A 115,343-nucleotide genomic window follows, 5' to 3' on the forward strand; every position below is an offset into this window, starting at 1 on the left:
TAGTGGCTTCCCTCTCCTGCTCCCAGGTGATTCCGGGCTTCTCTTTTGCGCACGAACTCAATGTTAGCGCACACAACAAAAGAACGGCCATTGGTAAAACCAATGGCCGCCTCTCTACTCCAGTGCTAATTGAATTAACGGGTGACAATGTCACCACGACGGTTCTGAGCCCAGCAAGCTTCGCCAGTATCCTGGCACGCAGGACGCTCTTCACCGAAGGAGACTGTATCGATGCGTTCAGCAGCCACACCACGTGAGATCAGGAAATCACGGACACTGTCAGCACGACGCTGGCCCAGAGCCAGATTGTACTCGCGGCTACCGCGCTCATCACAGTTACCTTCAACAGTAGCATTCACAGCACCATTGGCATTCAGCCATGCAGCATTCGCATCCAGTGTCGCCCTTGCGGCGGCATCTAGGTCGGACTGGTCAAATGCAAAGTAAACAGCATTGCTGGATGGCTTCGCTACGGTCTCCACAACCGGCTGCACTTCCTGTACAACCTCTGCTGGTTTTTCCTGTGGAGCAACTTCAACTTTCTTCTGACAACCGGCAAAGAGCAATCCAGCCGATGCGATAGCAATCAGTAACAACTGTTTTTTTGAGCGATTGAAATTCATAATTTTCTCCCTTAGCGCTTCTAATTAGCGTATAGTGACATTCACTTGTTTCTAGTCAACAAGCGAAACTATACCGCGATTATAACATCTACATGTGATATGTGCCACAAACCCTGGGAGGTTTATTTTCATATGCCTGCCAATCACTCAATGGCAGAGCAGCATTAATAAAACCAGATACGCGATCAGTGACGTGACCAGGCTGGGTCAGATGCATCAATTGCAGGCGAGGTAATAGGCTCGCTCCGCCCACCCCAGCTGGGCACCCGGTAAACGCGTCGAATCCTGTGCTCCTCAGCTGAGAAGAGAATCATCTGCCCATTGGGGGACCATGAAGGCGACTCCACCCTCTGACCCGCTACCAGATAGCGGATATCGCTACCATCGGGACGCACCGTTGTTACAGCATAGGACCAGTTCTTCAATGAAATCATTGCGATGCGATCCCCATTCGGCGACCAGGCTGGCGAGGTATTATAACTACCCTGAGTACTGACCAGCTGCACTGGGCCACCACTAACCGCCTTACGATAGACCTGAGGCTGCCCACTGCGATTGCTGACAAAGGCAATCCATTTACCATCCGGTGACCAGGTTGGCGTGGTATCGATCCCCTCGTGATGGGTAAAGCGGCGCCAAGTATCCTTCTTGATGTCGTAGATGTGGATGTCGGTATTCCCTGTACTGTGAGACAACGTAGCAGCCACATAGCGGCCATCGTGTGAAAACTCAGGGGTACTATTCAACCCTTTGAATTCACCAAAAGCAGTGCGGGACCCGGTCTTCAGGTCGAAAAACTCAAGCCGCGGACGATTACCCACATAGGTATTGAGAGCAACCCTCTGTCCATCCGGAGACCAGTCTGGTGAAAGAAGCAGCGTGAAGTTTTTTCCAACTACCTGCCTGTTGGCCCCATCCTGATCCATGTAAATCAGATCGGAAGATTCGCCGCGCTTGTCCACATAGAGAACATGACTGGTGAAATATCCGGGAATGCCAAGAGCGGCACTGTAAATCTGATCAGCCACCCGATGAGCAAACCTGCGAACCTGTGTCAGCCCGCCCTCAACATTTACCGAAGCCAGCTGCTTGGCCCTGAACAGGTCATAAACCCTGACCTCCGCCTTCCATAGTTCCCCTTCCCTGCGCAGGTTGCAAAGCGCGAGGATATCCGCACCAACAATACGCCAGTCTCCGTACTCCACCTTCGTCCAGCTATCCTCGAAGGTCGCCAGATAGGCCAGAGGGTCGATTACCTTGAATGACTGGCTGGACTGAAGATCATTCGTGACCACGCCATTGAAGAGCTTAAGATCATTTCCACCGTCCTCTGCAGAAACCAGCAGCCCCACCTGAAGTGGCCGGTAACCTGACTGATAGATATCAAACTCGGCAGCAGAAAGAGAAAACGCGAAGGAGAAAAAGAATAGAAAAAACAGTGGTAGACGCATGCCTGCTTTCTAACGTTTGCACCAACTGAAAACAAGAGACGGATGATAGCCCTTAAGTGAACCGGGCCCGCCATAATGACGGGCCCGTAACAGCTTCTATTAAATCAGGGAGCAGACTTATTCAGAGCCTGCGATCAGTGATTCACCATATCCTGCTCAGGGTTGGCACTGATGTTATGGATGGCAAGATCCGCGCCCATATACTCATCCTCTTCGGAGAGCCTGATACCAACAACCTTTTTAATGACACCATAGACAACAAACCCGGCAGCCAGTGCAATAGCCACACCGGTCAGCGTACCCACCAGCTGAGCCATGAATGTCACGCCACCAGCACCACCCAGAGCGGTCGATCCAAAGACACCTGCAGCCACACCACCCCAGGCACCAGCACCGCCATGCAGCGGCACTACACCCAGCACATCATCAACCTTCAGCTTATTCTGAATAAATTCGAATCCCATCACGAATCCGGCGCCTGCCACCACACCGATGACCAGTGCACCGATCGGATGCACGATATCGGAACCGGCACAGATCGCCACCAGACCAGCAAGCGCCCCATTATGAACGAAACCCGGGTCATTTTTCCCTGCCACCAGTGCTGCAAGCAGACCACCAACCATGGCCAGTAGTGAGTTGATCGCCACTAGTCCTGACACGCCTTCGACATTGCCCGCACTCATCACATTAAAACCGAACCAGCCGACACAGAGTATCCACGAACCCAGTGCCAGAAACGGGATATTAGACGGAAGAATTGCCTGTACACGCCCATCCCGGCCATAACGCCCTTTACGGGCCCCAAGCATCACAACTGCACCGAGGGCCAGGCAGCCACCCATAGCGTGTACCACAACAGAACCTGCAAAATCATGAAAAGCAGCACCAAAGTTTGCCTCCAACCACGCCTGATAACCGAAATTTCCATTCCAGATCATACCTTCGTAAAATGGATAAATCAGAGCCACCAGCACAACTGTTGCCATTGCGTTAGGCCAGAACCTGACGCGTTCAGTGATACCACCTGAGATAATGGCCGGGATGGCGGCGGCAAAGGTGAGAAGAAAGAAGAAGTGCACCATTTCGTAACCGTTGCTGATGCCACCAATACTGTTCAGTTGTGATACCGGGGCAAAAAAGTTAATCCCGTATGCGACTGCAAAACCAATAAAGAAATAGGCAACTGTGGAGAGGCCGAAGTCCGTAATCACACGCACCAGCGCATTCACCTGATTTTTTTTGCGCACCGTACCCGCCTCAAGAAAGGCGAAGCCTGCATGCATCGCCAGCACCATGGCTGCACCCATGGTGAGAAAAAATACATCAAAACCTGCTGTGTTCATTTTAAATTCAACTCCCTGATTATAATGCGAATTATTACCCTTACTTATTAACAAATAAACCGCTGATTTACCCAGCGGTTCCGTGCAGACCACGGAATCGCCGCCAATGCCAACATAACATGCCCGCTTCAATCACTTCATTTTCCCTGGTTAGCGTGGATAAGTTTTTCCAGTAACTGCTGCTGACCTGCCAGCATGCGTGAGTGCATCAACGGCTGCAGAATCTGCGACTGCTTTTCAGCCTGCAGCAGCATCTCTTCAAAATCATTAATACTATCCTTCACATGTTCAAACGGTGTCTGCATCCGATTGAACAGTGACGGCATACCCTGCATATCACTGACGTCCAGCTCAGCCAAAATCACATCAAACAAGCGCCTTACACCCTTCAGTTTCGCATGCAATTTCCGACTCTCATTACCCTCTGAGGCCAGACGCAGTGCTATTGTTCCATTTTGCCTGACAAGCCTGTCCCAATCGGCTGCTGCTGGTGACTCCCGCTCGACTGCGGCCATTAAACCCATCAATTCCTGACACAGCTCTCTACCGGCATCATTCTCCGTAACAGAGTCATAGATATTCATAACACAGCTCATCAATCCCATCAGGTTACGCAGCGAATAGAGGGCATGCCGAATCTCATGGCGCACATAATTCTCTGTTTGACTGGCCGGACAGATAACAAATTTCCCGGATGGAATCGGATATGCTTCAGTCGTCCCGCAGAGATAGAGGGCATCACCATACAGCCGTTGAGCAAAGATATCGTTGCCGATCATCTTCCTGACCTCCGGTATCTGTAACGGTTCGGCTGCAAAACGGATCGAATAGGAGACCGCAGGCTGCAGAAGATCCTCCTCTTCCCATGCGATCATATTGCTCAACAACTCCACTTCAGATGGAGCACCCGATTGTGGGCGAATCCAGATACCCAGAAAATAGAAGTACTCCGAGGTCAGTGAGTCATCCTGCAGTGAGATAATGACCGTCACCGGCTGCCCTTTACGCGTAACATCGAATGCCATGATGTCCTCTTCCCAACTGATCTCTGCATCATGAATGACGAGCAGCGACAGCATGCTCATACAGTTACCGACAAACTCTTCGCGACTGATATCTTCCTTGTCGTAGCCCCAGACATGGCCGGAAACCGGCAGCTGGTTAGGCTCCAGAATGCGGTCATTTAATGAAAGTGCGTGCAGTAATAAAGATCTGCTCACGTAAAACCTCCTGAAAAACAATAACCAGCACGTCCTGCACCGGTCTTTCAAAAATGAGAATCGGGAGCGGAAAAATCCGCTCCCAACTCATATGCGGAAGATGTACTTTCTCAGTAGCGGGTGATTATATATACACCTTCAGCAACTTGTTACGTTCTGGTCTGATTAAACTCAGGGTAAGCTTCAAGACCACACTCACCCACATCCAGACCTTCATACTCCTCCTCTTCAGAGACACGAATACCCATCACCGCCTTCACGATCAACCATACAATCAGGCTTGTGGTGAACACCCAGGCGAAGATCACACCGATCCCCATCAGCTGTGCAGCCAGTGTTGCATCCGGATTGGAGAGGCATACCGCCAACAACCCCCAGATACCCACCACGCCATGCACTGAGATCGCACCAACCGGGTCATCAATCTTGAATTTGGTATCAAGTGTAATGATTGAGACAACAACCAGTGCACCACCGATGGCACCAATAAGGGTAGCCAGCTCTGGTGAAGGTGTAAGCGGCTCTGCGGTAATAGACACCAGGCCAGCCAATGCACCATTAAGTGCCATGGTCAGGTCAGCCTTACCGAACCAGAGACGTGCCAGCAGCAACGCTGCGATACAGCCACCAGCAGCAGCCATGTTGGTATTCACAAACACCATTGCTGTTGCATTGGCCTCGGCAATATCAGACACCTTGAGCTCGGAACCACCGTTAAAGCCGAACCATCCCATCCAGAGGATGAAGGTACCAAGCGTAGCCATGGGTAGGTTAGCGCCTGGAATAGCGTTGATCGAGCCATCCTTGCCATATTTACCCTTACGAGCACCCAATAGCAGAACACCTGCAAGGGCTGCAGCTGCACCAGCCATGTGAACCACACCGGAGCCTGCGAAATCAAGGAAGCCAGCCTCATCAAGGAAACCGCCACCCCACTTCCACATACCCTGTGTTGGATAGATGATAGCGGTGAATACGATAGCGAAGGCAAAGAAGGCCCACAGCTTCATACGTTCGGCAACAGCACCGGAAACGATCGACATCGCAGTAGCAACGAACACAACCTGGAAGAAGAAGTCCGACAGATTGGAGTAGTAAGGTGCATCTTCACCACCAGCCAGTACTGCAGCTGCTTCATTGTCCCCACCGAGACCGAAACTGAAACCCGGAATCAGTGATGAGATTGAATCGCCATACATGATGTTGTAACCGACCAGCATGTACATCACACATGCGATCGAATAGAGCACGATATTCTTAGTCAGAATCTCGGCCGTGTTCTTTGAGCGGACAAGGCCAGCTTCCAACATTGAGAAGCCAGCGGCCATCCACATCACGAATGCGCCCATCACCAGGAAATAAAAGGTGTCGAGTGCGTATTTGGTCTGCAGGAGATCCCCTGCTAACTGAGTTGTTACAGTCGGTTCCATCTCTTACCTCCTATCAACTTAGCGCTTCCACATCGGTTTCACCGGTGCGGATACGAATTACTTTTTCAACATCGCTGACGAAGATTTTGCCATCGCCAACCTTGCCACTTCTGGCCGCCTCAACGATGGCATCAACCACCGTATCAACCATATCTGCCATCACCACAACAGAGAGTTCGGTTTTCGGTACAAAATCGACACTGTACTCAGCACCCCTGTAGAGTTCTGTATGGCCTTTTTGGCGGCCATGACCCCTGACCTCCGTTACTGTCAGGCCGGTTACTCCGACCTCCAGCAGCTTCTCTTTTACATCATCCAACCTGAACGGCTTGATAATGGCTCTGATCATTTTCATAATTGCATCTCCTTAAGTTTCTCTCTCAGGTAAACTTTGGGTTCGGGGGGCGGTTGCAGCCGTCCCCCTTCCACTTTCTAATCAGGGATAAGGATTAGAAAATTAGTAAGCGAAGTTCACTCCAGCCACAAATTGGCTCGCGCCTTTTGGCTTGCCTGTATACGTTGGAATTGAAACCATCATTGATGGAGTCATGGTTACGGCTGCCCCAAGTTCCATATCTTTGCTCAGGGAGAGATCAACGTGGCCAAGCTCATTCTTCGTAGTAGGAAATGCAGTTGGATTGTTCAAATCATTTGATGGCAGATAAAATCCGAAGTTTGCACCAAAGTCATAACCACCATATGACTGAGCCAGCCCCACATCGACATACGCATCTTTCTTCCAGCCACCCTTATTTGAATTTACCGCGTTATAATAGGTTACAGATACGGGACCATAGCTCAAACCAGCATATAGCTCGCCTGTATTCCATGATGTTTGATTCTGATAAAGGTAGTATATATAACCAACAGAAACACCCACACCCGCAATTTCGGTAGAGTAATCAACAGTAAAATCAAACTCGGTTGTATTATTACCATTTGGCGCATTTCCCAACGGAGCTGCAAACCAAACATTCGCTGAAAGACCAAAGTCAGTTTCGGCACCTAAATCACCCTGCACAGAGGCACTTGACGATGCCTGCATACCACGCCACATGTACTGGCTATATATCCCAATATCTCCTGAAATTGGCAAGTCTTCCGCCTGAGCCGTTGTTGCAGCCAGACCCGTTGTCATTAATCCAGCCATCATCATGGGTAGATATGTTTTCTTCAGTTCCATATTACTCTCCTTTGTTAAAAATGCAGATCAACCTGCTTATGCCATCTTTAAGCAGGCCCGATGCCAAGACTCAAAAATATTGAAATTTGTTGTATTTAAAGGATTTATGGGCACCCACTCCACTTCAGCCCATGCGCTCATGCTTATATTTTAGGCTCAAATGCCTTATTGTTAGGCATTTGAGGAAACTGACGCCTTACCCCTAATCACGTGCAGGTGATTTAATTGGCCGTACCCGTTAGGATTTGCTGACTAACGAGAGTAAAAGGTAGGGATATGAATATTGATTTCACTTTTGCGCCATGGGGCATGGCATTTGCAGCACTGATGCTTGTTGTCGGCAACGGCGTATGGATGAACCATCTGGCCAGAAAAAATGCATGGATGGGATGGTTACTATGGGTCATATCAGCGGCAGCAATTCTTGTCGCCGGTGCAGCCATTGAGCAGAAACTCGGCGACGGCGCAGGCATCTGGGACGCCCTCTCCAAGGTAAATATCGAAAACCACTGGATCGTAGTCACCCTCTACGCCCTGATCTCCATTCCCGGTGCCGCAAGTGTACTTTTCCGGCAGCCCGTTGTCTGGACACGGCTGGCGGCACTTGCCACAGCCATTATTGTACTGATCCCACTAGGGCGTCAGCTACAGGATCCAACTGACTCACGGTTGATGCTGAGCCTCGGCATTACAGCGATTGCCTGCGCCCTGATCTGGCTCTGGTCGAAACTACTGGACTGTGAGCCCGAATATGCAAGGAAAACCGTGCCGCTTGAGGAGATGAGCCAATGATGAAACACAGTGAAGCACGCGCCGCAACACTGGTTGAAGCGCTCCCTTACCTGCAGCGCTTTGCCGATAAAACCATCGTCATCAAATACGGTGGTAACGCCATGGTTGAAGAGGAACTCAAAGCAAGCTTTGCCTCAGACATTACCCTGCTCAAACAGGTCGGCATCAACCCGGTTGTCATCCATGGTGGCGGCCCTCAGATCGGCAAGCTTCTGGCCAAGATCGGTAAAGAAGCCAAATTCATTGATGGCATGCGGGTTACCGACAGTGAAACCATGGATATCGTCGAAATGGTACTGGCGGGCCTGGTGAACAAAGAGATTGTCGGCAACGTCAATAAAGCCGGCGGCAAGGCCATTGGCCTCTCAGGCAAAGATGGCGGCCTGATCTGTGCGCGTAAGATGCAGTTTGAAAGAAATGCGCCGGAGATGGATGTGCCGGAGATCATCGACCTCGGCCATGTTGGAAAGGTTCATTCGATCAATACGGAAATCCTTAACCTGCTCGACACGGACCGATTCATCCCGGTCATCGCGCCTGTCGGTTATCATAAAGAGGCAGGCCAAAGCTATAACATCAATGCAGACCTGGTTGCTGGCGCCATTGCCCAGGCATTGGGCGCTGCCAAGCTGGTTCTATTGACTGATGTTGCTGGCGTACTCGACAAGGACAAGGAACTCTGCTCCAAACTATCACCAGCAGAAACCAGGGCTCTAATTGCTGACGGTACGATTGCTGGCGGCATGATTCCGAAGGTCACCTGCTGTCTGGATGCAGTGGCCGCAGGCGTGAAACAGGCGCATATTATTGATGGACGTGTTCCCCACGCCCTGCTGCTTGAAATCCTGACTGATGACGGTGTCGGCACGGTATTCAGCGAGGAGTGATATCACCCGCTTAAGCTTGATCAAAAGTGAGTGAACTTTGCTGGCAAAACGTATATGCTGCGCCGCCTTTAAATTTTAATATCAACCAATTGCACAGGAGAAACCCTCATGGCTCTAAACGTCTATTATGATAAAGACGCAGATCTTTCGATCATCAAAAGTAAAAAAGTAGCGATTATTGGTTATGGATCACAGGGCCATGCTCATGCTACCAACCTGAACGATTCCGGCGTAGATGTAACTGTCGGCCTGCGCGCTGGTTCCGCTTCTGTTGCTAAAGCAGAAGCTCATGGACTGAAGGTTACCAACGTTGCCGACGCTGTTGCCGGTGCTGACATCGTCATGGTACTGACTCCTGATGAGTTCCAGTCTGTACTGTATCGTGATGAGCTTGAGCCAAACCTGAAACAGGGTGCAACACTTGCATTCGCCCACGGTTTTGCGATTCATTACAATCAGGTTGTACCACGTGCCGATCTCGACGTTGTCATGATTGCACCTAAAGCACCTGGGCACACCGTTCGCTCTGAATTTGTCAGAGGCGGCGGCATTCCGGATCTGATCGCCATCCATCAGGATGCAACAGGAACGGCTAAAGATGTTTGCCTCTCTTACGCATCTGCTATCGGTGGCGGCCGTACCGGCATCATCGAAACCACCTTCAAAGATGAGACTGAAACCGATCTGTTCGGTGAGCAGGCCGTTCTTTGTGGTGGCGCAGTTGAGCTGGTTAAAGCTGGCTTCGAAACACTGACTGAAGCCGGTTATGCTCCAGAGATGGCATATTTTGAATGCCTGCACGAGCTCAAGCTGATTGTTGACCTGATGTATGAAGGTGGCATCGCCAATATGAACTACTCCATCTCTAACAATGCTGAGTATGGTGAGTATGTAACCGGCCCTCGCGTCATCAACGAAGAGTCCCGGAAAGCGATGAAAGAGTGTCTGCACAACATCCAGACTGGTGAATATGCCAAGCAGTTCATTCTGGAAGGCGCCACCAATTACGCTTCCATGACTGCAGCGCGTCGTAACAACGCAGCGCACCCGATCGAAGTAACCGGCAGCAAACTTCGTGCAATGATGCCTTGGATCAACAAGATCGTAGACAAGACCAAGAACTAAGCGATATTCAACTCAAGATCAAAGGGAGCCTTATGGCTCCCTTTTTTTTGTTTCTATTGATATCCATCAGCCCTACGCCTTGTTAACGTGCAATATTTACACCTTCCATTATTAATTCATTATATTATTCTTCTCTAATTCTAACTGCAGGAGAAGATTATGAAAAAGACCATGATGATTATTACAACAGCAGCAATTTCCAGCAGTGCCCTTGCCATCGGCGAGGCTGCTGCTGGAGCCGAATCCAAATGTAAGGCGTGCCACACCTTCGAACAGGGAGGCAGCAGCAAAGTCGGCCCTAACCTGTTCGGTATCATGGGTAAAAAAGCGGGCTCCTCTGAAGGTTTCAAATATGGAAGCTACCTCTCAGGTGCGGATTTTGTGTGGAATGAAGAGAGCATGAGGGCATGGATTGCTGATTCCAAAGGGGTGGCAAAAGCTGGCGGCGGTAAGAGCAAGATGAGCTCACAGAAAGTAACAGGTGCCAAGGCTGATGAGGTCATCGCATTCCTGAGTGGCCTTAAATAACATTCAAGCTTACAATCTAAGGCGGCCTCAGTGCCGCCTTTTTTATGCATATTTTGAATCAAGCCACCATAGATCATTTAATCTTAAGTGAAGAACTTACAAGCAGAAATCATGTGGCCGGATATACTGTTGTCCCCCTCCAACAATAAAACTAACCTCTATTTTTGGACCACGCTTTGAGACTTAAGTTTTTTACCGTCAATGCGATAGATTAAAGGTTGGTCAACACACCTCCACTCCTGACAGTAGCAGAAGGGTCAGGAGCGACAGGAGAGAGGGGAAGATGGGAAAAGACTTATTCGGCAACGTACTGATTGACATGAAAGAACCCACCCTGCTCTACAAGCAGAAGGATCATGCCATCTACTGGCTAGGGATCACTGACGATACAGCCTTCCGCTGCAATGCATACCTGATTGTCGATGGTGAAGAAGCGATCATTGTAGACCCCGGCTCCAGGAATCATTTTGAGCAAGTAAAAAAACGTGTCGCCCAGATCATGGATCCTGAATCGATAACCGGCATGATTCTTTGCCATCAGGATCCGGATGTTGCCGCCTCCATGGTGGACTGGCTCGCATTGAATCCAAAAACCACCGTATTCACCTCGCCTCGAACAATGGTACTACTTCCCCACTACGGAGTAGGTCATTTCACTGCTTTTGATATTGAGGAGAATCCTCGTTATGAACTCCCCTCCCGCCGGGTCCTGAGCTTTATCACTGCACCATTCCTTCACTCCCCTGCAGCATTTGTAACCTTTGACGAAAGCGCCCACTTCCTTTTTTCAGGGGATATATGGGCAGCCCTGACAACCGAATGGGACCTCGTCACCAAGGACTTTGAACAACATGCTCTAAATATGGACCTTTTCCATATCGACTACATGGCATCTAATGTGGCTACCAACGGCTTCGTCAATAAGATCGCCCATCTGGAGATCGATGCAATCCTGCCACAGCACGGTTCCATCATTATCAATGACGATGTTCCGGCAGCACTTAACTACCTGAGAACACTGCGCTGCGGCACCGATATTTCTTATCCAGAGTTGGGGTAAGAGAGTATGAGTTCAGACCTTGAGCAGGATAACAGCGCGCTTAAGCAACGGGTAAAGCTTCTCGAGCAAGCTCTTCAACAGTCAGCACGCATACGTCAGCAGTTCAATGACGCGCAGCTTGCGCTCATGGAGAGTCGTGGCCGTTACTACGCCCTGATACAGCACGCCTTCGACGCCATCCTTATCATTGCAATAAACGGTGATATCCGGGAGGCCAACCCGACAGCTTGTGAACTTTTCTCCATGTCTGATGAGGAACTGGCCAGCCTGAATATCGATCAGCTGATCCCAGGCCTCCAAGCCGAAATTTCTACCAAGAAAAATGAGCACCCTATCCACGAATTCGAAGGCCGAAGGAAGGATGGTTCCACAGTTCCTCTTGAAATCACTGCTTGTGTCCTAGAACTTGAAAGTAACCCCTGTTATGCAATCACTGCCCGCGACATTACTGAGAGAAAGCAGGCTGATGCGCTCAGGCAGCAGATTCAAGATGAACTTGAAGAACTAGTCGCCAAACGCACCAGCGAACTCACCAAGCTGAACGCAGCCGTCCAGCAGGCATCCGAAATCCTGATGATCACCTCTCCCGATGGTACGATCGAATACCTGAACGATGCCTTTGAAAAAATCACCGGTATTACAAAGCTGGAGGCCGTAGGAGAAAAACCTTCAATTCTACGCAGTTCACATCACGATGACGCTTTCTTCGAAAAGATGTGGCAAACCATTACGATGGGTAACAGCTGGGAGGGGCGCATCATCAATAAGCGTAAGGATGGCAGCCTATTTCCTGCGCTCACCTCAATCTCACCTGTATTTGATAGTTCATCTGATAAAATTACAGGTTATGTTTGCATCTCACAGGATATCTCCGAACAGGAACAGATGGAGCAGCAGATGCGTCAGTCCCAAAAGATGGAGGCAGTCGGCACGCTGACCAGCGGTATCGCCCATGAATTCAACAATATGCTGGCGGGCATTCTGGGCAACCTCTACCTGATCAAGAGGAAGGCCCCTCTAAATGAGAAAGCCACCGAACAACTTGCTGCAGCTGAGGAGCTTTCGCTGAAAGCTGCACAAATGATCAAACAGCTGCTTACTTTCGCCCACAAAGACTCTGCGAGCATGAAACCGGTTAACCTCTCCGTTTTACTCAAGGAGGCCTACAAGATCTCCAGAGTTGCGATTCCAGAAAGCACAACCCTTGAAGGATACTTCTCTCCTGAGAAGTTGACTGTACTTGGCGATACGACCCAGCTTCAGCAGATCCTGATCAACCTGCTTAAGAACGCACATGATGCATGTGGTGATAAGGCTCTTGTCACCGTTTCCCTTGCACCATTCAGTGCAGATGCATCCTTCAGGGAGCAACACCCGCACACCACTGCCTTGAACTTTGCTCAGCTGCAGGTAAGGGATAGTGGCTGCGGCATTCCAAAAGAGACCGTTGCGAAAATATTTGAGCCCTTTTATACCACCAAACTAGCAGGGCAAGGCACTGGCCTTGGCCTCTCAATGGTTTACGGATCTGTTCAGCAACACAACGGCATTATAGAGGTCGAAAGCAGCCCCGGAGCCACCTGCTTCAACATCTATTTTCCGCTGATCCAGGAGGAGGAAGAGGCAAAAGCTGCTCGCGGAAGAGTGATTGAAGGCAAGCACGAAAAAATATTACATGTTGATGATGACAAGAGTATCCGGGATATCACATATGAAATATTAAGCAGCCTGAACTATTCAGTGGTTGAAGCCTGTGATGGAGAGGAAGCGGTAAAGATATTCTTCGAGAGCCCTGATGCATTCTCGCTGGTGATTCTTGATATTGTAATGCCCAAGCTGGGTGGCGTGGAAGCTGCCAAGGCGATTCGAAAATTGAGACCTGACCTACCGCTACTTTTCATGACTGGCTACGGTGAACAGCAGGTCAACCCGGATGAGTTGAACATGCAATCAATTTCAGTGATCTCAAAACCATTCACTATTCCGGATCTTAGCATCGCCATTCAAAAGCTTCTGCCCCCCACTAATGCCTGCCGCATAACAAGGGAATAAAGTAGCCCTAAATCACTAAGAATAAACCAAGAAAGCATTTTCATTCTTCTAGATATGGGGAAAAAACCATGCTTCGACTCCCACTTCTTAATCGTCTGATTGCTTCCATAAGGCTGATTAGGCCATCGCATTTCTGAGTGGCCTTAAGTAGCGATCCAGTGAAGGTCGTGCAAACATCAAAGCAGGTTGATTTACGCTTAATTCAACAAGCCACGAATAGCCATACTGAGATCTTCAGGATGACAGGGTTTGCTCATAATCTTTATGCCCTCCCAGCCCTCAACATCGGCAAGCACACGCTCACGGTCATATCCAGTAATAAAAACAATAGGCAACTCAGGATTCAGGTCACGCATCCGTGTAGCAGCTTGGACTCCATTCATCTTAGGCATAACCATATCGAGCATGGCAATGCTAACCTTATCTCGATTGCGCTCGAACAACTCGACTGCAGCGTGACCATTCTCAGCTTCAATCACCTCATAACCAAGGTTTTCCAACAACTCTTTGGCAACCTCACGTACTGTCAGCTCATCATCAGCGAGCAGCACACAGACGGCCTTCTTCTCTTTACCGACGGTAGCCTGAAACTGCTTCTCCATAACGGGTATAGATTTATTCATAGGCAATAGGATTGAAAACATACTGCCCTGGCCCGGACTGCTTGAAACATCAATAATTCCACCATGGGAGTGTATGGCTCCATATACCATGGCAAGTCCTAAACCAGTCCCTTGATTAAGGGGCTTAGTTGTAAAAAAAGGATCAAAGATACTATTCAAATGCTCCGGTTTAATGCCATAGCCGTTATCCGCCACGGTCAATTTTGCATATGACCCGCTCCCGAATTCCGGGTGCCGAAGCCTCAGCGAATCATCATCGCCCAAACAACCCAAGCTTACTGAAATTTCCGGGGCTTCAAGATGCTCTACTGCATCTCTGGCATTGTTAAGAAGGTTAATGAGGATCTGATGTATCTGGTGTTTACTACCATATACGGGAAGGTATTCAGACGAAATATCCCATTTAACAGAAATATTTTCTGAAACAGCCACCTGACTCAGGTTCTGTGTCTCGAAAATCAAATCAGGCAACGAAAACACCTTCTTCTCAGCACTATCCTGCCTGGAGAACGTCAGTAGCTGCTGAATAAGCGATGCGGCTTTGTAACTCTCTTTTTCAAGAGAACTGATTCTATGAATAAGATCAGCATCCTCCTGCAACCTCTTTTTAAGCAGGTAGAGATTACCTGTAACCGATGCAAGATAGTTGTTGAATTCGTGGGCAATACCACCGGCCAGGGTGCCAACTGCCTCCATCTTTTGGGAATATTGCAGTTTTTCTTCCATGGCACGTCGGCCACTCAGATCTTCAAAAGCAGCAACAATATGAGTAACCTTCCCCCCTGAAGAGAAGACTGGTGCACATGAAAGTATGACGGGCAGGTCAGAACCATCACTGCGATAAAGCTTAAGCTCCTGCTTCCATTTATTTCCACTCAAAACCGTAGCAAGGACTTCCTCATCAAAAGTGGCACCCATTGATATTAACGCTGCAAAGCTTCGACCACACAGCTCTGCAGCCTTACTGTTATAGAGTTGCCCCATCGCTTCATTTGCAAACTCAATGTTAGCTGAGGTATCAGTGATTATTATAGCCTCCGCCGTCTGCTCCAAGGCCTGAGAGAGCTTGCGCAACCTAGCCTCTGTTTTACAGCGTTCGGTAATATCGTGCATCACTGCAAAGGTACCAGACTGCTTTCCATCAATGATAATAGGCACCAGACTTAGATATATCGTGACTTTGCGACCGGACTTACAGGCGAGTTGTGTCTGCAGGCTTCCAGGCTGACCGGATTCAGCTTGTTTGAACGCATCTAACATCTTCTCAATCTCCGATTCGGGAATCAGATCAGAGAGGCCCATCCTCAGCAGATCCTGCCTGCTGTAACCTGTCAGAAGGATACTGGCCGGATTCGCATCAGCAACATGGCCAGCTTCGTTAAAAGAGAGCACTGCATTTGGATTGTATTCAAACAGAGCCATATGTTCACTGGGTTTTGTTTTGAAATTCTTTTCAAGATCAAGTACTACTGACCTCAGAAAGTCGATATATTTTCTCTCAATGCAGCGCGCCAAATCCGAAATAGTGAGCAGGCCTGCAAAACGACCACGATCATCAGTAACAGCCAGATGTCGAAGATTATGCCTGCGCATCAGCACACTGGCTTCGGGAACAAATGCTGTAGCGGCAATAGAATAAACAGGTGAAGTCATCACATCTGTCATTTTCATTGCAGAAAAATCTATATTTTCTCGCTGCAAGCGTGTGATATCTCTGGATGTTAAAATGCCAGAGACACCATTTTCAGAATATGCCAACATCGCATGCTTATTCCTGCTCATGGACGCCACAACATCGGTCAGCGGCATCTCTTCGGTTACAGTCACTGGATTGGGGAGCATCACCTCTCCAATGGTCTGCAGCTCAGTGACGTGCTCAACGCCCATACCAGAGATAAAATTCGACATAGTCAAAACACCAGTCAAATGGTTGGCTTCGTTCACTACAGCAAGATGACGCAACTTTCTCTGTACAAGCTCATCGTAGGCGTGAAAAACATTACTTTCTTCTTTAACCGAAAACACAGGTGAACTCATATGCTCGCCTACCTTTTCTTGGTGAATATCCAGTCCTTCTGAGGCCATACGCACAATATCGCCCTCGGTTAAAATGCCTTCCGGCTGGTGGTCACTGGATACAATAATAAAGCCGATACGATGACTGCTCAGTAGCTCGACAGCTTCAGCTACACTGCTTTCAGGATGAACAGTAATCGCACTGGTGGTCATGATTTCCCGAATCTGCATGGCGCCCCTCCATGGTGGTCGAAGTCAACGTACAATGAGACTAAAGTATTTCAACCTTATTTTACCTGACCCTTGATCATGCAAGCGTTCAACAACCTAAAGGTAGGGGAAAACTCGAAGTCATTTCAACTTATCCCGTGATAAAATTGTACATATGGGCTTCCTGTTTATCGGCACGCATTTATCTCATCCAGAAACGCCCACAGAAACATGAATGTAGTAACAATAGCAATGCGCTCAACAAAATACGGTTCTTTCTTTTCACTGTTTTCAAAGGCGAACGAAATAAGAAACCTGACTTTTCACCTTTCAACAAACAAAAAAGGCCGCTCAATGAGCAGCCTTTTTTAATAAATCAGTTACTGGTTACCTGTGATACTGAACGGACTCTTCGCGAACAGCCTTGAAGAATTCAATCGCGTGCTCAGGCGGCACATCAGGTGTTATGCCGTGACCGAGATTGAACACATGGCCGTTGCCATGGCCGAACTTGGCCAGAATATCCTTCACCTCAGCACGGATACGCTCAGGTTTGGCATAGAGCATAGTCGGATCCATATTGCCCTGCAGTGCCACCCTGTCACCCACGCGTGCTTTCGCCTCATCAATATCGATTGACCAGTCCAGGCCAAGCACATCACAGCCAGTATCAGCCATGGCTTCCAGCCAGCCCATGCCACCCTTGGAGTAGAGAATCACAGGTACTTTACGACCATCATTTTCACGTGTGAGCTGCGAAACAATCCTCTGCATGTATTGCAGGGAGAACTCTTTGTAGTCGCGGGTATTGAGGATGCCACCCCAGGTATCAAAGATCTGTACAGCCTGCGCACCGCTGGCAATTTGGCCATTAAGGTAAGCAGCAACAGAATCAGCCAGCTTTTCAAGCAGCAGATGCATGGTTTCCGGCTCATTGAACATCATGGCCTTAACCTTGGAGAAGTTCTTGGAACCACCACCTTCAACCATGTAGGTCGCCAGTGTCCATGGGCTGCCGGCAAAGCCGATCAACGGCACACGACCATTCAAATCTCTGCGAATGGTACTCACCGCATCCATGACATAACCAAGTTCTTTGGTCGGATCATTCAATACAGGCAGTTTTTCCACATCAGCACGGCAGGTTATCGGATCGGGGAATTTAGGCCCCTCACCCACACCAAATGTAAGCTCCATACCCATCGCTTCCGGTACAACCAGAATATCGGAGAATAGAATCGCCGCATCAGCATCGAGAATATCAATCGGCTGCAACGTCACTTCGGAGCACAGCTCAGGTGAGCGGCAGAGATTCAGAAAGCCGCCAGCGCGGGCTCTCGTTGCCCTGTATTCAGCCAGATAACGTCCAGCCTGGCGCATCATCCATACCGGCGTGCGTTCAACATCCTGTCGCAGGCATGCCCGCAGAAATAGATCGTTTTTCAATTCAGTCATTTCAAAATCCTTTAAATAAGAGACAGATGGACGCAGATTATCGCTGATGAACAAGATTGCTATCTAAAACCAACATTACCTAATCTACCCACTCAATTTCTATCGTTTTTACTGATCAAAACACACTATCTGTATTTATCTGCGTTAATCAGCGTCTAATTTATTTAATCCCAGATATATCCTTCGGTTGGTGAAGAGGCACTGGCAAATGCCCGCTTGGGCATGCGTCCAGCCAGATAGGCCATGCGGCCGGCCCTTACAGCATCACGCATAGCACGCGCCATCAGGCATTCGTCCTTCGCCTCAGCAATCGCCGTATTAATAAGGGCAGCATCAGCCCCCAACTCCAATGCTTTAGCAGCATCAGACGCAGTGCCGATACCGGCATCCACTACAATCGGTACATTCGCACGCTCTTTGATCACACGGATATTAAATGGGTTGGCAAGCCCGCGACCTGAACCGATCGGATTACCCAGCGGCATCACAGCCACACAGCCAACCTCTTCCAGCCGTGTCGCCACAATTGGATCATCACTGGTATAAACCATCACCTCAAAGCCCTCAGCCACCAGTATCTCGGCCGCCTTAATGGTTTCCACGACATTGGGGTAAAGCGTTTGCGTATCGCCCAGCACCTCCAGCTTCACGAGGTTCCAACCGCCAGCCTCACGTGCCAGACGCAATGTGCGCACGGCATCTTCAGCATTAAAGCAACCCGCCGTATTAGGAAGGATGGTGTACTTCTTCGGGTCAATATAATCGAGTAGGTTCTCTTTGCCTGGATCAGTAATATTCACGCGGCGCACTGCGACAGTAATCATCTCCGCTTCCGATGCTTCAGTAGCATCCTTGGTAGTCTGGAAATCCTTATACTTTCCGGAACCAACAATCAGTCTCGACTTGAATTCGTAGCTGCCTACCTTGAAAATATCGTCAGACATGTAACCAAACTCCCCCCGCACGGAACGTGCGGCTATTTCGACTATCCTGCCGAATTGTGTAAACAGTCGAAAACCACATTTTTTCGACTGCAAAAACAAGTAAAAGCCACGCAGGGCTTTTACTATTCAATCAATTACCCGCCACCAATCATGTGAACCAGCTCAATACGATCCCCATCTTTCAGGGCAGTACTGTCGTATTGGCTCTTTGGAACAACCTCTAGGTTGCACTCGATGGCAATCATGCGTTTCTCGAGCCCCATTTCTGCAACCAGCTCCGTCAAAGTGCCCGCTCGTACAGTACGATCTTCTCCATTAATATGGATAGTAATTTCACCGGACATACAACCCTCTCTGAAATTCACAAAAACCAACCGGAATGAACACTTTATGGCCGGAATCGAGCATTTTTCACCAGTTTTCACCCTCAACCTGATTGACCCGGTTTGTGCGAACACATAGTGTGAGGCACATGCTAACAGCAAGCGCCAGCACACCCAATACCCTGCAGAAAAAAGCAAAGTCTGCCCCTACACCAGATAATTGGTACGGGGTTGCAGGCGGCATGGATGCGGCAAAGAAAGCTATTACATGTGGTGCGCTTGAACAGGCCGAACAGATACTAACCGAGATGCTTGAGTTCGCCCCTGCAGAAACGCCTGCATGGAAACTTCTGGCCCGGGTTCAGAGAAAGCTCGGCCGTGTTGAAGCAGGCATTAAGAGCGCAACCCGTGCTTTGCAACTGCAGATCCCACGACCGCAGCCTCAAGCTCCAGCATCTGTAACCCTTGCGCAGCTGCTCTGGAAGCAGGGTGAAAAAGAGCTGGCCATGGAGATGTTATCCCTCCTGATAACTCGTCAGCCCGAAGATCAGTCACTGGTCGTGCTCAAAAGCAACTGGGATAAGGAGTCCGATTCATGAAAAACCTGCGTTTCCTCGTCCTGCACGGGCCGAACCTGAACCTTCTCGGAACCCGCGAACCCGGCCACTACGGTCATGTCACCCTTGCCGATATCAACCAATCTCTGATTGAACTGGGTGACACCCTCGGCATCGAGATATCAACATTCCAGAGTAACCATGAGGGTGAACTGGTTGATCGCATCCATCAGGCTGCCAGTGACAATATTGATGGCATCATTATCAACCCGGCAGCCTACACCCACACCAGCATCGCTCTTCGTGATGCCTTACTGGCTATCAGCATCCCGTTTATTGAAGTACACCTCTCTAACATCCACCGCCGTGAAGAGTTCCGACACCACTCCATGCTGGCGGATGCAGCTACCGGAATTGTGGCTGGATTTGGTGCAACCTCATACCTGCTGGCCCTGCGTGGCCTGCAAGATCATTTACGTCAAATCTAAATAGTAGAAACAGGAGATTAACTTGGATATTGCCCATATTCGCAAACTTATTAAACTGATTCAGAGCACGGATGTTACCGAGATCGAGATCACGGAAGGCACTGAAACTGTGCGTATTTCCCGTCAGGGATCTGTTGCCGTTATGCCACAGGCTGCGCCAGTCTATGCAGCTGCTGCAGCTGCTCCAGTTTCGGCAGAGGTTGCAGGCCCTGCAGCTGAGAGCACTGCCCATCAGGTGAAATCACCGATGGTAGGTACATTCTACGCATCCTCGAGTCCTGATGCCGATCCGTTTGTCAGCGTCGGCCAGAAGGTTAAAAAAGGTGACACCATCTGCATCATTGAAGCGATGAAGATGATGAACGAGATCGAGTCCGAGTATGACGGCGTTGTTGAGGCCGTTCTTACTGAAAATGCAACGCCTGTTGAATACGGCCAGCCAATTTTCGTTATCACACCACTAGGCTGATCGGAGGATACATGTTTCACAAAATCCTGATCGCCAACCGTGGCGAAATTGCCGTACGCATTATCCGTGCTTGTAAAGAGCTAGGAATCCGTTCGGTAGCCGTCTATTCTGAAGCAGATCGCGACTGTATGCATACAAGGCTTGCCGATGAGTCAGTCTGTATCGGCCCTGCATCAAGTACCCTCTCCTACCTAAATATTGCAGCCATCATGGCGGCAGCCGAGCTGACCGATGCGCAGGCGATTCATCCTGGCTTCGGCTTTCTGGCAGAAAATGCCGAGTTTGCCGACATTGTTAATGAATCCGGACTCGTATGGATAGGCCCCACGCCTGAATCAATGCGCATCATGGGCGACAAGGTTACTGCCAAGAAAAAGATGGCACTGGCCGGCGTACCTCTGGTTCCGGGTTCCGATGGCGCAGTAAAGGACATCGAAGAAGCCAGAGCAATCGCCAAACAGTCCGGTTTCCCGTTGATTATCAAGGCATCAGCTGGCGGCGGCGGCCGAGGCATGAAGGTGGTACACTCTGAAGCTTCGTTCTCAAACGCTTTTTCCATGTGCAAAGCGGAAGCCGGTGCCGCATTCGGTGATGATACCGTCTTTATTGAAAAGTTCCTCGTAGAGCCACGGCATATCGAGGTGCAGGTGCTCGGTGATACGCATGGCAATATCGTTCATCTTTACGAACGCGAATGTTCCATGCAGCGCAACAATCAGAAAGTGCTTGAAGAGGCCCCAAGCCCGTCACTTGATGCGGAAACCCGCGAGAAGATTTGTGCAGCAGGCCTGGCAGCTGCCAAGGCAGTGGATTATGTCGGTGCCGGCACCATCGAGTTCCTAATGAATGCGGATAACTCATTCTATTTCATGGAAATGAATACCCGTATTCAGGTTGAGCACCCTGTGACTGAATGGATCACCGGTGTAGACCTGATTGAGTGGCAGATCCGCGTAGCCAACGGTGAAAAGCTCGCCTTCAAACAGGAAGATCTCAAAATCAAGGGCCATGCCATTGAGTGCCGCATCAATGCGGAACACCCGTTCAAGTTCACACCGTCACCGGGAACTGTAGAACTCTATCACGCACCGGGTGGACGTAGTGTACGTGTCGATTCACACCTCTATACAGGTTATAAAATTCCACCACACTATGACTCAATGATCGGTAAGATCATCACCCATGCACGCGATCGTGAAAAGTGCATCCGTCGCATGCAGCGGGCGATTGATGAGCTGGTCGTTCTGGGTGTCACCACCAATCAGGAGCTGCATCAGCGCCTGTTGGCCAATCCGGGATTCCAAAAGGGTGAGTTCAATATTCACTTCCTGGAGAAGTGGCTGAAACAGATGAGCCTGTAAGGGGACTTGCATCTAAATCAACAAAAAGGCCGGGCATACTGCCCGGCCTTTTTGTTTTCTCCTTTTACCGCTTAATCAAACGCCGGAATACTGCGCATGCACCTCTCTGGCGTGCATGTTCGGCAGCTTGTTCAACGCGGCGATCAAGGCCTTGGCCGATGCCACAATAATGTCGGTATCTGCCCCCTGCCCGTTCACAATGCGCTCGCCATCCTGCAATCGCACCGTCACCTCACCCTGTGCATCGGTACCGACGGTAATGGCATTCACCGCATAGAGCAGCAGTTTTCCGTTGGGCTCGACCATCGATTTAATCGCCTTGAAAGCAGCATCCACAGGACCATCCCCTTCTGCCGTCGCCTTATGTCGAACACCCTCAATCTCCAGCTCAACTGCAGCCACCGGAGCATCATTGGTACCTGATGCCGCATGCAAACTGATCAACTTCACTCGCTCAGCTTCGACATTTGAGTCATCGGAGAGGATCGACATCAGATCTTCATCAAAGATATCCTTCTTTTTATCTGCCAATACCTTGAAACGATCAAACACCGCCACCAGACGCTCGTCATCAAGCACTTCACCCAACTCAATATAACGGGCCTTAAGTGCTGCACGACCGGAGTGTTTGCCCAGCACCATGCGATTGGCTCTCCAGCCGACTGATTCCGGAGTCATGATCTCATAGGTTTTCTTGTGCTTGAGCATGCCGTCCTGATGGATGCCGGACTCATGGGCAAAGGCATTGGCACCAACAATCGCCTTATTCGGCTGGATCGGCATACCAGTAATCTGGCTCACCAGCTTTGAGGTCGGAACGATCTTCGTAGTATCGATACCCAGATCAATATTGTATCGATCTGAACGGGTCTTCATGATCATCACGATCTCTTCCAACGCAGCGTTACCGGCACGTTCACCAAGGCCGTTGATGGTGCACTCCACCTGACGTGCGCCATTTTCAATGGCAGCCAGTGAGTTGGCAACGGCAAGACCCAGGTCATTGTGGCAATGGACTGAGAAGATCGCCTGGTCCGAGTTGGGGACATTTTCAATCAGGGTCCGAATGCGGTAACCGAACTCATCGGGTGTCATGTAACCGACCGTATCTGGAATATTGATCACCCGCGCACCTGCTTTAATCACCTGCTCTACGATCCGGCAGAGAAAATCGATTTCGGAACGGCCCGCATCTTCAGCAGAAAATTCCACCTCAGGCACCAGCGAACGCGCCTGCTTCACAGCAGCCACCGCACGTTCGACCACCTGGTCCGGACTCATACGCAGCTTGGCCTCCATATGAATGGGACTGGTAGCGATAAAGGTATGGATACGGGCGTTATCTCCAGCCGGTTTAACAGCCTCAGCTGCACGGGCAATATCACCCTGAGCCGCTCTTGCCAGGCCTGCAATTTTCGGACCATGAACTTCACTGGCAATACGATGAACCGCCTCAAAATCTCCCGGTGATGCGATGGGAAACCCCGCCTCGATGATATCCACGCCAAGTGTCGCCAGCGCATGCGCCACGCGCAATTTCTCATCAATATTCATCGAACAGCCCGGTGACTGCTCGCCATCTCGCAGCGTTGTATCAAATATATACAAGCGATCAGACATTTTTATCTCCTATCATCATCCAAAAAAATCAGCACAAACAAAAAAGGCCGCGGAAATCCGCGGCCTGTACATCATCAGCTGAACCTAATCAGCAGACGCACAGACCCATTCGAAGTAGTAGGTACTCCGTTGCAGTGGTGGATGCAGAAAACTGTGTGTTCATGCAGCGGATTAAAGCACCATGCAACTGCTTGGTCAATTCCCTCAGCTTTGATCTGCCCCTTCACTGCCACCCTGCTGCTGTTTTCGCTTGAGTTTACGTTGCTGGCGATACTGGGTTAAACGCCGATTCTGCCAAAGACTTAACAGTGGCCCATGCATGCAGTAAACAAACAAAACACCAAATGGAAAGCGATACGGGTCTATGGCAATCAGCCCAATGACCAGAATCATTCCAACCAGCACACCGGTAGAGCGACGCTCTTTCAGGTCAACATCCTTTCCGGAAATAAAACGCACATTACTGACCATCAGCCAGGCCATGAAAAGTGACAGGACAAACCAGAGCCACGGCAACGGCTCAATGCGTGCATCAACATGGTAAAGCACGGCTGTAGCAATCAGCAGCGCCGTACCTGGGGTGGGCAGCCCCTGAAAATAGCGGTTGTCCTGATGCTCGTGCTGCACATTAAAACGCGCCAGCCTGATAGCCGCACCGGCAACAAGGAAAAAGGCACCCAACCAAGCCAGCTTATGAAGATCGGGCCCAAGATTCACCAGTGCCCACATATAAAGAAGCACAGCAGGTGCGACACCAAAAGAGAGCATATCGCAGAGCGAATCGTACTCCGCCCCGAATGTACTCTCAGCATGCAGCAAACGTGCTACGCGCCCATCCAGCATATCGAATACTGCAGCGGCCATAATCGCCCAGGCAGCAAGCTCGAAACGCCCCTGAAAGGCTGCAATCAGTGCATAAAACCCTGCAAACAGACCCATCGTGGTAAACAGGCTGGGCAGCAGATATACGCCTCTGCGGGCAACCTTCTCTTTAAGCATCGGCATTGATTTCTCCACCCTTCTCTTTCGTCTTGCGTGCAACCACAGTCAACCCAGCTGTAACCATTTCACCTACTTTCACACTCAGCTCATAGCCGGCAGGAATCTCGCAGTTTACACGTGAACCAAATCGGATCATACCGATGCGCTGGCCTGCCTCGACACGGTCACCTACCTCGACATAGGAGACGATACGACGCGCTACCAGACCTGAAATCTGGGTGAAAGCGATATTGACTCCATCATCGCACGCCATTTCGAAACGGTTCCGTTCATTTTCCTCAGTGGCGTGATCAAAACTAGCATTTACGAACTTTCCCGGAAAGTACTGCATATGCGTAATGCGGCCGGCCATGGGTGCCCGGTTTACATGCACATTGAATACATTCATAAAGATATCAACACGCTGATGCCCCTGATCGGTCATCTCAGCACGAATCACCTTACCATCGGCAGGAGAGACAAACAGGTCATCCCCCTGTGGCACGGCTCGCGCTGGATCCCTGAAAAAGTTCAGCAGAAACAGAAGCAGTACAAACAGCACCGTTGAGGATAGCCCCCAACCAAGTGCCCAGGTGATGAACATCAGAACTGCAGTCGGAACAATAAAACGCCACCCTTCTGGGGCGAATGGAATGGTGCCACTAGGCTCTCCGGACATCAGGAGTTCTTTAGTCATGGCGACAGGGTAGCGGCAACGCTGACCATACCCAAGCAATGTATGACATTCCAATTTCATCGGCTATGATAACACCATGGCTCTAAGTGAAATAAAACTGCTACACAGCTACCTTCGGCTCCACCATGTCTTTCCTGAAGACCTTCATATTGCGCGTCCGCTGATTAAGATGTTGCAAAAAACAGAGCGCATCACAGAGGCGCGTTCCCTTGCGCTCTCCATTGCAAGAAACATGCTTGCCAATGGCAAAGCGGGATTTGCTCTTGGCTTTCTTGCAATCTGCAAACAGCTGAATCACCCAAATGTAGATGAGATCGAGGCACTCTCCGACATGGCACGGATTACAGATGCGGGTACGGCGGAGAGTGAAAGTGGTTCCGAAAAGCTTTTTGCTTTGATTGATCAGCTCTCCGATTCAGAAGCGCTCGACTTCATTGCCCAGGCAAATCTGATAAAGGTAAAGCCCGGCGAGGACATCGTCACGCAGGGTGAGGCCAGTGAGACTTTTTACCTGATCCTGTACGGAAATGTCGATGTACGACTGATCCTCCCTGATGGGGATCCGACAACGCTCAAAACACTGAATCCTGGTGATTTCTTCGGTGAGTTTGCCTGCGTTTACAAGCTAAAACGCTCGGCAACCGTTACTGCCAGCAGCCCGACCATGCTGCTTGAGTTTTCCGGCGAATCGATTTCGCAGTTGATTGAGAGCTTCCCTCTGGCTGGCGATTACCTAATCCGAACAGTACAGACCCGCATGGTACACGCTGCCACCCACACCATCCCGGCATTTTCCGCGTTACCGGAAGAGGACAAGCTGTGGACAGCTGAAGAGTCCGTGGTTAATGAGTATGAGAGTGGTGACCTGATTTCAGTTAGTGACCGCTCTGCACCAGCCTGTCAAATCATCCTTTCCGGTGAGGCAGAGTTGAAAACAGCTGATGGACAGGGACTGTTACTCTCCACCGGAGATATGTTCGGCTCCGCAAGCCCCCTCATTGAACTTCCCCTTGATGCTGAAATCAAGGCAACAGAACATGCACTGGTGTGCGAGATGCCGGAAAAAATATTCCATACATTCATGAATCTTTATGCATCATTCGAACACCACGTAAAACTGGCAGGAGAAAATCGGGAAGGCGCCAGCCATTAACGGCTAAAAATAGCTCCGCACTTCAAAACCAATTGAGTTGGGGTAGAGACCAAACTCACTATTGATAGACGCACCAGCTGGCCTTTTCCCATGTGAGAGTGAGCCACTGATTGCCAGTTCCGACTCATCACTTAACGAATAGAGTGCATAAACAGCAACGAGAGATGAGTTATCCATCCAGTTATAGATCGCGGTCATATCCCCGCTTAACAGTGGTGTAAACTCGTAACTTGCTCCAAGTGCAGTGTAGTTTCGAGCCATATAAAAACCTTGAGCAGCCACAGGGGTCGCATAAGCGGCACTGCTCGAAACGCCTCCACCGTGATAGAACTGTTCAGCGCGCAGGGCAAGACTGTTGTCCCAGCGATGCTCAAGGCCGATAGCAAACTCGATGCGCCTATTTAACCCGGGCTGATCGGGAATATTCACATGCCCCTCTCCCCTGACGCCAAGCCATTCGAAAAGCTCTCCCTGAAAATCAGTACCAATCACAACATCCCCTTTCACAGAACCGACTATAAGTGCCAACTCAAAATCACCAATAACGCCCGAGGTGCGAGCCAGATAGGAGTTCCGGGCACCTGCATTAGAATTACTCCAGCCATTGCCACTGAAGGAGTCAGCGCTGTAACCAAGCACAGAGATCAGCGACAGTTGTGAAAGCTCGGCCAGCTGAATATCTGCCCGCACTGCATCAACACCCGGTTTGTAGGCGCGGAAAAAGGTTTGAGCAGCAAACGGCGCAAAAAAATCGTTAGGGGTAAAATAGAAGGTCGCGGCAAGATTCACCGGCTGACGACCGACCTTCAGATTTAGCTTTTGGGAGGCATACTGCAAATTCAACCGATCAATCAGAAGATGTGCGCGCCGTGAGTCGAAACTCCAGTCCAGCAAATCACTGCGCTCAACATCGCGCAGCACGGCAATATTGCTGCCACCGCTCTGCAAATCTAGAGGGACATAGTTCTGAACCGCATGCATCTCAAAGCTGAAAGCTCCGCCAATACTGGCATCAATCATGAGGCGGCCTGAAGCAGCCACGCCCGCAACGGATCGCTTATTATAATAGAGTGGATTGTCGGGATTGTTTAACCAGAGCCCTGAGCCAGCAAGCATGGCTCGCATTTCAATTGCGCTATCGTCACCCTGCCATGAGAAGAAGGCATGGGCCGGTTGCGCAAAAACAACCAGAACAAGTGTGACAAGTATAATTCGGACGGTGCTAACCCCTGACTTCATCCGACTCGATCTTACCATCATGGATGCTAATAATACGCCTTGCACGATCTATCACATGCTGGTCGTGGGTGGAAAAAAGAAAGGTTATCCCCTGCTCCCGATTCAGCTTCTGCATCAGATCAAGAAGTGATTCGGCTGTATGCGAATCAACATTGGCCGTCGGCTCATCGGCCAGCACAATGGCAGGATTAGTGACTATCGCACGTGCAATCGCCACGCGCTGCTGCTGCCCACCGGACATTTCGTCAGGGCGCCGCCCCTCCAGCCCTTCAAGCCCCACGGCAGCAAGCGTTGCCATCACCCGCTCACGGCACTCTGTTTCACCGACACCCTGCAGGTTCAGAACAAACTCTGCGTTTTCATAAGCAGTCATCACAGGAATCAGGTTATAGGCCTGGAAAACAAATCCAATACGGTTTTTTCGTATTTCAGAGAGTTCGGTTTTACCCAGCGTTGAAAGATCAATTTCATCCACCCAGATCCTGCCTGAGCTTGGAATATCCAACCCGCCGATTAGATTGAGAATACTTGTTTTACCGGAACCGGACGGACCACAGAGCACAGCAAAATCGCCATTCTCAATCGCAAGCGAAACATCATTTACGGCATGCACATCCACTTTTCCCTGCCGGTAGGTTTTGACAACATCCTGCATGCGGACAATGTGTTCACTTTCACTCATAGCATCGACCTCATATCGTTTTCAGGCTCTCAACAGGTGGTACACGCCCCGCTCTCCATGCCGGATAGAGTCCAGCCAGCAGCGCCAGCATAAAGAGTGTGCCAAGTATCGCCATCACACTCTCCTTAAACAGTCTCGCCTTGAACACTGGATCAACCAGAACTCCGCCATAGCTGAAGTCGTCTCCGAAGGCGCCGGTAAAATCGATTCCGTAATAATACAGGAAATAGTACCAGGGCGCGGTTATGATAACCCCCAGTATCAGCCCAACTATGGAGAGCCAGAACGACTCCACCATCACCAGCTTGAAAAGCACCTTGGGTGACATGCCAACCGCCATCATCACACCAAACTCTCGGGTACGCTCCAGCACACTCATCAACATGGTATTAAGAATACCTACGGCGATCAGTAACCCGACAAGAAACTGGCTGATATAGTTACCGGCCTTGTCGAAGGCGATCACCGCAGCAAGATCCGGTTGCGACTTTTTCCATGTCAGCACTGCGACACCACCTGCTTCGGGAAGGGCTGCAATTCTGTCACGCATGGCCTCGGCATGTCGCTGATCCTTAATGATCACTGCAACCACCGTGGCTTCGTCAGGCGCATAGCTCAGTGTCTCCTGCACTGTTGCAATCGGCAACAGCGCCAGAATTCCATCAATCGTACTTTCTCCAGTAGTAAAGATTCCAGTTACCCGTGCAATGTTACTGACAATCTCACCGGTCGCATCGGTCGTCGTGTAAACCACCTTTTTGCCAATTTTAACCTGCAACTTTTGAGCCAGCCTGCTACCAATTACAATACCACGACCTCCGCGTTCATTAAAAAGCTTCCCTTCAACAAGTGAGCGAACCAGCAGATTGTTGCCTGCTGTTTCAAAATCGGGATCCACCGCAATAAAGGCACCTCCGACACTCTTGCGGGCACTTGCAAACATCGCCTGTCCGGTGATACGAACCGTGGCATCCGAAACACCATCCAGAGCAACGATTCTTTGACGTAGTGCATCGACACCGGAAAGCCTTTTATCCAGTGTAGGTTTAAGATGATATCCGACCGGCTCCACAGTCACATGACCCATGCCCATACTTGCACCCGTATCAATCATATTGGTATAGGTGTAGTCGCCCGAGCCGGTGAAGGTAACCGCAAGCATCACGCCGAAACCGATAGAGAATGCCGTAATCAGCGTTCGCCGCTTTCTACGCCAGATATTTCGCCATGCCAGCTGGTTCAGATTCATCGGAAGTAGATCGCCTTGACCGGCCTTAACATGGCAGCTTTGACTGCCGGATAGATCACCGCCAGTGCTGCAACAATGAACAGGAAGAGTACCGGGTAGACCAGCGCCTCTGTTGTGATCGCCGCATACCAGAGGGGATCAAAGGCAATGCCTCCATATGCGATCGAATCTGCCATTGATGACAAATCGATACCGTGAATCCGGTAGTAATCTGATACCCACCAGCCACCGGCAAGACCAACAATAGAGGCCAGCAGTGTAAGGATAAATGTTTCTGCAAACACAAGGGCAACAAGCTGCCAGGGAGAAACGCCGAGCGCTTTCATGATGCCAAACTCATGTATCCGTTCGAACACATTCATTAACATCGCATTGAGTACCACAGTAGCTACGGCAATATAGAAGATCACCAGCATGATCATGATCTGCACATCGGCCGTTTCGATCATGCGCGCGATCACCGGCATCAGCTGTTTCCAGTTTTTCACCTCAAGACCTTCCGCTATTGCCTCAACCCTTGCAGTTTCCACGGTCAGATCCGTTGTTCGATCCGGGCGAATGATCACAATCTCATGCGCCCCCTCCGGGATCACCAGTAGATTTCTCAATGTCTGCATCGGCATGAACATTCCCATTCGATCGATGCCATCCGATACTGATTTCAAAATGCCTCTTACCCTGAAAAGCTCATTGGCCATGTATCCGTCCGAACTCTGACCGACAAATACAAGCTCATCGCCCAATTCTACACCAAGCGTGCCAGCTAGCTTCTTGCCGAGAATCACACCATTTGCATCACTTTCATCAAGCCACTGACCACTACTGAGATGCCTGTGCAGTTCGGTGACCTTTATCTCCTGCTTGAGATCAATCCCACGTAGATGCACGCCGCTTGAAGCCATCCTGGCAGCCAGAAGTCCGTAACCGTAGATGCGACTAGTGGCCCGAAACCCCTGTTTCTGCAAATTTCTGACCAAGAGGTCCGCATCATTGATCTGGGTGTAGAGATCAGGGTCATCACGATACCCATGTGCATGAATCTGAATATCGCCCATATTCATCGATACCACACTGCGTTCACTGCCTTGGATCATCCCCTCCATCAGTGAGGCGAAAAAGATCATAATAAGGCAGGCAAATGCCATGGCCAGCATAGTTACCAGCGAGCGGTGCCAGTTCCTTCGCACATTTCTCGATGCCAGCGTCAGAATCCTCATATCAAATCACTTCAACGGCGCTTCAGGCTTGATTTGGTGAACATGACATCACTGACAGGTATGTTCAGTTCAAGCGTCTCATAAATAAACTCGGTGTACTCATCAGGTTTGTCGGAAGGCACTACACGCAGCACAGCAGGACGATCACGCCCTCCCAGCATCTTCATATCGGTAAAGGTGAAGGTACGGGCCAAGACCATATCCTCATCGTAATAGTGCTCCATCAGCGGCGTGTAACCATCGGCCAGGATCGACAGCATCAGCTTACCCCACACAACAGGCGCATCCGGCTTGGGCGTTAACGTAAATTCAATAATATTTTGCCCGTCGCGCTCACCCTCGAAACTGATTATTGCCTCGTAGTCCTCCTCAAGCCGAGCCTCTTTCACGAGATCGTCATTGGTGAGATGGCTGCCCATCCAGGATCCCATCATCATACCGCTAGTCAGGCGAATGGTGCGGTCGGTCTTGGGCAGGTAGGTATAGATATGATTATCAGACTTAAGCGTCATCGTGCCCTTTTCGCGTAGTGGCTCCAGCACGCGAAACAGCGTCTTCTCTTTACCCTTGGACCACCCCTCCATACGCATGGTGCGGGTATAGTGCTCAGTTTTCACCTGCATGGTCACTACGGCATAGGAGGACTCACCACGCCAGAGATCATCAACTTTATTCAGGATGTAACTGGTTCGATCCTTACCGGCCTCCTCTTCAGCAGCGAAACATGGGGACACCAGAAAAATCGCAATCAGACAACAGAGAGCTCTCATACCACCAGTGTAGAAGATGGGCAGGAATTGTGAAAGCGGAAAACGTGCGACAAGCAGCGCTATTTTCCGAAGTTCAGAAAGGGACTCAGGCTTGCGTAGAGGATAAACAGCGACACTAACAGGAAAACGATCACCAAAACCGGGTGCTGCTTAAAAATATCGAGAAATGTGGTATGCCGCCCCTCCTCTCTCAGACTCTCGTATTCAGCATGCTTCTCTTCATAACGCTGCTTTTGATAGCTATCGATCAATGCACTCGCCCGTTCGAACTGCTCATCATCATGCAGCCAGATCGCTGGTGTACCGATACCAAAACCTCCGGCATGGGTTTCATAAAACGAAACCTCATGTTCGCTTAAGAGCAGGCGTACATCTTCCGCCTCATCATCAGGCACATTGCTGAGCTTAAAGAGTCTAACAGCCACTGTTCATATCCATGACTCAACACTATGCTCATGCGGCATCCAAAGAAAAGCCTCAGAACCATTTAATATTAACAGCTAAAATCAGCGCTACCGCTCTGTTTCGTCACTCCTGACTGACACTTTTTGTCACAAAGAGCGTAAAACCCGCAAAAAAAGCCCAAATTTCTTGGCATCCAGATTGCGTACTACTAAGTATACGATGCCAAAGAAGGCACCAAACTCATGAAGGAGAACAAAATGATGAATCTAATTAAAAAAGAGAAGGGCTTCACGCTGATCGAGCTGATGATCGTAGTAGCCATCATCGGTATTCTGGCAGCAATCGCAATTCCGCAGTTTGCTTCCTACCGTGTTAAAGCATTCAACTCAGCAGCACAGGCTGACCTGCACTCTGCACAGACTACGTTTGAAGTTTTCTTCAACGACAACAACAAATATCCCAACGCCAATGCAGCAGCATCAACAAGCCCGCTTACCCTGACTGACGGCACCAACACTGCAACAATGAACCTCTCTAGCAGCGTATCCTTCGGTAGCACTGCTGGCACTGGTAACCAGACATATGGCGCTGCAACCAAGCACCTCGCTGGTGATACAGTTTATAAAACCACTAGTGCAGCACCTACCATTGTTTCAGCAACTGGTACAGCTGGTACTGCATTGGCAGCTGGCGATCTACCTGCCGCACCATAATTAAAATAAATACCGATAACGAAAAAGAGGGCTATTTAGCCCTCTTTTTTTTTCTTATGATAAGTAACTTGAATCATCCCGATATTCGTTAATAATCCGATGCATGCCCGCAGCCCTGACCGTCACCAATCTAAGTAAACAGTACAATCATAATCTCGTGGTAGATGACGTCAGTTACTCACTACATCGAGGTGAAGCCGTTGGCCTGTTAGGTGCAAACGGCGCGGGTAAAAGCACAATGATTAAATCTATTCTTGGACTGGTGCGCCCCAGCCGCGGCACCATAATACACCCGGAGTTATCACCGGCCTACCTCCCGGAACTGCCTCAACTGCCCACGTCCCTCTCCGCTCTGGCTCTGCTGCGTTTCAAGTGTTCAGCTTTGGGGCTGGATTCTGCACTGGCAGAGGAATGCTTAATGGAAGTAAACCTGTCGAAAAAAGCGTACAAGCAGCCAATCAAGCAGTACTCCAAAGGCATGCGGCAGCGAACTGCACTGGCGCTCACCTTGTGCGGTAACCCGATGCTGGTTTGCCTTGATGAACCGATGTCAGGTCTTGATGCACTGGGACGGGTGGAAATACTGAACCTACTGAAAGAGAAGAAGAAACAGGGCGCGGCATTTCTGATGTCCAGCCATATTGTTCCCGACATGGTTCAGCTTTGTGACCGGGTATTGATCATGGCACATGGCAGAATATGTGAAGATGTCCTAATACAAGAACACTCACTGGAAGAGGCAATGGCACTTGAAGGCAAACTTGCCCTATGGACAACAACATGAATCAACTGATTACATTGACATGGTTCACACTCAAAGAGGTTGCCTATCAACGCATTTATAAAATATTATTAGTTACGCTGATCATCATTCCATGGTTGCTTCTGATTCCAACCTCACTGTTTCTGCTTGATATGGGCAAGGTATTCATGGACATGTTGTTTACAACCCAGCATGCGTGGCTGACTGCCTACCTTTTCTTTCTCGCCGTACCACTGTTGGTCAGGGATATAGAGCAGGGTGTTTGCAGCATATTCCTCACCCTTCCAATGTCTCGTGAAAAGTACCTGTGGGGACGTTTTATTGGCATCCTTTTCAGTATTCTCCCTCTGCTTCTTTGCTACATCATTTCGGCAGTTGTTGCATTTTTTTGGGCTGAGAACAGCTGGCCCAGCTATGTTTTGGCAGATTCAGGACTTTCATTCAGTTATGGCAGCATACTGATTCTCTTGCCTTATCTGGCACTGGCTGCCGTTCTGTTCCTGATTGCTGCAGGCGCTAGCGGATCAGCCGAAATCACGCTGTTTCTGCTCTCTGTATGGTTGATCTGCTGGGCTCTTCCACCTGTTCTTGATGCATTGCAGAATATTGAAGTAGCCGAAAGTACGCCGGCATGGACAGGCATGCTGCTATACGGAATTAACCAGCTCCTGCCTGATCTTTCAAGCAGCCAGATTTCGCTCAAGCTGGCACACCAATTGCCTTTGAATCCAGCGTCGGTTTTTGCTTACTGTATCCAGCACACTACTTATGCCGCACTTGCCATTATAGCTGCTTCAGCGGTTTTCAAACGGCGAGACCTTAGCTGACATGATCATCCGCCTGGCGCTCATTGCCGCATTGATTGCTGCCATCGGCTGGGGACGCTCAAACACACCTTCGCAGCAGGAACTCTTACCACTAACAACATCCCCATGGTCAGAAAACCATGCGCTGTGGAGCCGCGCATGGGCTGGCCCTGTGCCTGCTTTTTCTGCGGACATGGCAGTCCTGAACATCTTCAATATTTATGCTCAGGCTACGGCAACACCTGCCGAAAACAGGGCGCCGTGGTGGTCAGCGTTAAAATACCAGCTGCGCCTTGGCCAGAGTATGGATCCCTACTTCAGGGATATCTATCGCCTGACAGAAGGCCTCCTGGCCTATGAAGCCCAGGAGATGCGGGAAGCCATTGAAATCCTCGGCATGAGTGAACCTTACCTGAACAGCTCTGATCCATTGCTTGTTGCCGCCTTTATTGCCCATCAGGAACTTAAGAATGATCAGTTAGCACTCTCACTGGCCAAGCGAGCTGCTAATCAACCCGATAGCAGCCCGCTTGTAATAGGCTTTACAAGCAATATCATTCAAGGGCAGAGTGGTTGTAGGGCTGCACTAGCCTTTCTGAATAGTCGTCTGGACTCTGTGCCAGAAAAGTACCAGCAGGGTATTGTCCGGCGCATCAGAAAGCTGCAAAGGGAGGAATTATGCCGAAAAGAGATTCAGGGTTCTCTTTAATTGAACTTATGATCGTCGTTGCCATTATTGGTATTCTGGCAAGCATCGCTATCCCCTCTTACAACAGCTACAGACAAAAGGCATACAATGCCCAAACGGTCGCAGATGTGTTTCACATCAATCTCTTTGAAAATCAATTCTTCAATGATAACAAAACTTTTGTACCGATTAGTGTTACTGATAAACAGGCAGATGGACTGATCAGCAAAAATGTCACACTTGCAGACAGCAGTGTCGCACTGTTTGAAATAAGAAGCCTGAGTCTTGATGTTAAGGTTGCAGCTAATGTTGACGCCAGCAAACAAACCATTGTTATCGGCGGCAAACACGATGCCAGTACAACCGTTATAGCTGTGGATCTTGAAGACGGCAACAATCGTAAAAAAACCATCACCGGCAACTTTACCGCTGCTGATATACCGGCAGCAACTACGGGTAATGATTTGTCATCATGGGCCATGTATCAGAAATAGATTTAATGATTACTGCTTCATACCAGCAACGCTAGGTCGATAAGAGTAATTACGAATGCAATGTCCACCTGGGCGTTGCATCCCACTCATCCGGTGCGGCAAGACCAGCGCATTGATGCTGGAATCCGGCATAGGCGATCATGGCTGCATTATCAGTACAGTGTTTGGGGTGTGGAAGATGCACCTCAACACCTTTTGCCTCCGCCAGCTTGAACAGCATATTCCTCAGGGTCTCATTAGCAGCCACCCCACCGGCTATCACCAGTCTTGGGGCATCTTCGCGAAGACAAGCGCGGATACTCTTCTTCACCAGCACCTCGCAGGTCGCTGTTTCGATTCCAGCTGCCATATCTTTCATCGTCTGCAAATCGAATGATTCGACGCCACCAGCAGCTTTTACGGCATACATCACTGCCGTTTTCAAACCTGAAAAGCTGAAATCGAGGTTGTCCTTATTCAGCATCGGGCGAGGCAATTTGAAACGCTTGGCATCTCCACCTTTGGCCAGCATGGCTATCTCCGGACCTCCCGGGTAAGGAAGCCCCAACAGCCTTGCCGACTTATCGAAACACTCCCCAGCCGCATCATCCAGGGTCTGTCCGATCACACTGTATTTTCCGATGGCATCCACACGCACCAACATCGTATGTCCACCGGAGACCAGCAGCGTAATAAACGGGAACTCGGGCAGCACACCGGCCAGCCCCGGTGCCAGCAAATGCCCCTCCATGTGATGAACAGGTGAAACAGGAATATTGTGCACCATCCCTGCAGCCCTTGCATAGGAGGTGCCGACCAGCAGTGCGCCCATCAGACCGGGGCCAGCCGTCACCGCTATCTCATCAATCTGCGCCCACGTAAGTTCGGCCTCAGCCAATATCGATTCCACCATCGGAGGCAGCGCTACCAGATGCTCACGTGATGCAACCTCTGGCACCACACCGCCAAAGCGAGCATGTGTTTCGATTTGCGAGGCAACCTGTTCAGCCAGCAGCACACCCAAACCGGTTGCTGTGTCACCCTCATAGATCGCTACTGCTGTCTCATCACAAGAGGTTTCAATACCCAGTATCTTCATCACCACCCCTTCAATTACGCGCTGCCAAAGCCGCCACCACCCGGTGTCTCGATTTTAATCCGGTCACCGCGCTTGAGCTCAAAGCTGCCTTTGGCAGCAAGTGCGCGCCACTCTCCATTTCGCCAAAGGCTGTTCACACCACGCTTGCCAACTTTTCCACCGGCAAGCCCGTAGGGCTGGCTGCTTCTCCTTTCAGTCAAAAGTGACAGGTTGCAATCCTTCAAAACAGACCATTCACGCACCAGCCCGTCTCCTCCGTCAAAAGCTCCTTTGCCACCAGATCCATCGCGCACGGCATAGGTGGAGATGCGCAGCGGATAGTGCATCTCCAGTACCTCGATCGACGAGTTTTTGGTGTTGGTCATATGACACTGGACTGCGGAGAGGCCTTCCCCACCATTAAACGCCCCCATGCCTCCGGCCAGTGTTTCGTAATATACCCAGGCTTCGCCGTTCGTTGTGCCACCAAATATCACGTTGTTCATCGTCCCCTGCGCCGCAGCAGGGACACGATCAGGAATTGCCTTGGCAAGTGCGCCAAGCAGAACATCGACAATGCGCTGGCTTGTCTCCACATTTCCCGCAGCAACCGGAGCTCCTCTTCCGGCATTCACCAGACACCCTTGGGGCGCACGAATCGAAATCGGATGAAATACTGCTGCTGTCTGCGGGGTATGCTCCGGCATCAGGCAGCGAAAGACATAAAAGACACTGGCAGCCGTGACTGCTAACGGGCAGTTAACCGGCCCTTTGCTCTGTAAGACCGTGCCAGTGAAGTCGACAATGGCAGATTCACCCCTTACCTGAACATCGGCTCGAATGACCAATGGTCCCGAACCAAAGCCATCATCCTCCAGAAAATCTTCAAAGGCATAGTTACCATCCGGGATCGAAGAGAGTGCAGCCCGACCGTAACCTTCGGATACGGAAATAAGGGCTGCGAACATCTCTCGCAACTTCTCCGCTTTATAGTCATTCAGCCGCTCGCCACCGCGCAGAGCTGCAGCCCTCTGTGCTGAGAGATCCCCCATGCGCTCGGCAGGCGCACGCACTGACTCATAAAACAGGTGAGGCAACTTCATATCCTCAATGCCGGCTTCGAACCAGTAGCAGGGAGAGATGATCACCCCCTCATCCTCCAGCCGTATCTCCACCCCCATCGAGCCGGGGGAAACACCACCGATATCGGCATGGTGTGCCCGTGCAGCAGAGAAAGCGACAAGCTCTCCATCGATAAAGACCGGAGCTACAACGGTAATATCAGGAAGGTGGGTGCCACCGAGAAATGGATCATTGAACACCACCACATCACCGGGCTTCCATTCAAACAGAGGGATCACGCCTGACATCGCAAAAGCCATTGAACCCAGATGAACCGGAATATGGGCCGCTTGTGAAATCAACTCCCCCTTTTCATCAAACAGAGCACAGGAAAAATCCTCGCGATCACGAATATTGGGAGAGATGGCACTGCGCTTAAGCACTGCACCCATCTCTTCGCAGATCGCCGCCAACCGGTGTGCAAACAGGCTTATCTCAACTGCATCAATGCTCATCGTAGCGCTCCAGTAAAAGGTGCCCGTGAACTGAGGCTTGCATCCGCCATCCATCTGGCAGCCATAGCGTTGAGGTATCCTCAAGAATCAGGGCAGGCCCCGAAAACGCACAACCGGGCCTTAAATCGGAACGCTGCAGGTGCGGCACCTCCCCTGCCCCGTAAACTGCAGAGTAGCCACTTGGTTCAATCTCTTTGTCAGATGATGATAGCTGCGGAAATTCAAGCTCAGGGCGATCGACAAATGCAGTCACCCTTGCGGTCATAATCTCAATGGGGCGACCCAGATCATGGCCGTAAGCACAGCGGTGGGCCGTTTTAAAACTCTCGATTAAACCGCTCATCTCATCCTGCATTGCTACAGTCAGATGAAATCCCTGCCCGACATAACGCAGATCCAGACGCCGCTCGTATGAGAGGTTCAGCCCCTGCATGCCAGAAGCCGCCTCCTGTTCAAGTTCAGCAAACATCGCCTGTAACAGGCTTGGTGCATCAACATCATCGATAGCAATACGCCTGCTTCTGGAAAACTCGCTCTGCTGCCTTCCAGCCAGCATCCCCAGTGCAGAAAAGGCACCGCTGGCAAGCGGGAAGATCACCTTCGACATGCCAAGCTTTTCAGCCAAGGCACAGGCATGCAGGCCACCGGCTCCACCAAAACTTAACAGCGAGAAATCCTCAGGGTTGTGCCCCCGTTGCACCGATACCACTCGCAAGGCTCCGACCATGTGCTCTTCAGCGATACGGATTACGGCATGGGCTGCCTCTTCAGAACTCAATCCGAGTGGTTCTCCATAAGCGTCAAATGCAGCAAGGGCTGCTTCACGATCAAGCTCCATTCTACCGGCCATTCGTGCCATTGGCGGAATACGTCCAAGTACCAGATTGGCATCTGTCACAGCAGGTGTAGTGCCACCCTGTCCATAACAGACCGGGCCTGGGCTCGCTCCTGCTGACTCAGGACCCACCTGTGGAAGCCCTGCTTCATCAATCCAGACAAGTGATCCCCCGCCCGCTCCAATGGTGTGAATATCGAGCATCGGCAATCCAATCGGGATACCGGCTATCTCCGACTCGGTAGTCATTGCCGCCTTGCCCTGAATCAGCGCCACATCGGTGCTGGTCCCCCCCATGTCGAAGGTAAGCAGGTTGGGCTCACCAAGCTGCCTGCCAATCGCTTCTGCAGCCACGAGGCCGCCTGCAGGCCCTGAGAGCGCAAGTTTTACAGCCTGGGCACCGGCTGAATCGGCAGCCATCACACCCCCGGCTGAGTGCATCACAAACAGATGTTTCGGACGCAATGTATAAGCAAGGCGTTTGAGATACCTCTGCACCAACGGCCCCACATAGGCATTGAGATAAGTGGTCGCTCCCCGCTCATACTCGCGGTATTCCGCTAACACCTGATGCGACAGAGAGATAAAAACATCCTCCGGAAGAGCCTTGGCAATTTGCTGTTCATGGAACTCATTGAGGAATGAGAAGAGCTGACAGACAGCAACGGCCCTGTAACCACCCTGAACGATGATTTCGGCAAGCCCTTCAATATCCTGTATATCAACCGGTTCAATCTCAAACCCATTTGCATCCATTCGCCCTGACAGACCCAGACAGTCCCGTCGTGCTATCCAGTCAGCCTTTGCCGCAGGGGTAAGCGTATAGAGCTCTTCTCGCGTCTGGCGACCGATAGTCAGCACATCCTCGAGCCCTCTATTGGTGATAAAAAGAGTATTTACACCCTTGCGCTCAAGAATCGCATTGGTAGCCACGGTTGAGCCGTGAATGAGGTGAAGATCACCTGCATTCAGCCCCAGGTTTACGATACCAAGCTCTATGGCGCGCGATGGATCTTCTGGTGTGGAGAGCTCTTTGTGGAAACGCAGACCCGAGCTGTCAAACAGCACAAAGTCAGTAAAGGTTCCGCCTGTATCTACCCCTAAAAACATGGCAGCATTGTAGCTGTCAGAATTCGTAATGACTAACGCTGGCAAAGAAAGCAGCGCTCATGGAGCAGCTCTTCATCCAGACGGGTGATGCAGATCACTGATCCCTGCAGACGGCAAACGAGTATGCTGCCGCTAGGTTTATGGATAAAAATCTAATCTCTTATTGGAGCTTATTATGAAATTGAAAATTTTAGCTGCTCTCTCAGCCATGATGTTCGGCTACGCAGGCCTTGCCAGCGCCGATGAAACTGTTGCCGTCAAAGTCGGTTACATGGTTCTCTCTCCATCCGGCCAGTTTGCTGCAACCGTTGGCAATGTCGGAACCCGCGTAGATATGAATACCGATCTGGGCTTAAAAAACAGCAGCCAGCCAACCGGTGAAATCATCGTAAACCTGGGCGATTCGGCCATCTCACTCGGTTTTGTTCCCATGACCTTCAGCGGAACCAGCGTACTCGCCCGCCCCATCACCTATAACAACCAGACCTATACTGCCGGCTCAACCATCGCCAGCGAATTTAAAGCGGATATGATCGATATCGGTTATACCTATTACATCGTCAACATGGATGACCTGCCATCCCGTTTCCAGCTCGGCATCGAGACCGCAGTAAAAACCGTTACCGCTAAAACCTCGATCACCAGCGCTGGCGTAACAACAAGTAAAAACGTGACCGTTCCGATCCCAACCGTCGGTGTGCGCGCCCGTGTTGCTCTGGCTGACTTCGTCGGCCTTACCGGCCGTGTTGGTTACCTCGGTTATTCCGGCAACAGCATCCTGGATGCAGATGCCCAGGTTGAGTTTTCACCACTGCCAATGCTCGGCATCTACGCCGGTTACCGTCAGCTGAAACTGAAGGTCGACACCAACAATGTTTACGTTAACACCACCTTCAGTGGCCCGTACGCAGGAGCATTCTTCCGCTTCTAATTGTTGCTGTCGAAGATAATAAAAAGGCCGGATCATATGATCCGGCCTTTTTTTTGTTACAGCATACAGTCACTAGTAACTCTTACGGAACTCCGTTGCATGACATGTCGGACATGGAGGTACACGCCCTGTCTTCTTGAAATGCAGGTCATGTCCACATGCATTGCAGGTCAGTGTGCCTGCACTCGTAATCTCACCTGAACGACAACTGATGGCCTTCTGAGTACGCTCAGCGATCGATGAGAGTGCACTACCAGCCATATTCAGCAATGTGGACAGCGAAGACATTGCTCCAGCACCTACGCGTGATGGATTAAACTTCTCTTTCGCCTCATCCCTCATGACATTGGCCATCTGAGTGAAATCACGCTCCAGGAATCGTTTTAGATTTTTACCCTGCTCCTCACTGAATGCTCCGGCAGCGGTCAACTGCTGTCGCGCTTTTTCCATCGCAATTTGAGCAAACTCACTGCTCTTCTCAGCCCCCGCCTCGAACAATTCCTTAAAACGTTCGGCCAGTTCATCGTACTGGTCTTCAGGTTTCGCCTTTTCAGAACTTGCACCCATATGGGAGATCACGGCATCGCCAAATTCAGATGTAGAGAGCTTGGTAGCCCCTTCCATCAAACGATGGAAGTCGTAGGTCACAGTTTTGGCGACGATGGCACCATTAATTCCCTGCAGAATAAGATCTGCCGCTTCACTCCAACCCATATAGCGCAGCATCATCTCGCCTGAGAGCAGAACAGATGACGGATTCACCATATCCTTGTCGGCATACTTCGGTGCAGTGCCGTGTGTCGCTTCAAAAATGGCGTGACCACTTGTGTAGTTAATATTCGCGCCCGGTGCGATACCGATACCGCCCACCTGAGCAGCAAGTGCATCGGAAAGGTAATCACCATTGAGGTTCAGGGTGGCAATCACATCAAACTCGGTTGCACGGGTCAGCACCTGCTGTAGCGCGATATCGGCAATTGCATCCTTGACCACTATGCCGTTGGGAAGCTGGCACCATGGACCACCATCTATCTCAACCGCACCGAACTCATTCTTGGCCACCTCATAACCCCAGTTTCGGAAGCCTCCCTCGGTGAATTTCATGATGTTGCCTTTATGTACCAGTGTCACCGAATCACGATTGTTATCAATTGCATACTGGATGGCCGCACGTACCAGGCGTGCCGTACCCTCCTGCGAAACCGGCTTCACGCCGATACCACTGCTCTCCGGGAAGCGAATTTTGGTCACACCCATCTCATCCTGCAAAAAGGCGATCACCTTCTTCACTTCATCGGAGCCAGCCGCCCACTCAATGCCCGCATAGATATCCTCGGAGTTCTCACGGAAGATCACCATATCCACATCTTCTGGACGCTTCACAGGCGAGGGCACACCCTCAAAGTATTTCACAGGACGCAGACATGTGTAGAGATCCAGTTTCTGGCGTAGTGCCACATTCAACGAGCTGATGCCGCCACCGATTGGGGTAGTCAGAGGGCCCTTGATACCGATCAGATACTCGGAGAATGCATCCAAAGTCTCCTGAGGCAGCCAGGCATCATCATCCTGACCATACATATTCCACGACTTCTCACCCGCAAAGACCTCCATCCAGGCGATCTTGCGTCTCCCTGCATAAGCCTTTTCGACTGCAGCATCCAGAACACGCTGTGATGCGCGCCAGATGTCACGTCCGGTGCCATCACCTTCGATAAAGGTCACAATCGGTTGATCCGGCACATTCAGCTTGCCTTCCTTACCCATCGTGATTTTTTCGCCGTTCTCCGGCACACAGATTTTGTCAAAGGCCATGGTTTACCTCACTAGGTATAAACAATAATTACTGTTGGTTGGACTGTTTAATGCGAGCAGCCACCTGCGCATCGCGTTTGGCTTCCAGCGCCTTGCCGCGTGCTTTTTCGTAGCGCTCCTGCCGGATGGCTTCGGCGGCTTCTTCCATTGCTGTTTCGGCGGACTTCAGATAATTCTCGGATTGTTGGGTACTACCCGGAAGATCCTGCGCTGCCTTGATTGCAGAGCGCGCATTGGACATCTCCTGCACCGGCGGTTTTACAGCACAGGCAGAGAGCAACATAATCAGGATAAACAGGCTGCGTTTCATACGTTGTAATGATTAGCTTATTCGAATCCGATGTCAATGCAGCCCCCAACATAAGGGTTGTCTTAAAGGGTGCGGTGCGAAGTGGAGCACTCCGGATGAGTCGGGAGAGAGGCAGATAGCACTAAAATGGCCGCCCAACTGGACGGCCATTCATAACAAATCCTGATCAGCTCTCTTTAATAGTTGGCCGTTTACGCAGCCCCAGCTCTTTCCACTGTGCATCAGCGACTTCACTCGGCGCATCAGACATTGGATCAGCTGCCTTTTGCGTTTTAGGAAATGCGATAACATCACGAATCGAATCAACACCGGCCATCAGAGCCAGCACTCGATCAAGACCAAATGCCAGTCCACCGTGCGGTGGTGCACCATATTTCAATGCCTTGACCAGGAAGCCGAACTTCTCATCAGCCTCTTCATCAGAGATGCAGAGCGTTTTAAATACCCGCGCCTGCACTTCCGGTTTATGGATACGAATAGAGCCACCGCCAATCTCGGTACCGTTCCAGACCAGATCATAGGCCTGCGAACAGATATTCAGCGGATCTGTCTCCAGCTTGTGCAGTTCATCTTCGCGAGGTGCGGTGAACGGATGATGCAGCGCCTCAGGACGCTTTTCATCTGCATTCCATGCAAACATTGGGAAGTCGACCACCCAGACAAAGCGGTGATCATTCTCGGCAATCAGGTTCAGATCATGGCCCATCTTCACACGCAGATGCCCCAGGGCATCATTGACGACCTGGGTGTCGCCAGCACCAAAGAAGAGCAGGTCACCATTCTCAGCACCACTGGCTTCCAGCAGTTCAGCCAGCACATCTTCAGGCAGGAATTTCACAATCGGTGACTGCAGGCCACCCGGAAGATCGGATTTGTCATTCACTTTGATCCAGGCAAGACCGCGGGCACCGTAGATTGATACAAACTTGGTATAATCATCGATCTGTTTGCGCGACAGCTGTGCCGCACCATCAGGAACACGCATGACCTTGATCAGACCACCGTTGTCGGCTGGCTCGCGGAACACCTTGAACTCCACCTTTTTCATCAGCTCAGTGACATTAACATGCTCAAGTCCGAAACGGATATCAGGGCGGTCCAGGCCAAACCTCTCCATCGCCTCATTATAAGTGATGCGTGGGAACTCTTCAGGCAGGCGAATGCCAACACCAGCATCAAACATTGAACGCAGCAGCCCTTCAGCCACAGCCATTACTTCATCCTGATCGACAAAGGAGAGTTCAATATCCACCTGAGTAAATTCAGGCTGACGATCAGCACGCAGATCTTCATCGCGGAAGCAGCGGGCAATCTGATAATAGCGATCCATACCCGCCACCATCAGCAGCTGTTTAAAGATCTGCGGACTTTGTGGCAGCGCATAAAATGAACCAGGGTAAACCCTTGAAGGGACAAGATAATCTCGCGCACCTTCAGGCGTTGATTTATTTAGAATCGGGGTCTCGATCTCAAGAAACTTCTGGCTGTCGAGATAGTTTCGCGCAGCGTGGGTAACGCGGTGACGCAACTCCATAAAACGCTGCATTTTCGGACGACGGAGATCGAGATAACGGTATTCAAGCCGAACCTGTTCGGAAGTATCGCAATCATCATCGACCATAAACGGGGGGGTCTCTGAGCCGTTCAGCACAACGATATCGGTAGCCTTCACCTCAATCTCGCCGGTCGGGATATTGCCATTGACGGTTGCCTCGGAACGGGCAATCACTTCGCCAACCACTTCGATCACGTCCTGCTGACGCATCGCATGGGCAAGTTTATGCATCTCAGGGGTATCAGGATGTACCACCACCTGCACCAGACCTGAGCGGTCACGTACATCAAGGAAAACCACGCCGCCATGGTCACGATTGGTCTGAGTCCAACCGTTCAGACGAACAGTCTGACCGATATGCATTACTGTGAAATCTCCGCAATATGTGCGTGGTAGCATGATTTCCACCTCCGAAAAGTCATCCGATCCCATTGAGATCAAACGGTCGCGCACACTAGCGTCGCCTGTGGAATCAGGCAAAGGAACTATCTGGCCAACTCAATGGATCCCCACAACATTGAAAGGTATTCATGGAAGATGGTCGCAAACAAAGGAAATAACTTCCACATCACACAGATCAATGAAATCAGATGTGAAATAGAATAACATTCGCACCAATTCAGATTAGGGGCCCCATTTTGAATAGTGAACAGACTCAGCATCCGGAAAATCAGTGCGACCTTTGCGGAGGCTCGACATTCGAAGAGATAGGCAACCGCGATCGACGCGGTGATGAACTGCACACCGGCATCTGCACCGGCTGCGGTCTAGTAGCGCATATGCCCGTGCCCAGCGAAGAAGAGGTTTCAGCCTACTATGCCGAGCAGTATCGCCGCGATTATCACGGAGAGAGCACCCCATCCACACGCCGCATCATGCGCGCCTGGAGAAATGGCGACCGCATCCTTAAACAGCTTTTCTCACGCCTTGATAAAGGAGCTAAGGTATTCGAAGTCGGTGCAGGCATTGGCTGCACGGTTAAATCATTCGAGCTGCAGGGATTTAATGCCAGCGGTATCGAGCCGAACAAGGATTTCAATGCATTCACCCGCGAGCAGCTCAAAGCATCGGTAGAGAACTGTAATCTCTACGACCTTCCTGCTGAACCCACTTATGATGTGGTTCTGCTGATCCATGTGATTGAGCACTTCTCAAGTCCAACTCGTGCTCTGAACCATATCCACAGCCTGATCAATGAAGATGGTTACTTCTATGTTGAGTGCCCGAATATTGCAGCCCCATTCGCCACCTACGATCGCCTCTTCCACTACGCGCACATCTATAATTTCACACCTGCAACCCTGATCGCGCTAGCGAAGAAGTGCGGCTTTGAGCTTGTCAGCCAGTTCACTGATGAAAACCATCCAGATATTCACATGCTGTTCCGCAAGGTGGAAGAGAAATCACTTGAGGTATCCCCTGAAGAGGCCGAACACACCAAAGCGGCGATTCACCGCTACAACATGCTCACCTATCACCTGCGTCCGGCCTATATTGTTCGCCGCATCAACAAGGTATTGAGCTATTTGGGTGAGTTCCTACTGGCCCGTGTATTCGTCAAAGGGATGCTGAAACACTGCAACAAGGGATAATCCTTAAGCATCGCGACACACCTCTTTCAAGACATCGAGCATCGGAAAATAGAGTGCAGTTCTAATCTCACGGCTTGGCTCCAGCGACTGCAGAATCAAGGCGTAACGGGACAACTGTGATTCATGACGTTTGGCCTCCTCCGCAAGGAAGCCTTCGAGATCGCTGCCCTCGTGTGCCGCAGTTTTGTAGTCGATGATCCAGCGCACCCCTTTTTCATCAATAAAACTGCGGTCGATGATATGATGGGAGACAAAACCTGCGCTCTGTGTGCTCAGTGCCCATTCACAGTGGGCACTTTCATGGTTGCCTGAGAGTATCCAGCGTCCCGTCTCACTGTTCAGCGTTCGATCCAAAGCGTTCTCTGCACGTTTCTCTGCCTGCTGGAGCATGGCTCCGGAAAGCCCTTCAGCCAGCAGTATACGCCGGGTGCGCAGCTGACCCATTATCTTCTGATCTGCACCCCACCGCTCCACACCGACATCGCCAATGTGTTGCAGCGCTGCATGCACAGCATTACCCACAGGTGCCGCTTCAGGCCCTGCCCAGAGGTATTCCGCCTCGGACTCCCCCTCCTGCTTCTCAATGAACCTAGCGACCGGCAACTGCCTGATGCGTTGCAAAGGCAACTGTGGCACTGCATGGAGACCTGCCTGACTCACCAGGTCCACTAGCTCCGCACCGAAACAGCCGCCCTCGATACCGCCGGGAATCAACAGATTCAGCAACGAGCCCGACATAGCACTGCCATTGGTTTCAGAGACGTAACCCAGCATATGTAGCGAGGTCTCTGCACGGGTGCAGGCCACATAAAGAAGACGCGCCAGCTCATAATCGTATTTGGACTTTTCAACCCCGTTAACCAGTGAAAAGAGAGCATCCCCGCCACGCGTGGCGGCGCGCACAGCCAGTAGCGGATGCACCTCGCCATGCACAGGCACATCGGTATATGCCAGCAGCGGTGAATCACTGCTATTTCCCCGTTTACCCAGCCCCGGAAGGATCACCACATCCCACTGCAACCCCTTGGCGCCATGCATGGTCATCAGCTCCACCTGCGCGGCTTCCGGTGATGAGTCTGGTGCGGCATAGAGCTTCTCTAGCCGCTCATCAAAAAGGCTCAGATCAATCCGCCCTCCCTCATCGAGTGAGGCGATCAGATCAAGTGCCACATCGACATTCCTGCAACCGCTCTGATCAAGCAACTCAAACATGGCCAGTCGATGCCAGGCGCTCTCCAGCAGCTGCCGCACCGGCACCCGCCCTGCCTGCTCCATGCATGGAGCAAGTGCCCGTTGCAGTGCAACCACCCTCTCTGCGGCTCCATGCTCCATAAGTGCCAACAGTGGCTCATCATTGATCAGCTGCCAAACCGGTTTTTCGCTGGCACCAAGCAGTGCGAAGAGATCAACTGTATTCAGGCCACAGTAGTTTGAGCGCAACAGCGCGGCCCATGATTCACGATCCGCCGGATGCAGCAGCGCACGCAGCAGCGCACGCAGCAGACGAATCTCCGGACGCGTGTGCAGCGGCAAAAGTTTGGTGGCGCGAAACGGAATACCGGCCTCCTGCAGGGCCGGCATGATGGCATGCAGATGTTTGCGTGAGCGGGCCAGCAGCGCGATTGATTGCGGCCTCCCATCTGCTTTCGTGATATCCCGTTCGCGGCGAACCAGCTCAACAACCGCCTCAGCCTCCTGAAGATCATCGCGCCCCAGTTGCTGAATATGCAGTTGAATGATACCGGCATGATTAAGTGCAGGCGTGGCCGGTGCATGGGCAACTGCACCGCGAACGGTATCCTGCTGATCTGGAAAGATCGCTGCGAAGGCCCGGTTCACCCAATCCACAATGGTTGGGGATGAACGGAAATTACGTTCAAGCTGCAGGGGCTCAACCACTGGCAGTCCGACCTGATTGGCTGCCGCCTGCAGAAAGAGCCCTACCTCCGCCTTTCTGAAACGGTAGATCGACTGCATCGGATCACCCACCATAAACAGCGTACGATGCCTGCCATCACCGGCCTGCCAGCCGGCTGTTAGGTTCTGCAACAGGCGCATCTGCAACAGAGAGGTGTCCTGAAACTCATCCACGAGGATATGGTGAATACGGTAATCGAGTTTTAGCAGCAGATCCGAGGGGGTTCCCTGTTCCCCTTCAAGGGCTTTCAGGGCGCGCAGTGCGACCTCGGTAAAGTCCGCCTCGCCATTCTGCGCGAATCCTTGCTGCAACTGTCCGGCAGAGAGAATCAGCAGCGAGAAAAGCGCCTGCATCAACAGCCACTGCTGCTCGGAGTACCCCGGTTCAGCAGGCAGCTTCTGCAGCGCCAGCATCTCGACCTCCAAGCCCCTTATCTCCGCCAACTGCGACAAAATCTCCTGAAACTTCAGCTTCTGATCCGCATGCTCTTTTCCGGCCGGGAAACCACGTCGGGCATTGATGCCGCCCGGTTTCCTGAGACCGTCCTTGGTCAGCAGCTCTCCCGCAATCAACTGCCATTGCTGCAGCTGATTGAGCTCAGCATCCGGCCAGCCGTTCAAGGCCTGCAGTTGCGGCTCACCCCGTTGCTCTCCAGCAAAGGCAAGCAGTCCCGGCAAGGCTTCACGGATACCGATGGGGATCAATTCGGCACACAGCCGAAGCGGCTCCTCCATGATATCGCCAAGACCGGACTCCAGCATGGCCCGCAGCCCATCCATATCACGGGCATGGGATATGACGATCTCCAGCCACTGCTCGCGCTTGGCAAGCATGTCAGCCACCAAGTCAATCAACACCACCGCCTGATGATCCAGATGCAGCAGTAGCAGTTCAGCCGCCTCGGTATCACTACGCAGCAGCTGGTTCAGCGCGGTCTCGGCCGCCTGCCGGTAGGCAGGATACAGGTAGTCACCCGGCCTTGGCATCTCGCCTAATCCCGAGAGCAGTGGCAATTGGGAAGCCAGTGAATGAGTTAGGCTGTCGAGTGTCATCAGCCTGAAGCGTCCGGCATGCTCACTGATGTGCCAACCGCGCTCTTCTGAACGTTTCAGGGCCGCCTGAGCAAGCTCCCATGTCTCCATCTTATGTGCCTGCGCTGCATCGGGGCGTGCCATGGAGAGCGCCTCGATAACGCGACTGCGCATCTCTGCAGCAGCCTTGCGGGTGAATGTGAGGGCCAGTATCTCCTCAGGCTCATCAACAAGTGCCAGCAGCGCCAGGATGCGTTGGGTTAACAGCTCGGTTTTGCCCGAGCCTGCCGGTGCCTGCACCAGCGATGAGAGCTGTGGATTGCGCGCCTTCAGCCGCGCCTGCTCACTCATGACTCATCCCCTGCATCCCTGTCAAAACCGGTCTCCTCGATCCTGCACACCGCCTCAAGACCACAATAGTTACACGCCTGTTCATCACGCGGTGACACATCACAGCGCCCCTGCGCAAACTCCTCCGCCAGGGCATTAATATTCTCCCGCCACGACTGCAGCAGTAAGCTCCAATCATCGGGGCTGTTGCGCTTGCCATCACACGGAGTAATGCCCCTGATACCGATATCCTCAGCGGCCAAACCTTCAAACCCCATTTCGCCACTGCGTACCCGCGCATAACTGACCGCGTCATCCTCACCCAGATCGGCAGCCATGGCATAGAGCGGCAGTTGCGGCTCCTCGATACGCTCACCAACCCACTTGCTCACACTCTGTTTGGCACCGGTTTTATAATCGATCAATATTCTTCGTCCATGCGCATCACGGTCGATTCGGTCAGCCTTGATGGAGATGGGAAACTGTCTACTCCCCTGCTCCGGCAACAGTAAACGGTAAGGTTTCTCTATAGAGAGAAGCTGGAATGGTGGGCGACTGCTTTCTAACTCCAGCCACTCAAACAGCACGGACTGCATACGGCGCACCTCAATCTCGCGCAGTGAGGCAGGAACGCTTGCCCTGTTCTGCTGCCAGGCAGAGGTGATTGCCTCATCAATCAGATCCCGCCGACTCTCCTCGTCCAGCACCTGCAGCCGCTCCGCCGTCTGCAACCGTGTCCAGATGAACTCAAGTGCCAGGTGCAAAAGCGAGCCTTTGGTGCTCGGCTCAATGCCGGGGCTGGAATCGCCGAGCTCACGAATCATTAGTCGATGGCGGGCAAATGCCTTGAACGGGCAGGCCGACTGATCCTTGATCAGCGCCGTGCCACCACCTCGCTGCTCCTGATCCTGCAACGGCAGCGCCGGTGCATCCTCATAGAACTCCAGTTCCAGCCTGTCTCTTTGACTGACCGCTTCCGATTCGCATTCACGCTCGACAGCGCCGCGTGCAAATGGTGAAAGCCTGCTCTCCTGCTCTCCCCGCTGTAGCGCATAACTGATCTCGATGTGGGGAGCAGCAGCCAATAGCTGCTGCCAGATAAAACGGGAGCTCTCAAATGCCAGTGTCGCCTGACTCATGCTAATCGCATACTTTTGTTGCACGGGCAGTGGCAGCAACGCGAGCGTGCGCGCATTCATCGGAAAGACCTGCTCCTCCAGCCCTGCTACAAAGATATAATCAAACCTCAGCCCCACAACCTGATCCAGCGGCATCACCACCACATTAGGGTGGCAGACCTCAGCCCGAACCTTTGCATCGGCTGAACGCAGCATGGAGAGCAAGCGCGACCAGCTCATCGTTTCGTTGACCGCATCAAGAGAGACCAGCGAGCCAAGGGCATCACGAAAGCTATTGATTAGGCGAATCTCATCATTACTGCGCAGCACCTCCCCGAACCCGGAAGGGACAAAACCGGTATCCTGTAGCAGTTTATGTACCCGCTTAACCCACTCACTTGGACGCTGGCGAGACGCTTTCCACTGTATCAATGACGTCAACGCAGCAGCCAGCTCGGGCAAATTATCCAGCAGTTGCGACTCAAGCAGGGATGAGAGCGAAATATGGTGTCGATTCTGCTGACGCAGCACCCTGTCGAGCTCTGCCCTTGCAAAACGTTCGGACTCATAACCCTTGAGCCATGGCAAAAACAGCAGGCGCGAGAAATCACTGAAGCTGATGTTACTCTCTCCTGCCAGTCCCAGCACAAACAGAAGTTGCTTGATCATCGCTCCCTCGGTCAGGCGCTCACCCGGCATGGTCACCGCCTGAAGAGCAATTGCAGGGTTATCAACATCCTCAGGAATCAGGGCTTCGGTGAGCTTGCGTTTCAGTGGCGATAGGTCGCTGATGGCATCACTGGTGAGCAGCGCAATGCGTGCCTGCGGCGACTGGCTAAGGATATCGGTTATGCGGCCACTGATGTGGTTTAGCTCTGCAAGCTCGTCCGGACAGGATATAACTGCGGGAACCACGTCACTAGGAGGCTCCGGTCTGACCTTTTGCAAGCGCACGCCAGCCCGTAGGAACGCCTGCATGATTGCATCCTGCTGCGGCGAAAAGGCTTCAAAGCCATCGAGCAGGATCATTTTAAAATCGATCAGCTGATGAATCCTGGGAAGCAGCAGTTCGACCTGATCGGCAGCAAGAAGACGGCCGTTCAGGCGCTCTTCCTGCAGTGAGGTTTTCATCTCTCTTACCCAACGGAGCAGTGACTCCGCCTCTTCTCCGGCATGCTCAAGTTCAGACAGAGGGATCCGGTACTGCTGCATGATTGCCCATGCTTCACGGGCATGGCGGGCAAGCCCGCGAATGGAGGAGAGAGACTGGGAGCCATCGGAGAGATCGGCGCGAATCACCTGCTCCCAGAGTTGCATCTCCTGCATCCTGTTCAGTGTTACAGGCAGCGATGTATCACTTTCAACCAGTTCAGATATCCACTCCTGCCAGCTGCTTACGCACGGCGTTGGGCTAACAGGCGATACTGAGGCAGTGGTGATGCGACGTTTCCAATCAATGGCATGTGTAGCAGAGGCGGTCAGCAGCAGTGCTCCCTTTTCCAGAGCCGCAGTGACATCGGCAGCTGCAATTTCACCAATCGGCGGAGTTACGTCAAAAAGGGAGGGCTGCATCTACTTAAAGCCGGTCAATCAGCTTTCGGCGCTTTCGGTTCCCAGTGGCCCGGAATAATCTTGCCCGAATCATCGGTGTAGGCCGGCACATACTGCTGCGGATCAACATCATCCGTCTTCTGCAGCTCGATAAACACAGTTACCGCACACGTCAGACTGATGATTACAACAATAATGACAAACCAGTTCGGATGAATGTGATTATGAATCGGGGTGACATCAATGATCTTGTGCTCAAGCTCTCTCTTGTGACGATTCTTCAACCACAACAGCCCTATCAGCACCATATTGCGTGCGATAAACAGCAGCAGTGCGGGACCGATAAAAAAGACGATCGAAACAAGCAGGTTTCTAAACATCAGGCAGCAAGCTCCTTCATACGCCGGGCATAAGCTTCCACATCCGGCTCACGACCAGCACGCTGGGCGTAGTAAACGGTTTCAGCAAGAATCTCTAGAAGCTTGTGCAGGGCATCGTGGCGATCCATCTTTTTCACCGTCATCATATGTACCATGGCATTGGCTGCTTCCGGCGGATGTTTGGTCGCCAGCTGCTCCTCAATGGCCAGATGCAGGGAGAGGTGCAGGTATGGATTCATGCCATCATCAACCTGAAAGTCGCGTTCGAGAAAATCTTCCATATCATCAAAGAAGTGATGGTGTTCAGGGTGCATCTGAATCACACGTGCGATGCGCACTTCAAGTGCATTAAGTGGCAGGTCAGCCTGCGCCTTATGCCATGCATCCCAGAAAATTTGCCGATGTGCCCTGAGCTGCTCCCTGCTCGGCCCGTTCTGTTCAGTCATTCGATCTCCCTTTCATCATCTGGCGAAACTGTAACACGATCACGGCAATGATAAACGCACAGCCTTTACATCTCGAGTTGAAATTGATGACGATTTGGCAGTTTCCAAACAGGCATCTATGATAAGAGATAGTTCTAACGTTTCCTGAGGTATAAATGGGCAGCCTTAAAGCAAAACCGTTACCGACCGATCTTTCTTTCCATGGCCTTTTTGCGCCGAACAGCACGTATCATTATTTCAAAGATGCTGAAAGCCAGTCGTTCAGACATAACAGCAATAAATTCCAGTCGGTCAATGCCTGGTGGCTGGCGGAATGCTCACTGCTTGCTTATGTCCGCGATCACGCTTTTGTATCGCAGGCTCTGGCCAGTGCCGGACTGCCTCAGACCCGCTTCTTCGAGAATAACGGCACCCAATGTTTTGTGGCGCATAACGATAACTTTGCCATCGTCTGCTTTCGCGGCACTGAGGTCGGTGAAGTTCAGGATATTCTCACCGACCTGAATCTACCGCTAACAAACAACGATGAGAGAGGCCAGGTCCACTCCGGGTTCAAAAATGCGCTGGATCAGGTATGGAACAGGGGGGATTGCAACAGCCATAATTTACTCGAACATATTAACACTATCACTGAAGCCAATTCGGAGCTGAAAATATGGTTTACAGGTCACAGTCTGGGTGCTGCACTTGCCACTCTAGCAGCAGATCGTTTCCCCGAAGCTCAGGGGCTTTACACCTTCGGCTCCCCCCGCGTCGGCGATCGCGAATTCGCCTGGAAGTTTGAGACAACTGCATACCGCTTTGTAAACAACAACGATATCGTGACAATGGTTCCGCCAGCGATCAGCTACCAGCATGTCGGTCTGCTAAAATATATTGATGACACAGGGCATATCCACGACAACCCGACACGCTGGATCACCATGAAGAGCCGCATCACAGGTCACTTGGGCTATCTAGGCGAGGTCCTGAATAGCTGGAGTCATGGCAACTTGAGTGCCATCCCTGTCGACTACCTGAACGATCACGCCCCGATCTACTATGCCGTATACATATGGAACAACCATCTCAATGACATGGAGTAAAAACGTGGCCTTTTAACACTAATTTCCGAGCAGCCCCTTTAGTGCACCAGCACCTCCGGTTGCCCCGCCAATACTTCCTTTGGCTTTGTCGATTGCGCCACTCTTCAATGCATCGGCCGATTTACCGAGATATTGGCTCACCCCGATTTTGACAACTGAGTCCTGCACATTTTTCAGCATCTTCGAAGAGAGAATCTGGGCTACCTCTGCTGCTGTTGCTCCTCCGCTCTTTTTGCCGACATCAGTCAGTTGAATCCTCGGCAATTTCACTATCTGATCCTTGTCACCAAGAGATGCGATACGCACCGTGGCCTGTCCGCCCTCAACCACCAGCTTGCGAATGATAAGCTTCAGTTCATCGCCTCCTTTGCTTGCCGAGAACTCGCTCGATCCGCCAGCGCTCTGCCCGAGATTCTTTTTCAGCACGTCAACGTTGGACACACCTGATTTGTTGATTTCATAGACAACCGCAGGCGAAGAGATAATTATTTCATCGATAATAACCGGATTTTTTGTCACCGTGGATGTGTCGATTTTAGTGCTGATCATACCAAGTTCAAACACGTTTGGGTTTGCAAAACCGGCGGGGTTGCCGACAGTAAGGCCTTTAATACTACCTGAACCCGACTCCAGTTTAATCTTCACTTCTGCTACGCGAACTGCCGTTTTCGTGGCTTCAGAGCCGTAGGTCTGAATGGCATCTTTCACAATGCTATCCAGATTGGACCAGAGAAACGCTAGCCCACCAACAACAATCAGGGCGATGCCCACCACACCAATCAATACCTTTTTCATGATGACCTCCTGTTCATTACAAAGTGCTAAAACAAGTATAGCAGAGTTTCCCCCCTAATATTCTTTGGAATTGGCGCGATAGAATGTAGATTCGGTATCAATAAAATATGGAGCGGTGATTCATGAGTCAGAAGGAAGGTTATTTTTATCTCAACTGTGTCCTCCGGCTGACAGCTATCATCCTGGTCGCGGAAGTGGTCGACATGATGATTTTCGAAGCCACCATCCACGGCACCCTCCACCCTCTTACTGAGGCAATCCTGGATGGCCTCCTGCTCATTTTATTATCGGTCTACCCACTCTTCCGTTTCGTCTACCTACCGATCCTGAAGCGCTTCAGGAAAGACCAGCAGAAGATCGAGATGCTTGCCGAAGCCCTGCAGGGAGCTGGCGAGAGCGTCATCATCACCCGCCCGAATGGAGAGATTATCTATGTGAATCAGGCGTTTTCCGATATCACCGGCTATTCGCATGATGAAGCGATCGGAAAAAACCCGAACATACTGCAGTCCGGAAAACAGGATGCTAACTTTTATAGGCGAATGTGGGGCTCGATCCAGAGCAGAGGTCAGTGGAAGGGCGAGCTGTGGAATAGACGAAAAAACGGCGAGCTCTATCCTGAGGCACTGGATGTCAGAGCTATACCTGGTGAAGACGGCACTACAAAATTTCTTGTTGGCGTCTTCTCAGACCTGACCGAACAAAAACGGGTGGAGAGCGCCCTGCTGCAAACACAAAAACTGGAGGCAATTGGTACCCTGGTCGGTGGCGTTGCCCACAATTTCAATAACCTGCTGGCTGCCATATCTGGGAAGGCCTATTTAGCCCAGATGAAGGCAAAGAAAAGCAATGCACCGACTGCAGTCACTGATAACCTGAATGATATACAAACCCTCTCGTTCGATGCGGCCCACTTGGTCAAGCAGCTGCTCGCCTTTTCAAGGGAGTCCCAACATGAGAAGGAAAAAATTCATTTAGTTTCTGCGGTTAAGGACGCAGTAGCCACAGCCCAGATTGGTATTCCCGAGGATGTGGAGGTCAATCTTGACCTCTCCAGCGAGCCAATGACCGTATTTGCAGATCAGACGCACATCAAACAGGCTATCATCAACCTGATCAACAATGCCCGTGATGCCGTAAACAGCAGTGAAACCAAGGTTATCAATATTAGCCTCTACCCGAGCAGCCCTGAGAGCTGCAATGATCATGGCTCTTGTCATATCCACTGTAATAAAATCGCCTGCCTGGAAATTCGTGATACGGGAACAGGTATCAACTCAAGCGATCTGGATAAGATATTCGAGCCCTTTTTTACCACCAAGGAGGTGGGACAGGGGACAGGGCTCGGCTTATCTACCGCGCATGGGATAATCAACTCGCATAACGGCTCCATTCATGTAAGCAGCACCTTCTCCAAAGGAACAACATTCAAGATATGCCTGCCACTTTCCCAACCCTCAAAGGAAGAAGAGAAGCTGGAAGCTGAGAGTCGAAGCACAGCAAACTATACAGGTGCGATTCTGGTAGCCGATGATGCAGAAGAAGTGCGCCAAACGGTTGCATCCTTGCTTGAAAGCTTCGGCCACATGGTGATTCAGGCCACCGACGGCATTGACGCACTTGAGAAGTTCCATGCCCACCAGCACGATATCTCACTGGTAATCAGCGACATAGTCATGCCCAAGATGGATGGCGTGGACAGCGTACTTGAGATGCGAAAAAGCTATCCAGAACTACCTGTTATTTTCATTACTGGCTATGATGCCCCGAAAGATAAAACCAGTGAAATTCTAGATAATGAGACGAGCCTGTTGCTAAACAAGCCTTTCAAAACAGCCGACTTAATCAGTCTTGTAAACAAGCTGACCCACAACGGTGGATAAGCAATAAGAAAACATCTCTTTCAGGTAACGCAGAGGATGACAGAGTAGAGGAACTATTATGTCCCCTTCACTATTTTAATTTTATGATCAGCATTCAAAAAATATTTAAGCAGGAACTCCTCCTCAATGGGAGAAAGATCGTAGCGGCGACACGCCTCTTCAATGGCCTCAACATCGTATTGGTGCATTTCCGAAATCCAGCGAATAGCCAGCCGCATCGCATCGCCCTTTGGAAAGATTGATTTCGCACCATCCATCTCTGCCACCTCTGATTCTAGTGTAGCATAAAATGATAACTGTTTGTATTCAGGTGACTTTTATAGAGTCAGGATAACAGTTCCAGCATACGCCTGCCCAGCAGTGTCGGGTTGCGTTCAACGGTTACTCCAGCCGCATCAAGTGCTGCAAACTTGGCCTCAGCAGTCCCCTTGCCTCCGGATATAATGGCCCCGGCATGGCCCATGCGTTTGCCCTTCGGTGCGGTTGCACCGGCAATAAAGGCCACGACAGGCTTGCTGATAGCGTCGCGAATATATTCGGCGGCATGCTCTTCATCTGAACCGCCAATTTCACCGATCATGATTACACCCTCACTCTTCTCATCGGCCTCGAACAACTTCAGAGCATCGATGAAATCAAGACCGTGAATAGGGTCACCGCCCATGCCGATGCAGGTACTCTGCCCCAGCCCTGTCTCTGTCAATTGCGCAACAGCCTCATAGGTCAACGTACCGGACCGAGAAATCACGCCCACCCTGCCCGGCAGATGAATATGCCCCGGCATAATACCGATTTTCGCCTCTCCCGGCGTGATAATACCCGGACAGTTTGGCCCGATAAGTGTGCAGGGTTTGTTGGATATCTCTCGCTTCACCCGCAGCATATCGAGCACGGGGATACCCTCCGTGATACAACAGATCAGTTTGATGCCTGCATTGGCAGCTTCGATGATCGCATCGGCGGCAAAACGGGGCGGCACAAAGATAACGGTGGCCTCAGCCCCCTCCTGCTCAACCGCATCGGCTACAGAGTTAAAAACAGGCCGATCCAGATGAGTCTGGCCGCCTTTACCCGGTGTCACACCACCGACAAAGAAGGTGCCGTAGTCGATCATCTGACTGGAGTGAAAGCTCCCCTGTTTACCTGTAAAACCCTGACAGATCACACGTGTATGTTTATCTAGAAGCACGCCCATTTTATAACCCCTTCGCAGCAGCTACTGCAAATTCAGCAGCCTGATCAAGATCGTTGGCCCAGCGCACATCCAGCCCTGCGTCTTTCACCAGCTTACGCCCCTCTTCCTCATTGGTGCCAACCAGACGCATCACCACCGGCACATTCATCGGGTGGGTTTCAATGGCTTCAAGCAGACCCTGAGCGATCACATCACAACGCACGATGCCGCCGAAAATATTCACCAGCACCGCTTTCACATGGTTGTCGCTGAACAGCAACTTAAATGCCTCGCAGACTGCATCGACCGTGACGCCACCACCGACATCAAGAAAGTTGGCGGGCTTATCACCTTTAAGCTGGATAATATCCATCGTTGCCATAGCAAGCCCGGCACCATTAACCATGCAGCCGATATGTCCATCCAGCGCAATATAGTTCAGGCCGAACTGAGAGGCCTCGATTTCACGCGGGTCCTCCTCATCTAGGTCACGCAAGTCCACGATCTCCGGATGCCGGTAGAGTGCATTACTATCAGCAACAAACTTGGCATCCAGAGCCACCAGGTCACCATCACCTGTCACGATTAAAGGATTCAGCTCCAGCATGGAACCATCTTTGTCACAAAATGTACGGTGCAGTTTTGCCAGAAGCGTCGCACAGGCTTCAACCTGCATTCCTTCCAGACCGAGAAATGTTGCTATTGTTCGGCTTTCACTTTCAGAGACCTGATCACCAGCTACAGCTAGCGTGAGAATTTTTTCAGGTGTTGTTGCCGCCACCTCTTCGATATCCATACCACCGGCAGGACTGACAACAAATGCGACCTTTTCTGTTTCACGATCCACAAGCAGGCTCAGATAAAATTCAGACTCGATATCCAACCCCTCTTCAACGTAGAGGCGATTAACCTGTTTTCCAGCCTCACCTGTCTGTTTAGTCACCAATACCGACCCCAGCAGATCCTCTGCTGCAGCTTTTACTTCAGCTGCAGATCGGCAGAGGCGAACACCACCGGCCTTACCCCGCCCACCGGCATGAATCTGGGCCTTCACCACCCAAATCTTTCCGCCAAGCTGATCCATGGCTGCAACTGCCTCATCAACGCTAAGCGCAAGCTTTCCACGCGGAACCGGCACCCCAAATTCATTGAGAATGGCTTTAGCCTGATATTCATGAATATTCAAAGGTATCTCCTCCCAAGGAGCACAGACTCAGCACACCGTTAGTACTGCATCAGGTACTGAGTCAATTGATAGTGGCAAATGATGAAGGTCAATCAGTGAATCTTCAATAGAGACCGAAACCGTCCACCGTCTTCACAAGCTCAGCAACAGCCTGCATGGAGTGATCAAGCCCGGCAGACTCCTCTGGGGAGAGATCAAGCTCTACAATCGCTTCAAGGCCACCGGCTCCAAGCTTGCAGGGCACACCAAGATAATAACCATTTACGCCATATTCACCCTCAAGGTAGGCACAGCACGGCAATATCCTTTTATTATCCCGGATGATCGCCTCTGCCATCTGCACCACCGATGCTCCCGGGGCGTAAAATGCCGAGCCGGTCTTCAACAGGTTGACGATCTCTGCACCTCCGTCAGCCGTTCGCTGGCTAATAGCGTCCACCCGCTCCTTCTCCAGAAGCTCAGTGATCGGAATGCCGGCAACCGTAGAATATCGTGCCAATGGCACCATCGTATCGCCATGTCCACCAAGCACAAAAGCGGTCACATTATTGATCGAAACATTTAGTTCCTGTGCAATAAATGCACGCATACGAGCCGAATCAAGAACACCTGCCATACCGATCACACGATGCTTGGGGAATCCGGACACCTTCAGTGCGGTATAGACCATCGCATCCAGCGGGTTGGTCACAACCAGAATAATACAACTGGGAGAGTATTTAACGATATTCTGAGTTACATCGGCGATGATTTTGGCATTGATCAAAAGAAGGTCATCACGACTCATACCCGGTTTTCTGGCTATTCCTGCCGTAATGATGACCAGGTCTGAATTGGCCGTATCTGCATAGTCATTGGTACCGATCACCGATGCATCAAACCCCAGAATCGGAGATGATTCGAACATATCCAGGGCTTTCCCCTGTGGCACTCCCTCAACAACATCAATAAGGACGATGTCGGCCAACTCCTTCTGAGCAGCCAGGAATGCAGCTGTCGCACCAACATGGCCTGCACCAACAACCGTGATCTTTTTCCGATGAAATGCAGACATTTCCAAACTGTTAATATCAGACCAGCGCATAGACCCGCCTCCTTATTGTGAATAAGCTGTTCATAGTCTAGCCATAACGCTCCATTATTACAGTGAAAGGAGCGCTCACGACTTCACGCCAAAGCATGGCTTGCACTGAAAGGCTGGTAACGTAACATCCACCACCTGAAGAAATTCACTATTTCAATCAACAAACAGAGCCACCCGAAGGATGTAAAGTAACGATATGAGCAATGTAAAAGCATTTCCCGGCACATTCCCACTGCACGAAGATCGCAACTTTCTTGCTGAAAGCGAATGGGTCATTTTCAAGCTGCTGTGCAGGCCTATCGACTCTATTTCAGAGGACAAACCTGAAGAGCTCTCTGTTGCCACTGGCAATCAGGTAACACCAGCTCGCTGCGCCGAATTGATTCGTATTGTACGAATCAATCAGCTTACCGGAATCGGTTCCTGGATTTCACGTATTTTTGCCGAAGCCGGCTTGAATGAAGTCGATATCAGGGAGTTACCCGCTGAAGAGATCACCGAACGTGTTAACACCAAGGTTGGGTACAAAATCTGTAATGAGGCCACAACACGCGCTCTTGCATTGCTGCAATTGCAATGGAAAGGCGCGGAAGCAAAGGGATAACGGACGAAAGACATGAGTGAACGAATTCTGGTTACCGGCGGATCCGGATACATTGGATCAAACATTACTGCGGCGCTGCTTAAGCGACCGGGAACCGATGTGGTCGTCGTTGATGACTTCTCTTCCGGTGACTGGCGTAACCTGATCCATGTCGATTGTGAAGTGCGTGCTGCCGATTGTGATGATCCGTTCCTGCTTGAAGAGATAGCCGATGGCGCCTTTTCCGCCATTTATCATCAGGCCGCGATTACCGACACAACAGTAATGGATCAGCGACTAATGGTTGAGGTCAACACCAATGCATTCGCCTCCATTCTTGAAGCCAGCAGCCTCTCCGGCACTCGGGTAACCTATGCCTCTTCAGCTGGCACCTATGGTAACTCACCTGCCCCCAACCGCATCGGCCATGGCGAAGAGCCTGAAAACATTTACGGCTTCTCTAAACTTGCCATGGACCGGATTGCCTGTCGCTGGTACGACCGGCACTCTGCTCCAATTATCGGCCTGCGTTACTTTAATGTTTTCGGCCCAGGTGAAACCCACAAGAATGAGAGGGAAGGCAATAAAACCGCCTCGATGATCCTGCAACTCTACGAACAGGTAAAAGCGGGCAAACAGCTCCGCCTCTTTAAATATGGCGAGCAGAAACGTGACTTTGTTTATATCCGCGATGTTGTTTCAGCCAACCTTGCCGCCCTAGATGCACCACGTTCAGGCGTATGTAATGTGGGCTCCGGTGAGGCGCGCAGCTTTAACGATATTGTCTCCAATCTCTCAGAGTTGCTCGGTTTGAAACTTGATGTCGAATATTTTGACAACCCGTTTTCATTCTATCAGGAGCATACGGAAGCGGACCTGAGCGAAAGTGAGTTGTTGCTGAACTGGAAGCCGGAATGGACTCTGGAAAGAGGCATGAAAGACTATATTTCACTACTTGAAAATGGCCATCGCGGCCCGGCGGAGACAGCCTGATGAAACCCCTTATCTCAATCCTTGCTCTGTGCGCCCTTATGCTTTCTGGCTGCCTGCACGAACCCATTCACCAGGGTAACAGGCTGGAAATAGGCAAAATCCTCCGTATTAACGTAGGTGATACAAAATTCCAGGTAGAACAGACGTTGGGCAGTCCCGTGCTCGATCATTCACTACACCCCAGCCGTGTAATGTACTACGAAGAGTTTGAAGATGAAGAGAGTGGCGACCTGCTCAAGCGTGGTGCCGAGATCACCTATGATGATGCATGGCGTGTTAAGAGCATCCGACACTTCGGATTTAAGAGCGAAGAGTAGAGCTGGGTTGATCTATTCTACTCTGCCCCTCATTTCTTGATCTGCGATCTTTGAAGAATCTTTTCATCCATAACAGGTGTGAGCGTAATAACTTTTTTCGCTCTCTTATGGTCGCAGGGGTCTGCCTACTGTTTTCAGACTCTGCCTGGGCAGCAGACGAGCCGTTACAACTGGCCGCTCTTTCGAATGATCTGGCTGCAACGTATGTCACTGCTCCCAAACCACTGTTATACGGCATCAGTGAAAGCGACCTCAAAGAGGCCAAAAGGGTGGCTGAACAGCACTACGCCAAACGCTGGGATCTGGTCTCAAAACGCTCCCGTTTTGTTCGCCATCGCCTTGTTGAGAGTCTTAAACAGCAGACGGCGCCACTTTCACTACAGGTTATTCCAGTCGTTGAGTCCACCTACAACCCCTATGCCCTTTCCCACTCCGGTGCGCTAGGCCTGTGGCAACTGATGCCAGAAACAGCCAGAGGGCTTGGGATCAAACCAGATAAAAAAATTGATGGCAGGCGCGCCATTGAAAGCTCAACAAACGTAGCCTCACAATATCTGTTAGAGCTTTATGACCGTTTTGATAACTGGCCACTTGCCATTGCCGCCTACAATTTTGGCCCCAATGCCGTGGCCGCACGATTGCGAAATAAGCAGTGGGATATTGGTGACGGCCTTGATGCCCTGCCGGTGCCTGATGTGACCAAAAATTATGTCATACACATCATTGGCCTGGCTGGACTTCTTGAGGATGGATTTCTCACATTCCCTGAACCCATTAAAACTCAACCTCTACTTCTCAATCCACCTGTTGATATCCACCTGCTCGCAAATCTGAGTGGCATGGAGAAGGAAGAGATATTCCACTTCAATCCATCACTGAATCAGGCGCAATACCTGAACAGGTCGGTCACCATCCATGTGCCTGAAACGCTGCATGAGAAGATACAGAATAACATCTCCCAGGCTGGCCCCAGGTTTGTATATGCCACGGTAAAAAAAGGCGACTCCATGTGGAGCATTGCACGAACCCACCATACCGATGTCAAATCAGTTAAACAGCTCAATCAGCGCAGCAGCGTACTGAAAATCGGACAAAAACTGAAAATCCCTGCTAATCAGCTGGCCAAAGCAAGCGCTAATATCAATCCGCTCATCCCCTCCAATCGCCGCATTCGCTATCGTGTACGCGCAGGCGACTCCCTATGGCGCATAGCCAACCGATTCGGCACAACCGTCAAGGCCATAGCCAAGGTCAACAACCTTTCACGAAAAAGTTATATTCATGCCGGTGACACGTTATGGGTTCTGGCTCAAGTTCGTCCAGGCTGACTGACATGAAATGGTATGTCCTTCTCTCGCTGCTGCTTCTCGCCAGCTGCAATGAAGCCCCATCAGACGATGCCACGACCAGCGCACCCCTTGTTGAATATCAGGATACACCGGCACATGGTGACCGCCTGGTTGATGCATCTATTGGTGATGCCACCAATCTGATCCCCATGATTGCCGGCGATGCCTCAAGCCATGCCATCGCGGGTCAGCTCTACCTCTCCCTGCTGAAGTATGACAAAAACCTTGATCTCACCGGGCAACTGGCAGAGTCGTGGAAAATTTCTGCGGATAACCGAACGATCACCTTCCACCTTCGTCCCGACCTGCACTGGAGTGACGGCAAACCGCTCACATCGGCTGACTGCCTGTTCACCCTGAACCTCATTCAGGCGGACAGCACCCAGAGTGCCTACAAGGCGGACTATATACTGGTCAAACGTGCCGAAGCACCGGATCTACAAACCTTTATCGTTCATTACGATGAGACCTTCTCTCCGGCACTCTCATCATGGTCGTCACTGGCGATCCTTCCCAAACACGTATTCGAACATGAAAACATCATGGATACGCCTCTATCACGCAAGCCCAAAGCCACCGTCGGCCCTTACAGGCTGGCGGAATGGCAATCCCAGCAGTCGATCCTGATGCGCGCCAATGAAAACTACTTCGATGGCCCTGTCTGGATTACAGAACGTTTGACCCGCATTATCCCTGATCGCGCCACGCAGTTCCTTGAACTCTCGTCAGGAAGGCTGGACTCTGTTGGTTTGAGTCCGATGCAGTATTCGCGCCTGTTTGAAACCAGGGAATCCTTGAAAGCCAATTTCAATCGCTACAAATATCTCGATTTCGTTTACACCTACCTCGGTTTTAACCTCAAACGAGAACCATTTGATGATATTCGGGTACGCCAGGCGATTGCCTATGCCGTTGACCGGCAGGAGATTCTCGATGGCGTTCAACTGGGGCTCGGGGAAACGATTGCCAGCCCATACAAACCCGGAACCTTCTGGGTAAATGAAAAGTTGAAGCCGCGCCCCTTTGATCCGGAGAAGGCCCGTACCCTGCTTGTCGATGCCGGCTGGGTGGATTCCGATGGCGATGGCATCGTCGACAAGGGCGGCAAGCCCCTCTCTTTCACCGTACTTACCAATAATGGCAACAAACAGCGCGCTGATGCAGCCGCCATCATGCAACAGCGGCTGAAAAAGGTCGGCATTGCCATGAATGTACGCTTGGTTGAGTGGTCAGCCTTTATTCAGAACTTTATCAACAAACGGAATTTTGATGCCGTGATTCTCGGTTGGTCTCTCTCACCCGATCCTGATCAATACACCATCTGGCACTCATCACAGACAGGACCGCGTCAGTTTAACTTCCTCTCCTATAACAACGCCAATGTAGATGCTGCCCTGGATTCAGCGCGCAGGACTTTCGATCGAGATCAGCGAAAAATGCATTATGATCGCATGCAAGAAGAGATTTATAACGATGTGCCGATGCTGTTTCTTTTTGCTCCCTACTCGCTGCCTGTCATGCACAAGCGCTTTCATGGCATTAAGCCCGAACCCGCAGGCATCGGTTATAACAGTGAAAAGTGGTATGTGCCCAGTGCATTGCAAAAGTACAAGGTTACAGCTATCACCCCGTGAGTAAGTTGAGTAACAGCTTCACGCCGAGGAGCAGCTAATCATTAAACAGGGATAGCGCAGCTTTCACACCTTGGTGGATGATTTTTCCATTCCTTATGTTGATACCCAGATTCAGAGCCCTGTCTGCACCTGCCGCCTCCTCAATACCGAGGTCAGCAATAAGTCGCACATAGGGAAGTGTTGCATGGGTTAGTGCAGCCGTGCTGGTCTGGGGAACGGCTGCTGGCAGGTTTGGCAGGCAGCAGTGCAGCACACCCTCCTCCACATACACCGGATCTTCATAGCTTGTTGGCCTGCTTGTTTCACTCATGCCACCCTGATCAATAGCAACATCCATAAATACGCTCCCCTGCTTCATCAGAGCAACGTCAGAACGTTTTAACAACACAGGCGCATGTTTACCCGGAATAAGGGCCGCACCGATCAGAAGGTCACATAAGGGCAGGATTTGCTGTAAATTTTCATGCGTGTAGTGAATCACCTGAATATTCTTATGCGTTGTCTGCTGCAGCTTATGAATTCGTTCATCATTGGCCTCAAACAGCAGTACCTCAGCACCCAGGCACGCCACTGTCTCGGCAGCATTTATTCCGACATTGCCTGCCCCAAGAATGACTACCCGCGCCGCTGGCAGGCTTCCCATCCCTCCAGGAAGGCGCCCCACTCCCTGAAATATCGTACCATTTTCTTTTTGCAGATATTGAACACCCAGTTGCGCAGCAACCTTGCCTGCCACCTGGCTCATTGGCGCAAGCAGCGGAAGTTTGCCTGATTCAAGCTGGACGGTTTCATAACCGATGGCACAAACACCGCTTGCCATTAGTGCCCTGGCCAGTTCGGGCACGGCCGCCAGATGAAGAAATGTAAACAGTGTCATGTCAGGCCTGAAGTGTTGGAATTCCGATTGTAGAGGCTCCTTGACCTTTACAATCAACTCACAGCCCCAAACCTCACCTGCAGAATCCACGACAGACGCACCGGCAGCTAGGTAGGCCTGATCAGAGAATGAGCTATCGATACCCGCCGAGGACTCAACAACAACCTCATGTCCGGCAGCTGACAACGCCATAACCCCTTCCGGCGTAATCGCGACCCTGTGCTCACGGTTTTTTATCTCTTTGGGCACTCCAATTCGCATCGACAACCCCTGCTACAGATTAGATTAAACTACATATTTCCGTATGAATATAAACAGCTTTTCTTTTCATGACCATGAGAAGATATCTGTAGAGGCATAAAAAAATGAGCATTTCTGTAAAAAAAGAGGGGGGGAACGCTTACAGGCTTACAGGTGCGTGAACCGGTGAACATCCTCGGCTATAGCGCGAACATGCTCATCAGGAGGCAAATCCACATATACCTGTTTGATGATACCTCGAGTGTCAATCAGATAGCTGAGGTTTCTCGCCAAATGGTTCATCGAGCTGTTGGCTGAATACTCTTCAATAATATCCCCTTCGGGATCGGAAAGAAGGGAGTGCGTGATATTCAACCTTTCGGAAAACTCACGGTGTGATGGAACAGAGTCGTAGCTGATACCTATCAACTGCAGGTCGAGATCCTGAAAACTACTGTAGTTATCCCTGAATCGCCTAGCCTGAATCAGGCTCTCTGGGCGGCCTTCATTGTAGAAATAGACTAGGCACCAGTGCCCAAGATAGTCTTTCACCGAAACATTGGTGTTATGCTGATTCGGCAAAATAAATTCAGGAACCTCTTTGCCTATCTGAATCGGTTTACCATTATTGACAATCATGCTGAGCATTACCACAGCTGGAATCACCATAACTACAATCATGCCGAGTACAATCTTGACGATCGCAATCTGAACTTTTTTAGCCAACTCATGATTGGCAGGCAGTTTCCTCTCAGGCATGCACGATTTATGCCACGGAATGATTAATAAGTAAAGTCTAATATACGAATGCTTGAGGCGCACTATTTAATGTGAACAACAAGCAGCTCAAACAGTGTCAGTTCGCATCGAACCTTTTTCGAACTAATGATCTCTCTGATAGGGCGCTGTTATTTCTCTTCTGAAACTCTCTCTTTCTTGGCCCGGATTCGGGCTTTCTTATCATCTGCCGCATGGGCATTGCGCGGCTTGCGCGGCAGTGAGCGGTAGATCTCGACACGATCACCCTCCCGCAACGCCTGGCTTCCCTTAATAAGCTTGGCATATATCCCCAGCTTATGAACTGCCAGATCAATTTCCGGGCACTTATCCATCAGTTCACTGCTACGAACAGCCTCTTCAGCCGTTGTACCTTCAGGAACATCCAGCTCTTCAATAAACTGTTGATGCGCTAGCGCATACACCACACTGACATGCATTCAGAGCCCCTTTAAAGCCATTGCCCGCTGCTCAAATGCCTGCACCATTGATTTGCAGGCAGTAGAGAAAATCGGACTGGCCACAATATCAAGCATCATACTGCGAAACTCAAATTCAATCGAAAAGTGGACTCTGCATGAGTTTTCATCAACCACTTCAAACGTCCAGATACTCTCCAGAAAACGAAATGGCCCATCAAGAAGACGAATTTCAATCAGTTTGTTTACAACAAAGCGATCTACTGTTTTAAAGCTGTGCCTAGAGCCAGCTAGGTCGGCTACGAGCTCTGCCGTCAGCTCTCCCTGTTCACGGGTAAGCACTGTCGCACCGGCCACCCACGGCAGAAACTGCGGGTATGCCTGGATATCCATAACAACATCGAACATCTTTTCAGCACAACAAGCGATAACCCGGGTCTCTTCAAAACTACGCATGGATCAGCGCTTTTTCTCCGGAGCATAGGGGTTATTACCCCCTGCAAAGGTTAAACGAACAGGTACACCAGTCAGGTTGAATGTCTTACGAAAGGATTGCTCCAGATAACGACGGTAACTCGTTTTCAACGCCTGAGGGCGGTTACAGAATATTTTAATACTTGGTGGTGAGGTGGCAATCTGAGATGCATATTTAAGCTTCACTGCCGCGCCACGATCACTTGGGGGATGCTGTGCTTCCTGAGCAGCCTGCATCCAGCGGTTAAGCTCACCCGTCCCCACTTCAAAGCGATTACGACCGGCTGCCTTCACTGCCTCATCAAGAAGTTTTTTCACCCCTTTCCCGCTCTTGGCAGTGATTTTGCAAACCAGAATGTCGGATAATCCGCGCATGCGGAAATCGAGCCGTTCGACATAGTGTTTCCACTCAGCCTCTGTCATCAGGTCAAGCTTATTAACAGCTACGATGAGTGCACAGCCTTCATCTTGTGCCAGCTGCATCAGGCGCATGTCCTGCTCAGCAACACCTTCAGGGCCATCAAGCACCATGACAGCTGCATCTGCACGACGAAATGCCTGCACGGCTTTCACACGGGCAACGAACTCAATGATATCACTGATTCGGCCATGTTTGCGTTGCCCTGCCGTATCCACCAGACGGACAACACCGTTGCGGTAATCAAGAAAACTATCGATCGCATCGCGTGTGGTTCCGGCAATATCACTAACCACCATTCGCTCTTTGCCAAGCCATGCATTGATCAGGGTCGATTTCCCTACATTGGGGCGACCTATGACAGCTATGCTGGCAACCGGCTCCTGCCCCTCTTCTCTGGACTCAACCACCTCTGGAAGCATACGCTCAAGTTGCACGGAAAAATCGCGAATGCCGTTGCCATGGGAGGCAGATATCGCAACAGGATCTCCCATGCCAAGGCTGAAAAAATCAAGTTCACTATCCGGCTTTTCAGCTTTATTGACAACCAGCGCAACAGGAATCTGATGACGGCGAAGTTTTGAGGCAATAGCCGCATCTACCGGTGTAGCTCCAGCCTGACCGTCAACAACAAACAGGACCACATCGGCAATTTCAAGGGCAGCCTCCACCTGTATATCGATAGCTGGCTGCATCACATCATAGGTACCCTCTCCGATACCACCGGTATCTACCAGCACCACATTCTGAGTGCCGATCAGGCATTCGCTCTCCAGCCTGTCGACGGTCACACCGGGACGATCCCCGACAATAGCTTTACGTGAGCCCAACAGGCGGTTGAACAGGGTTGATTTACCCACATTCGGGCGTCCGACAATGGCAACCACCGGCAATCGGCCGGCTACCTGAGGGTGATTAGATTTCTGATTCAAGGGGATACCTGTTTTGGCGCGCTCAGCGCAGTTTAAACAGAGTTCCAAGGTTATTTCTAACCATCACTCCGTCAGAGGAAACAACAGGAGCCAAGTCGATACGACCGGCTAGCTCCACCATTCCAAGTAGTTTACCGTCCAGACTCAGGCGGAACACCTTGCCAAACTCGTCTGCTACCCAGAGATTTTTATGCCATAATACAGGCCCTGCCAGCTCACCATTTGAGAGTTCCTGCTTCCACAGTGTTTCACCACCAGAGGCATCCAGCATGCTCAGTGCGCCCTTGGCATCGGCTACGTATATCTGTTTCCCGACCTGAAGTGGTGATGATTTCGTGGAAATCACACGATTCATCAATGTGCTCCCATCCAGCAGTGAGAGGAAAAAAATCTCGCCCTGAAAAATCGGCACAGCCAGCATGTCCTCGTGCCTTCCGGAGAGTTCCGCCAAAATCAGCACAGGGGTTGCAGCCGGAACCTTCAGTTCACTTAAAACAGTTGCATTGTTATTCAGCAACAACTGTCGTTGCCATAGAAAGCTTCCATTATCAGCTTTCAATGCAACGACATCACCATTCTTCATGGCAATATAAACGTGATCCCGGTGTACCACTGGAGAGGGCTGAATCTGCATGCCTAGGCCACCCAGTGGACCGGAATAACTCCAGACTTTTACTCCATTCGGAGTAAAGCGGAACACCTGGTTGTTCTCGGTTTGAACGATAAAGTCATCACCAACAGGAACCGGCCTGCTCATAACGGAAGATGGAAGCTCCACACGCCAGGCCACAATCCCGGTGTTGATATCAAGGCCGAACAGCTTGCCATCCACATCACCAACGACAACCAGCCCATTAGCTAACTGCAGACCTCCAGATTCACCGGGAGCGCTCAATGCAATGCGCTGAATCTCACTACCATTGGTATTAAACACCCTTGCTCTTCTGTCCTGGGCTCCAGCAACAATCACCTCGCCATGTTCTCCCTGCACCACTGCAGGGTTACTCATGCCGGATGGCGAAGCCGGACGCCTCTGGTCCAGGTCGATAGACCAGGCAACAGAGATCTCTGAATCGACAGTCAGTACGGCTTTTTCCTCAATCTCTTCAGATGTAAAAAATCCTGTCGAGCATGCCGACAGGATAAGAGCCGTGCCAATCAGAAATGGCAACTTCAAACGTTGACTGAGCATCAGGATACTTTCTTGCTCATCTGTGATTCGATTTTACGAATAAGATCAGCATCGTTTGCGGATGGCGCATCCAGAGCCTTCTGCAGGTACTGCTGCTTCTCACTCTCATCGGTTGAGATCTGTGCGAGCATAAAATAACGAACCTGCTGATACTGCGTACCAACATGCTCATCGAGCAGGGATTTTGCAGCAGCACTGTCGCCAGCTGAAATTTTGATTGCGGCCAGATCTAGCCTAGCCTGCCATACCCACTCTTCCATTGCTTTACTGTGGCTGATCAATGCGTTCAGGTGAACCTCTGAATTCTCAAGATCAACACCAGCCAGTTGCATCAGGGCAAGCGCACCATAACTGCTGCCAGAAAAGTCCCTGCTGACATTCTGCAACATAGCCTTTTTCTTACCCAGATCGGTTTCATTTACCGCCTGCTGATAAATGGTAGCTGCTGTAGCACGCTGGGAGCGATCACTTTCAATCCAGAATCCGGTAGCTATCAGCACAACCAATACTGCTGCAGCGGCACCCATCAGGCCGTTTTTATTGGCCTCAACCCAATCCATCCACTGGGCAGAACGCATTTCCCGTTTCAATTCATCCAGGTCATTATCCTTCACTGGTATGTCATCACTCATCTCTTTCATCCTCGTTCACATCAATGAACAACCGGCCTGATCGAGGCAATCCGGTTATATAAAGCTGCTGCACCCTAAAAGGCACCCGGCTACTGTCAATGTCAGGGTTCAATGCCCTGCATAGAATCGTGACGTCGCTCCAGCACAATGGAGACTACACTTTTCACCAGTGCCGCCATCGGTATGGCAATCATTACACCAACAATGCCCCACAGGCTACCAAAGAGCAGTATCGCCACAATAATAGCTATCGGGTGCAGGTTGACGATCTCCGAGAAGAGCCATGGCACTATCACATTTGCATCGATCGCCTGCACCACTCCATACGCCATTACACTGTAAGCCATGGTGTCGGTCCATCCCCACTGAAAAAAGGAGAGTAGAATAACCGGAATGGTCACCACAGCAGCACCGACAAAGGGGATCCAGACCGATATGCCGGTCAGTACACCAAGCAGCACCGCATATTCATGCCCCATCCACCAGAAGACCAGCCACATGGCTAAACCGACAATGAATGCTTCCCAGAATTTACCCCGGATGTAATTACCGATCTGTGTATCAAGCTCAGCCCATACCCGCTGCAGCAGTGAGCGCTCCTTGGGCAGAAACTGCTGCATCCAGTCAATAATGAGATGTTTGTCTTTGAGAAAGAAAAACACCATTACCGGCACAAGAACAGCGTAAACCAGCAGGGTAATCATGCCCGGAATGGAGGCTATGGAGAAGGTAAGCAGAGCGCCGCCCCACTCCTGAAGCTTGGTGGCTATCGCTGCAATCACCTTCTGCAGGAAGTCCGGATTTATCCACTCGGCATGATTGCTCTGCAACTGCAAAAACATCTCTCTGATCGACTGCACGTACTGCGGCGCATGCGTAACCAGCCGACCCACCTGTTCAGTTAATAGCGGTAGAACGGCCAGCAGGGCGAACATAATCAGCAGAAGTGCCCCTCCGCCCGCAATTGCGATCGCCAGCATGCGCGGTGTTTTGCAGCGCACCAGGAGATCAACTACACCATCGAGCACATATGCCAGCGCAATGGCCAGAAGCACCGGAGCCAGGACCGGCACCAGAAGGATCAACAGCAGGAAGATAACCAGCAGTGATGAGAGCAACATCACCAGTTCGGTATCAGCCAGGCGCTTCTTCAGCCAGTCGGTTAAGACGAACATGACTCTCCGCGCCCTGTCGGCCCTAGAGCAACCATTCCCGCTGCCGCAATTGCCGAAATCAGATGCAACACAGCACTGACTCCATGCCAGATCCCGAATTGCTGGCGAATCGGATCATCTTTGGCCACCAGGTCCATAGACCCAACCTGCGCTTTCAAATCGGCCAGAATCGGCGAGATGCCGTACTCATTGGTTACGATCAGGGCGGCCAACAGAAGAAGAAGCGACCAGCGCATCCGGCCAACCTCCATGCCGCTGCTTCGCATAAGCCAGAGTGTAATGACTACCGCTGAAAGCAGTATCAGAGCCATGTTGGCCATATGGAAAACTTCGCCTGCAAGCATACCTGCCATCGAAACAGCTCCTGCTTTGGCGAACAGAACCGGAGCGACGAGATAACCCGGGACAGCCAGAAGACCCAGCATCAGGGCAAGGCAGAGGCGAAGCGTGCCTATGCGCAGGCACTTTGCGTTCACCATGACATGCACCTGCCGACCAATAAAGCCCTCACTCGTAGCGAATCTCCTGAACCTCATACTCGCGTTCACCAGAAGGAGCCTGAACAGCGATTATATCGCCCTCCTCCTTGCCGATCATCGCACGTGCGATCGGTGAGGTAATGGATACTTTACCATTTTCAATATCAGCCTCATCAACACCCACCACCTGATAGGTCACCTCAGTTCCCTCATCAAGGTCGATCAAGTCGACAGAGGCACCAAAAACAATCTTCTCGGCTGTGATGGTAGATGGATCGATAACATGAGCTCGCGCCAGTTTGTCTTCAATCGAGGTGATGCGACTTTCATTCATGCCCTGCTCTTCTTTGGCAGCGTGATACTCGGCATTTTCGGAGAGATCACCGTGTGCACGCGCCGTTTCAATCGTTCTCACGATCCTGTGACGATTCTCCCCCTTTAGAAAAGCAAGAGTTTCACGCAGTGCTTCAGCACCCTGTTTTGTCATCGGTACACGTTCCAATTACTGTTACCCCTTGTGGTATTCCTGAATACTTTTTACTTCTGTTACATCTGAATGGCCGGCAATGGCTTCTGCAGCAGCAAGGCCACCAGCCAATGTTGTGAAATAGGCGATACCACGCTCCAGCGTTGCCTGACGAATCGATTTAGAATCCTTGATCGTCTGCAGACCTTCTGTGGTGTTAACTATCAGATTCACCTCATCGTTAAGCAGGCGATCCACGATATGCGGACGCACACCATCGGTCACCTTGGCGACCTGCTCCACTGCAATCCCTGCGTCACTAAGTACTTGATAGGTGCCGCTGGTTGCCAACAGTTCGAAGCCTGCCTCAACAAGTAATTTACCCAACTTCACAGCTCCTCCCTTATCGGCATCACGCACCGAAACAAAGGCCCGACCGGACTCAGGCAGGCGAAGCCCACCACCCAACTGAGCCTTTGAGAAGGCTGCTGCGAAGGTTGTAGCAATACCCATAACCTCACCTGTCGATTTCATCTCGGGGCTCAGCAGCGGATCAACACCGCGGAACTTCACAAATGGGAACACTGCCTCTTTTACCGAACGGAATGTGGTTGGCTGTGGGATTTCATCAATACCGAGATCATCCAGCGACTGCCCTGACATGATACGTGCCGCAATCTTGGCCAGCGGCTTGCCGGTCGCCTTGGATACAAAAGGCACGGTACGTGATGCGCGCGGATTGACTTCCAGCACATAGATCGTATCGCCCTGAATAGCGAACTGGATATTCAGCAGGCCTTTCACATTCAGTGCCAGACCAAGCATTTCAGTCTGACGACGAACTTCGGCAATAATATCTTCAGCAATGGTATGCGGTGGCAGGCAGCAGGCCGAATCACCTGAATGAACGCCAGCCTCCTCAATATGTTCCATGATGCCGCCAATCACGACACGCTTGCCATCAGCGAGCGCATCAACATCCAGTTCAATGGCAGCGTTCAGGAAGCGGTCCAAAAGCACCGGATGATCCGGAGATGCCTGCACCGCCTCACTCATATAACGGAGCAGCCCCTTCTGATCATGAACAATCTGCATCGCACGGCCACCGAGAACATAAGATGGACGCACCACAACCGGATAACCGATTTCAGCAGCAACCTCAATCGCCTCTTCAGTGGAACGGGCCGTACCGTTCTCAGGCTGTTTAAGCCCCAGATCTTGCAGCAGTTTCTGGAAGCGTTCACGATCCTCTGCCAGATCGATCATATCTGGACTGGTGCCGATAATCGGAACACCGGCAGCCTCAAGCGACTCAGCCAGTTTCAGAGGCGTCTGGCCACCATACTGGACGATCACACCATCAGGTTTCTCAACATCAACAATGGCCATCACATCTTCGTAGGTCACCGGCTCAAAATAAAGGCGGTCGGAGGTGTCGTAATCGGTGGAAACGGTTTCAGGGTTACAGTTGACCATGATCGTTTCAAATCCGTCTTCCGACAGAGCGAATGCAGCATGTACGCAGCAGTAGTCAAATTCAATACCCTGACCGATGCGGTTGGGGCCACCACCAAGCACCATGATCTTCTTCTTGTTACTCGGGCGCGCTTCACACTCATCTTCATAGGTGGAGTAGAGGTAAGGGGTATGCGCTTCAAACTCGGCAGCACAGGTATCCACACGTTTAAACACAGGATTCACACCGGCTGCCTGACGAGCTTTGCGCACAGTCAGCTCATCACTGGCCAGCAGCTGTGCCAGGCGCATATCTGAAATGCCTTCACGCTTAGCTTCAAGCCACTGCTCTCGCGTCAACCCGCCCACATCTCGGCCACAAAGGTTTTTTTCAAGCAGGATTACAGCTGTGATCTCACGGATAAACCACGGATCGATATGCGTCACATCAAACACCCGCTCTTCAGTCCAGCCAGCGCGCAGCGCCTCACCGATCCACCAGAGGCGCTCAGCCCTGGGAACAGCAAGTTTATCCTGCAAGAATCGATCCTCATCGACATCATCAGGTATGTTGTAATCGAAGCCACAGGAGCCGGTTTCAAGGCCGCGCATCGCTTTACCCAGCGACTCAGTGAAGGAACGACCAATGGCCATCACCTCACCCACAGACTTCATCTGCGTTGTCAGGCGTGTATCGGCACCCGGGAACTTTTCAAACGCAAAGCGTGGCAGCTTGGTGACCACGTAATCGATGGTCGGCTCAAAGGCCGCCCACGTTTCACCGGTAATATCATTGCGAATCTCATCCAGCGTGTAGCCAACGGCCAGCTTGGCCGCAATCTTGGCAATCGGGAAGCCGGTCGCCTTGGAAGCAAGGGCTGAGGAGCGGGAAACGCGAGGATTCATCTCAATTACAATCAGCCGGCCATCTTTTGGATTCACCGCGAACTGTACATTGGAGCCGCCCGTTTCAACGCCGATCTCACGCAGAATGGCAATCGAAGCATCACGCATCTTCTGATACTCTTTATCCGTCAGCGTCTGGGCAGGTGCCACGGTAATGGAGTCACCGGTATGCACACCCATGGCATCGAAGTTCTCAATCGAGCAGATGATGACGCAGTTATCAGCGTGATCGCGCATCACTTCCATCTCATACTCTTTCCAGCCGATGATCGACTCTTCAACGAGAATCTCATCGGTAGGTGAAGCATCAAGGCCGGAAGCTGCAATCTGCTCCAGCTCTTCAGGGTTGTAGGCGATACCGCCGCCGGAACCGCCAAGCGTGAAGGATGGACGAATAATGATCGGATAACCGATCTCGGCAGCCAGTGCTCTGGTCTCCTCCATCGAGTGGGCAAAGCCACCACGCGCCATTTCCAGACCAATATGGTCCATTGCATGTTTGAACCGTTCGCGATCTTCAGCCTTGTCGATCGCATCAGGTTGGGCACCAATCAGCTTCACATTGAACTTCTCAAGGATGCCGTGTTTATTCAGGGAAAGAGCACAGTTCAGCGCTGTCTGACCGCCCATAGTTGGCAGAATCGCATCAGGGCGTTCCTTCTCAATAATCTTGGCTACAACTTCCCAGGTAACCGGCTCAATGTAGGTCGCATCGGCAAACTCGGGATCGGTCATGATCGTGGCGGGATTGGAGTTTACCAGGATAACCCGGAACCCTTCTTCCTTGAGCGCCTTACAGGCTTGAACTCCAGAGTAATCAAACTCACAAGCCTGACCGATAACAATCGGACCTGCTCCCAGAATCATGATGGATTGAATATCATTACAGCGTGGCATCGGCGTAGTTTCTCCTCGATCGGAATCTTGAATTCCAGACACAGAAAACGGGTAAGTTCATGACTCACCCGCCAATTCGCCAACCCTAGCGCAGCATCAGCCGTCGGAAAAGGTGCAAGCTGTCTTTATGGAGCCCGTGACAGACATCTTTTTCTTAACTGCATCAGATTATTGGCAATAAGCTTACTTACCCATTGTTTCTGGTCAGGAGAATTGACCGCCAGCAACTGCTTCGCCGAACAGAAATCCCTGAGCAACATCACATTCATACAGCTTTAGCAGTTCGAGATCTTCAGGCGTTTCCACCCCTTCGGCCACAACTGTGAGCTCAAACTCATGGGCCAGACTGGTAATGGCACGTACCAGCTTCTGGTTAGCCGGACTATTGTACAGCCCGATAACAAAACTACGATCGATCTTCAACTCATCTGCAGGGATATTCTTCAGGTAGGCAAGCGACGAATAGCCTGTGCCAAAATTATCTATAGATATCCTGAATCCCGCTTGATTTAGCTGGTGAAGTGTTTTTACCGCATGATTAACATGCTGCATCACCGAGTTTTCTGTTACTTCGAAGGTAAGCGGATAGCCAGAGACTCCGTACTCATCGACCTTCTTCTGGACGGAACTGGCGAATTTCGGGTTGAGCAGGTCTCGTGTTGAGATATTCACTGACAGCCCATGTTCCACACCCTTGCGCTTCCAATCAGCGGCCTGTTTGAGGCTTGCATCCAGCATCCACTCCGTTAAATCACAAATCAGGCCGGTGGTTTCAGCAACTGGGATAAATTTTAAAGGTGATATATTCGCACGCCCCCAGCGGGCGAGTGCTTCCACAGCAACCATTTTTTCTGATCTAATATCGATCTGGGGCTGGAAATTCAATTCAAGTGATCCTGAATGAATCGCTTTTCGCAAGGCTCCGAAAATCTGGAGGTTCTCACTAGCCTGCTGGTTCATATGGCCACTATAGTTGACTACATTCTCTTTTCTTGCCTTGGCATCTTTTACTGCGACCATGGCTCCACGCATCATCTCTTCGGGAGTCGCGCAGTTTAGCGGATAGGTAGCAATCCCCATATTCAACCCAAGAAAGATTGATTCGCCCTTCACCTTGAATGGCTCTTCAAAGCAGGTTAAAAGTTTTGCGGTTACCGTCTGAACCAACTCTTCACTGACCGTCGGCATTAACAGCGCAAACTCATCGCTGGAGAGGTGGGCTACGGTATCTGCCCTCCTGACAATGGCCTGCAGTCGTTCTGAAAACTGAACCAGCAACTCATCACCAACATCGAATCCCAGTGCGCTATTGATATCAGAGAAGGGAAAAGGATCAATGTGAAGCAAGGCAAGCGAAGTCCTGTTTCTTTCTGCCACTCGAATCTCGTGTTTGATACGATCAATCAGAAGCACCCTATTTGGCAGACCTGTCATTTCATCATAAAAGGAGTCGCCAGCGTCGCTGCTCACCATACACCCACCCTTAAAAGGTTATCCCGTCAGTTAATATCTATGCCTATATATCCATTATAGACGATATCGCCTTGGCTGCAAAATCGGAAGCAACAAACGTTAAGCGCCGCCCCAGCCTGCCCGCTCAAGATCCTCTTCATGGTCGATATCAAAACCCTTATCGAGCATGGCATAAGAGAGGTTCAAACCTCTGATGTTATCCACTGTTTCTTCAGTAACCCGCTCAGTGGACCAGCTTATATTACTGAAAACAGGCTGAGGTGAAACCAGGGCAATCAGGTCATAGCCTCCATCCTCTACCGGCCCAAGCACAACTTCATATTCGTGCAGCAGTCCGGCTGCCTCCAGCAATCGCCTTTCTTTCATATGGGGTGAATCAGTACCGAGAAACATCACCGCCTCTGCGCCATCATCAAATGCCGACAGCATCAAACGATTCATTCGGGAGCCAAGGTCACCCTCACCTTGTCTAAGGGTAGGAGCGTTAAAGCCTGAAAAAAACGAATGTCCGGGATCGTCAGCAGCAATAAAGACAGCATCAAACAGCCTGAGTGCCCGCTGAATGACAGCGGTAGCCATTTTTGAATGTAGACAGGCTGCCTCATGGGGGGAGTAGCGACCAATAAGCCTAGTCTTCACAGCCCCTGGAATAGGCGCTTTACACATAATGATAACATGCAGCCTCATCGGGCATGCCTGTACAACTCAGCCAATCTCTCCGGAGAGATGCCGATCCAATAGAGAAACCTCAGCTTCCACATCAGCAGTATCGTTTTCACAACACCTTTCTTCTCCCAGCGGCGACTACTTGTAACCACCCGCTCTTTTAGACAGACAACTCTCCCTTGCCGCTTCAGCCGCTTTGAGAATTCGATATCCTCCATCAACGGCAATTCAGCAAATCCGCCCATCTTCTCAAACAGGGCACGGCGCACAAAAAGACACTGATCGCCGGTACTGATTTTTGAAATGCGCGAACGCAGGTTGATAAATCCCTCAATCAGACGATAAAATAAAGAGCCCCCTGATAGACGCAGATCAAAGCGCCCACCCACCACTTCAGGCGACCCAACCACCCTCTTTAATGACCTCAGACAATCAGGGTGAAAAATTGTATCTGCGTGAATAAAAATAAGAATATCGGATACGCATTCTGAAGCTCCGACATTCATCTGCCTTGCCCTTCCCTGCTCTGATGCTATCCACTTCAGGCCAGAATCCATGAGTATCAACTCACTTTCATCGCTAGATCCACCGTCGACAACAACAAGTTCATTAAAACCTAATTCACTCAATCTTGCGATCATTCCAGGTAAAATTTTTGCCTCATTATACACGGGCACAACCGCTGCAACCGTGGCTTCATCAGCCCTCAATAGACAAAGCCACCCAACCACTGCCAGGCTCGCGAAAATTGGTCACCTGCCCACGCCAGACACGACCAGCCAGGGCGATCAGCTTTTCACCATGCATGTACAAGCGAATATCAAGCTTCATATTTTGACCTTCAACTTCCACTTGGGAAGCCGGAACAAGCTGCTGAATAATCGTCTCCCCGCTATCCAGTGATTCAAATCGTTTGCGACTCATGCCTTTACCGAGCACAACGCCTTTACCACCATGCCTTGCTGCAGGTTTAAAAACCCACTTTTTACGGTCAGTCCAAACCTTGTCCAAGTCCACCTCAGCAAACTGAAGCGTTTGCGGTGTTACTGCACGAATCCTGTCAATAGCATCAATTTCGATACACTGCTCAAGCAACCCTTCACGCCACCAGTCTACCATGCGCGATTTATCACCGATTAGCGCGTAACTGCGTGGATGCGGATTAACGACAACCTGACCTAGTTCGTAAGCGGTGCGAACATGAGTGAGATCAGCTCCTTCCAGGTAAAAATCGGTATGCCGGTTGTAGATCGCATCTATCTTCCTTCCATCAAAATAGAGCCCATCACCGCTCAGCTGAAGATCTTCAGGGCTCACCACGACAACATGGCGACTGTCCCGCTCAAGGTGTGACGCATAAGCAAGCATCTCTGGATACATATACTGATTGGTTACATCCTCATCCATAATCGCAATGGTCGCCCAATCAGCATGAAACATTTCAGTCAGCCGTTGCTCAAGCGACCCAGGAAGCTCAGCAATAGCAGGTTGAGGCAACCAGCGATTATCACCAACATAGAGGCCACCAGCATTGTTATTGATTTCGATTAATTTCGGCCCGTCCGGGGTCAGGTGATAATCAAAACCCATCAACACACTAGGCCACTGGGTTTTTATCTTTGCGGTATCCGGAAGATAAGCTTCCAGCAGATCGAGATAGGTTTGGTTATCCTTCAAGCTGAACACAGTGCGCGCAAAGTCGAGCATGATATTGAAATCATGCGATGGGATAGATACGGGGGTTTCACTTGCCAGAGATATTGCCATTGCCCAATGCTATCTCAGAAACACGGTCTCTGTCACAATGCGCCGTATGCCTACCTCTACTTTGACAACGAACAGTAATGACAAACCGCAGTTGCCAGTCATCAGCCTCGCGGCTCTGCAGTCACTTATGAAGGACCGAGGTCAGCCCGCCTTTCGAGCCAAGCAGGTAATCGACTGGCGCAACAAAGGCGTCCTTAATCCTGATGAGATGAAAAATATCCCTAATGAACTGCGTCTTATCCTCAATGAAGAGCTTTTGTGCCAGCCATTGCGACTGGTTCGTCGCGAGTGCTCCAGTGATGGCACACGCAAATATGTCTTTGCCCTTAATCGACCGCGCATGGCCGGAAAGATGGTTGAGAGCGTACTGATCCCCGAAGAGAGCCGGGGAACCGTCTGCATCTCGTCACAGGTAGGTTGCGTACTGGATTGCCCCTTCTGCCACACCGGCACGCAGGCTTTCGAGGCAAACCTGACTGCGGGTGAGATCATTGCCCAGGTACTGATGATCAAGGCAGACCTGCGCAACGAACCGCTAACGGGTGAGCTACACAATGAGGTCACGCATATCGTCTACATGGGCATGGGCGAACCCTTGGCCAACGAGGCAGGGCTGCATGAGAGCCTGATCATGCTATTATCGGATGATGGGCTGAAACTCTCACGCCGCAGAATCACCGTATCGACCTCCGGACTGGTACCCCAGATCAACCGTCTTGGCGAAACATTCAATGTTAACCTTGCCATTTCGCTGCACTCGGCGATTGATACGCTTCGCGATGTGCTTGTGCCGATTAACAAGAAGCACCCGCTGAAACAGCTGCGCGACTGCCTGAATCGCTACTCCCTGGGCAAACAGCGACACATCACACTTGAATATGTATTACTCAAAGAGACCAATGACAGGGAGGAGGATCTCCAGGCTCTGATTGATTTCGTTAACCCGGAGCGTGAGCGCGTCAACCTCATCCAGTTCAACACCTACCCCGGTAGCCCCTACGAAGGAAGCTCAAAGGAACACATGAGCAAGTTTGCGCAACGCTTGATTTCAAAAGGAATTCGTGCCACTGTGAGGCGCTCGCGCGGACAGGATATTATGGCTGCCTGCGGACAACTGAAGGCGGAGACCTCAGTAGAGTAATGGGAGATCAGATGCAAGCGCGCACGGGCATTATCGGCGGCAGCGGGTTATATGACATTCAGGGAATCGAGGTAATCGACACCCTTGAGATTGAAACGCCATACGGAAAGCCCTCTGATCAACTGCTTCTGGCAACTATCAACGGCCACGAGGTTGTTTTCCTCCCCCGCCATGGGCGCGACCACAGCACTCCTCCTCACAAGATTAATTATCGCGCCAATATCTATGCCATGAAACTTGCCGGTGTGAATCGTATTATCTCCATCTCTGCCGTTGGCTCACTGCGTCAGGAGATCGAACCGGGCCACTTTGTCCTTGTCGATCAGTTTGTAGACCGCACCCATGGCAGAGAGAATACTTTTTTTGACGGCCCGATTGTTGCCCATGTCTCGATGGCCGACCCGGTCTGCTCCTGCCTGAAAAAAGAGCTATTAACCGCCTGTAGCGGTGCGTCCATCACCACTCATGCTTCGGGCAGCTACCTGGTGATGCAGGGGCCGCAATTCTCCAGCCGCGCTGAGTCAGAACTCTACCGGAACTGGGGCATGGACGTGATCGGCATGACCAACATGCCGGAAGCAAAACTCGCCCGAGAAGCCGAGATTTGCTACGCAACAGTTGCCATGAGCACTGATTACGACTGCTGGCATGAAGAGGAAGAGGATGTTTCCGTACAGTCGATTGTCGCAGTCATGCATGGCAATGTGGCTAAAGCACAGGCCATGCTGCAGTGCTTTTTCAAGGACTCTTCAGATAAACACGTCTGCAGCTGTGGCTGCTCAACTGCGCTTGAAAATGGCGTTTTTGCTGACCTTAAGAAACAGAGCGACGATGCCCTCAGGCCCATTCATGCACTGGTAGAGAGGCTTTTGTGATCCGCTACATGCACATACGCAAAGGGTTCACCACCACCCTGCTCATTCTTCTGGTTATAGCTCTTACAGGGTGCGCCGGAAATCAGAAGCAACGGGATCAAGACCATAAACTTGCCGACACCCACTACAGGCTTGGACTGGATGCACTTCAAAAGGAGGGTATGCTGCCCAAGGCGTTTGAGGAGCTGATGAAATCCAACAAACTCCGCCCGAATCAACCTGTGGTTCTCGATGCACTTGCTTATGCCTGGTTGCTGCGCGGCAATCTGGATAAATCCGAGTTATATTATAAACGCGCCTTGAAATATGGCGCCGCTTCAGCCACAAAAAACAACTATGCCAACCTGCTGAATAAACTTGAACGCTTTGAGGAGGCTGAAAAGATGGCCCGCAGTGCGCTTGATGACCCACGCTACCCCAATCAGGATTTGGCTTTCATCAATCTTGGCGATGCATTGCTCGGTCAGAAAAAGAGTGCCGATGCTATTCAAGCCTATCGTCAGGCTCAGGTTTTCAGCCCAGACAGCATGCTGCCCGAAATGAAGATGGCCAACGCCTATGCCCGCGATAACCGTCTGAATGAAGCGCGCCTACTTTATCAAGCTCTATACAGCAAGAACAATAGCAACCGCTCTATTGTCGAAGGCCTAGTTGAGGTTCTAAAAAAACAGCGAGCCACAGCGCATGCGCGCCAACTACTGCAGGAGTTCAGTCAGAGCGCCAACTCCGTACTGGACAAAGCGTGGGCAATTGATGAACTTGAACGGTTGAATTAATCATGGAGGAGAAGACAGAAACCCCCACTGAAGAAAACAGCACATCTCAGCGACAGGCTCTACTCAACGAGATTGGCAGAAAACTTTGTGAGGCACGCGAACTTCGCGGTGAAACCGTTGATAGCCCGGCTCGAATGCTGAAGCTGAGCAAGTCCAACCTGCTGGCTCTAGAGTCAGGCAACTGGGACGCACTTCCCGACGAGGTCTATGCACTTGGCTTCCTGCGCCAGTATAGTAAATACCTGCAAATAGATATTGACCCTGAACTCGAGCTATTTAAAAGCGATCAACATAAGCTGACAAAACCACTTACCTTTCCCGATCCAGCAGTTGCCCCTTCACGAAACTGGGCGTGGATTGCAGGCCTCGCATTCATCCTTCTTATGATTCTGTTCAACATTCTAAACAGCAACAACACCGAATACGAATTCTCCAATGACACGCCGACCTCCTCCGAGCTAGGCATGGATCATGCCATTGAAACCCCTCAGCAGACTGACGCGGAGAGCATGTCAGATGACACTCCCATGATTGATCCTGCTAAAACAGAGGAGGCAGTAAATTCGACTGAAAAAGTCGAAAAAACTGCTGGAAACAGATCGACAGGAAGAGAGAGCAAGAAGCAGTCTGCCCCAGCATCCAAGACACACACCTATCGTTTTGAAGCCGTAGGCGGCGATGTATGGCTACAGGTTTACGTAGCTGATGGGAGCGGCCTGAGCAAAGGAAAGCTTCATAAAGAAGCGCTGCTAAAAGATGGTCATTATGCCATTGTAACTGTTGCATCGGAGTCGCTATGGATCACCTGTGGCAATGCTCCTGCACTACAGATTAAAGTAGACGGAAAAACAGTCGCTGAAACCGGCTCTCTCAGCAGTGGAAAGAAGATTCTGCGTGACTACCGATTCACCATCAAAGGACGATAAACAGGCAAAACAACCTTGCCATTTTCACCTCTCTGCTGCATATTGCTGGACCTCTGATAAACGCTTACGAGGGGAGCTTTTATGACCACCATCAACTTTCAGTCCGCACGACACAATATGGTCGAGTACCAGATTCGTTGTTGCAAGGTTCTGGATCCGACAACACTTGACCTTATTGAGTCCATGCCTCGCGAAAACTTCGTGCCCGAGCATGTGCGCAGCCTTGCCTATATGGAAGGTCACGTCCCCCTACCCTGCAATCAGGAGATGCTCACACCACTGCAGGAGGCAATGATTCTGCAGACGCTGATGCTTGATGGTAGCGAACGCGTACTCGTAATTGGAACAGGCACCGGCTTCCTGACCACGATGCTGGCCATGCAGGCAGCTGAGGTTGTTGGCTGTGAGGTTCACGCAACACTTGCTGATCTCTCCCGTGAAAACATCAGCAATCACGGTGTCAACAATGTTAACATACTTCAAGTGAACGCGATGGATGCTGACGCAATGGCCTCTCTTGCAGACATGCAACAGCCGTTCGACACCATCGTGCTGACAGCTGCAGCTAAGAAAATCCCTGCTCATATTGAAGCGCTTCTGGCAGACAACGGCCAAATGATGGCCTTTGTCGGAAGCAATCCTGTTGTATCACTGGTGCACCGCCGCAAAGTAGGCAATGCATGGCAGGAAACCACCATGTTCGAAACCCTGCTGCAGGACATGGAAGGCGTTCCGGAGAAACGTGAATTCGTTTTCTAAATCTGAGCTGGGCGTAAGAACTCGACACAGTACCGAAACTTTACCAACAACTGTTTGAAATTTTAGCACTACGAGCGGTTTTCGCTCTGGTTTAGCCCCTTTACGGGATGATCGCCTAGCTGGATTAGCGCTACCTGTTGCCATCATTCAACGCTAACATTCAGGCATGAACCCCCTCTTGCCTGCTCCAGAACCACTAAAAATGCTGTTTCAGCGCTTGGCCTGCTCTGCCCTGCTTCTTTGTGGCATGGCTCTCCTGCTTCCTCTAGCTGTGAATGCAGCGAACCATGAACCAGACGGCACACAGTATATCAGCCGGGAAGAGCTGGTCATCAAACTGGCCACAGAAACCGGCATTGCCGCCACTGAAATTCGCACCATTCTGAACAAAGCCACTTTTCTCCCGAAAGTCATCAAACAGATGAACGGGCAGTGGGAAGCAGCACCCTACGTGAAATACCGTCCGCTCTTTATAAAACAGAGCATGCTGGAGAAGGGGGATGCCTATCTTAAAGAGAATCAGGGCGACTTTTCCGCTATAGAGAAAAAATACCGGGTTGATTCGGCCATTGTCGGCGCCATTCTCGGAATTGAGACCAAGTTCGGTCAACTACATGGCAACAAACCTATTCTGGATTCACTTTATACGCTCTCGACCGGTTTTCCACGACGCGCAGATTTTTTTCGCAAACAGCTGGGGGCAATCATTATAATCAGCCGCCAGGACAAGCTCAGGCTGAATGAACTAAAGGGATCATATGCCGGTGCCTTTGGCGCCATTCAGTTTATACCAACATCATTTCGTGACTTTGCAGTTGATGAAGATGGTGACGGCATCCGTGATGTGTTCAATTCGCAGCAGGATATTATTGCCAGTGTTGCCAATTATTTTCAGAAACATGAATGGCAGTATGGACGTCCATCCGCCTACTGGCTGCCTGCTGGCACTAAACTAAACAGCAAATGGAACAAATGGGCTACAGGAAAGCTGGAGCACTGGGTCACACTAGGCGAACTGCGCCAATCCATGCCAAACGTTTTCAACCCGATCCCTCGGCCATGGCAGAATGCAGACAAAGTCAGCATCATCGAAATGGAAACGAAAAACGGTAAGCAGTTTGCGCTGGTGCATTATAATTTTCGGGTCATCATGCGCTACAATTCATCCTACAATTATGCCATGGCAGTCACTGAAATTGCAGCCATGCTGGAGAGAAAGACATTCGCCGTCGATTAACTATTACTGCCCTGTCGCTTTTGCTGGTCGCGGGTTTCTCGGGCTGTTCGAAAAAAGCAGCTGACACCCCTCCTGACTCGCACAACGCCAACAGCACCAGCATGCCCAGCCTGCCTGACGGCAAAGGAGGCGTGCACAAAACCGGCAACCCCTACAAGGTGTCAGGACGCTGGTATACGCCCATGAAAAGCGTGGCGGCCTACGACGAGACCGGCATGGCCTCATGGTACGGGGATGCCTTCCACGGCAAGCTCACAGCCAATGGCGAACGTTATGATATGTATACGCTCTCAGCGGCCCACAAAACACTGCCCCTGCCGACGCTGGTCAGAGTTACCAACCTGAGCAACGGTCGCAGCGTCATCGTACGGGTTAACGATCGCGGTCCGTTTGTAAAAGAGCGCCTGATTGACCTCTCCTATGCAGCTGCCAATGCACTGGGTTACATGCATCAGGGCACGGCAAGGGTGCGTGTGCAGACACTGGACCAGGAACCTATAATAGAGGCGAAAGCCGTACCTGCGCCTGTTATAGCTGAAGCTGCAACCACCCCTGCACCTGCAATCATTGAAGCTGTAGCCGCCCCTTCCCCCACTCCATCCACGCATACTCCGGCTGTCAAAACAGATAAGGCTGTTGCAGGTATATTTGTCCAGCTTGGCGCCTTCGGTTCTGAGGCCAATGCCAATCGCATGCGCCTGTCACTACTGGCAGATTATCCATCTGTATCCTTGCACCCCAAGCAGGTGGCAGACCAGAGGCTCTACCGAGTCCGCATCGGCCCCTTCACAAACATGCAACAGATCGAAGAGACGATGATAACACTGCAAAAAAACGGCTACCGTCAGGCAGTCGTCGTCATTGAATAAAGTGAACAATATCCAGCGCCCGCGTCTGACAGCATTTGGTTCATCGAGGCTTGGTCCTGAAAAGCCTGAATATGGTGATGTATTCGCCCTTTCCAAGTCCATTGCCGAAGCGGGCTGGGACGGCATGACCGGTGGCCACCAGGGCATGATGGCAGCCTTTTCCGAGGGTATTTATGCCGGTGGCGGCCATATTCGTGGCATCACACTCGAGCGCTTTCCCACCCCTCCGAACAACACCCTGAGTGAAGAGATTCGGTCACGGGATTTTTTCACCCGCATGGGAACCCTGATTGAGGAGGCGCAGGCTTGGCTGGTGCTACCGGGCGGACTCGGCACGCTGGCTGAAGTGGCCATGACCTGGGACCTGCTTGCCATCCGTGTACTTGAACCCCGCCCCCTGCTGCTCTACGGAGAGATGTGGGAGCCGGTCATTGAAACCCTTTCTGAACAACTGGTTCTCTCAGCCGACAGTGCTTTTGAATCCATTCAAATCTGCCACAACCATGAGGATGTGCTGCAAGCACTAAAGGTTCACAATTGAGCATTCCGAAACCATCTGACTACAAGGACCTGCGCAGCACCATAACCGGTGAATCCCACGGCATGCGGCTGGACCTGGCACTGGCTTCATGTTTCTCTCTCTCCCGTCGCAGGCTACGCAAAGCCATTGATGAGGGGGGTGTTTACCTCAATCGCAAACGCTGCCGCACTGCCGGCCGTATCCTGAAAACTGGCGATACCCTGCGCCTTGTTTTGCTAGAGAATGAGAGGCTCACGCCCTTTGATCCTAGCCAGCTGATCTGGCAGCAGCCACCGCTCTACCTGATCAACAAACGGTGCGGACAATATTCACAGGAGGCGCTGCACCGCAGCCGCGGCACCCTGCCAGATGAACTAGCCCGCCATCTCAAGCTACTGCCGCAACAGGCTGAAAGCTTAAGGCCCGTTCACCGCCTTGACCGGGGCACCTCCGGCCTGATGCTCTTTTCTTCCGATGCCCGAGTGCTTAATCATATTCAGGCACATTGGAAACAGGCCGCTTTCAAACGTTACCTTGCAGTAACCGAGCCGGCACCTGAGTGGGATAAAAAAATGATCACCCTCGCAATAGACAAAACGCGGGATAGCAAAGGCTGTTATCACGTCTCTGACTCAGGTCGCCCTTGCGAGAGCGAAGCGAGGGTTATCGAGAGGCGTGGCAACCGGGCATTGCTGGAGATGATCCCCCACACAGGCAGAACTCACCAATTGCGTGTACACCTTTCGTCATTAGGATGCCCCATTCTTGGTGACACACGCTACGGTGGTAAGACACACACACGTCTAATGTTGCATGCACAATATTTACGGCTGGACACACCGGCTCTAACCACCGGTAAAGAATGGGAAGCTCAACCTGAGGAGAATTGGCAATGGTAAACAACAAAATATTTCGCAGCACAGGGGTGCGCAAACTTTTCGGCATATTCGCTGCAGCGTTACTATTAATCTCATCTGCTAATGCAAATGCGGTTTCATGGCCAAAATCACCGCATGTCGATGCCACTTCATGGGCCGTAGTTGATGCTCGCTCAGGGCAGGTCGTTGCCGTGCATAATGCAGACCAGGAACTTCCTCCTGCCAGCCTGACCAAAATGATGACGCTCTATCTCGCCTTTGAAGAGATTAAACTTGGACGTCTGGACCTGAATGCGCGCGTCACAGTGAGTAACAAAGCGTGGAAAATCGGCGGCAGCACGATGTTCCTTGAGCCACGCATAAAGCCAACGGTAAAGGAGATACTGCACGGTATTGCCACCCTCTCCGGCAATGATGCCTGCATCGCACTGGCTGAGCATATTGATGGCTCTGAAGGTGCATTTGCCCAGCGCATGAATGCTAAGGCTAAACAGCTTGGCCTTGAGAACAGCCACTTCGCCAACGCAACCGGCTTTCCTCAGGAGGGGCACTACAGCTCAGCCATGGATATGGCCAAACTTGGCGCAGCACTATGGCGCGACTTCCCGGATATGTACGAACTCTTCGGCGAGAAGAGCTATACCTTCGATGGCCGGACTCAGCCCAATCGCAACCGCCTCCTCTGGAGCTATCCAGATGCAGATGGTATCAAAACCGGCCATACCGAAGAGGCGGGTTACTGCCTTGTCGGCTCTGCCGAGAAGAACACCACCCGTTTTGTTGCCTCCGTTTTTGGTGCCAGCTCGGATCGCTCACGCGCCCAGCAGACCAAAGCGCTGCTTACATTCAGCTTCCGCAATTTTGTAACGATGCGTCCATCGGAGCGTGAAATCCGCCGTCAGGTCGAGGTATTCGAGGGTACAGAAGGGCAAATCTGGCTGAAACCGACCGACCCAATCTGGGTTACTGTTCCTAAAGGCAATGAGTCGGCTCTCTCCTTCCGCCTGCGTTACGATGCACCGCTAAAAGCACCGATTCGTGAAGGCGAAAAACTGGGAACTATCGAAGCCCTGTTCGGAGACAGCCGTGAAACAGCCGAGGTCCTTAAATCGGTTGATATGGTCTCCACCCGTCAGGTTGACCGTGCCTCATGGGTCAGCCGACAGTGGGATGGTATCCGCTTATGGTGGCGCGATGACAGCAGTGATGAAGGCTCCGTTTCGGAAAGCCAGTAACTGTGTCGCTGACGGCCTGGGTTAACGGCCGCTTTCTTCCACTGGAAGAGGCAACCGTCCACATTGAGGATCGCGGCTTTCAGTTTGCTGACGGCGTTTATGAGGTCATCGCCTGCTTTGGTGGCAAATTCCTTGAACTGGATGCGCATCTCGATCGCCTTGAGCAGTCGTGCGAGGCGATCAACATCTCTCTGCTTAAGTCGCGCCCGGAACTTATTGAATTGATCCATGAGACCTACCGCCGCAACCCCTTTGATCATGCCATGATCTACATTCAGGCAACCCGTGGTGTGGCACCACGCAGTCACCTTTTGCAGCAGGAGATTGTACCAACCCTAGTCATTACTTCACGTGAGCTCCCCACTCCATCGGCTAATAAGCTGGCGATGGGTGCCTCCGCCATCACGCTCCCTGATATCCGCTGGCAGCGCTGTGATATCAAGTCGATCGCACTGTTGGCCAGCGTTATCGGCAAACAGGAGGCTGCCCGAAAAGGCGTGGATGAAGCATTCTGGCTCGATAACGAAGGGCATATTCTTGAAGGGTGTGCCACCAACTGTTTTGCGGTGATTGATGGTGAACTGGTCACCCACCCGCTCGATCATCAGGTTCTCGGCGGCATTACTCGCCACCTGACGCTGAAAATCGCACGTCAGCATGGCATTACGGTTACCGAACGTCCATGGAAGCTTGATGAACCGGGACTGACTGAATGTATGATGAGCAGTACCACCAATGCTGTAATTGCGGTCAGTCATATCAACGACAAAACCATCGGTGATGGCACAGCTGGTCCTATCAGCAGCAACCTTCGCCAATGGATGATTGATGAATTCGAGGCAATGAAACAGTGAACAAAATAGAAGCGGTACTGCTGGATATGGATGGCACCATCGTGGATGCCTTTCCTCCGATCATCCGTGCACTAAACCAGACATTTGTCGAATACGGACTACCTCAAATGACGGCGCAGGAGGTCAAGCGCCACACAGGCCGCGGCGACTGCAGCATGATTTCACTCTTTGGTGACAGGCGGGAAGAAGCCGGCAAACGTTTCCTTGAAATCCACGACGAGGACTACCTCGATCATATTAACCCCTTGGCCGGTGCCGAATCACTCTTCCAGTGGCTTAATGAACAGGGTATTCCATGCGCCATTGTCACCAGCAAAAGTCAGTCGCGTGCTGAAGCACAGTTTGAAGCGCTGGGCTGGAGCCATCATGTCGAAGTAATCATCGGCAAGATAGATGGCCGCCCGGAAAAACCGGACCCAACGCCTGTTCTGTTGGCCTGTGAGGCGCTGAAGATAAAACCGGAAAGGTCCGTCATGATTGGTGATGGTATCGCCGATATGAAGGCGGCGTCGAGAGCAGGAAGCCGTGGCCTTGGCCTGTGCGATTCCTTCTCAATTGCCGAACTAACTGAAGCTGGTGCAAGCCGATGTTTCAACTCATTAAGTGAGATCCATCAATGGCTAATAAAAGAGATATGACAAACCCTGCTGTAGAGTCTGACGTACTGACCCGCTTTCTTCTACCTGATGCATTTACCCGTGGTGCCATCATTCGCGGTAGCGCTATCAATAAAGAGGCGAAGCGTATTCATGGCCTTAATGGCCCTGTTGCAGCGCTTTTCGGGCAGACGCTGCTGGCCTCTATTCTACTACTCAGCATCAGCAAGGGCGGCATGCGGCAGGTGCTGCAGCTGGATGCGGCAACAGGCTCCTTTGCCCCCCTGCAACGCATGATGGCAGAAACACGGCCGGGAGCTGTTCGAGGGTATGTGAACTGGCAGGAGCAGCAGACCGCCCTACGTTATGAAGAGCATGCAGGCCTAAGCAGTTGGATGGGTAGCCCTGTCCGCCTCTCTACTGTTCGCGATATGGGCGTAGGTGAGCCCTATATTTCATCCATTGAGCATAACTCGGAATTTCTAGCTGACTTTATCATTCACTACCTGCATCAATCGGTGCAGATCAGGGCTGATATCATTCTGCATGGCGATCTCGCCATCATGATTGAGGCGATGCCAGGTTGTGAAGAGGAGCACTGGTTTAAGGCTGTGGAGGCCATGGCAAAGATTCCAAACAGTGTACTGGAATCTGCTTCAGAAGAAGCTATTCTTGCTTACTTTAGTGAGCTTAGCTGTAAAGCGGTTGGTACAGATCATTACGCCTATCGTTGCAGTTGCAGTCAGGAGAAGATGAAAGCAGCCCTGCAGGGAATCTCATCGGAGCAGCTACTTCAGATGGCAGATGAAAAGGGTAAAGTCACCCTCTCCTGCCAGTACTGCGACAATGTTTACGAGCTTGAGATTGGTGCGGCCGGGAACTGACCAAGGCCTGCCTGATGGAGAGCGACTTTTCATATAACCTTATCCGTAGACCAAAACGGAAAACACTCAGCATAATCATTCGCTCCAACAACGATGTCGATGTCCTGGTTCCCGCCAGAACTCCAGTTGCATTTGTCGACCAGTTTGTCAGCAGTAAGTCGGCCTGGATAAAGCAAAAGCTACATTTCAACAGCCAGATTAAGTCACCTCATAAGGCGAAAGCGTTCAAGCCGGGTGAACTGTTCCAGCTGATGGGAGCGGAGCTGATCCTTGAAATACGCATGGGAAAAAGAGCCGTTAAAAACGATAGTGAGAAATTAATCGTTTCCCTTCCCCTATCCACAAGAAATGATAAAAAAACAGATATTATTCGCAGCCTGATTGAAAAATGGTATCGCGATCAGGCTGAAATACATCTGGATCAGCGAAGCAAGCAACTGGCGGAGATTATCGGAAAATCACCAACCCATATCGGAGTAAAGGGCTACAAAAGCCGCTGGGGAAGTTGCCATATTGATGGACGCATCTTCTTTAACTGGCGACTGATCATGGCGCCTGCCTGGGTGATTGATTATGTCGTACTGCATGAGCTCTGCCATCTGATTCACCACAACCACTCCCGCAACTACTGGAATCTTGTTGAATCAATCATGCCCGACTATCGCAATGCACAAAGCTGGCTGAAGGTGAATGGCGCAACGCTTGAGCTTTAAATCCACGTCCCCGCGACATTAGAATTCTTATCGATCGCCAACAGCCCGGGCAGCATGAGTCTGTTGGGTAAGAACTACCTATGACTTTTTTCTGCTATACTATACATATGAAGTGACTTTCGAGGTGCTGATATGGTGAAGATGCATTTATCTGAACTTAGCAACCATTGGACACGACGCTTTCCCAAGCCTGGACACTCAGTGCAGGACTCAGGATGGGATATCGATTCGTTGGATGCCCCTTTTGATTACATCTTTGTACACACTTCACATAAAGGAGAGGTCAACAAGGTCAACTCCATCGACGAGATTGCAGCACGATTCATTGCGTCCGGCGGGCATATCATTCGCCCCATACTGAGAATCCCGGGCGTTGGATCACTGATTGCCTGTGAAGATGCAGCGGGTCACCTCTTCTCCTTCATCGAAGAGGAGCTTTCGCAGGGCTTGTGAACACAGCCTCGTAACACTCAGTCAGCGGCGCATATATATCGTAAAATCGTTGGCGAGATATTCGTCATGAAGCTCGCAATTGGGACAGAGAGATTTGCAGTACTCCAGCATCTGAAACGGATCAACGCTCTGCAGATCATGGGCCTTGAGATGCCGTGCATCCAGCATGTTAAAAGCGACACCCTTACTGCACAGCGCGTACATCTTCGCAATCTGCCCTCGCGCATAGGCACCCTCATCATGCAGCTGCTCATTCATCGCACCTGAAAGAACCACCCAGTTGAACGCCCCCTCCTCCAGTTCAAAATCGCTCAACTCACCACATAGAAGCTCACAATCAGGATGCCGCTCGCGTGCCGTGTAGATCAAATCAGGAGAGATATCTATTCCGGTAAAATGAACCGGAATCCCCTGCCCCTCAATCCAAGTTTTAAAATCAGCAAATCCACAACCGATATCAAGCACCGAATCACCGCACTGGATGCCAATCTCTGCCAGCACCTTAAAACGAACCTCCTGAATCTCCCTGCTGCTCCAGTAAAGTGCATTGGGGTGATAACCATGCCGTGTCAGGCTATCGCGATGTTTATCGACAATACGTTTACGCTGATCTTTCTTCATGTGCGAAAAGTACCACAAAACCGATGCAACACAGAAGCCAGCAGACGAAATTCGCGTAATCTTTAAACAAGAACCATACCCCCTGATAACCGTCACCACTTCCTATGGGAGGATAGATAAATTCAATATTCAAGAGCGCCCGACCAAGCCCCCCTTTGAGATGGAATTAAGCAGGCTATAATTATCTGTTTTTTGTTAAAAAAACATCAAACCGGTGGCTTATCGACCTTTAATTCAGGGCATGTTTTATGTATAATCTTTTGCCGCAAAACCTTCCCGGAGAATCCGGGTTTTGGATCAAATAGAGATCATCAAAAGAAGGACGTCATGAGTCATCACGAAGTAGATTTTAACTATTATTCTCAGGAGCATCTGCTTAATGCAGGCTGTTTTGATATGCGCCTGATTATCGAGGTGGTGGAGAAAACCCTGCTCGATTTTGAGAAGGGTTCGATCATGTTCCCTGAAAAAATTGTACAGATTTTCGACGAGAAGACTCAGAACCGAATCAACTGCCTGCCGGCAACGATGCTTGATGAAAAGATATGCGGTGTAAAATGGGTGTCGGTGTTCCCTGAGAATCCACGTAAATTTGATGTGCAGAATCTCTCCGCCATCTTTGTGCTGTCAGAGATTGAGCGCGGTTTCCCTGTCGCGGTGATGGATGGAACGCTCGCCTCCAATATGCGGGTAGGCGCTGTTGGTGCAGTTGCTGCGAAGCATCTTGCAATTAAGGATGCGGAAACCATCGGTTTTATCGGTGCCGGAGAGCAGGCGAAGATGCACCTTTTGGCGATGAAGGTGGTGCGTCCTACGCTGAAGGTCTGCCGTGTTACGGCACTAACCGCTGCTGAGGAGCAGGGATTTATCGATCAGCTCTCTCCGATTTTGCCCGATATGGAATTCATCGCTGCAAACGGTGATATCCGCTTAGCGATGGAAGGGGCCGATATTCTGGTCACGGCAACAGGTGCTCAGGCACCACTGCTTAAAGCTGAATGGGTCAAGCCAGGTGCCTTTTACAGCCATGTTGGTGGCTGGGAGGATGAGTATGCTGTGGCCTCCCTCTGCGACAAGATTGTCTGCGACGATTGGGAGACGGTAAAGCATCGTACGCAGACAGTGAGCCGGATGTATAAAGAGGGACTGATTGATGATCGCGATGTTCATGCAGATCTGCATGAGCTGGTATCGGGCGATAAACCGGGTCGTGAGTCAGATGATGAGCGCATATATTTCGATGCAGTGGGACTCTCATTCCTTGATGTCGCCATTGCACTAACCATGTTTAAGCGTGCCAAGGAAGCGGGAGAAGGAATCTCACTGGAGCTGCAGCACGAGATGATTTTTGAGCACGCAGATATCGCCAGCAAGGTGCGCCTGTAGTTCGATGCCTGTTTTCCGTCGTTTAGATGAGCCTGAGAGTCGATGGGTTGAGATCCATATTGATGGCCAGCCCACACAAGCCCGTGAGGGTGATTCGGTGGCTGCCGCACTGCTTGCTGCCGGGCTTCGCTCCTGTCGTACCACCCCCATATCGGGAGCAGCGCGTGCCCCGTTCTGCATGATGGGCGTCTGTTATGAGTGTCTGGTGGAGATTGATGGTGTGCCAAACCGGCAATCCTGCCAGATCACTGTGCAGGAAGGCATGCAGGTTCGCCGCCAGATCGGCGCCTCTGAAGGTTACAGCTAATGGAAAAACATGAGCTGGTCGTCATTGGTGGTGGCCCGGCTGGTTTGGCTGCTGCAACCACTGCGGCAAATGCAGGTATTGAATGCCTGCTTATAGACGAACAGGCCAACCCCGGCGGCCAGATCTATCGCGCCGTAGGAACAATTCCTGAGCAGCGCGCCACACTGCTCGGCCCTGATTATAACTATGGCCGGAAACTGGTTGATCAGTTTAACCAGAGTAGTGCCAGCTATCTGCCCTCCACCACACTATGGAACCTGAATAGCCAGCTGGAGATTGGCATCCTCCGCGATGGCAAGGCCTCACTGATCTCTGCTGATCGCATTATTATTGCAACCGGTGCCATGGAGCGCCCGGTCCCCTTCCCCGGCTGGACACTGCCGGGTGTGATGAGTGCAGGTGCAGGACAGATCTTGTTAAAATCCTCCGGGCTGGTGCCCGCACAGGGTGTGGTTCTGGCAGGTGTAGGCCCCCTTCTTCTTCTGCTTGCCTGGCAATACCTACATGCGGGTGTGAAGATTCACGCCATTCTGGATATGTCTCCAGCCGGTAATATCTGGCGTGCTCTGCCACATCTGCCAGGCGCACTGCTTGCCCACCACTACATCCTTAAAGGGTTGCGATATCAGTTGCAGCTCAAGCTTGCAGGGGTGAAGTTTTTCAACGGTGTTACTGAATTCCATGCAGTTGGCGGCGATGCACTGGAGGCGGTTGAGTTTACCCATAGGGGCGGCAGGCAGCGTATTGATTCCCAGCTGCTGTTAAGCCACTTTGGCGTCATCCCTGACAGCCATCTGAGCCGTTGTGCCGGTTGCGATCACAGTTGGGATGCCAATCAGCTCTGCTGGCGTCCTGTGGCCGACAAGTGGGATAACAGTTCAGTTGATGGTATTGCTATTGTTGGTGACGGCTCTGGCATCGGTGGTGCAGTTGCTGCACGACATGCCGGTCGCATTGCCGGTTTTGAAGCAGCACGTGCCCTTGGTTACATCAGTGAACAGGAGAGAAATGAGGCAGCCAGAAACGATCAGCGCTGGATGCGAGATGATCTGCGTGTACGCCCCTTTTTAGAGGCCCGCTTCCATCCTCCGGCTGAGTTATTGAGTGCGCCGCCTGATGAAACCGTGGTTTGTCGTTGTGAAGAGATCAATGCCGGAGCCATCCGCACGGCCATTCATGCAGGCCATAAGGATGCCAATCAGGTCAAGTTTCTAACCCGCTGTGGCATGGGGCCTTGTCAGGGTCGCCAGTGCGATAATGCAGTCAGCCAAATTGTCGCCCGTGAACTGGGTGATAAAAAGATGATTTCCGGCGGATATCGCATTCGCCCACCGATTCGACCGTTAACGATTGAGCAGCTTGCTGCACTGAATGAGGGAGCAGACCCTAAATGATGGCGAAAGCAGATGTGATCATCATCGGTGGTGGATTGCAGGGCCTCTCCACTGCCCTCCATCTTGGCCGTCGCGGCATCAAAGCGATCGTACTCGAAAAGGAGAGCCCCGGCCGCCACGCATCCGGGGTCAATGCCGGTGGCTTGCGCCAGCTTAATCGCCACATGGCCGAGATTCCGCTTACAGTTGCTGCGGCAGAGATTTGGAGAAACATCCGCGAATTGGTGGATGATGATTGTGATGTAGTGCTCAATGGTCAGGTCAGGATTGCCGAAACGGATGCGACACTGCAGAAACTACAGTCGCGTGTGGATGCACTGAAGGCGCGGGGTTATGAGCATGAGCAGATCATCGATAGCGAGACGCTCTACAGGCTTGTGCCAAGACTCGTCGGCGGTTGTGTCGGCGCGCTCTACAATCCCGATGACGGCTCTGCCAGGCCTTTCCATGCAGCCACGGCGTTTCGCCACAAGGCGATCACACTGGGTGCTGACATCCACAGCGGTGTTGAAGTGCTGGGCATCGAAGAGATCAGTGATGGCTGGAAGGTTGCTACCAATCAGGGGATGTTCTGCGCTGCAAACGTAGTGAACTGTGCCGGAGCATGGGCAAACCGTTTTGCCGCTATGCTGGGAGAGTCGGTGCCGCTCACCCCGAAAGCGCCGACGTTGATGGTAACAGAGAGGCTACCGCCATTTCTTGATCTGACCGTAGGGGCGGAGGGCTACCAGCTCTCCTTCAAGCAGATGCAGAACGGTACGGTGATTATCGGCGGTGCCCACCTAGCGAAGCTCGATTTTGAGCGTGAGCAGTCAGTGATCGACTTTGCCACGCTGAAAACCAGCGCCCAAACCGTGACCCGCTTCTTTCCTCATATGGCACAGGTTCGCATTGTACGCACATGGGCTGGAATCGAAGGGTTTATGCCCGACAATATTCCTGTGATAGGGGCCAGCTCGAAAGCAGCAGGTATCTTTCACGCTTTCGGTTTTTCTGCGCATGGATTCCAGCTCTCGCCGATTGTTGGCCGCATTTTGAGCGAACTGATTCTCGATGGAAAAACAGATCTGCCGATCGAACCATTCGATATCCGCCGATTCAATGAGTCGGAGTCATAAGAACAATTAACATTTAAAGGTGTAGACAATGATTGAACGCATGGAAACAAAACAAAGGATGAGCAGGATCGTCAAACACAACGGCACAATCTACCTGTGTGGGCAGGTCTGCAAGGATGCCGAGCAAGGTATCAAAGAGCAGACAGAGACCATGCTGGAGAAGGTCGATGAGCTACTGCAACAGGCTGGTAGTGACAGAGAGCATATTCTCTCTGCCACGATCTACATCAAGGATATGCAATATTTTGCCGAAATGAATGAAGTTTGGGATAACTGGGTACCAGAGGGTCATGCGCCAGCTCGCGCCTGTGTCACAGCCAGTATGGCTCGGGAAGCGCTATTGGTGGAGATCTCCGTGGTCGCTGCCGAAATAAACCCAGCGTCACATTAAGACGAAACCGAATACCGGGGCCAAGTCTATCATTGTACCGCCACATAGCCGTTATTTTGTTTTACTGATTCTAAGGGCAGAGTTCTCTATATAAAAATATATTCAGCAGATTTAAGGCTGACGAAAGGAAGTTAGCCATGATCCCCTTTAGACTCATTGATGAAGCCACCGAACACGGTACAACCATGCGCTTGTATAAGCGTGGTATCGATTATTCGATTCGCGTGGATAAAGCCGGTGACCTGATGAACAGCCGCCTGCACTACTCCGAAGATATGCTGGCAGAACTGGCCTGCAAAGCGATTGCCGGACGCAAAAAACCGCACATGCTGGTGGGCGGCCTTGGTATGGGTTACACACTGGCTGCGGTACTTGCCAACACTACCGACTGTGCACAGGTCACCGTCTCTGAACTGATGTCGGCCGTGGTTCGCTGGAACCGGGAGTATCTGGGAATTCTTGCTGGCTGCCCGATTGAAGATGAACGCGTTCATATTCTGGAGCAGGACGTCGGAAAAGTAATGAAAGAAAATAAAAATGGCTTCGATGCCATTATGCTCGATGTCGACAATGGCCCGGATGGCTTCACCCGTGATGATAATGATGCGCTGTATGGCCTGCGTGGACTGAACAACGCCTATGATGCACTTAAACCCGGTGGTGTGCTTACTGTCTGGTCTGCCTCCAAAGATCAGGCATTTACCCAGCGCATGATGAAGGTTGGTTTCAAGGTGGATCAGAAGCAGGTGCGCTCGCTCTCAGAAAAATCTGGCGTACAGCACACCATCTGGATCGGCATCCGTCCGGGTTAAGGTAGATGGCGACTTTCCAGTTCTGGCATTACAAGACTTGCTGCTGTTTGTTCGTATACTTGGCATGCAAGCCAGTGCAGCCACGATAACAGCAACGTCTATGGCAGGAGAGAGTCCGGTTTATGAATGAACAACCCAATAACCCAATGCATGGCATAACCCTGGAGAATATTCTCAATGCGCTGGTTGAACACTATGGCTGGGGTGAATTGGGCATCTACGTCAGGATCAAATGTTTTAACAACGACCCATCCGTGAAATCCAGCCTAAAATTTCTGCGAAGAAATCCGTGGGCAAGAACCAAGGTGGAGAATCTCTATCTCGATATGCTTAAAGAGATCGAGGACAAAGACAAACCCAAATGGCCCTATACAAACAGCCCGAAGAGCTGATGCAACTGACTGCTGTTGTAATCAGCAGCAAGCCATATTCATTCAAAATTCATCCGTTGTAATCAGACTGAAACACCTATCGACTTTCACTACACTGTTGCAACTTCTTTACAGTGAGGAAGAGTAAAGATTCGCCATCACACAGCATCAATTCAGGTAAAATGTAGATGGTATATGGACTCTCAGGTGGATAGAATAAGACGGCAAGAATCAGAACATGAATAGTACCGGATGTGTTTGATGAGTGAGACTGTATCTATTAATGACAACGACAAAAGTGCGGCACCACCGCATGTCTGGCACCAGCATATCAATCTCAAGCTGGCCGCTCTTGGTCAACCGACCTGCAAGCTGCAGGGAGGCGATCACTCCTACCTGACCATCGCTGACAGCTTACTCAAACACTACGCACGCCAGCGCCGCCTCCTGTCGGCCTACCGCTGCCCTGCCGATCAGCGTATTCAGAACTTCCTCAATGCCTATCTGGCCGAGAATGGCGTAGAGCAACAGGTAGAGCTGCCCGGCACCACCTTTGTTCTTGATCGTCCCGGCATGGCTCGCGAGGTGTCACTGCCGCTCAACGGCACCCATTTTCACTCCGATCTGGTCGACTCCTACCGCCTACTACAGGGGGTGCTGCACAATCCGAAAAGTGACCGCCGCACCACCAAAGGTGTATTTCACATTGCATCAGGTGGACTGCCAGTACCGGCAGACAAACTTGAGGTGCCGGTTGCCACCTATGGCGCCCTGCTCAAAGAGGCACTGAATCCCCCCCGCCCCCTGCTAGAACTGCCTGCAACCAGTGAGGAAGAGAAAAAAGCAGAGGTTTGGGTCTCCCTGCTGCTGCGTCCGAAGGTGCGCCCGGGCGTGCCCGGTGTTGTCGGTGTTGCCGGACTACTGTCTGACAAGAGTCTTGAGGTGCGCATGTTTGCCCCCGGCGGTCTGGTCTCTAATCTCGATTTCGTAGAGTCGATCTTCGGCAATGCCGGCGATCCGTTTCTGACTGAAAATGATGCCGCAGCCGATATCGAGCACTGGACCGGCCAAAGCGGCTGCATCATTCTCGCCCCGCATCTGGTGAATCTGAAGAAGAAGGATCTGGGTCTACCGCATGTTGCTGATGCCAGTGATCGACAGCGCCGTGACGGCATGTGCTGGCAGCATGAAGATGATCTGTATAATGATGGCCAGGCATTTAAAGTGGTCTGCCGTGACAAACGCGGTGTCATCGTCACCATCATTGCCGACAACTATTTCGGTTACAGCAAGAAAGAGATTAAATCCCAGATCAGTTATTCAGCCAACCTCTTCGGAGGCTGTGAAGAGGAGCATGCCGGCGGTGCGCTGGCATTTCCACGCTACAACCTCGGTGAGGTTTATATCCCACGTGCCAGTGATATGCTCGACAATCACACCTTTGCCGACCTCTGCCAGCGACTGGCTGACAAGATAGAGCTCAAATCAGAAGGTTATGCGATTGACAGGGTCTATCCCGACATCATCTATCTGCCTGAAGATGCACAGATCAGCATGCATGACCTGCAGGTTTGCTGGCAAGGGCCTAGCGGGCCATCGCAGATCAAACTACTGGCCTCTAACACCTTTATCTACCCCAGTGGTTTCAGGGTGCATATGGCCCGCCATGCCCACTCGCCAAGCTGGCGACTGATCGGCACCATCGGTGAGGGCACCTTCTGTCATAAGCCAAGCACCGTATCCGGTGGTGGTAAATCGGAGATATCCAAATCTATTGCTGGTGCAGTCATTTCAGGGCCGACCTATGTAGACAACTTTGAACAGGACCTCAAACAGGTGCGGGCCATTTTTGAACGCAACTATAGCGACCGCTTCCGCCATCCCGAATCTGAGAAGCATGATTCGCGAACACTGCTGAGCAAGGAGCGCAGTCTAGGCTCCGTGATCAAACTGTTAACCCCTTCTGCTATCGACTACACAGATGAGTACAACCACTGGCTGAAAAGCATTCCAAGCCACATTCTCGCACTGGTTTTCATGATCAAGCGCTTTTACAGAACTGCATGGGGAGAGAACTGGCACGAGCACTTCTCCGTTGATACAGTCAATGGCAGCCCGGGCCATGAACTGAGATACAATGGCCGCAAACTAATGGCCAGCTATCTGCGTGTCGGTTTTGCCGATGATGGCAGCTGGCGCCTGTTCAAGCTCAGGCAGGACTTTATCGCATCGGATAAAATCCAGATGGAGGATGATATCAGTGCCTCGATTGTTATCCCTACAAGCTATGTGAGCGGGCTCAACCCTGAGTATGATCACCCCTGCATCAAATTTGTGGATAACTGCGAAAAGAGACTCTTCCAGCGCCCCGATGAAGCGGTCAATCGCGGTTCGGACACTCAGACTGAGTCCGACCTCTCCAGCGGCAACAGTTTTATCTCCAACTTTCAGCCCATGCAGCGGGGCGATGCCCGTGAACTGATGGAAAATGTTATGCAGTTTGAGGAGTTCAGCGAGCCTATGCAGACACTGATCCGCAACGCATCAGAGATGGATGAGTCGCTCTACTTCATCTCCTCAGCACACCCCAGAATTGTGGATGGTAAACCAAGCCTAAACGTACGCTACCTGCAGGATCGCCCAGATCTAGCCGACCCGCGCTCGAAACACTTGGCTAAAGTCAGCACCCATCTGCACCGGGGGCTTAAGCCTGAACAGCCGGTCTACTTCCCAGTCAATGCAGTACTGACCGGGCGTCGAAATAACCCTGCGGAGCCGGGCATCCGGCCACTGGCAGTCTACAACCCGATTCATTATCAGGAGTTGCCGGAGCTGTTTATGGACTTCATCTGCAGCCTGACAGGCAAATCACCATCCACCACCGGTGCCGGTTCAGAGGGTGCGCTCACCAAGGGGCCCTTCAATCCACTTACTGCCACAGCTGATCTTAACACGGCCATAGTCTCCTTTATTCTCTGTGGGTATGACGGCTTCTCCACTGCTGCCGGTTTTATCGGCTCAAAGCGTCGTATTGATCACGATATAAGCATGTTAATACCTGAGATTTGGTGCCGCCTTCCAGCCAAGGTTCAGAAACCCGCCTATATGATCAAATGGGGTTATCTGAAAAAACTGGAGGATTTTGAATACAATGGCAAAACCGTGCTTGCCAGCCGACTCGGTTACCGCATCACCAAGCGTTTCGTACGCAACCATTTCGGCAAGGTGTTTGATACGCCGGTAGCCGTATTTGATAAAGCAATGCTGAAACCGGAAACGCAGGATATAGAGAGCTTTGTCGATGGCATCAATAACATCTGCGAAGCCCACCAGCGTGTTGCCCTCTCCTATTTCGAGGATGGCTCTATTGTTAATGCCTGCCCGCCACTTCAGGCGCTTCTGCATATCATGGCACATGGTCATTATCAGGGCCGTGATATTCATGATCCATCCATCCGCCAGATGTTCAGCCGCGAGGAGCTGCTGCAGAGTGACTGGTACAATGAGCGCCTGCATATCAAACAGGCTCGTGACACTCAGGTTTGGCTGCAGCACCGCGAGAACCTCAATGGTCAGATCAATGCGCTTGATGAAGATGAGCATGAGAGACGCACCCATCTTGCCGAACGTATCAGCAAGACTGATCGCATGATTGAAAGGGTGACAAGTGATGACTATCTGCAACGGCTGCAAGGTACGCTTGGCGCTGACTGGATTCACCGCGAAACGAAATAAAAAAAGGCCGCTATCCAGCGGCCTTTTTCCATCCACCTGTTGATCAGTATTATTTGATAAACAGCATCTCGCGGTATTTAGGCAGAGGCCAGAGCTCATCAGAGACCTCAGCCTCGAGCGTATCGGCGTGCTCTCGCACCTCATCCATCAGAGCGCGCACATCTTTGGCAAGGAACTGCATATGTTCTTCAGTCGATGCAAAATCGTGCTGTTCAAGTGCTGCGCTGAGTTTTGCAACAGCAGCCATCATTGCATTGGTTTCAGCAGCAACTGTTTTAGCAATAGAGCTATCCAGATCTATGCTCATCTCAGCCATACTTACATTGGCTGCTGCCAGCTCGGAGAGATAGGAGATTGCGGCTGGATAGATGATTGATTTTGCCATCTCCACAACCAGATTGGCCTCCAGTTCAATAGCCAGAACATACTGCTCAGAGTAGACCTCAAAACGACTCTCCAGCTCAACAGGTGAGAGTACACCAGTCGATGAAAAGAGCTGTTTAACAGACGCTTCACGCAGTGCAGGCAGTGCATCAGCGGTGGTCGGAATATTTTTCAGACCACGCTCATCAACAGCCGCATTGTGCCAGTCGGATGAGTAACCATCGCCACCAAATACGGCATTGCCATGTTCATTAATAAGATCTTTAAGCACAGCAAGCACAGCCGTCGCCTGATCACTGCCGGATGCCAGTTCAGCTTCAAGCTTACCGGCAACCCACTCAAGGGAGTCAGCCAGCATGGTATTCATCACCACCAGTGGACCGGAAACCGATTGCGCCGAACCCACTGCACGGAATTCAAAACGGTTACCGGTGAAAGCAAATGGAGAGGTTCTGTTACGGTCGCCCGGGTCGCGTTTAAAGTTGAGGATCTGTGAAAGACCAAGATCCATCTCACCACCGGCTTCAGTCACGCTGAGATTGCCCTCTTTAATATCCATAAACAGTTTTTCAAGCTGATCACCGAGGTAGACAGACATAATAGCAGGTGGAGCCTCATTGGCACCCAGACGATGATCATTGGAGGCGGTAGCAATCGCAGCACGCAGCAGCGGCCCATGCAGATGCACACCACGCACCACAGCACCACAGAAGAGCAGGAAGTTGAGGTTATCATGCGGGGTATCACCTGGATCAAGCAGGTTACCCTGAGTGGCATTGCCGACTGACCAGTTTACATGTTTACCCGAACCATTGATGCCCGCAAATGGCTTTTCATGCAGCAGACATAGGAATCCATGTTTCTTTGCACTGTTTTTCAACACAGTCATCAGCAGCTGCTGGTGATCGGCAGCGACATTGGCCGCTTCAAAATAGGGTGCGATCTCAAACTGACCCGGTGCAACCTCGTTGTGATGCGTTTTTGCTGGGATACCGAGTCTGTATAGCTGCTCTTCAAAATCCTGCATAAAGATCTGAACGCGCTGAGGGATAGCACCGAAATAGTGATCGTCAAACTGCTGCCCTTTTGCCGATGGAGCACCAAATAGGGTGCGGCCAGCCAGCAGCAGGTCAGGACGGGCATTGGCAAAGTTGGCATCGACCAGGAAATACTCCTGCTCTGCACCACAACTGGAGTTCAGAGGCGCAATCTCACTCTCCCCCATCAATTTCAGTACTTTTTGCGCAGCCTTGTTCATCGCGGCATTGGAGCGTAGCAGCGGAATCTTCTTATCCAGAGCTTCACCAGTCCAGGACATAAAGACACTCGGAATAGTCAGGGTAGCACCATTCTCGGTCTGCATAATATAGGCCGGGCTGGTTGGGTCCCAGGCAGTATAACCACGTGCAGCATTGGTCATGCGGATGCTGCCGTTGGGGAATGATGAACCATCCGGTTCACCCTTGATCAACAGGCTGCCGCAAAACTCAGTGATCGCATTGCCTTCTGAATTTGTAACGATGAAGCCATCGTGCTTTTCAGCAGAGGCATTGGTCATCGGATAGAAGATGTGAGAGAAGAATTTGGCACCTTTGCCCATCGCCCACTCTTTCATGGCTGCAGCAACAACTTCGGCTGTGGCCGGATCAAGTGGTGCACCGGTCTGCACGGTTTTCTTGATTGATTTGAAGGCGTTCTTGGAGAGGCACTCCTCCATCTTTGCCAGATTAAATACATCAGTTGCCCAGATTTTGCTCAAAGGCTCAGGCTGATCTACAGGTGTCGCTTGACGATTGGTGATCTGATGAATTGCTTGAAGTCGGGATTCGTTTCCACTCATTGGTGATTTCCTCTAGTTATTGGTTTTACTAATCAAACAGACAAAGCAATTGCAGTGCCATATTGATATCCTATATTTTACAACGTTTTTCAGGTCGATCTGGAAGGAATTTGATTATGCTTTAATCACTCGGTGCCTAATTTATAGACAACGGATAAAGATCATCTTATCCGAGCCAACAACGCAACTTCTCAACCTCAAACGGTGGATCACTCCCTGTTCTCAGAAGCAGCAAACAAAGAGGCCCCTTGTGAGGGCCTCTTTACATATCTATTTTGTTAGTGAGATAAACAGCTCAGGCAACTTCTCAGGCAGACGATCGACATGATCGACAATGGTGTACTGCTTGCCAAAGATATCAGCCACATACTCATCCGCCTTGGGATCAAGGTTGATGCAATAGCTATAAATGCCATCACCACCCAGCTCTTTCACTGCCTGCTTGGCGTCCTGAATCAATAGTTGATCATCATCGACATCGATATCTGCAGGTTCACCATCGGTGAGAATGAGCATTAGCTTTTTATCTGCCTGCTGCGCTTTCAGGTAATGGCCTGCATGACGCATCGCACCACCCATACGTGTTGAAAAACCCGCTTCCATCGCCGCCAGTCGTGATTTCACCTCATCATTCCAAGGCTCGTTGTACCCTTTCATATGAAAGTAACGAACATTATGACGCGTATCAGAGTGGAATCCGGCTATCGAGAATTTATCACCCACCTGATCCACGGCCCAGGAGAGCAGTGAAACCGCCTCCTGAGATAGCTCCAGAATCGTCTGATTACAACCTTCCGCTTTCTCATTGAGCGACTGCGACAGATCAAGCAGCAGCATCACCGCAACATCACGGCCATCAGTTTTATGGCTCATATTGATACGTGTATCGGGTTGAGAGCCCCCTTTGAAATCAATCAATGAGCGAATCGCTACATCCAGATCGAGTTCAGAACCCTCTTCCTGATAACGAATACGCACCTTATCCTGAGGCTTGAGCATATCGAGCATCGCTTTCAAACGTTTGGCCAGCGCACTGTGCTTGGCAAGAAGATTGTCAATTTTCGCTGCATTGCCACGCGGGTGTAGTGACTCATAGACGCTTACCCAGTCAGGACGATAGTGAGCGGCGTTGTAATCCCACTCGTGATAGTGACGCGGCGGCAGACCTTTCAGCTCTTCATTATCCTGCTGTTTCTGATCAAGATGTTCAAAGGTGGTCTCTTCATCATCACCCTGCTCAATATAGATCCACAGATGACGGTTATCATCACGATAATCGACCTCTGTGTTGTCGAAATAGGTGTTTGGAAGCGCATCGGACTGCTTGCGAGTTCGGCCAATAAAAGAGAGTGCAATCATAGCCATATCTTCACTCTTGGAGCCATTGCTCTCCATCTCGGCAAAGAAACGACCGACGAACTCACGCACATCTGCATTCTCATACTGGTAATCGGGGTCAAGAATCGCCCTTGAAACCATCGCCAGACGCAGATTAATCAGAGATGTATCTTCCAGCTGCAGCGCCTTCTCATCCGGAATTGGATGCAGGGCAAGGAAGATCTTTCTCAAACCGGGAAAGCGCTGCATGGCCAAATATTCAACACGGGAGTCTTCAAAGGTTTCAACCGAGAGGCGCTGGAACGGACTCCAGTTATCCACCACCATCTTCTGACTCCAGCGGCGATGCGCTGCCATATGAGCCAGTGCGGCTCGATAACGATCAATACCTTTTACACCACGATCATCATCATAGACATCAGGAATGCGAATACCCAGATCATCATAATAGGGCGTCGGTTTGCGCAGCTCATCAAAGGCCAGCGAATATGGCACAAGATAATCGTGATCACCCCACAGGCCACGCATGTATGAATCAAGCTTACGCTCATGATCCATCAACAGCGTGCCATGACGCTCACGCTGCATCACTGCATGCGCATCCGGTGACTGGAAACTGAAGTAGTCAATTTGGCGCCCTGGATGAGTGCTATAGTAGTTGATGCCGTACTCAACCCAGTTTTTAAACCCTTCTAGAGAGAGCTCAATCAACAGCCTTGGTGCCTGCTTAAGCAGGTCAGGCAAGCCGGGGCTTGGAAATGTAGTGTGGTGACCAAGAACAGATACGGAGGTTTTCTCCACCATATCACGCAGCACTTCGATATATTGGCGAAACAGCTTATAGGTTTTCAGACGTCGTGCTACAGCGCTACTGGTCTGCAGAAACGGCACCATCGCTTTGAAGTTGGTATGGGTCGAGAGGTAATGGGCAAACTCGCGCAGATCCGCCAGCGCCTCTTCACCCACTTCAGAAGCAACAACAGGCGCCTCTTCCAGATAGACCAGAACAGGTTCAGGACCACGCCCCAGCTTGCCAAGGAAGCCCGCATGTTCGATGTAGCTGACCAACCCTTGACTCGAAAGTCTAGCCTTAGCTTCCACCATGCAATCATCAAAGACCCGCTCAACCTGAGCAAACCTGCAGTTCAGGCGCTGCCAGTGCATCTCGATGTCCATCTTTCTTCTTGTGACTGTTTCAACCATAGGAATACCTTAACCTCTCAGCAGAGTCGTAAGCCTGTGTGAAATCACGCTATTAACCGAACACCGCATCAATAGCGTGATCGAGTGTATCGCGGATATCTTCGTCATCAGTAATAGGACGCACCAGTGCCATACGGCATGCAGCCTTGGGCTCAACGCCCCCCTTAATCAGAGCTGCCGCATAAGTCAGCAAACGGGTAGAGATACCTTCATCCAGTCCATGACCTTTCAGATTACGGGCCGTGCCACCGATAGAGACCAGCTTAGCAGCCAGCTCAGTATCAATACCGGTCTCAGTAGCAACAATACCTGTTTCAACTGCAGCGGTTGGATAATCGAATTCAAAGCCGGCAAAACGCTGTTTGGTCGACTGTTTCAGGTCTTTCATCAGGCTCTGGTAGCCTGGGTTATAAGAGATCACCAACTGGAAATCAGGATGCGCTTCAATCAACTCGCCCTTTTTATCCAGCGGTAGTGTACGACGATGATCCGTCAGAGGGTGAATCACAACGGTCGTATCCTGGCGCGCTTCAACCACTTCATCGAGATAGCAGATAGCACCAATGCGTGCGGCGGTGGTCAACGGGCCATCCAGCCAACGCGTACCATTGGCATCAAGCAGGTAACGCCCCACCAGATCAGATGCCGTCATATCCTCATTACAGGCAACGGTAATCAGTGGCTTATTGAGCTTCCATGCCATGTATTCAATAAAACGAGACTTACCACATCCAGTCGGCCCTTTCACCATCACTGGCAAACGGGCGGCATATGCAGCCTCGTAGAGCTCAACCTCATCAGTCTGTGGCTGGTAAAACGGCTCTTCGTGAATTTTATATTGATCTTTATCGGTCATGGCTTGCCCCCAGAAGAAATCTTGTGCGGGTATTATAGCTCATACACACAAGATGGCGAACTTATTATGGTTATGAATAATATCAGTATTTCTTATGAATAAACCTTGTTTTTGACCATGAATACGCATCCCGCTTGTACGTTGCGACAGCCAACCCTTGAAGAAAAATAGTGATACCTTTGTGCCCACGACCTACTGCCTAAAATTTGCAATGATCTCTGCATAACGGGGTGCCTCTTTAACCAGAACTGAGTTTTTTTCATCATCATAAACAAGCCTGAAGTCACCACGAAGCATCAACAACTGTCGAATGGGAGCATCCCGCTCGCAAACTACATAATCAATGGCAAATTTTTCGAACACCTTTTCCCAACCGATCTCCCCGTAATAAATCTTCCTGTACTCCTTGAGAAACGCATCACCATACATATCAGCCCTTCCATCAATGAAAACCCGCTGATCTGGATAAAGCCGATAGATCAGGTACCCCCCAAAATGATACGTATTAAACATTCGGCCACTTAAACCTGCCTTGATAATAAACTCCGTTGCTTTTACAGGAATGAGAGAATCGCGCTCTTTTTGGTGCCTTTGTTCCAGGATCGGATAAGAGAGAAGCAAGAGTGCAGTAATGATTAGTGTTAGCACCCAGTTCAAAATATACTCTGCGTTCCCGAGCTGTCTGCCGCCAGACATATATTTTTTATATATCACGCCCACTGGGCCTTCTGACAGCGTGGCTGCTGCTCCCTTTGCAAAGGCAACGCCTGCAAATGGTATGATCGTTAATATGGCCAAAGGCATGTGCCTATAAGCAACAAAGCCCGCAGCGATAAAAAAAACAGGTAAAACCACTTCCGTCAGGTCTGGTTTTATCTCTCTATATGCATAGGCGATAAAAAAACCAAAAATAAGAAGCAGGTTGTATTGCCCGGAAAGCGAATGAAAGTCAGGGCTTCTCCACTCACTGATAAAGCTTCGTGACGCCTCCATAGACATGACATTAATCGGATAGAGCCAGTGACTAATAAAATCAGGGTTGAGCGCGGAACTTAAGAACGTAATCAATGTAATGAAAGCCAATTTTGAGAGTTGCTTCCGGTATGCTTTGTCGAGCCTATCACCCAGCCAGAATGAAATGAATTCGCACATGGTGAACAGCATCAGCAAAGCGATACCTACGACATATCCTCCGTGCATATTGACCCACAAAATCATCATTGCCGGGAGTGCAACGAGGTATCGCGTGCGCTTTAAATATTTAAATTGCACAAGGATAAGCATCGTAAGCGAAAACAGTACGAAACTGACCAGCTGAGGACGAGGGGAAATGAATGGGTCCATTGGAACAATACAAGCAAGGATCAGCAAAGCTGGTAAAACACGGCTGTGATTGATATGGCTGGCTGCCAGATATGTGAAATAGAGAGCAAGCATCCCCAGAAATGCGGCCATCACTTTGATGCCAAGAGGTCCAAGCGAGTGATAAATCGTGAAAACCAGCACCTGGAAGAGCCACTCATGCAGCACCCATGGGTGTTCAAAATAAGTGTAAGAAAATATGTCTGCACTCGGCAGGGAGCCATGCATCAGAATCTGTTCGCCGGTTTTGATGTGCCAGAAATAATCAGGGTCTGACAGATCGAGACTAACCACCAGTGTAAGGAATAGAATCAGAAACAGAATCCTTGGTAGGTCAAGAAACTTGAGGGTGGCCATGGATATACGATTGATATTAACCATCTGGTTTAATGTTTTCTGCCGGTTGGTAGGTCTTTACCAGATACAGTGGCCTTTTTTTGCTCTCATCAAATATCCGAGCCATGTACTCGCCAAGGACACCTATCGATAACAGCTGAACACCACCAATAAACAGTACGGTTACCATCAGGGTCGGGTAACCGGCTACCGGGTCGCCATATATAAGTGTTGTACCAATAATTTTAATTCCATACAGAAATGCTAGCGTTGCGGTGATGGCACCTACATAGCTTGCCACCTTCAGTGGCACTGTCGTAAAAGAGGTCAGGCCTTCCAGTGCAAAGTTCCATAACTGCCAGTAATTCCATTTGCTGCAACCGGCACCACGTGGCTCTCTCTGGTAAGGGATTCCCGTTTGTGGGTACCCTATCCAGGAGAAAAGTCCTTTCATAAAACGATGCTGCTCTCGTAGCCGCAGCAAAGCATTTGTAGCTCGACGGCTAAGCAGGCGGTAGTCCCCCGTATCCTGTGGTATCTGAACGGATGCACTCCAGTGAATCAAGCGGTAAAAAATGGATGCTGAGAGCTTGCGCAGCCCGCTTTCACCCCTGCGCTCAGTACGGGTCGCATAAACCACGTCATAGCCTTCCTGCCACTTCTTAACGAGCTGAGGGATAAGTTCCGGAGGATCTTGCAAATCGGCATCAATGTTGATGACTGCATCCCCCCGCGCATGATCAAGCCCTGCGGTAAGGGCGATTTCCTTGCCAAAATTGCGGGTGAGATCAACGACTGCAATGTTAGCATCGGCACAACGAAGGCTCTCGATAATGCTTAACGTGTTATCAACACTGCCATCGTTGACGAACACAACTTCATGCCGCATTTCAATGTCGCTCAGCACTGACGATAAGCGGGAATAAAACTCTGATAGAACGTCATCTTCATTAAATACAGGGACAACCACAGAAAGAAGCAGTTGAGTCTTTGGCTCTACCAATCTATCTCCCTGTTCAACTCCAGTCTCCATGCCCACCCCACAACATCAGAAAACGCCTTCCGGCAACTATTTTAAGTATAGTTGAAAGCCGTTAAAGATCATAGTCACACTCTTACCCAACAATAAAAAAGTTACCGATGGGCCGGCTGAAAGGCCCAAAATCTACTGGCCAGAAATGTGATGGCTGGCACCACCATGATAACCGCCGCCAGACCAAGGCGGTAATCCCAGCCCAATAGATTGACCAGAGAAAACATAATGGCCTGATTAAGACCCAATCCCAGCAAGGCGATTGTGAAAAATTTTGGGAACGCTGTTGCGTAAGGCGTTGAGGCGTTAAAGGTCCAGTGATAGTGGCCAATGAAAGAGACAAACACCGCCAATGAGAAAGCAACGAAGTTGGCCCACAATGGCCCCCAGCCTCCCCACTCCACCAGAAACAGAACCGTGATGACGTGGGTAACAGTGGCCATAATCCCAACCAATCCAAAACGCAGAACCTGTCCGACCTCTTTTCTTAGGGTAAATTTCATAGTAGAGAAAACCATAACACCGCAACCATCTCTTTTTAAGCATAAGTCTTTTCCCGTGAAAAACCAGCCTGATTTCCCTCAATAAGAGTGAGGGCTATTGTCGGCCACCATCAAGGAACAATCCCGGCAGGCCACAGGCAAATTGCAGAGAGCAACCTTCATCCACGCTGTAATTTGAGGTATACTAGGGGAAGTCGTGTGACACAAACGGGGGAGCTAAGTCTGACTCAATCTCGAGCAATAAAGATGATTACGGGTAAACGCAGTGTCTGGTGGGCTGGATTATGGGCTGCGATACTGGTGCATTTTACTTTTTTCCTCATTATTGGAATGAGCCACCACTGGGGCTATCTGAGCAGCATTAATGATTTGGGCACATTTGATCAACTGGTGTGGAGCACGCTGCATGGCAACTTCCTTCAAACCACCATTAACCCCTTTGAGACACCGATGATCAGACTGGGGATTCATTTTGACCCCATTCTTCTCTTGTTTGTCCCACTTTATGCGCTCAGTGCCAGCATTGAATGGCTCATCATTGCCCAGGCAGCGGCTCTGGCCCTTGCTGCATGGCCTGTTTTCTTGCTGGCTAGGCACACCTTTCAGTCTGAAAAATCAGGGTTTATCTGGACCATTGTCTATTTGATGAACCCCTTTCTATTAAGTGCAGGAAGCTGGGATTTTCACCCAGTTACTCTGACGGTTCCTTTCATAGCCCTGGGGCTTCTGGCGGTGGTAAAACAGAACATCAGGATGCTGATCTTGTCATGTCTATTTATCCTGATGTGCAAAGAGCACATGGGGCTGACCGTCATCGGTTTTGGACTCCTTTGGTGGTTTCACAACCGAGACTGGAAAACAGCTTTTCTTGTTGCTGCACTAGGTGCAACCCATCTGCTTCTCGTACTATATTTTATCATGCCTCTGCTATCGCCTATTGGGACACCTGTCATGCTTGGCGAACAACTGGGGCAAATGAGCAGGTATAATTGGCTCGGAAATTCCCTAACAGAAGTGATCCATACCATGATGACACAACCCGATGTTGTGTGGGCACGTGTAGTGAAGATGGGTGGAATAATCTATTGGTGGCTCCTTTCGATACCTTTCTTTTTTGTATTTCCATTTATTGGACTGCAGTTTTTATTGCCGGGATTGGGCGACCTGGTGGCAAACACTCTCTCCTCAAATCCAATGCCCAAGGGCATATGGTCCTATCACTCTGCGGGGCTGATTCCAGTCATCACAGCTGCAGCCATGCACGGGGTTGAACGCATAACACGATGGCAGACAACATTTTCAGCTCAAGGATTAGCAGGACTGATAGTGGCCTCCAGTCTGGTGACCGGTTATTTTTTCCTGCCTCTCCCTCTTACAGGGGCAATTAATTATTGGGCCCCCAATCACGTCTTGAGTTGGCCTAACCCAAATGTGCAAATGGTCCGCTCCGCACTAGGCAGCAGCACCTCCCTCTCCATCCAGGCCAATATTGGAGCCCATTTCACCCAACGCCAAAGTATATATTTATATCCTGCCAAGGTTGGTGAGGTGGATGCCATTGTTTTACATTTGGCAAGCCCCACAACCAACATAAATTTCCCACCCGAACAACGACCGGACACGCTCAAAAACCACCATATCACTTGGCTCGATGGCCACCTGCAAATGGACCGTACAGAATATCTCGCCTCTATTGAGTCTCTTTTGGATAACAAGGAGTATGGAATATTACTTTGGAATGACCCATGGCTTGTTTTGTCAAAAACAGCAACGTCTCATCAACCAGAGGGTGTGAAGAGCAAAATCAGGCAGTTGCGTGAGGAGTGGGATATTGAGCCTACCGAATACCGGAATACTTTGGATAAACATTGGCAGGACGATTACTCCATCTCTAAGAAAAAAATGAGGTGAGTGGCGGCTAGCGCTAAGTGATTTGAGACTCGCCCCTTCTGACCCAGTCTTCCCCAAACAACAGCGATAAACCTCTCGCCCTGAGAAGCAGAGTAGTTCAGGCACACAAAATTCGGCCATTTCCACCTCTGAAGCTAGTCGATAAATATATTTCCGAACTTTCTTTGCACATTCACAAAGCATGGATTATAATAAAAGTAAAGGAACAAGTCGGAAGACTAATAACACAGGAGGCAACCATGCGTAAATTATACACTAAACTATTGAGCTTCATCCCAGATGTTTATGTCCGGAAAGAACGCGGTGCAACCATGGTTGAATATGCCATTCTTGTAGCGCTAATTTCAATCGCTGCCATTACAGTTATTATTGTAGTCGGCGAGCAGGTTAATAATGCATTCAACGCAGTCGCTGATGCGATTAACCAATAGCTAGGCAGATCATCCTGCCTGGCTATATGTAAATCAGGCAACTGCTCAAGCCTGCTTTTCGTACTCTCAAAGGCTCAGGGTAAACATTTAACTGGCTGATGAGGTTTGTTTAGATATCGAAATGGAGATATCCAGCCACCCATGCGTTGAAAAACGCATGGGTGGGTTCGGCCGCAAGACTAGTTAGCCTATCGGGCGATACAGTTACAGTTCACAAGAAGTGAAGCAAACTTTCATCATTTTTAAATTTATCTAAAGCCTTCCAGCGATATTGACCGTTATATCTTGAGGAGGTCTATTATGCAAAAACGAGCGATAATCATGTTACTTGTCGCGCTAATCATGGGCGGCATCGCCGTGTCGCTGGTGAACACCGCAATCGATCAGAAAGAACAGGAGCCCGGCGTTGCTGCGCTGACCGTTACACCGGTTGTTGTTGCATCTGTAAACCTTGAGATTGGAACTCGACTGAGCGATGTCATGTTGAAGGTAGTTGACTGGCCTAAAGAGGCGGCGCCAGAAGGTCTCTACACGTCAATTGAAACAGTCCTCGGTGAAGAGCCACCTGTAGTCGTCAAGGAAATCCGAAAAGGAGAGGCACTCCTCCCTTACAAACTCTCCGGACAGGGCGCCCGAGGCGGGCTGACTCCAAGAATCGAGAATGAGATGAGGGCAATGACGATCTCTGTCAACGAAGTTCGCGGCGTTGCGGGATTTGTGCTTCCAGGCGATCGCGTTGATATCCTCTACACCTCCGCTGTGCCAGACAAGAAGAATGCATATATTACCAA

At 50.9% G+C, this 115,343-nt stretch carries 109 protein-coding genes (2 of these 109 cut by a window edge); 51 read left to right on the forward strand and 58 right to left on the reverse strand.

The genetic code is table 11. The features are described from left to right. The 8 genes from Ga0123461_RS06870 to Ga0123461_RS06905 all read right to left on the reverse strand — a co-directional run. Positions 1 to 61 carry the 5' portion of a tetratricopeptide repeat protein gene (locus Ga0123461_RS06870; RefSeq protein ID WP_232710068.1) on the reverse strand. The gene continues 827 nt to the left of window position 1, outside the view, so the window shows 61 of its 888 coding nt (coding positions 1–61); its start codon is at positions 59 to 61; its stop codon lies beyond the left edge, outside the window. Between the two features lie 73 nt (positions 62 to 134). Next, positions 135 to 623: a peptidoglycan-associated lipoprotein Pal gene (gene pal, locus Ga0123461_RS06875; protein ID WP_100277655.1), complete on the reverse strand. Its 489-nt coding sequence runs from the start codon at positions 621 to 623 to the stop codon at positions 135 to 137. 185 nt (positions 624 to 808) lie between these two features. Then, complete coding sequence (gene tolB, locus Ga0123461_RS06880; protein WP_100277656.1) at positions 809 to 2,074, reverse strand: Tol-Pal system beta propeller repeat protein TolB; 1,266 nt, start codon at positions 2,072 to 2,074, stop codon at positions 809 to 811. Positions 2,075 to 2,208: 134 nt separating this feature from the next. Beyond that, complete coding sequence (locus Ga0123461_RS06885) at positions 2,209 to 3,420, reverse strand: ammonium transporter (protein ID WP_100277657.1); 1,212 nt, start codon at positions 3,418 to 3,420, stop codon at positions 2,209 to 2,211. Positions 3,421 to 3,557: 137 nt separating this feature from the next. Continuing rightward, the gene (locus Ga0123461_RS06890; protein ID WP_100277658.1) at positions 3,558 to 4,640 is read right to left on the reverse strand and encodes a hypothetical protein; all 1,083 of its coding nucleotides are present in this window, start codon (positions 4,638 to 4,640) and stop codon (positions 3,558 to 3,560) included. Between the two features lie 149 nt (positions 4,641 to 4,789). Beyond that, a complete protein-coding gene (locus Ga0123461_RS06895; RefSeq protein WP_100277659.1) occupies positions 4,790 to 6,070 on the reverse strand; it encodes an ammonium transporter in 1,281 nt (426 codons plus the stop codon). A 13-nt stretch (positions 6,071 to 6,083) separates the two neighbouring features. Further along, positions 6,084 to 6,425, reverse strand: coding sequence for a P-II family nitrogen regulator (locus tag Ga0123461_RS06900; protein ID WP_100277660.1), 342 nt, complete (start codon positions 6,423 to 6,425; stop codon positions 6,084 to 6,086). Between the two features lie 102 nt (positions 6,426 to 6,527). After that, positions 6,528 to 7,253 carry a TorF family putative porin gene (locus Ga0123461_RS06905; protein ID WP_100277661.1) on the reverse strand — a complete coding sequence of 242 codons (726 nt, stop codon included), beginning with the start codon at positions 7,251 to 7,253 and terminating at the stop codon, positions 6,528 to 6,530. Between the two features lie 276 nt (positions 7,254 to 7,529). Here Ga0123461_RS06905 and Ga0123461_RS06910 point away from each other — a divergent pair, with 276 nt between their 5' ends. The 6 genes from Ga0123461_RS06910 (at position 7,530) to Ga0123461_RS06935 (ending at position 13,697) form a co-directional block, all read left to right on the forward strand. Beyond that, complete coding sequence (locus Ga0123461_RS06910; protein WP_100277662.1) at positions 7,530 to 8,045, forward strand: hypothetical protein; 516 nt, start codon at positions 7,530 to 7,532, stop codon at positions 8,043 to 8,045. Next, positions 8,045 to 8,932 (forward strand): acetylglutamate kinase, encoded by an 888-nt coding sequence (gene argB, locus Ga0123461_RS06915; protein WP_100278723.1) that lies wholly within the window; start codon positions 8,045 to 8,047, stop codon positions 8,930 to 8,932. Before Ga0123461_RS06910 ends, argB begins: the two co-directional genes overlap by 1 nt. 108 nt (positions 8,933 to 9,040) lie before the next feature. Further along, positions 9,041 to 10,057, forward strand: a complete 1,017-nt coding sequence (gene ilvC, locus Ga0123461_RS06920) for a ketol-acid reductoisomerase (RefSeq protein ID WP_100277663.1) — start codon at positions 9,041 to 9,043, stop codon at positions 10,055 to 10,057. A 159-nt stretch (positions 10,058 to 10,216) separates the two neighbouring features. Continuing rightward, complete coding sequence (locus Ga0123461_RS06925; protein ID WP_100277664.1) at positions 10,217 to 10,585, forward strand: c-type cytochrome; 369 nt, start codon at positions 10,217 to 10,219, stop codon at positions 10,583 to 10,585. A 283-nt stretch (positions 10,586 to 10,868) separates the two neighbouring features. Then, positions 10,869 to 11,645, forward strand: a complete 777-nt coding sequence (locus Ga0123461_RS06930; protein ID WP_100277665.1) for an oxygen-binding di-iron domain-containing protein — start codon at positions 10,869 to 10,871, stop codon at positions 11,643 to 11,645. 6 nt (positions 11,646 to 11,651) lie between these two features. Continuing rightward, on the forward strand, positions 11,652 to 13,697 hold the full coding sequence (locus Ga0123461_RS06935) for a PAS domain-containing hybrid sensor histidine kinase/response regulator (RefSeq protein WP_100277666.1): 2,046 nt from the start codon (positions 11,652 to 11,654) through the stop codon (positions 13,695 to 13,697). A gap of 197 nt (positions 13,698 to 13,894) precedes the next feature. Here Ga0123461_RS06935 and Ga0123461_RS06940 read toward each other — a convergent pair whose 3' ends face one another. The 4 genes from Ga0123461_RS06940 to thiS form a co-directional block, all read right to left on the reverse strand. Continuing rightward, the gene (locus Ga0123461_RS06940) at positions 13,895 to 16,567 is read right to left on the reverse strand and encodes a CBS domain-containing protein (protein WP_100277667.1); all 2,673 of its coding nucleotides are present in this window, start codon (positions 16,565 to 16,567) and stop codon (positions 13,895 to 13,897) included. Positions 16,568 to 16,933: 366 nt separating this feature from the next. Continuing rightward, positions 16,934 to 18,001, reverse strand: coding sequence for a uroporphyrinogen decarboxylase (hemE, locus tag Ga0123461_RS06945; protein ID WP_100277668.1), 1,068 nt, complete (start codon positions 17,999 to 18,001; stop codon positions 16,934 to 16,936). 164 nt (positions 18,002 to 18,165) lie between these two features. Then, positions 18,166 to 18,945, reverse strand: coding sequence for a thiazole synthase (locus tag Ga0123461_RS06950; protein WP_100277669.1), 780 nt, complete (start codon positions 18,943 to 18,945; stop codon positions 18,166 to 18,168). A gap of 134 nt (positions 18,946 to 19,079) precedes the next feature. Then, positions 19,080 to 19,289: a sulfur carrier protein ThiS gene (gene thiS, locus Ga0123461_RS06955; protein ID WP_100277670.1), complete on the reverse strand. Its 210-nt coding sequence runs from the start codon at positions 19,287 to 19,289 to the stop codon at positions 19,080 to 19,082. Between the two features lie 128 nt (positions 19,290 to 19,417). On the opposite strand from thiS, the gene Ga0123461_RS06960 reads away from it, so the two are divergent. Genes Ga0123461_RS06960 through accC form a run of 4 tightly spaced genes read left to right on the forward strand, consistent with a single transcriptional unit; the run spans position 19,418 to position 22,143 of the window. Beyond that, a complete protein-coding gene (locus Ga0123461_RS06960) occupies positions 19,418 to 19,867 on the forward strand; it encodes a hypothetical protein (protein WP_232710070.1) in 450 nt (149 codons plus the stop codon). Between the two features lie 5 nt (positions 19,868 to 19,872). Then, positions 19,873 to 20,313, forward strand: a complete 441-nt coding sequence (gene aroQ / locus Ga0123461_RS06965) for a type II 3-dehydroquinate dehydratase (protein WP_418289151.1) — start codon at positions 19,873 to 19,875, stop codon at positions 20,311 to 20,313. A gap of 22 nt (positions 20,314 to 20,335) precedes the next feature. Then, complete coding sequence (gene accB, locus Ga0123461_RS06970) at positions 20,336 to 20,782, forward strand: acetyl-CoA carboxylase biotin carboxyl carrier protein (RefSeq protein WP_100277672.1); 447 nt, start codon at positions 20,336 to 20,338, stop codon at positions 20,780 to 20,782. Positions 20,783 to 20,793: 11 nt separating this feature from the next. Further along, positions 20,794 to 22,143 carry an acetyl-CoA carboxylase biotin carboxylase subunit gene (gene accC / locus Ga0123461_RS06975; RefSeq protein WP_100277673.1) on the forward strand — a complete coding sequence of 450 codons (1,350 nt, stop codon included), beginning with the start codon at positions 20,794 to 20,796 and terminating at the stop codon, positions 22,141 to 22,143. Positions 22,144 to 22,218: 75 nt separating this feature from the next. On the opposite strand, the gene Ga0123461_RS06980 is transcribed toward accC, so the two are convergent. The 3 genes from Ga0123461_RS06980 to Ga0123461_RS06990 all read right to left on the reverse strand — a co-directional run bounded on the left by Ga0123461_RS06980 (position 22,219) and on the right by Ga0123461_RS06990 (position 25,441). Next, the gene (locus Ga0123461_RS06980; protein ID WP_100277674.1) at positions 22,219 to 23,763 is read right to left on the reverse strand and encodes a 2-isopropylmalate synthase; all 1,545 of its coding nucleotides are present in this window, start codon (positions 23,761 to 23,763) and stop codon (positions 22,219 to 22,221) included. A 204-nt stretch (positions 23,764 to 23,967) separates the two neighbouring features. Further along, the gene (gene pssA, locus Ga0123461_RS06985; RefSeq protein ID WP_100277675.1) at positions 23,968 to 24,768 is read right to left on the reverse strand and encodes a CDP-diacylglycerol--serine O-phosphatidyltransferase; all 801 of its coding nucleotides are present in this window, start codon (positions 24,766 to 24,768) and stop codon (positions 23,968 to 23,970) included. After that, entirely contained in the window at positions 24,755 to 25,441 is a 687-nt protein-coding gene (locus Ga0123461_RS06990; protein ID WP_100278725.1) for a phosphatidylserine decarboxylase family protein, read from the reverse strand. Before Ga0123461_RS06990 ends, pssA begins: the two co-directional genes overlap by 14 nt. Before the next feature lie 76 nt (positions 25,442 to 25,517). On the opposite strand from Ga0123461_RS06990, the gene Ga0123461_RS06995 reads away from it, so the two are divergent. Continuing rightward, complete coding sequence (locus tag Ga0123461_RS06995; RefSeq protein WP_100277676.1) at positions 25,518 to 26,594, forward strand: cyclic nucleotide-binding domain-containing protein; 1,077 nt, start codon at positions 25,518 to 25,520, stop codon at positions 26,592 to 26,594. 3 nt (positions 26,595 to 26,597) lie between these two features. Here Ga0123461_RS06995 and Ga0123461_RS07000 read toward each other — a convergent pair whose 3' ends face one another. From Ga0123461_RS07000 to Ga0123461_RS07025, 6 genes are read right to left on the reverse strand one after another with little or no spacing between them, the layout of a single operon-like run. Continuing rightward, a complete protein-coding gene (locus Ga0123461_RS07000; RefSeq protein ID WP_100277677.1) occupies positions 26,598 to 27,833 on the reverse strand; it encodes a hypothetical protein in 1,236 nt (411 codons plus the stop codon). After that, complete coding sequence (locus tag Ga0123461_RS07005; protein ID WP_100277678.1) at positions 27,817 to 28,515, reverse strand: ABC transporter ATP-binding protein; 699 nt, start codon at positions 28,513 to 28,515, stop codon at positions 27,817 to 27,819. Before Ga0123461_RS07005 ends, Ga0123461_RS07000 begins: the two co-directional genes overlap by 17 nt. A 10-nt stretch (positions 28,516 to 28,525) precedes the next feature. Then, complete coding sequence (locus Ga0123461_RS07010) at positions 28,526 to 29,764, reverse strand: ABC transporter permease (RefSeq protein ID WP_100277679.1); 1,239 nt, start codon at positions 29,762 to 29,764, stop codon at positions 28,526 to 28,528. Then, a complete protein-coding gene (locus Ga0123461_RS07015; protein WP_232710071.1) occupies positions 29,761 to 30,981 on the reverse strand; it encodes an ABC transporter permease in 1,221 nt (406 codons plus the stop codon). Before Ga0123461_RS07015 ends, Ga0123461_RS07010 begins: the two co-directional genes overlap by 4 nt. Before the next feature lie 11 nt (positions 30,982 to 30,992). Beyond that, a complete protein-coding gene (locus tag Ga0123461_RS07020) occupies positions 30,993 to 31,751 on the reverse strand; it encodes an outer membrane lipoprotein-sorting protein (protein WP_100277680.1) in 759 nt (252 codons plus the stop codon). A gap of 59 nt (positions 31,752 to 31,810) precedes the next feature. Then, positions 31,811 to 32,176, reverse strand: coding sequence for a DUF6164 family protein (locus Ga0123461_RS07025; RefSeq protein WP_100277681.1), 366 nt, complete (start codon positions 32,174 to 32,176; stop codon positions 31,811 to 31,813). A 249-nt stretch (positions 32,177 to 32,425) separates the two neighbouring features. On the opposite strand from Ga0123461_RS07025, the gene Ga0123461_RS12720 reads away from it, so the two are divergent. The 5 genes from Ga0123461_RS12720 (at position 32,426) to Ga0123461_RS12725 (ending at position 35,620) form a co-directional block, all read left to right on the forward strand. After that, positions 32,426 to 32,869, forward strand: coding sequence for a type IV pilin protein (locus tag Ga0123461_RS12720; protein WP_198507166.1), 444 nt, complete (start codon positions 32,426 to 32,428; stop codon positions 32,867 to 32,869). A gap of 103 nt (positions 32,870 to 32,972) precedes the next feature. After that, positions 32,973 to 33,653, forward strand: a complete 681-nt coding sequence (locus tag Ga0123461_RS07035; RefSeq protein WP_100277682.1) for an ABC transporter ATP-binding protein — start codon at positions 32,973 to 32,975, stop codon at positions 33,651 to 33,653. Further along, the gene (locus tag Ga0123461_RS07040; protein ID WP_100277683.1) at positions 33,638 to 34,459 is read left to right on the forward strand and encodes an ABC-2 transporter permease; all 822 of its coding nucleotides are present in this window, start codon (positions 33,638 to 33,640) and stop codon (positions 34,457 to 34,459) included. The genes Ga0123461_RS07035 and Ga0123461_RS07040 overlap by 16 nt, the downstream gene beginning before the upstream one ends. 1 nt (position 34,460) lies before the next feature. After that, complete coding sequence (locus Ga0123461_RS07045; protein WP_100277684.1) at positions 34,461 to 35,147, forward strand: hypothetical protein; 687 nt, start codon at positions 34,461 to 34,463, stop codon at positions 35,145 to 35,147. Then, positions 35,117 to 35,620 (forward strand): type IV pilin protein, encoded by a 504-nt coding sequence (locus Ga0123461_RS12725; RefSeq protein WP_100277685.1) that lies wholly within the window; start codon positions 35,117 to 35,119, stop codon positions 35,618 to 35,620. Before Ga0123461_RS07045 ends, Ga0123461_RS12725 begins: the two co-directional genes overlap by 31 nt. A 49-nt stretch (positions 35,621 to 35,669) precedes the next feature. Here Ga0123461_RS12725 and tsaD read toward each other — a convergent pair whose 3' ends face one another. From tsaD to Ga0123461_RS07065, 3 genes are read right to left on the reverse strand one after another with little or no spacing between them, the layout of a single operon-like run. Beyond that, complete coding sequence (gene tsaD / locus Ga0123461_RS07055; protein ID WP_100277686.1) at positions 35,670 to 36,698, reverse strand: tRNA (adenosine(37)-N6)-threonylcarbamoyltransferase complex transferase subunit TsaD; 1,029 nt, start codon at positions 36,696 to 36,698, stop codon at positions 35,670 to 35,672. 14 nt (positions 36,699 to 36,712) lie between these two features. Continuing rightward, positions 36,713 to 38,254 (reverse strand): hydantoinase B/oxoprolinase family protein, encoded by a 1,542-nt coding sequence (locus Ga0123461_RS07060; RefSeq protein WP_100277687.1) that lies wholly within the window; start codon positions 38,252 to 38,254, stop codon positions 36,713 to 36,715. After that, a complete protein-coding gene (locus Ga0123461_RS07065) occupies positions 38,244 to 40,199 on the reverse strand; it encodes a hydantoinase/oxoprolinase family protein (RefSeq protein WP_100278728.1) in 1,956 nt (651 codons plus the stop codon). The genes Ga0123461_RS07060 and Ga0123461_RS07065 overlap by 11 nt, the downstream gene beginning before the upstream one ends. Positions 40,200 to 40,374: 175 nt before the next feature. Between Ga0123461_RS07065 and Ga0123461_RS07070 the strand changes: the two genes are divergently transcribed. Then, positions 40,375 to 41,130: a porin family protein gene (locus Ga0123461_RS07070; protein WP_100277688.1), complete on the forward strand. Its 756-nt coding sequence runs from the start codon at positions 40,375 to 40,377 to the stop codon at positions 41,128 to 41,130. Between the two features lie 72 nt (positions 41,131 to 41,202). Here the strand turns inward: Ga0123461_RS07070 and icd are convergent, their stop codons facing one another. The 3 genes from icd to aspS all read right to left on the reverse strand — a co-directional run bounded on the left by icd (position 41,203) and on the right by aspS (position 45,209). Further along, positions 41,203 to 42,945: an NADP-dependent isocitrate dehydrogenase gene (gene icd, locus Ga0123461_RS07075; RefSeq protein ID WP_100277689.1), complete on the reverse strand. Its 1,743-nt coding sequence runs from the start codon at positions 42,943 to 42,945 to the stop codon at positions 41,203 to 41,205. Between the two features lie 28 nt (positions 42,946 to 42,973). After that, complete coding sequence (locus Ga0123461_RS07080; RefSeq protein ID WP_100277690.1) at positions 42,974 to 43,255, reverse strand: DUF4398 domain-containing protein; 282 nt, start codon at positions 43,253 to 43,255, stop codon at positions 42,974 to 42,976. Positions 43,256 to 43,421: 166 nt separating this feature from the next. Further along, positions 43,422 to 45,209 (reverse strand): aspartate--tRNA ligase, encoded by a 1,788-nt coding sequence (gene aspS, locus Ga0123461_RS07085; RefSeq protein ID WP_100278729.1) that lies wholly within the window; start codon positions 45,207 to 45,209, stop codon positions 43,422 to 43,424. 239 nt (positions 45,210 to 45,448) lie between these two features. Between aspS and Ga0123461_RS07090 the strand changes: the two genes are divergently transcribed. After that, entirely contained in the window at positions 45,449 to 46,402 is a 954-nt protein-coding gene (locus Ga0123461_RS07090) for a class I SAM-dependent methyltransferase (protein WP_100277691.1), read from the forward strand. A gap of 3 nt (positions 46,403 to 46,405) precedes the next feature. Here Ga0123461_RS07090 and Ga0123461_RS07095 read toward each other — a convergent pair whose 3' ends face one another. Genes Ga0123461_RS07095 through Ga0123461_RS07110 form a run of 4 tightly spaced genes read right to left on the reverse strand, consistent with a single transcriptional unit; the run spans position 46,406 to position 53,176 of the window. Further along, a complete protein-coding gene (locus Ga0123461_RS07095; protein WP_100277692.1) occupies positions 46,406 to 49,702 on the reverse strand; it encodes a UvrD-helicase domain-containing protein in 3,297 nt (1,098 codons plus the stop codon). Then, positions 49,699 to 52,371: a PD-(D/E)XK nuclease family protein gene (locus tag Ga0123461_RS07100; RefSeq protein ID WP_100277693.1), complete on the reverse strand. Its 2,673-nt coding sequence runs from the start codon at positions 52,369 to 52,371 to the stop codon at positions 49,699 to 49,701. Before Ga0123461_RS07100 ends, Ga0123461_RS07095 begins: the two co-directional genes overlap by 4 nt. Positions 52,372 to 52,385: 14 nt before the next feature. Continuing rightward, complete coding sequence (locus tag Ga0123461_RS07105; RefSeq protein ID WP_100277694.1) at positions 52,386 to 52,730, reverse strand: hypothetical protein; 345 nt, start codon at positions 52,728 to 52,730, stop codon at positions 52,386 to 52,388. Continuing rightward, positions 52,730 to 53,176: a DUF1841 family protein gene (locus tag Ga0123461_RS07110; RefSeq protein ID WP_100277695.1), complete on the reverse strand. Its 447-nt coding sequence runs from the start codon at positions 53,174 to 53,176 to the stop codon at positions 52,730 to 52,732. The genes Ga0123461_RS07105 and Ga0123461_RS07110 overlap by 1 nt, the downstream gene beginning before the upstream one ends. 155 nt (positions 53,177 to 53,331) lie before the next feature. Between Ga0123461_RS07110 and Ga0123461_RS07115 the strand changes: the two genes are divergently transcribed. Then, complete coding sequence (locus tag Ga0123461_RS07115; protein WP_100277696.1) at positions 53,332 to 54,261, forward strand: lipase family protein; 930 nt, start codon at positions 53,332 to 53,334, stop codon at positions 54,259 to 54,261. 18 nt (positions 54,262 to 54,279) lie between these two features. Here the strand turns inward: Ga0123461_RS07115 and Ga0123461_RS07120 are convergent, their stop codons facing one another. Beyond that, positions 54,280 to 55,056: an AsmA family protein gene (locus Ga0123461_RS07120; protein WP_100277697.1), complete on the reverse strand. Its 777-nt coding sequence runs from the start codon at positions 55,054 to 55,056 to the stop codon at positions 54,280 to 54,282. Positions 55,057 to 55,178: 122 nt separating this feature from the next. Between Ga0123461_RS07120 and Ga0123461_RS07125 the strand changes: the two genes are divergently transcribed. Then, positions 55,179 to 56,939, forward strand: coding sequence for a hybrid sensor histidine kinase/response regulator (locus Ga0123461_RS07125; RefSeq protein WP_100277698.1), 1,761 nt, complete (start codon positions 55,179 to 55,181; stop codon positions 56,937 to 56,939). 56 nt (positions 56,940 to 56,995) lie between these two features. Here Ga0123461_RS07125 and Ga0123461_RS07130 read toward each other — a convergent pair whose 3' ends face one another. The 4 genes from Ga0123461_RS07130 to mdh form a co-directional block, all read right to left on the reverse strand. After that, the gene (locus Ga0123461_RS07130) at positions 56,996 to 57,196 is read right to left on the reverse strand and encodes a hypothetical protein (protein ID WP_100277699.1); all 201 of its coding nucleotides are present in this window, start codon (positions 57,194 to 57,196) and stop codon (positions 56,996 to 56,998) included. A 68-nt stretch (positions 57,197 to 57,264) separates the two neighbouring features. Continuing rightward, the gene (gene sucD, locus Ga0123461_RS07135; RefSeq protein WP_100277700.1) at positions 57,265 to 58,134 is read right to left on the reverse strand and encodes a succinate--CoA ligase subunit alpha; all 870 of its coding nucleotides are present in this window, start codon (positions 58,132 to 58,134) and stop codon (positions 57,265 to 57,267) included. Between the two features lies 1 nt (position 58,135). Next, positions 58,136 to 59,299: an ADP-forming succinate--CoA ligase subunit beta gene (sucC, locus tag Ga0123461_RS07140; RefSeq protein WP_100277701.1), complete on the reverse strand. Its 1,164-nt coding sequence runs from the start codon at positions 59,297 to 59,299 to the stop codon at positions 58,136 to 58,138. A 103-nt stretch (positions 59,300 to 59,402) separates the two neighbouring features. Next, a complete protein-coding gene (gene mdh / locus Ga0123461_RS07145) occupies positions 59,403 to 60,383 on the reverse strand; it encodes a malate dehydrogenase (protein WP_232710072.1) in 981 nt (326 codons plus the stop codon). Positions 60,384 to 60,579: 196 nt separating this feature from the next. On the opposite strand from mdh, the gene Ga0123461_RS07150 reads away from it, so the two are divergent. The 5 genes from Ga0123461_RS07150 (at position 60,580) to Ga0123461_RS07170 (ending at position 65,259) form a co-directional block, all read left to right on the forward strand. Continuing rightward, complete coding sequence (locus Ga0123461_RS07150) at positions 60,580 to 60,987, forward strand: hypothetical protein (RefSeq protein ID WP_100277702.1); 408 nt, start codon at positions 60,580 to 60,582, stop codon at positions 60,985 to 60,987. Between the two features lie 12 nt (positions 60,988 to 60,999). Next, a complete protein-coding gene (gene rfaD / locus Ga0123461_RS07155) occupies positions 61,000 to 61,959 on the forward strand; it encodes an ADP-glyceromanno-heptose 6-epimerase (RefSeq protein WP_100277703.1) in 960 nt (319 codons plus the stop codon). Next, on the forward strand, positions 61,959 to 62,276 hold the full coding sequence (locus Ga0123461_RS07160; protein ID WP_100277704.1) for an outer membrane protein assembly factor BamE: 318 nt from the start codon (positions 61,959 to 61,961) through the stop codon (positions 62,274 to 62,276). Before rfaD ends, Ga0123461_RS07160 begins: the two co-directional genes overlap by 1 nt. A 107-nt stretch (positions 62,277 to 62,383) precedes the next feature. Continuing rightward, the gene (locus Ga0123461_RS07165) at positions 62,384 to 63,604 is read left to right on the forward strand and encodes a LysM peptidoglycan-binding domain-containing protein (protein ID WP_100277705.1); all 1,221 of its coding nucleotides are present in this window, start codon (positions 62,384 to 62,386) and stop codon (positions 63,602 to 63,604) included. Between the two features lie 5 nt (positions 63,605 to 63,609). Beyond that, entirely contained in the window at positions 63,610 to 65,259 is a 1,650-nt protein-coding gene (locus tag Ga0123461_RS07170; protein ID WP_232710074.1) for a peptide-binding protein, read from the forward strand. Between the two features lie 34 nt (positions 65,260 to 65,293). Here Ga0123461_RS07170 and ald read toward each other — a convergent pair whose 3' ends face one another. The 15 genes from ald to Ga0123461_RS07245 all read right to left on the reverse strand — a co-directional run bounded on the left by ald (position 65,294) and on the right by Ga0123461_RS07245 (position 80,504). Continuing rightward, a complete protein-coding gene (gene ald, locus Ga0123461_RS07175; protein WP_100277707.1) occupies positions 65,294 to 66,397 on the reverse strand; it encodes an alanine dehydrogenase in 1,104 nt (367 codons plus the stop codon). Positions 66,398 to 66,544: 147 nt separating this feature from the next. Continuing rightward, the gene (locus Ga0123461_RS07180; protein WP_100277708.1) at positions 66,545 to 67,135 is read right to left on the reverse strand and encodes a peroxiredoxin; all 591 of its coding nucleotides are present in this window, start codon (positions 67,133 to 67,135) and stop codon (positions 66,545 to 66,547) included. Between the two features lie 149 nt (positions 67,136 to 67,284). Continuing rightward, positions 67,285 to 67,593: an RnfH family protein gene (locus tag Ga0123461_RS07185; protein WP_100277709.1), complete on the reverse strand. Its 309-nt coding sequence runs from the start codon at positions 67,591 to 67,593 to the stop codon at positions 67,285 to 67,287. Beyond that, positions 67,594 to 68,028 carry a type II toxin-antitoxin system RatA family toxin gene (locus Ga0123461_RS07190; RefSeq protein ID WP_100277710.1) on the reverse strand — a complete coding sequence of 145 codons (435 nt, stop codon included), beginning with the start codon at positions 68,026 to 68,028 and terminating at the stop codon, positions 67,594 to 67,596. Positions 68,029 to 68,031: 3 nt separating this feature from the next. Then, positions 68,032 to 69,396: a ribosome biogenesis GTPase Der gene (gene der, locus Ga0123461_RS07195; protein ID WP_100277711.1), complete on the reverse strand. Its 1,365-nt coding sequence runs from the start codon at positions 69,394 to 69,396 to the stop codon at positions 68,032 to 68,034. 22 nt (positions 69,397 to 69,418) lie between these two features. After that, positions 69,419 to 70,567, reverse strand: coding sequence for an outer membrane protein assembly factor BamB family protein (locus tag Ga0123461_RS07200; RefSeq protein ID WP_232710075.1), 1,149 nt, complete (start codon positions 70,565 to 70,567; stop codon positions 69,419 to 69,421). A 20-nt stretch (positions 70,568 to 70,587) separates the two neighbouring features. After that, positions 70,588 to 71,220: a tetratricopeptide repeat protein gene (locus Ga0123461_RS07205; RefSeq protein ID WP_157819272.1), complete on the reverse strand. Its 633-nt coding sequence runs from the start codon at positions 71,218 to 71,220 to the stop codon at positions 70,588 to 70,590. Positions 71,221 to 71,321: 101 nt separating this feature from the next. Next, a complete protein-coding gene (locus Ga0123461_RS07210; RefSeq protein ID WP_100277714.1) occupies positions 71,322 to 72,395 on the reverse strand; it encodes an AI-2E family transporter in 1,074 nt (357 codons plus the stop codon). Beyond that, positions 72,383 to 72,874 (reverse strand): DUF4149 domain-containing protein, encoded by a 492-nt coding sequence (locus Ga0123461_RS07215; RefSeq protein ID WP_232710076.1) that lies wholly within the window; start codon positions 72,872 to 72,874, stop codon positions 72,383 to 72,385. The genes Ga0123461_RS07210 and Ga0123461_RS07215 overlap by 13 nt, the downstream gene beginning before the upstream one ends. Positions 72,875 to 72,902: 28 nt before the next feature. Continuing rightward, positions 72,903 to 73,376 (reverse strand): transcription elongation factor GreA, encoded by a 474-nt coding sequence (gene greA, locus Ga0123461_RS07220; RefSeq protein ID WP_100277715.1) that lies wholly within the window; start codon positions 73,374 to 73,376, stop codon positions 72,903 to 72,905. A 6-nt stretch (positions 73,377 to 73,382) separates the two neighbouring features. Further along, positions 73,383 to 76,598, reverse strand: coding sequence for a carbamoyl-phosphate synthase large subunit (gene carB / locus Ga0123461_RS07225; RefSeq protein WP_100277716.1), 3,216 nt, complete (start codon positions 76,596 to 76,598; stop codon positions 73,383 to 73,385). A gap of 204 nt (positions 76,599 to 76,802) precedes the next feature. Beyond that, entirely contained in the window at positions 76,803 to 78,071 is a 1,269-nt protein-coding gene (locus Ga0123461_RS07230; protein WP_100277717.1) for a putative bifunctional diguanylate cyclase/phosphodiesterase, read from the reverse strand. Positions 78,072 to 78,170: 99 nt separating this feature from the next. Continuing rightward, positions 78,171 to 78,758, reverse strand: coding sequence for a TIGR04282 family arsenosugar biosynthesis glycosyltransferase (locus tag Ga0123461_RS07235; RefSeq protein ID WP_100277718.1), 588 nt, complete (start codon positions 78,756 to 78,758; stop codon positions 78,171 to 78,173). Continuing rightward, entirely contained in the window at positions 78,755 to 79,468 is a 714-nt protein-coding gene (locus Ga0123461_RS07240) for a TIGR04283 family arsenosugar biosynthesis glycosyltransferase (RefSeq protein WP_257790592.1), read from the reverse strand. The genes Ga0123461_RS07235 and Ga0123461_RS07240 overlap by 4 nt, the downstream gene beginning before the upstream one ends. Beyond that, on the reverse strand, positions 79,437 to 80,504 hold the full coding sequence (locus Ga0123461_RS07245; protein ID WP_100277720.1) for a hypothetical protein: 1,068 nt from the start codon (positions 80,502 to 80,504) through the stop codon (positions 79,437 to 79,439). The genes Ga0123461_RS07240 and Ga0123461_RS07245 overlap by 32 nt, the downstream gene beginning before the upstream one ends. Positions 80,505 to 80,550: 46 nt before the next feature. On the opposite strand from Ga0123461_RS07245, the gene rlmN reads away from it, so the two are divergent. From rlmN to Ga0123461_RS07320, 15 genes are all read left to right on the forward strand, one after another. After that, the gene (gene rlmN, locus Ga0123461_RS07250; protein ID WP_100278732.1) at positions 80,551 to 81,645 is read left to right on the forward strand and encodes a dual-specificity RNA methyltransferase RlmN; all 1,095 of its coding nucleotides are present in this window, start codon (positions 80,551 to 80,553) and stop codon (positions 81,643 to 81,645) included. An 11-nt stretch (positions 81,646 to 81,656) separates the two neighbouring features. Then, positions 81,657 to 82,520: an S-methyl-5'-thioadenosine phosphorylase gene (mtnP, locus tag Ga0123461_RS07255; RefSeq protein WP_232710081.1), complete on the forward strand. Its 864-nt coding sequence runs from the start codon at positions 81,657 to 81,659 to the stop codon at positions 82,518 to 82,520. Continuing rightward, entirely contained in the window at positions 82,517 to 83,296 is a 780-nt protein-coding gene (locus tag Ga0123461_RS07260; protein ID WP_232710082.1) for a tetratricopeptide repeat protein, read from the forward strand. Before mtnP ends, Ga0123461_RS07260 begins: the two co-directional genes overlap by 4 nt. A 2-nt stretch (positions 83,297 to 83,298) precedes the next feature. Continuing rightward, positions 83,299 to 84,222 (forward strand): helix-turn-helix domain-containing protein, encoded by a 924-nt coding sequence (locus tag Ga0123461_RS07265; RefSeq protein ID WP_100277722.1) that lies wholly within the window; start codon positions 83,299 to 83,301, stop codon positions 84,220 to 84,222. A gap of 81 nt (positions 84,223 to 84,303) precedes the next feature. Next, positions 84,304 to 84,981 (forward strand): protein-L-isoaspartate O-methyltransferase family protein, encoded by a 678-nt coding sequence (locus Ga0123461_RS07270; RefSeq protein ID WP_100277723.1) that lies wholly within the window; start codon positions 84,304 to 84,306, stop codon positions 84,979 to 84,981. A gap of 166 nt (positions 84,982 to 85,147) precedes the next feature. Then, positions 85,148 to 86,218 carry a lytic murein transglycosylase gene (locus tag Ga0123461_RS07275; protein ID WP_100277724.1) on the forward strand — a complete coding sequence of 357 codons (1,071 nt, stop codon included), beginning with the start codon at positions 85,148 to 85,150 and terminating at the stop codon, positions 86,216 to 86,218. 101 nt (positions 86,219 to 86,319) lie between these two features. Continuing rightward, positions 86,320 to 87,087, forward strand: a complete 768-nt coding sequence (locus Ga0123461_RS07280) for a septal ring lytic transglycosylase RlpA family protein (protein ID WP_100277725.1) — start codon at positions 86,320 to 86,322, stop codon at positions 87,085 to 87,087. Position 87,088: 1 nt separating this feature from the next. Further along, positions 87,089 to 87,628: an LOG family protein gene (locus Ga0123461_RS07285; RefSeq protein ID WP_100278734.1), complete on the forward strand. Its 540-nt coding sequence runs from the start codon at positions 87,089 to 87,091 to the stop codon at positions 87,626 to 87,628. Next, positions 87,625 to 88,506, forward strand: a complete 882-nt coding sequence (locus tag Ga0123461_RS07290; RefSeq protein ID WP_232710083.1) for an RluA family pseudouridine synthase — start codon at positions 87,625 to 87,627, stop codon at positions 88,504 to 88,506. The genes Ga0123461_RS07285 and Ga0123461_RS07290 overlap by 4 nt, the downstream gene beginning before the upstream one ends. After that, entirely contained in the window at positions 88,500 to 89,720 is a 1,221-nt protein-coding gene (locus Ga0123461_RS07295) for a D-alanyl-D-alanine carboxypeptidase family protein (protein ID WP_100277726.1), read from the forward strand. The genes Ga0123461_RS07290 and Ga0123461_RS07295 overlap by 7 nt, the downstream gene beginning before the upstream one ends. 2 nt (positions 89,721 to 89,722) lie before the next feature. After that, the gene (locus tag Ga0123461_RS07300; protein ID WP_100277727.1) at positions 89,723 to 90,574 is read left to right on the forward strand and encodes an aminotransferase class IV; all 852 of its coding nucleotides are present in this window, start codon (positions 89,723 to 89,725) and stop codon (positions 90,572 to 90,574) included. Beyond that, positions 90,571 to 91,212 carry an HAD family hydrolase gene (locus Ga0123461_RS07305; protein WP_232710084.1) on the forward strand — a complete coding sequence of 214 codons (642 nt, stop codon included), beginning with the start codon at positions 90,571 to 90,573 and terminating at the stop codon, positions 91,210 to 91,212. The genes Ga0123461_RS07300 and Ga0123461_RS07305 overlap by 4 nt, the downstream gene beginning before the upstream one ends. Then, positions 91,191 to 92,054 (forward strand): Hsp33 family molecular chaperone HslO, encoded by an 864-nt coding sequence (gene hslO / locus Ga0123461_RS07310; protein WP_100277728.1) that lies wholly within the window; start codon positions 91,191 to 91,193, stop codon positions 92,052 to 92,054. The genes Ga0123461_RS07305 and hslO overlap by 22 nt, the downstream gene beginning before the upstream one ends. A 14-nt stretch (positions 92,055 to 92,068) precedes the next feature. Continuing rightward, positions 92,069 to 92,767: a M48 family metallopeptidase gene (locus tag Ga0123461_RS07315; protein WP_100277729.1), complete on the forward strand. Its 699-nt coding sequence runs from the start codon at positions 92,069 to 92,071 to the stop codon at positions 92,765 to 92,767. 201 nt (positions 92,768 to 92,968) lie between these two features. Beyond that, positions 92,969 to 93,220 carry a VOC family protein gene (locus tag Ga0123461_RS07320; RefSeq protein ID WP_100278737.1) on the forward strand — a complete coding sequence of 84 codons (252 nt, stop codon included), beginning with the start codon at positions 92,969 to 92,971 and terminating at the stop codon, positions 93,218 to 93,220. A 21-nt stretch (positions 93,221 to 93,241) separates the two neighbouring features. On the opposite strand, the gene Ga0123461_RS07325 is transcribed toward Ga0123461_RS07320, so the two are convergent. Continuing rightward, a complete protein-coding gene (locus tag Ga0123461_RS07325) occupies positions 93,242 to 93,841 on the reverse strand; it encodes a class I SAM-dependent methyltransferase (RefSeq protein ID WP_100277730.1) in 600 nt (199 codons plus the stop codon). A gap of 327 nt (positions 93,842 to 94,168) precedes the next feature. Here Ga0123461_RS07325 and Ga0123461_RS07330 point away from each other — a divergent pair, with 327 nt between their 5' ends. From Ga0123461_RS07330 to Ga0123461_RS07365, 8 genes are all read left to right on the forward strand, one after another. Next, positions 94,169 to 95,227, forward strand: coding sequence for an ornithine cyclodeaminase family protein (locus Ga0123461_RS07330; RefSeq protein WP_100277731.1), 1,059 nt, complete (start codon positions 94,169 to 94,171; stop codon positions 95,225 to 95,227). Positions 95,228 to 95,231: 4 nt separating this feature from the next. Further along, entirely contained in the window at positions 95,232 to 95,534 is a 303-nt protein-coding gene (locus tag Ga0123461_RS07335) for a (2Fe-2S)-binding protein (protein WP_100277732.1), read from the forward strand. Further along, complete coding sequence (locus Ga0123461_RS07340) at positions 95,534 to 96,928, forward strand: FAD/NAD(P)-dependent oxidoreductase (RefSeq protein WP_100277733.1); 1,395 nt, start codon at positions 95,534 to 95,536, stop codon at positions 96,926 to 96,928. The genes Ga0123461_RS07335 and Ga0123461_RS07340 overlap by 1 nt, the downstream gene beginning before the upstream one ends. Then, on the forward strand, positions 96,925 to 98,046 hold the full coding sequence (locus tag Ga0123461_RS07345; protein ID WP_198507026.1) for an NAD(P)/FAD-dependent oxidoreductase: 1,122 nt from the start codon (positions 96,925 to 96,927) through the stop codon (positions 98,044 to 98,046). Before Ga0123461_RS07340 ends, Ga0123461_RS07345 begins: the two co-directional genes overlap by 4 nt. A gap of 28 nt (positions 98,047 to 98,074) precedes the next feature. After that, positions 98,075 to 98,437: a RidA family protein gene (locus Ga0123461_RS07350; RefSeq protein ID WP_100277734.1), complete on the forward strand. Its 363-nt coding sequence runs from the start codon at positions 98,075 to 98,077 to the stop codon at positions 98,435 to 98,437. Between the two features lie 137 nt (positions 98,438 to 98,574). Next, positions 98,575 to 99,249: a spermidine synthase gene (locus Ga0123461_RS07355; RefSeq protein WP_100277735.1), complete on the forward strand. Its 675-nt coding sequence runs from the start codon at positions 98,575 to 98,577 to the stop codon at positions 99,247 to 99,249. 122 nt (positions 99,250 to 99,371) lie between these two features. Beyond that, on the forward strand, positions 99,372 to 99,641 hold the full coding sequence (locus tag Ga0123461_RS07360; protein ID WP_100277736.1) for a VF530 family protein: 270 nt from the start codon (positions 99,372 to 99,374) through the stop codon (positions 99,639 to 99,641). 240 nt (positions 99,642 to 99,881) lie between these two features. Then, complete coding sequence (locus Ga0123461_RS07365) at positions 99,882 to 103,355, forward strand: PPi-type phosphoenolpyruvate carboxykinase family protein (RefSeq protein WP_232710085.1); 3,474 nt, start codon at positions 99,882 to 99,884, stop codon at positions 103,353 to 103,355. Positions 103,356 to 103,404: 49 nt separating this feature from the next. On the opposite strand, the gene Ga0123461_RS07370 is transcribed toward Ga0123461_RS07365, so the two are convergent. The 6 genes from Ga0123461_RS07370 to Ga0123461_RS07395 all read right to left on the reverse strand — a co-directional run bounded on the left by Ga0123461_RS07370 (position 103,405) and on the right by Ga0123461_RS07395 (position 112,210). Further along, positions 103,405 to 105,579: a glutamine synthetase III family protein gene (locus Ga0123461_RS07370; protein ID WP_100277738.1), complete on the reverse strand. Its 2,175-nt coding sequence runs from the start codon at positions 105,577 to 105,579 to the stop codon at positions 103,405 to 103,407. A 270-nt stretch (positions 105,580 to 105,849) separates the two neighbouring features. Beyond that, the gene (locus tag Ga0123461_RS07375) at positions 105,850 to 108,120 is read right to left on the reverse strand and encodes a nitric oxide reductase activation protein NorD (RefSeq protein WP_100277739.1); all 2,271 of its coding nucleotides are present in this window, start codon (positions 108,118 to 108,120) and stop codon (positions 105,850 to 105,852) included. A 52-nt stretch (positions 108,121 to 108,172) separates the two neighbouring features. After that, positions 108,173 to 108,976: a CbbQ/NirQ/NorQ/GpvN family protein gene (locus tag Ga0123461_RS07380; RefSeq protein WP_100277740.1), complete on the reverse strand. Its 804-nt coding sequence runs from the start codon at positions 108,974 to 108,976 to the stop codon at positions 108,173 to 108,175. Positions 108,977 to 109,168: 192 nt separating this feature from the next. After that, positions 109,169 to 110,695: a hypothetical protein gene (locus Ga0123461_RS07385; RefSeq protein WP_157819273.1), complete on the reverse strand. Its 1,527-nt coding sequence runs from the start codon at positions 110,693 to 110,695 to the stop codon at positions 109,169 to 109,171. Positions 110,696 to 110,711: 16 nt separating this feature from the next. Continuing rightward, a complete protein-coding gene (locus Ga0123461_RS07390) occupies positions 110,712 to 111,707 on the reverse strand; it encodes a glycosyltransferase family 2 protein (protein ID WP_100277742.1) in 996 nt (331 codons plus the stop codon). Positions 111,708 to 111,808: 101 nt separating this feature from the next. Beyond that, entirely contained in the window at positions 111,809 to 112,210 is a 402-nt protein-coding gene (locus Ga0123461_RS07395; RefSeq protein ID WP_157819274.1) for a GtrA family protein, read from the reverse strand. Between the two features lie 246 nt (positions 112,211 to 112,456). On the opposite strand from Ga0123461_RS07395, the gene Ga0123461_RS07400 reads away from it, so the two are divergent. From Ga0123461_RS07400 to cpaB, 3 genes are all read left to right on the forward strand, one after another. Beyond that, positions 112,457 to 114,121 (forward strand): DUF2079 domain-containing protein, encoded by a 1,665-nt coding sequence (locus Ga0123461_RS07400; RefSeq protein ID WP_232710086.1) that lies wholly within the window; start codon positions 112,457 to 112,459, stop codon positions 114,119 to 114,121. Between the two features lie 239 nt (positions 114,122 to 114,360). Further along, positions 114,361 to 114,552 (forward strand): Flp family type IVb pilin, encoded by a 192-nt coding sequence (locus Ga0123461_RS07405; RefSeq protein ID WP_100277745.1) that lies wholly within the window; start codon positions 114,361 to 114,363, stop codon positions 114,550 to 114,552. A gap of 300 nt (positions 114,553 to 114,852) precedes the next feature. Then, positions 114,853 to 115,343, forward strand: partial view of a Flp pilus assembly protein CpaB gene (gene cpaB / locus Ga0123461_RS07410; RefSeq protein WP_100277746.1) — the 5' portion only. Its footprint extends 397 nt past the window's final position; 491 of the gene's 888 nt are visible here — the first part of the coding sequence; its start codon is at positions 114,853 to 114,855; the stop codon falls past the right edge of the window.

The organism is Mariprofundus aestuarium (genome assembly GCF_002795805.1).
Lineage (GTDB): Bacteria > Pseudomonadota > Zetaproteobacteria > Mariprofundales > Mariprofundaceae > Mariprofundus > Mariprofundus aestuarium.

Bases quoted from the DNA above. Each gene is read 5' to 3' on its own strand.
- pal (WP_100277655.1), bottom strand. From the start codon at position 623: ATGAATTTCAATCGCTCAAAAAAACAGTTGTTACTGATTGCTATCGCA.
- tolB (WP_100277656.1), bottom strand. From the start codon at position 2,074: ATGCGTCTACCACTGTTTTTTCTATTCTTTTTCTCCTTCGCGTTTTCT.
- Ga0123461_RS06885 (WP_100277657.1), bottom strand. From the start codon at position 3,420: ATGAACACAGCAGGTTTTGATGTATTTTTTCTCACCATGGGTGCAGCC.
- Ga0123461_RS06895 (WP_100277659.1), bottom strand. From the start codon at position 6,070: ATGGAACCGACTGTAACAACTCAGTTAGCAGGGGATCTCCTGCAGACC.
- Ga0123461_RS06900 (WP_100277660.1), bottom strand. From the start codon at position 6,425: ATGAAAATGATCAGAGCCATTATCAAGCCGTTCAGGTTGGATGATGTA.
- Ga0123461_RS06905 (WP_100277661.1), bottom strand. From the start codon at position 7,253: ATGGAACTGAAGAAAACATATCTACCCATGATGATGGCTGGATTAATG.
- Ga0123461_RS06910 (WP_100277662.1), top strand. From the start codon at position 7,530: ATGAATATTGATTTCACTTTTGCGCCATGGGGCATGGCATTTGCAGCA.
- argB (WP_100278723.1), top strand. From the start codon at position 8,045: ATGAAACACAGTGAAGCACGCGCCGCAACACTGGTTGAAGCGCTCCCT.
- ilvC (WP_100277663.1), top strand. From the start codon at position 9,041: ATGGCTCTAAACGTCTATTATGATAAAGACGCAGATCTTTCGATCATC.
- Ga0123461_RS06925 (WP_100277664.1), top strand. From the start codon at position 10,217: ATGAAAAAGACCATGATGATTATTACAACAGCAGCAATTTCCAGCAGT.
- Ga0123461_RS06930 (WP_100277665.1), top strand. From the start codon at position 10,869: ATGGGAAAAGACTTATTCGGCAACGTACTGATTGACATGAAAGAACCC.
- Ga0123461_RS06935 (WP_100277666.1), top strand. From the start codon at position 11,652: ATGAGTTCAGACCTTGAGCAGGATAACAGCGCGCTTAAGCAACGGGTA.
- Ga0123461_RS06940 (WP_100277667.1), bottom strand. From the start codon at position 16,567: ATGCAGATTCGGGAAATCATGACCACCAGTGCGATTACTGTTCATCCT.
- hemE (WP_100277668.1), bottom strand. From the start codon at position 18,001: ATGACTGAATTGAAAAACGATCTATTTCTGCGGGCATGCCTGCGACAG.
- Ga0123461_RS06950 (WP_100277669.1), bottom strand. From the start codon at position 18,945: ATGTCTGACGATATTTTCAAGGTAGGCAGCTACGAATTCAAGTCGAGA.
- thiS (WP_100277670.1), bottom strand. From the start codon at position 19,289: ATGTCCGGTGAAATTACTATCCATATTAATGGAGAAGATCGTACTGTA.
- Ga0123461_RS06960 (WP_232710070.1), top strand. From the start codon at position 19,418: ATGCTAACAGCAAGCGCCAGCACACCCAATACCCTGCAGAAAAAAGCA.
- accC (WP_100277673.1), top strand. From the start codon at position 20,794: ATGTTTCACAAAATCCTGATCGCCAACCGTGGCGAAATTGCCGTACGC.
- Ga0123461_RS06980 (WP_100277674.1), bottom strand. From the start codon at position 23,763: ATGTCTGATCGCTTGTATATATTTGATACAACGCTGCGAGATGGCGAG.
- pssA (WP_100277675.1), bottom strand. From the start codon at position 24,768: ATGCCGATGCTTAAAGAGAAGGTTGCCCGCAGAGGCGTATATCTGCTG.
- Ga0123461_RS06990 (WP_100278725.1), bottom strand. From the start codon at position 25,441: ATGACTAAAGAACTCCTGATGTCCGGAGAGCCTAGTGGCACCATTCCA.
- Ga0123461_RS06995 (WP_100277676.1), top strand. From the start codon at position 25,518: ATGGCTCTAAGTGAAATAAAACTGCTACACAGCTACCTTCGGCTCCAC.
- Ga0123461_RS07000 (WP_100277677.1), bottom strand. From the start codon at position 27,833: ATGAAGTCAGGGGTTAGCACCGTCCGAATTATACTTGTCACACTTGTT.
- Ga0123461_RS07005 (WP_100277678.1), bottom strand. From the start codon at position 28,515: ATGAGTGAAAGTGAACACATTGTCCGCATGCAGGATGTTGTCAAAACC.
- Ga0123461_RS07010 (WP_100277679.1), bottom strand. From the start codon at position 29,764: ATGAATCTGAACCAGCTGGCATGGCGAAATATCTGGCGTAGAAAGCGG.
- Ga0123461_RS07015 (WP_232710071.1), bottom strand. From the start codon at position 30,981: ATGAGGATTCTGACGCTGGCATCGAGAAATGTGCGAAGGAACTGGCAC.
- Ga0123461_RS07020 (WP_100277680.1), bottom strand. From the start codon at position 31,751: ATGAGAGCTCTCTGTTGTCTGATTGCGATTTTTCTGGTGTCCCCATGT.
- Ga0123461_RS07035 (WP_100277682.1), top strand. From the start codon at position 32,973: ATGCCCGCAGCCCTGACCGTCACCAATCTAAGTAAACAGTACAATCAT.
- Ga0123461_RS07040 (WP_100277683.1), top strand. From the start codon at position 33,638: ATGGACAACAACATGAATCAACTGATTACATTGACATGGTTCACACTC.
- Ga0123461_RS07045 (WP_100277684.1), top strand. From the start codon at position 34,461: ATGATCATCCGCCTGGCGCTCATTGCCGCATTGATTGCTGCCATCGGC.
- Ga0123461_RS12725 (WP_100277685.1), top strand. From the start codon at position 35,117: ATGCCGAAAAGAGATTCAGGGTTCTCTTTAATTGAACTTATGATCGTC.
- tsaD (WP_100277686.1), bottom strand. From the start codon at position 36,698: ATGAAGATACTGGGTATTGAAACCTCTTGTGATGAGACAGCAGTAGCG.
- Ga0123461_RS07060 (WP_100277687.1), bottom strand. From the start codon at position 38,254: ATGAGCATTGATGCAGTTGAGATAAGCCTGTTTGCACACCGGTTGGCG.
- Ga0123461_RS07065 (WP_100278728.1), bottom strand. From the start codon at position 40,199: ATGTTTTTAGGGGTAGATACAGGCGGAACCTTTACTGACTTTGTGCTG.
- Ga0123461_RS07070 (WP_100277688.1), top strand. From the start codon at position 40,375: ATGAAATTGAAAATTTTAGCTGCTCTCTCAGCCATGATGTTCGGCTAC.
- icd (WP_100277689.1), bottom strand. From the start codon at position 42,945: ATGGCCTTTGACAAAATCTGTGTGCCGGAGAACGGCGAAAAAATCACG.
- Ga0123461_RS07080 (WP_100277690.1), bottom strand. From the start codon at position 43,255: ATGAAACGCAGCCTGTTTATCCTGATTATGTTGCTCTCTGCCTGTGCT.
- aspS (WP_100278729.1), bottom strand. From the start codon at position 45,209: ATGCTACCACGCACATATTGCGGAGATTTCACAGTAATGCATATCGGT.
- Ga0123461_RS07095 (WP_100277692.1), bottom strand. From the start codon at position 49,702: ATGAGTGAGCAGGCGCGGCTGAAGGCGCGCAATCCACAGCTCTCATCG.
- Ga0123461_RS07100 (WP_100277693.1), bottom strand. From the start codon at position 52,371: ATGCAGCCCTCCCTTTTTGACGTAACTCCGCCGATTGGTGAAATTGCA.
- Ga0123461_RS07105 (WP_100277694.1), bottom strand. From the start codon at position 52,730: ATGTTTAGAAACCTGCTTGTTTCGATCGTCTTTTTTATCGGTCCCGCA.
- Ga0123461_RS07110 (WP_100277695.1), bottom strand. From the start codon at position 53,176: ATGACTGAACAGAACGGGCCGAGCAGGGAGCAGCTCAGGGCACATCGG.
- Ga0123461_RS07115 (WP_100277696.1), top strand. From the start codon at position 53,332: ATGGGCAGCCTTAAAGCAAAACCGTTACCGACCGATCTTTCTTTCCAT.
- Ga0123461_RS07120 (WP_100277697.1), bottom strand. From the start codon at position 55,056: ATGAAAAAGGTATTGATTGGTGTGGTGGGCATCGCCCTGATTGTTGTT.
- Ga0123461_RS07125 (WP_100277698.1), top strand. From the start codon at position 55,179: ATGAGTCAGAAGGAAGGTTATTTTTATCTCAACTGTGTCCTCCGGCTG.
- Ga0123461_RS07130 (WP_100277699.1), bottom strand. From the start codon at position 57,196: ATGGATGGTGCGAAATCAATCTTTCCAAAGGGCGATGCGATGCGGCTG.
- sucD (WP_100277700.1), bottom strand. From the start codon at position 58,134: ATGGGCGTGCTTCTAGATAAACATACACGTGTGATCTGTCAGGGTTTT.
- mdh (WP_232710072.1), bottom strand. From the start codon at position 60,383: ATGCGCTGGTCTGATATTAACAGTTTGGAAATGTCTGCATTTCATCGG.
- Ga0123461_RS07150 (WP_100277702.1), top strand. From the start codon at position 60,580: ATGAGCAATGTAAAAGCATTTCCCGGCACATTCCCACTGCACGAAGAT.
- rfaD (WP_100277703.1), top strand. From the start codon at position 61,000: ATGAGTGAACGAATTCTGGTTACCGGCGGATCCGGATACATTGGATCA.
- Ga0123461_RS07160 (WP_100277704.1), top strand. From the start codon at position 61,959: ATGAAACCCCTTATCTCAATCCTTGCTCTGTGCGCCCTTATGCTTTCT.
- Ga0123461_RS07165 (WP_100277705.1), top strand. From the start codon at position 62,384: ATGGTCGCAGGGGTCTGCCTACTGTTTTCAGACTCTGCCTGGGCAGCA.
- Ga0123461_RS07170 (WP_232710074.1), top strand. From the start codon at position 63,610: ATGAAATGGTATGTCCTTCTCTCGCTGCTGCTTCTCGCCAGCTGCAAT.
- ald (WP_100277707.1), bottom strand. From the start codon at position 66,397: ATGCGAATTGGAGTGCCCAAAGAGATAAAAAACCGTGAGCACAGGGTC.
- Ga0123461_RS07180 (WP_100277708.1), bottom strand. From the start codon at position 67,135: ATGCCTGAGAGGAAACTGCCTGCCAATCATGAGTTGGCTAAAAAAGTT.
- Ga0123461_RS07185 (WP_100277709.1), bottom strand. From the start codon at position 67,593: ATGCATGTCAGTGTGGTGTATGCGCTAGCGCATCAACAGTTTATTGAA.
- Ga0123461_RS07190 (WP_100277710.1), bottom strand. From the start codon at position 68,028: ATGCGTAGTTTTGAAGAGACCCGGGTTATCGCTTGTTGTGCTGAAAAG.
- Ga0123461_RS07205 (WP_157819272.1), bottom strand. From the start codon at position 71,220: ATGAGTGATGACATACCAGTGAAGGATAATGACCTGGATGAATTGAAA.
- Ga0123461_RS07210 (WP_100277714.1), bottom strand. From the start codon at position 72,395: ATGTTCGTCTTAACCGACTGGCTGAAGAAGCGCCTGGCTGATACCGAA.
- Ga0123461_RS07215 (WP_232710076.1), bottom strand. From the start codon at position 72,874: ATGGTGAACGCAAAGTGCCTGCGCATAGGCACGCTTCGCCTCTGCCTT.
- carB (WP_100277716.1), bottom strand. From the start codon at position 76,598: ATGCCACGCTGTAATGATATTCAATCCATCATGATTCTGGGAGCAGGT.
- Ga0123461_RS07230 (WP_100277717.1), bottom strand. From the start codon at position 78,071: ATGGTGAGCAGCGACGCTGGCGACTCCTTTTATGATGAAATGACAGGT.
- Ga0123461_RS07235 (WP_100277718.1), bottom strand. From the start codon at position 78,758: ATGAGGCTGCATGTTATCATTATGTGTAAAGCGCCTATTCCAGGGGCT.
- Ga0123461_RS07245 (WP_100277720.1), bottom strand. From the start codon at position 80,504: ATGGCAATATCTCTGGCAAGTGAAACCCCCGTATCTATCCCATCGCAT.
- rlmN (WP_100278732.1), top strand. From the start codon at position 80,551: ATGCCTACCTCTACTTTGACAACGAACAGTAATGACAAACCGCAGTTG.
- mtnP (WP_232710081.1), top strand. From the start codon at position 81,657: ATGCAAGCGCGCACGGGCATTATCGGCGGCAGCGGGTTATATGACATT.
- Ga0123461_RS07265 (WP_100277722.1), top strand. From the start codon at position 83,299: ATGGAGGAGAAGACAGAAACCCCCACTGAAGAAAACAGCACATCTCAG.
- Ga0123461_RS07270 (WP_100277723.1), top strand. From the start codon at position 84,304: ATGACCACCATCAACTTTCAGTCCGCACGACACAATATGGTCGAGTAC.
- Ga0123461_RS07275 (WP_100277724.1), top strand. From the start codon at position 85,148: ATGAACCCCCTCTTGCCTGCTCCAGAACCACTAAAAATGCTGTTTCAG.
- Ga0123461_RS07280 (WP_100277725.1), top strand. From the start codon at position 86,320: ATGCCCAGCCTGCCTGACGGCAAAGGAGGCGTGCACAAAACCGGCAAC.
- Ga0123461_RS07295 (WP_100277726.1), top strand. From the start codon at position 88,500: ATGGTAAACAACAAAATATTTCGCAGCACAGGGGTGCGCAAACTTTTC.
- hslO (WP_100277728.1), top strand. From the start codon at position 91,191: ATGGCTAATAAAAGAGATATGACAAACCCTGCTGTAGAGTCTGACGTA.
- Ga0123461_RS07315 (WP_100277729.1), top strand. From the start codon at position 92,069: ATGGAGAGCGACTTTTCATATAACCTTATCCGTAGACCAAAACGGAAA.
- Ga0123461_RS07325 (WP_100277730.1), bottom strand. From the start codon at position 93,841: ATGAAGAAAGATCAGCGTAAACGTATTGTCGATAAACATCGCGATAGC.
- Ga0123461_RS07330 (WP_100277731.1), top strand. From the start codon at position 94,169: ATGAGTCATCACGAAGTAGATTTTAACTATTATTCTCAGGAGCATCTG.
- Ga0123461_RS07335 (WP_100277732.1), top strand. From the start codon at position 95,232: ATGCCTGTTTTCCGTCGTTTAGATGAGCCTGAGAGTCGATGGGTTGAG.
- Ga0123461_RS07340 (WP_100277733.1), top strand. From the start codon at position 95,534: ATGGAAAAACATGAGCTGGTCGTCATTGGTGGTGGCCCGGCTGGTTTG.
- Ga0123461_RS07345 (WP_198507026.1), top strand. From the start codon at position 96,925: ATGATGGCGAAAGCAGATGTGATCATCATCGGTGGTGGATTGCAGGGC.
- Ga0123461_RS07350 (WP_100277734.1), top strand. From the start codon at position 98,075: ATGATTGAACGCATGGAAACAAAACAAAGGATGAGCAGGATCGTCAAA.
- Ga0123461_RS07355 (WP_100277735.1), top strand. From the start codon at position 98,575: ATGATCCCCTTTAGACTCATTGATGAAGCCACCGAACACGGTACAACC.
- Ga0123461_RS07360 (WP_100277736.1), top strand. From the start codon at position 99,372: ATGAATGAACAACCCAATAACCCAATGCATGGCATAACCCTGGAGAAT.
- Ga0123461_RS07365 (WP_232710085.1), top strand. From the start codon at position 99,882: ATGAGTGAGACTGTATCTATTAATGACAACGACAAAAGTGCGGCACCA.
- Ga0123461_RS07370 (WP_100277738.1), bottom strand. From the start codon at position 105,579: ATGAGTGGAAACGAATCCCGACTTCAAGCAATTCATCAGATCACCAAT.
- Ga0123461_RS07375 (WP_100277739.1), bottom strand. From the start codon at position 108,120: ATGGTTGAAACAGTCACAAGAAGAAAGATGGACATCGAGATGCACTGG.
- Ga0123461_RS07380 (WP_100277740.1), bottom strand. From the start codon at position 108,976: ATGACCGATAAAGATCAATATAAAATTCACGAAGAGCCGTTTTACCAG.
- Ga0123461_RS07385 (WP_157819273.1), bottom strand. From the start codon at position 110,695: ATGGCCACCCTCAAGTTTCTTGACCTACCAAGGATTCTGTTTCTGATT.
- Ga0123461_RS07390 (WP_100277742.1), bottom strand. From the start codon at position 111,707: ATGGAGACTGGAGTTGAACAGGGAGATAGATTGGTAGAGCCAAAGACT.
- Ga0123461_RS07395 (WP_157819274.1), bottom strand. From the start codon at position 112,210: ATGAAATTTACCCTAAGAAAAGAGGTCGGACAGGTTCTGCGTTTTGGA.
- Ga0123461_RS07400 (WP_232710086.1), top strand. From the start codon at position 112,457: ATGATTACGGGTAAACGCAGTGTCTGGTGGGCTGGATTATGGGCTGCG.
- Ga0123461_RS07405 (WP_100277745.1), top strand. From the start codon at position 114,361: ATGCGTAAATTATACACTAAACTATTGAGCTTCATCCCAGATGTTTAT.